The organism is Pseudomonas sp. R5-89-07 (genome assembly GCF_003851685.1).
GTDB lineage: Bacteria > Pseudomonadota > Gammaproteobacteria > Pseudomonadales > Pseudomonadaceae > Aquipseudomonas.
This window is the reverse complement of record NZ_CP027727.1, coordinates 5539634-5651488: the sequence shown is the minus strand read 5'-3', so window position 1 is coordinate 5651488 and position 111855 is coordinate 5539634. Positions and strand designations below refer to the sequence as shown.

At 62.2% G+C, this 111855-nt stretch carries 108 protein-coding genes, 1 pseudogene and 1 riboswitch (2 of these 110 only partly in view); of the genes and pseudogenes, 60 read left to right on the top strand and 49 right to left on the bottom strand.

Annotation, left to right across the window (positions count from 1 at the left end; all coding sequences use genetic code 11):
• On the bottom strand, nucleotides 1–16 hold the 5' portion of the coding sequence (gene serA / locus C4J94_RS25955) for a phosphoglycerate dehydrogenase (protein WP_003176761.1). 1214 nt of this gene lie to the left of the window's left edge; only the first 16 of its 1230 coding nucleotides appear in the window; it begins with the start codon at nucleotides 14–16; its stop codon lies off the left edge, out of view.
• Nucleotides 17–221: 205 nt separating this feature from the next.
• Between serA and C4J94_RS25945 the strand changes: the two genes are divergently transcribed.
• The 4 genes from C4J94_RS25945 to C4J94_RS25930 all read left to right on the top strand — a co-directional run bounded on the left by C4J94_RS25945 (nucleotide 222) and on the right by C4J94_RS25930 (nucleotide 4503).
• Entirely contained in the window at nucleotides 222–1616 is a 1395-nt protein-coding gene (locus C4J94_RS25945) for an FAD-binding oxidoreductase (protein WP_124388649.1), read from the top strand.
• A gap of 24 nt (nucleotides 1617–1640) precedes the next feature.
• A complete protein-coding gene (locus C4J94_RS25940; RefSeq protein WP_124388648.1) occupies nucleotides 1641–2306 on the top strand; it encodes a fumarylacetoacetate hydrolase family protein in 666 nt (221 codons plus the stop codon).
• Between the two features lie 240 nt (nucleotides 2307–2546).
• Nucleotides 2547–3473 (top strand): SdiA-regulated domain-containing protein, encoded by a 927-nt coding sequence (locus tag C4J94_RS25935; protein WP_124388647.1) that lies wholly within the window; start codon nucleotides 2547–2549, stop codon nucleotides 3471–3473.
• A 121-nt stretch (nucleotides 3474–3594) separates the two neighbouring features.
• Nucleotides 3595–4503, top strand: coding sequence for an SdiA-regulated domain-containing protein (locus tag C4J94_RS25930; RefSeq protein WP_124388646.1), 909 nt, complete (start codon nucleotides 3595–3597; stop codon nucleotides 4501–4503).
• Here the strand turns inward: C4J94_RS25930 and C4J94_RS25925 are convergent, their stop codons facing one another.
• Nucleotides 4504–6450, bottom strand: coding sequence for an autotransporter domain-containing protein (locus C4J94_RS25925; protein WP_124388645.1), 1947 nt, complete (start codon nucleotides 6448–6450; stop codon nucleotides 4504–4506).
• A 251-nt stretch (nucleotides 6451–6701) separates the two neighbouring features.
• Complete coding sequence (gene rpiA, locus C4J94_RS25920) at nucleotides 6702–7373, bottom strand: ribose-5-phosphate isomerase RpiA (RefSeq protein ID WP_124388644.1); 672 nt, start codon at nucleotides 7371–7373, stop codon at nucleotides 6702–6704.
• A 137-nt stretch (nucleotides 7374–7510) separates the two neighbouring features.
• Here rpiA and ilvA point away from each other — a divergent pair, with 137 nt between their 5' ends.
• Together ilvA and C4J94_RS25910 are read left to right on the top strand one after the other, a co-directional pair.
• Nucleotides 7511–9025, top strand: coding sequence for a threonine ammonia-lyase, biosynthetic (ilvA, locus tag C4J94_RS25915; RefSeq protein ID WP_124388643.1), 1515 nt, complete (start codon nucleotides 7511–7513; stop codon nucleotides 9023–9025).
• Between the two features lie 40 nt (nucleotides 9026–9065).
• Nucleotides 9066–9479, top strand: a complete 414-nt coding sequence (locus tag C4J94_RS25910) for a DUF2269 family protein (protein WP_124388642.1) — start codon at nucleotides 9066–9068, stop codon at nucleotides 9477–9479.
• A gap of 95 nt (nucleotides 9480–9574) precedes the next feature.
• Here the strand turns inward: C4J94_RS25910 and C4J94_RS25905 are convergent, their stop codons facing one another.
• Nucleotides 9575–10231: an HAD family phosphatase gene (locus C4J94_RS25905; protein WP_124388641.1), complete on the bottom strand. Its 657-nt coding sequence runs from the start codon at nucleotides 10229–10231 to the stop codon at nucleotides 9575–9577.
• A gap of 143 nt (nucleotides 10232–10374) precedes the next feature.
• Here C4J94_RS25905 and C4J94_RS25900 point away from each other — a divergent pair, with 143 nt between their 5' ends.
• Together C4J94_RS25900 and ptsP are read left to right on the top strand one after the other, a co-directional pair.
• Nucleotides 10375–10854 carry an RNA pyrophosphohydrolase gene (locus tag C4J94_RS25900; protein WP_003176750.1) on the top strand — a complete coding sequence of 160 codons (480 nt, stop codon included), beginning with the start codon at nucleotides 10375–10377 and terminating at the stop codon, nucleotides 10852–10854.
• Nucleotides 10855–10876: 22 nt separating this feature from the next.
• Nucleotides 10877–13156 carry a phosphoenolpyruvate--protein phosphotransferase gene (gene ptsP / locus C4J94_RS25895; RefSeq protein ID WP_124388640.1) on the top strand — a complete coding sequence of 760 codons (2280 nt, stop codon included), beginning with the start codon at nucleotides 10877–10879 and terminating at the stop codon, nucleotides 13154–13156.
• A gap of 127 nt (nucleotides 13157–13283) precedes the next feature.
• On the opposite strand, the gene C4J94_RS25890 is transcribed toward ptsP, so the two are convergent.
• On the bottom strand, nucleotides 13284–14030 hold the full coding sequence (locus tag C4J94_RS25890; RefSeq protein ID WP_124388639.1) for an NRDE family protein: 747 nt from the start codon (nucleotides 14028–14030) through the stop codon (nucleotides 13284–13286).
• A 217-nt stretch (nucleotides 14031–14247) separates the two neighbouring features.
• Between C4J94_RS25890 and lgt the strand changes: the two genes are divergently transcribed.
• Entirely contained in the window at nucleotides 14248–15060 is an 813-nt protein-coding gene (gene lgt, locus C4J94_RS25885; RefSeq protein WP_124388638.1) for a prolipoprotein diacylglyceryl transferase, read from the top strand.
• 51 nt (nucleotides 15061–15111) lie between these two features.
• Nucleotides 15112–15945: a thymidylate synthase gene (locus C4J94_RS25880; protein ID WP_124364845.1), complete on the top strand. Its 834-nt coding sequence runs from the start codon at nucleotides 15112–15114 to the stop codon at nucleotides 15943–15945.
• A 108-nt stretch (nucleotides 15946–16053) separates the two neighbouring features.
• Here C4J94_RS25880 and cadR read toward each other — a convergent pair whose 3' ends face one another.
• The gene (gene cadR, locus C4J94_RS25875) at nucleotides 16054–16494 is read right to left on the bottom strand and encodes a Cd(II)/Pb(II)-responsive transcriptional regulator (RefSeq protein ID WP_124388637.1); all 441 of its coding nucleotides are present in this window, start codon (nucleotides 16492–16494) and stop codon (nucleotides 16054–16056) included.
• 85 nt (nucleotides 16495–16579) lie between these two features.
• Here cadR and C4J94_RS25870 point away from each other — a divergent pair, with 85 nt between their 5' ends.
• The 7 genes from C4J94_RS25870 (at nucleotide 16580) to C4J94_RS25840 (ending at nucleotide 25588) form a co-directional block, all read left to right on the top strand.
• Nucleotides 16580–18820: a heavy metal translocating P-type ATPase gene (locus tag C4J94_RS25870; RefSeq protein WP_124388636.1), complete on the top strand. Its 2241-nt coding sequence runs from the start codon at nucleotides 16580–16582 to the stop codon at nucleotides 18818–18820.
• 16 nt (nucleotides 18821–18836) lie between these two features.
• Nucleotides 18837–19700, top strand: a complete 864-nt coding sequence (locus C4J94_RS25865) for a LysR family transcriptional regulator (protein WP_124388635.1) — start codon at nucleotides 18837–18839, stop codon at nucleotides 19698–19700.
• Between the two features lie 236 nt (nucleotides 19701–19936).
• A complete protein-coding gene (locus C4J94_RS25860; protein WP_124388634.1) occupies nucleotides 19937–21001 on the top strand; it encodes a putative 2-aminoethylphosphonate ABC transporter ATP-binding protein in 1065 nt (354 codons plus the stop codon).
• Between the two features lies 1 nt (nucleotide 21002).
• Nucleotides 21003–22715 carry a putative 2-aminoethylphosphonate ABC transporter permease subunit gene (locus C4J94_RS25855; RefSeq protein WP_124388633.1) on the top strand — a complete coding sequence of 571 codons (1713 nt, stop codon included), beginning with the start codon at nucleotides 21003–21005 and terminating at the stop codon, nucleotides 22713–22715.
• Between the two features lie 20 nt (nucleotides 22716–22735).
• Nucleotides 22736–23758: a putative 2-aminoethylphosphonate ABC transporter substrate-binding protein gene (locus C4J94_RS25850; protein WP_124388632.1), complete on the top strand. Its 1023-nt coding sequence runs from the start codon at nucleotides 22736–22738 to the stop codon at nucleotides 23756–23758.
• A 124-nt stretch (nucleotides 23759–23882) separates the two neighbouring features.
• Nucleotides 23883–25019 carry a TIGR03364 family FAD-dependent oxidoreductase gene (locus C4J94_RS25845; RefSeq protein ID WP_124388631.1) on the top strand — a complete coding sequence of 379 codons (1137 nt, stop codon included), beginning with the start codon at nucleotides 23883–23885 and terminating at the stop codon, nucleotides 25017–25019.
• Nucleotides 25016–25588 (top strand): phosphonate degradation HD-domain oxygenase, encoded by a 573-nt coding sequence (locus tag C4J94_RS25840; RefSeq protein WP_124388630.1) that lies wholly within the window; start codon nucleotides 25016–25018, stop codon nucleotides 25586–25588. Before C4J94_RS25845 ends, C4J94_RS25840 begins: the two co-directional genes overlap by 4 nt.
• Here C4J94_RS25840 and C4J94_RS25835 read toward each other — a convergent pair.
• Nucleotides 25567–26934: a DUF3482 domain-containing protein gene (locus C4J94_RS25835; RefSeq protein ID WP_124388629.1), complete on the bottom strand. Its 1368-nt coding sequence runs from the start codon at nucleotides 26932–26934 to the stop codon at nucleotides 25567–25569. The two genes, C4J94_RS25840 and C4J94_RS25835, sit on opposite strands and share 22 nt — an antisense overlap.
• The gene (locus tag C4J94_RS25830) at nucleotides 26927–28306 is read right to left on the bottom strand and encodes a DUF2868 domain-containing protein (protein WP_124388628.1); all 1380 of its coding nucleotides are present in this window, start codon (nucleotides 28304–28306) and stop codon (nucleotides 26927–26929) included. Before C4J94_RS25830 ends, C4J94_RS25835 begins: the two co-directional genes overlap by 8 nt.
• A gap of 69 nt (nucleotides 28307–28375) precedes the next feature.
• On the opposite strand from C4J94_RS25830, the gene C4J94_RS25825 reads away from it, so the two are divergent.
• Complete coding sequence (locus tag C4J94_RS25825) at nucleotides 28376–28888, top strand: dihydrofolate reductase (RefSeq protein WP_124388627.1); 513 nt, start codon at nucleotides 28376–28378, stop codon at nucleotides 28886–28888.
• 100 nt (nucleotides 28889–28988) lie between these two features.
• On the opposite strand, the gene C4J94_RS25820 is transcribed toward C4J94_RS25825, so the two are convergent.
• A complete protein-coding gene (locus C4J94_RS25820; protein WP_124388626.1) occupies nucleotides 28989–30380 on the bottom strand; it encodes an L-cystine transporter in 1392 nt (463 codons plus the stop codon).
• A 242-nt stretch (nucleotides 30381–30622) separates the two neighbouring features.
• On the opposite strand from C4J94_RS25820, the gene C4J94_RS25815 reads away from it, so the two are divergent.
• Nucleotides 30623–31681, top strand: coding sequence for a haloacid dehalogenase-like hydrolase (locus C4J94_RS25815; RefSeq protein WP_124388625.1), 1059 nt, complete (start codon nucleotides 30623–30625; stop codon nucleotides 31679–31681).
• A gap of 189 nt (nucleotides 31682–31870) precedes the next feature.
• Here C4J94_RS25815 and ilvD read toward each other — a convergent pair whose 3' ends face one another.
• The gene (ilvD, locus tag C4J94_RS25810) at nucleotides 31871–33712 is read right to left on the bottom strand and encodes a dihydroxy-acid dehydratase (protein ID WP_124388624.1); all 1842 of its coding nucleotides are present in this window, start codon (nucleotides 33710–33712) and stop codon (nucleotides 31871–31873) included.
• 383 nt (nucleotides 33713–34095) lie between these two features.
• Here ilvD and C4J94_RS25805 point away from each other — a divergent pair, with 383 nt between their 5' ends.
• On the top strand, nucleotides 34096–34554 hold the full coding sequence (locus C4J94_RS25805; RefSeq protein ID WP_124388623.1) for a transposase: 459 nt from the start codon (nucleotides 34096–34098) through the stop codon (nucleotides 34552–34554).
• A gap of 127 nt (nucleotides 34555–34681) precedes the next feature.
• On the opposite strand, the gene C4J94_RS25800 is transcribed toward C4J94_RS25805, so the two are convergent.
• A complete protein-coding gene (locus tag C4J94_RS25800; protein ID WP_003213799.1) occupies nucleotides 34682–35878 on the bottom strand; it encodes a class I SAM-dependent rRNA methyltransferase in 1197 nt (398 codons plus the stop codon).
• Nucleotides 35879–36157: 279 nt separating this feature from the next.
• Between C4J94_RS25800 and C4J94_RS25795 the strand changes: the two genes are divergently transcribed.
• Together C4J94_RS25795 and mutM are read left to right on the top strand one after the other, a co-directional pair.
• The gene (locus tag C4J94_RS25795; RefSeq protein WP_177413486.1) at nucleotides 36158–36970 is read left to right on the top strand and encodes an HDOD domain-containing protein; all 813 of its coding nucleotides are present in this window, start codon (nucleotides 36158–36160) and stop codon (nucleotides 36968–36970) included.
• 21 nt (nucleotides 36971–36991) lie between these two features.
• Entirely contained in the window at nucleotides 36992–37804 is an 813-nt protein-coding gene (mutM, locus tag C4J94_RS25790; RefSeq protein ID WP_124388621.1) for a bifunctional DNA-formamidopyrimidine glycosylase/DNA-(apurinic or apyrimidinic site) lyase, read from the top strand.
• Nucleotides 37805–37875: 71 nt separating this feature from the next.
• On the opposite strand, the gene C4J94_RS25785 is transcribed toward mutM, so the two are convergent.
• The 5 genes and pseudogenes from C4J94_RS25785 to C4J94_RS25765 form a co-directional block, all read right to left on the bottom strand.
• Nucleotides 37876–38127 carry a YfhL family 4Fe-4S dicluster ferredoxin gene (locus C4J94_RS25785; RefSeq protein WP_124388620.1) on the bottom strand — a complete coding sequence of 84 codons (252 nt, stop codon included), beginning with the start codon at nucleotides 38125–38127 and terminating at the stop codon, nucleotides 37876–37878.
• A 102-nt stretch (nucleotides 38128–38229) separates the two neighbouring features.
• Entirely contained in the window at nucleotides 38230–38709 is a 480-nt protein-coding gene (gene coaD, locus C4J94_RS25780) for a pantetheine-phosphate adenylyltransferase (protein ID WP_003176711.1), read from the bottom strand.
• 103 nt (nucleotides 38710–38812) lie between these two features.
• Entirely contained in the window at nucleotides 38813–40408 is a 1596-nt protein-coding gene (locus C4J94_RS25775; protein WP_124388619.1) for a GMC family oxidoreductase, read from the bottom strand.
• Between the two features lie 36 nt (nucleotides 40409–40444).
• Nucleotides 40445–40990: a twin-arginine translocation pathway signal protein gene (locus C4J94_RS25770; RefSeq protein WP_124388618.1), complete on the bottom strand. Its 546-nt coding sequence runs from the start codon at nucleotides 40988–40990 to the stop codon at nucleotides 40445–40447.
• Nucleotides 40991–41018: 28 nt separating this feature from the next.
• A pseudogene (locus C4J94_RS25765) lies at nucleotides 41019–42458 on the bottom strand (coniferyl aldehyde dehydrogenase); the annotation flags it as partial.
• A gap of 132 nt (nucleotides 42459–42590) precedes the next feature.
• On the opposite strand from C4J94_RS25765, the gene C4J94_RS25760 reads away from it, so the two are divergent.
• On the top strand, nucleotides 42591–43262 hold the full coding sequence (locus tag C4J94_RS25760; RefSeq protein ID WP_124388616.1) for a TetR/AcrR family transcriptional regulator: 672 nt from the start codon (nucleotides 42591–42593) through the stop codon (nucleotides 43260–43262).
• A 33-nt stretch (nucleotides 43263–43295) separates the two neighbouring features.
• A complete protein-coding gene (locus C4J94_RS25755; protein WP_124388615.1) occupies nucleotides 43296–44150 on the top strand; it encodes a sulfurtransferase in 855 nt (284 codons plus the stop codon).
• A gap of 123 nt (nucleotides 44151–44273) precedes the next feature.
• On the opposite strand, the gene C4J94_RS25750 is transcribed toward C4J94_RS25755, so the two are convergent.
• From C4J94_RS25750 to C4J94_RS25735, 4 genes are all read right to left on the bottom strand, one after another.
• Nucleotides 44274–45269, bottom strand: coding sequence for a hydrolase (locus C4J94_RS25750; RefSeq protein ID WP_124388614.1), 996 nt, complete (start codon nucleotides 45267–45269; stop codon nucleotides 44274–44276).
• Nucleotides 45270–45401: 132 nt separating this feature from the next.
• On the bottom strand, nucleotides 45402–46007 hold the full coding sequence (gene rsmD, locus C4J94_RS25745; RefSeq protein ID WP_124388613.1) for a 16S rRNA (guanine(966)-N(2))-methyltransferase RsmD: 606 nt from the start codon (nucleotides 46005–46007) through the stop codon (nucleotides 45402–45404).
• Nucleotides 46007–47497 carry a pitrilysin family protein gene (locus tag C4J94_RS25740; RefSeq protein ID WP_124388612.1) on the bottom strand — a complete coding sequence of 497 codons (1491 nt, stop codon included), beginning with the start codon at nucleotides 47495–47497 and terminating at the stop codon, nucleotides 46007–46009. The genes rsmD and C4J94_RS25740 overlap by 1 nt, the downstream gene beginning before the upstream one ends.
• The gene (locus C4J94_RS25735) at nucleotides 47490–48845 is read right to left on the bottom strand and encodes a pitrilysin family protein (RefSeq protein WP_124388611.1); all 1356 of its coding nucleotides are present in this window, start codon (nucleotides 48843–48845) and stop codon (nucleotides 47490–47492) included. The genes C4J94_RS25740 and C4J94_RS25735 overlap by 8 nt, the downstream gene beginning before the upstream one ends.
• 232 nt (nucleotides 48846–49077) lie before the next feature.
• On the opposite strand from C4J94_RS25735, the gene ftsY reads away from it, so the two are divergent.
• The 4 genes from ftsY to rpoH all read left to right on the top strand — a co-directional run bounded on the left by ftsY (nucleotide 49078) and on the right by rpoH (nucleotide 53134).
• Nucleotides 49078–50463, top strand: a complete 1386-nt coding sequence (gene ftsY, locus C4J94_RS25730) for a signal recognition particle-docking protein FtsY (RefSeq protein WP_124388610.1) — start codon at nucleotides 49078–49080, stop codon at nucleotides 50461–50463.
• Complete coding sequence (ftsE, locus tag C4J94_RS25725) at nucleotides 50460–51131, top strand: cell division ATP-binding protein FtsE (protein WP_003176700.1); 672 nt, start codon at nucleotides 50460–50462, stop codon at nucleotides 51129–51131. Before ftsY ends, ftsE begins: the two co-directional genes overlap by 4 nt.
• The gene (gene ftsX, locus C4J94_RS25720) at nucleotides 51128–52150 is read left to right on the top strand and encodes a permease-like cell division protein FtsX (RefSeq protein WP_124388609.1); all 1023 of its coding nucleotides are present in this window, start codon (nucleotides 51128–51130) and stop codon (nucleotides 52148–52150) included. The genes ftsE and ftsX overlap by 4 nt, the downstream gene beginning before the upstream one ends.
• A gap of 129 nt (nucleotides 52151–52279) precedes the next feature.
• The gene (gene rpoH, locus C4J94_RS25715; protein WP_003176698.1) at nucleotides 52280–53134 is read left to right on the top strand and encodes an RNA polymerase sigma factor RpoH; all 855 of its coding nucleotides are present in this window, start codon (nucleotides 52280–52282) and stop codon (nucleotides 53132–53134) included.
• 107 nt (nucleotides 53135–53241) lie between these two features.
• Here rpoH and mtgA read toward each other — a convergent pair whose 3' ends face one another.
• Nucleotides 53242–53964 (bottom strand): monofunctional biosynthetic peptidoglycan transglycosylase, encoded by a 723-nt coding sequence (mtgA, locus tag C4J94_RS25710; protein WP_124388608.1) that lies wholly within the window; start codon nucleotides 53962–53964, stop codon nucleotides 53242–53244.
• Nucleotides 53965–54038: 74 nt separating this feature from the next.
• Between mtgA and C4J94_RS25705 the strand changes: the two genes are divergently transcribed.
• From C4J94_RS25705 to trmB, 4 genes are all read left to right on the top strand, one after another.
• Nucleotides 54039–54419, top strand: coding sequence for a DUF423 domain-containing protein (locus C4J94_RS25705; protein ID WP_124388607.1), 381 nt, complete (start codon nucleotides 54039–54041; stop codon nucleotides 54417–54419).
• Nucleotides 54420–54490: 71 nt separating this feature from the next.
• A complete protein-coding gene (thiS, locus tag C4J94_RS25700) occupies nucleotides 54491–54691 on the top strand; it encodes a sulfur carrier protein ThiS (RefSeq protein ID WP_124388606.1) in 201 nt (66 codons plus the stop codon).
• A 51-nt stretch (nucleotides 54692–54742) separates the two neighbouring features.
• Entirely contained in the window at nucleotides 54743–55537 is a 795-nt protein-coding gene (locus tag C4J94_RS25695) for a thiazole synthase (RefSeq protein ID WP_124388605.1), read from the top strand.
• Between the two features lie 9 nt (nucleotides 55538–55546).
• Nucleotides 55547–56272: a tRNA (guanosine(46)-N7)-methyltransferase TrmB gene (gene trmB / locus C4J94_RS25690; protein WP_124388604.1), complete on the top strand. Its 726-nt coding sequence runs from the start codon at nucleotides 55547–55549 to the stop codon at nucleotides 56270–56272.
• A gap of 142 nt (nucleotides 56273–56414) precedes the next feature.
• Here trmB and C4J94_RS25685 read toward each other — a convergent pair whose 3' ends face one another.
• The 9 genes from C4J94_RS25685 to C4J94_RS25645 form a co-directional block, all read right to left on the bottom strand.
• A complete protein-coding gene (locus C4J94_RS25685) occupies nucleotides 56415–56738 on the bottom strand; it encodes a DUF3392 domain-containing protein (protein WP_016972961.1) in 324 nt (107 codons plus the stop codon).
• A gap of 19 nt (nucleotides 56739–56757) precedes the next feature.
• Entirely contained in the window at nucleotides 56758–57960 is a 1203-nt protein-coding gene (gene hemW, locus C4J94_RS25680; protein ID WP_124388603.1) for a radical SAM family heme chaperone HemW, read from the bottom strand.
• The gene (rdgB, locus tag C4J94_RS25675) at nucleotides 57957–58553 is read right to left on the bottom strand and encodes an RdgB/HAM1 family non-canonical purine NTP pyrophosphatase (protein ID WP_124388602.1); all 597 of its coding nucleotides are present in this window, start codon (nucleotides 58551–58553) and stop codon (nucleotides 57957–57959) included. The genes hemW and rdgB overlap by 4 nt, the downstream gene beginning before the upstream one ends.
• Entirely contained in the window at nucleotides 58550–58984 is a 435-nt protein-coding gene (locus tag C4J94_RS25670) for a DUF4426 domain-containing protein (protein ID WP_124388601.1), read from the bottom strand. The genes rdgB and C4J94_RS25670 overlap by 4 nt, the downstream gene beginning before the upstream one ends.
• Nucleotides 58985–59005: 21 nt before the next feature.
• On the bottom strand, nucleotides 59006–59626 hold the full coding sequence (gene metW / locus C4J94_RS25665) for a methionine biosynthesis protein MetW (protein WP_016972957.1): 621 nt from the start codon (nucleotides 59624–59626) through the stop codon (nucleotides 59006–59008).
• Nucleotides 59627–59633: 7 nt separating this feature from the next.
• Nucleotides 59634–60773, bottom strand: a complete 1140-nt coding sequence (locus C4J94_RS25660; RefSeq protein WP_124388600.1) for a homoserine O-acetyltransferase — start codon at nucleotides 60771–60773, stop codon at nucleotides 59634–59636.
• 204 nt (nucleotides 60774–60977) lie between these two features.
• Complete coding sequence (locus tag C4J94_RS25655) at nucleotides 60978–61565, bottom strand: YggT family protein (protein WP_124388599.1); 588 nt, start codon at nucleotides 61563–61565, stop codon at nucleotides 60978–60980.
• A gap of 25 nt (nucleotides 61566–61590) precedes the next feature.
• Entirely contained in the window at nucleotides 61591–62409 is an 819-nt protein-coding gene (gene proC / locus C4J94_RS25650) for a pyrroline-5-carboxylate reductase (RefSeq protein WP_124388598.1), read from the bottom strand.
• A gap of 33 nt (nucleotides 62410–62442) precedes the next feature.
• Nucleotides 62443–63129, bottom strand: a complete 687-nt coding sequence (locus C4J94_RS25645) for a YggS family pyridoxal phosphate-dependent enzyme (protein ID WP_124388597.1) — start codon at nucleotides 63127–63129, stop codon at nucleotides 62443–62445.
• A 57-nt stretch (nucleotides 63130–63186) separates the two neighbouring features.
• Between C4J94_RS25645 and C4J94_RS25640 the strand changes: the two genes are divergently transcribed.
• Nucleotides 63187–64221, top strand: coding sequence for a type IV pilus twitching motility protein PilT (locus C4J94_RS25640; RefSeq protein ID WP_124388596.1), 1035 nt, complete (start codon nucleotides 63187–63189; stop codon nucleotides 64219–64221).
• Between the two features lie 138 nt (nucleotides 64222–64359).
• Here C4J94_RS25640 and C4J94_RS25635 read toward each other — a convergent pair whose 3' ends face one another.
• Nucleotides 64360–64998, bottom strand: coding sequence for a C40 family peptidase (locus C4J94_RS25635; RefSeq protein ID WP_124388595.1), 639 nt, complete (start codon nucleotides 64996–64998; stop codon nucleotides 64360–64362).
• Between the two features lie 249 nt (nucleotides 64999–65247).
• Between C4J94_RS25635 and C4J94_RS25630 the strand changes: the two genes are divergently transcribed.
• Nucleotides 65248–65676, top strand: a complete 429-nt coding sequence (locus tag C4J94_RS25630; protein ID WP_124388594.1) for a TM2 domain-containing protein — start codon at nucleotides 65248–65250, stop codon at nucleotides 65674–65676.
• Nucleotides 65677–65755: 79 nt separating this feature from the next.
• Here C4J94_RS25630 and C4J94_RS25625 read toward each other — a convergent pair whose 3' ends face one another.
• The 7 genes from C4J94_RS25625 to gshB all read right to left on the bottom strand — a co-directional run bounded on the left by C4J94_RS25625 (nucleotide 65756) and on the right by gshB (nucleotide 71786).
• Complete coding sequence (locus tag C4J94_RS25625; RefSeq protein ID WP_124388593.1) at nucleotides 65756–67027, bottom strand: dihydroorotase; 1272 nt, start codon at nucleotides 67025–67027, stop codon at nucleotides 65756–65758.
• Complete coding sequence (locus C4J94_RS25620) at nucleotides 67024–68028, bottom strand: aspartate carbamoyltransferase catalytic subunit (protein WP_124388592.1); 1005 nt, start codon at nucleotides 68026–68028, stop codon at nucleotides 67024–67026. The genes C4J94_RS25625 and C4J94_RS25620 overlap by 4 nt, the downstream gene beginning before the upstream one ends.
• 24 nt (nucleotides 68029–68052) lie before the next feature.
• Nucleotides 68053–68559, bottom strand: coding sequence for a bifunctional pyr operon transcriptional regulator/uracil phosphoribosyltransferase PyrR (gene pyrR, locus C4J94_RS25615; protein WP_124388591.1), 507 nt, complete (start codon nucleotides 68557–68559; stop codon nucleotides 68053–68055).
• A gap of 132 nt (nucleotides 68560–68691) precedes the next feature.
• Nucleotides 68692–69129 (bottom strand): Holliday junction resolvase RuvX, encoded by a 438-nt coding sequence (ruvX, locus tag C4J94_RS25610; RefSeq protein WP_003195067.1) that lies wholly within the window; start codon nucleotides 69127–69129, stop codon nucleotides 68692–68694.
• Nucleotides 69129–69698, bottom strand: a complete 570-nt coding sequence (locus C4J94_RS25605) for a YqgE/AlgH family protein (RefSeq protein ID WP_124388590.1) — start codon at nucleotides 69696–69698, stop codon at nucleotides 69129–69131. Before C4J94_RS25605 ends, ruvX begins: the two co-directional genes overlap by 1 nt.
• Before the next feature lie 151 nt (nucleotides 69699–69849).
• Nucleotides 69850–70755 (bottom strand): energy transducer TonB, encoded by a 906-nt coding sequence (locus tag C4J94_RS25600; protein WP_124388589.1) that lies wholly within the window; start codon nucleotides 70753–70755, stop codon nucleotides 69850–69852.
• Nucleotides 70756–70832: 77 nt separating this feature from the next.
• Nucleotides 70833–71786: a glutathione synthase gene (gene gshB / locus C4J94_RS25595; RefSeq protein WP_028618297.1), complete on the bottom strand. Its 954-nt coding sequence runs from the start codon at nucleotides 71784–71786 to the stop codon at nucleotides 70833–70835.
• A gap of 239 nt (nucleotides 71787–72025) precedes the next feature.
• Between gshB and pilG the strand changes: the two genes are divergently transcribed.
• From pilG to madM, 16 genes are all read left to right on the top strand, one after another.
• Nucleotides 72026–72433, top strand: a complete 408-nt coding sequence (gene pilG, locus C4J94_RS25590; protein ID WP_124388588.1) for a twitching motility response regulator PilG — start codon at nucleotides 72026–72028, stop codon at nucleotides 72431–72433.
• A 46-nt stretch (nucleotides 72434–72479) separates the two neighbouring features.
• The gene (gene pilH / locus C4J94_RS25585) at nucleotides 72480–72845 is read left to right on the top strand and encodes a twitching motility response regulator PilH (RefSeq protein WP_014720320.1); all 366 of its coding nucleotides are present in this window, start codon (nucleotides 72480–72482) and stop codon (nucleotides 72843–72845) included.
• Nucleotides 72846–72857: 12 nt separating this feature from the next.
• Complete coding sequence (locus C4J94_RS25580; RefSeq protein WP_124388587.1) at nucleotides 72858–73382, top strand: chemotaxis protein CheW; 525 nt, start codon at nucleotides 72858–72860, stop codon at nucleotides 73380–73382.
• Entirely contained in the window at nucleotides 73379–75430 is a 2052-nt protein-coding gene (locus tag C4J94_RS25575) for a methyl-accepting chemotaxis protein (protein WP_124388586.1), read from the top strand. Before C4J94_RS25580 ends, C4J94_RS25575 begins: the two co-directional genes overlap by 4 nt.
• Before the next feature lie 159 nt (nucleotides 75431–75589).
• The gene (locus C4J94_RS25570; protein WP_124388585.1) at nucleotides 75590–81409 is read left to right on the top strand and encodes an Hpt domain-containing protein; all 5820 of its coding nucleotides are present in this window, start codon (nucleotides 75590–75592) and stop codon (nucleotides 81407–81409) included.
• Nucleotides 81402–81857 (top strand): chemotaxis protein CheW, encoded by a 456-nt coding sequence (locus C4J94_RS25565; protein ID WP_124388584.1) that lies wholly within the window; start codon nucleotides 81402–81404, stop codon nucleotides 81855–81857. The genes C4J94_RS25570 and C4J94_RS25565 overlap by 8 nt, the downstream gene beginning before the upstream one ends.
• A 468-nt stretch (nucleotides 81858–82325) precedes the next feature.
• The gene (locus tag C4J94_RS25560; RefSeq protein ID WP_124388583.1) at nucleotides 82326–82565 is read left to right on the top strand and encodes a DUF6124 family protein; all 240 of its coding nucleotides are present in this window, start codon (nucleotides 82326–82328) and stop codon (nucleotides 82563–82565) included.
• Between the two features lie 266 nt (nucleotides 82566–82831).
• Nucleotides 82832–84502 carry a malonate decarboxylase subunit alpha gene (gene mdcA / locus C4J94_RS25555; RefSeq protein ID WP_124388582.1) on the top strand — a complete coding sequence of 557 codons (1671 nt, stop codon included), beginning with the start codon at nucleotides 82832–82834 and terminating at the stop codon, nucleotides 84500–84502.
• Complete coding sequence (locus C4J94_RS25550; RefSeq protein WP_124388581.1) at nucleotides 84503–85336, top strand: triphosphoribosyl-dephospho-CoA synthase; 834 nt, start codon at nucleotides 84503–84505, stop codon at nucleotides 85334–85336. It begins immediately after the preceding gene.
• Entirely contained in the window at nucleotides 85336–85635 is a 300-nt protein-coding gene (locus C4J94_RS25545; RefSeq protein ID WP_124388580.1) for a malonate decarboxylase subunit delta, read from the top strand. The genes C4J94_RS25550 and C4J94_RS25545 overlap by 1 nt, the downstream gene beginning before the upstream one ends.
• Nucleotides 85628–86470 carry a biotin-independent malonate decarboxylase subunit beta gene (locus tag C4J94_RS25540; RefSeq protein ID WP_124388579.1) on the top strand — a complete coding sequence of 281 codons (843 nt, stop codon included), beginning with the start codon at nucleotides 85628–85630 and terminating at the stop codon, nucleotides 86468–86470. The genes C4J94_RS25545 and C4J94_RS25540 overlap by 8 nt, the downstream gene beginning before the upstream one ends.
• On the top strand, nucleotides 86467–87237 hold the full coding sequence (gene mdcE / locus C4J94_RS25535; protein ID WP_124388578.1) for a biotin-independent malonate decarboxylase subunit gamma: 771 nt from the start codon (nucleotides 86467–86469) through the stop codon (nucleotides 87235–87237). The genes C4J94_RS25540 and mdcE overlap by 4 nt, the downstream gene beginning before the upstream one ends.
• Nucleotides 87231–87827, top strand: coding sequence for a malonate decarboxylase holo-ACP synthase (locus C4J94_RS25530; RefSeq protein ID WP_124388577.1), 597 nt, complete (start codon nucleotides 87231–87233; stop codon nucleotides 87825–87827). Before mdcE ends, C4J94_RS25530 begins: the two co-directional genes overlap by 7 nt.
• Complete coding sequence (gene mdcH, locus C4J94_RS25525) at nucleotides 87824–88723, top strand: malonate decarboxylase subunit epsilon (RefSeq protein WP_124388576.1); 900 nt, start codon at nucleotides 87824–87826, stop codon at nucleotides 88721–88723. The genes C4J94_RS25530 and mdcH overlap by 4 nt, the downstream gene beginning before the upstream one ends.
• Nucleotides 88724–88791: 68 nt before the next feature.
• Nucleotides 88792–89196 carry a malonate transporter subunit MadL gene (gene madL, locus C4J94_RS25520; RefSeq protein WP_003234565.1) on the top strand — a complete coding sequence of 135 codons (405 nt, stop codon included), beginning with the start codon at nucleotides 88792–88794 and terminating at the stop codon, nucleotides 89194–89196.
• 1 nt (nucleotide 89197) lies between these two features.
• Nucleotides 89198–89962 (top strand): malonate transporter subunit MadM, encoded by a 765-nt coding sequence (gene madM, locus C4J94_RS25515; protein WP_124388575.1) that lies wholly within the window; start codon nucleotides 89198–89200, stop codon nucleotides 89960–89962.
• 104 nt (nucleotides 89963–90066) lie between these two features.
• Here madM and C4J94_RS25510 read toward each other — a convergent pair whose 3' ends face one another.
• Nucleotides 90067–90981, bottom strand: coding sequence for a LysR substrate-binding domain-containing protein (locus C4J94_RS25510; protein ID WP_124388574.1), 915 nt, complete (start codon nucleotides 90979–90981; stop codon nucleotides 90067–90069).
• A 143-nt stretch (nucleotides 90982–91124) separates the two neighbouring features.
• On the opposite strand from C4J94_RS25510, the gene C4J94_RS25505 reads away from it, so the two are divergent.
• Nucleotides 91125–91742 (top strand): hemolysin III family protein, encoded by a 618-nt coding sequence (locus tag C4J94_RS25505; RefSeq protein WP_124388573.1) that lies wholly within the window; start codon nucleotides 91125–91127, stop codon nucleotides 91740–91742.
• A gap of 46 nt (nucleotides 91743–91788) precedes the next feature.
• Here the strand turns inward: C4J94_RS25505 and C4J94_RS25500 are convergent, their stop codons facing one another.
• Complete coding sequence (locus tag C4J94_RS25500; protein ID WP_124388572.1) at nucleotides 91789–92691, bottom strand: LysR family transcriptional regulator; 903 nt, start codon at nucleotides 92689–92691, stop codon at nucleotides 91789–91791.
• 74 nt (nucleotides 92692–92765) lie between these two features.
• Here C4J94_RS25500 and C4J94_RS25495 point away from each other — a divergent pair, with 74 nt between their 5' ends.
• The gene (locus C4J94_RS25495; RefSeq protein ID WP_256657737.1) at nucleotides 92766–94040 is read left to right on the top strand and encodes a D-amino acid dehydrogenase; all 1275 of its coding nucleotides are present in this window, start codon (nucleotides 92766–92768) and stop codon (nucleotides 94038–94040) included.
• Nucleotides 94041–94073: 33 nt separating this feature from the next.
• A complete protein-coding gene (locus tag C4J94_RS25490) occupies nucleotides 94074–94976 on the top strand; it encodes a transporter substrate-binding domain-containing protein (protein ID WP_124388570.1) in 903 nt (300 codons plus the stop codon).
• A 131-nt stretch (nucleotides 94977–95107) separates the two neighbouring features.
• On the opposite strand, the gene C4J94_RS25485 is transcribed toward C4J94_RS25490, so the two are convergent.
• Both C4J94_RS25485 and C4J94_RS25480 read right to left on the bottom strand, forming a co-directional pair.
• On the bottom strand, nucleotides 95108–95827 hold the full coding sequence (locus C4J94_RS25485) for a 16S rRNA (uracil(1498)-N(3))-methyltransferase (RefSeq protein ID WP_124388569.1): 720 nt from the start codon (nucleotides 95825–95827) through the stop codon (nucleotides 95108–95110).
• A 141-nt stretch (nucleotides 95828–95968) separates the two neighbouring features.
• Nucleotides 95969–97375: an adenosylmethionine--8-amino-7-oxononanoate transaminase gene (locus C4J94_RS25480; RefSeq protein ID WP_124388568.1), complete on the bottom strand. Its 1407-nt coding sequence runs from the start codon at nucleotides 97373–97375 to the stop codon at nucleotides 95969–95971.
• A 272-nt stretch (nucleotides 97376–97647) separates the two neighbouring features.
• On the opposite strand from C4J94_RS25480, the gene C4J94_RS25475 reads away from it, so the two are divergent.
• Both C4J94_RS25475 and C4J94_RS25470 read left to right on the top strand, forming a co-directional pair.
• Nucleotides 97648–98199 (top strand): cytochrome b, encoded by a 552-nt coding sequence (locus tag C4J94_RS25475; protein ID WP_124388567.1) that lies wholly within the window; start codon nucleotides 97648–97650, stop codon nucleotides 98197–98199.
• A gap of 32 nt (nucleotides 98200–98231) precedes the next feature.
• Nucleotides 98232–98831, top strand: coding sequence for a YceI family protein (locus tag C4J94_RS25470; RefSeq protein WP_124388566.1), 600 nt, complete (start codon nucleotides 98232–98234; stop codon nucleotides 98829–98831).
• A gap of 80 nt (nucleotides 98832–98911) precedes the next feature.
• Here the strand turns inward: C4J94_RS25470 and C4J94_RS25465 are convergent, their stop codons facing one another.
• The 5 genes from C4J94_RS25465 to ahcY all read right to left on the bottom strand — a co-directional run bounded on the left by C4J94_RS25465 (nucleotide 98912) and on the right by ahcY (nucleotide 105525).
• On the bottom strand, nucleotides 98912–100801 hold the full coding sequence (locus tag C4J94_RS25465) for a DEAD/DEAH box helicase (protein ID WP_124388565.1): 1890 nt from the start codon (nucleotides 100799–100801) through the stop codon (nucleotides 98912–98914).
• 222 nt (nucleotides 100802–101023) lie between these two features.
• Nucleotides 101024–101827: an ABC transporter substrate-binding protein gene (locus tag C4J94_RS25460; RefSeq protein WP_124388564.1), complete on the bottom strand. Its 804-nt coding sequence runs from the start codon at nucleotides 101825–101827 to the stop codon at nucleotides 101024–101026.
• 63 nt (nucleotides 101828–101890) lie between these two features.
• Nucleotides 101891–102973 carry a hypothetical protein gene (locus tag C4J94_RS25455; protein ID WP_124388563.1) on the bottom strand — a complete coding sequence of 361 codons (1083 nt, stop codon included), beginning with the start codon at nucleotides 102971–102973 and terminating at the stop codon, nucleotides 101891–101893.
• Between the two features lie 105 nt (nucleotides 102974–103078).
• Entirely contained in the window at nucleotides 103079–103924 is an 846-nt protein-coding gene (metF, locus tag C4J94_RS25450) for a methylenetetrahydrofolate reductase [NAD(P)H] (RefSeq protein WP_124388562.1), read from the bottom strand.
• Between the two features lie 191 nt (nucleotides 103925–104115).
• Nucleotides 104116–105525 carry an adenosylhomocysteinase gene (gene ahcY / locus C4J94_RS25445; protein WP_124388561.1) on the bottom strand — a complete coding sequence of 470 codons (1410 nt, stop codon included), beginning with the start codon at nucleotides 105523–105525 and terminating at the stop codon, nucleotides 104116–104118.
• A gap of 21 nt (nucleotides 105526–105546) precedes the next feature.
• Nucleotides 105547–105652: riboswitch (S-adenosyl-L-homocysteine riboswitch) on the bottom strand.
• Nucleotides 105653–105850: 198 nt separating this feature from the next.
• Here ahcY and C4J94_RS25440 point away from each other — a divergent pair.
• The 4 genes from C4J94_RS25440 to C4J94_RS25425 all read left to right on the top strand — a co-directional run bounded on the left by C4J94_RS25440 (nucleotide 105851) and on the right by C4J94_RS25425 (nucleotide 109812).
• Entirely contained in the window at nucleotides 105851–106255 is a 405-nt protein-coding gene (locus C4J94_RS25440) for an acyl-CoA thioesterase (RefSeq protein WP_057702153.1), read from the top strand.
• A 97-nt stretch (nucleotides 106256–106352) separates the two neighbouring features.
• A complete protein-coding gene (locus C4J94_RS25435; RefSeq protein WP_124388560.1) occupies nucleotides 106353–108287 on the top strand; it encodes a patatin-like phospholipase family protein in 1935 nt (644 codons plus the stop codon).
• A 71-nt stretch (nucleotides 108288–108358) separates the two neighbouring features.
• Entirely contained in the window at nucleotides 108359–109246 is an 888-nt protein-coding gene (locus tag C4J94_RS25430) for a formate/nitrite transporter family protein (RefSeq protein WP_124388559.1), read from the top strand.
• A 179-nt stretch (nucleotides 109247–109425) separates the two neighbouring features.
• The gene (locus tag C4J94_RS25425; RefSeq protein WP_124388558.1) at nucleotides 109426–109812 is read left to right on the top strand and encodes an MAPEG family protein; all 387 of its coding nucleotides are present in this window, start codon (nucleotides 109426–109428) and stop codon (nucleotides 109810–109812) included.
• Between the two features lie 64 nt (nucleotides 109813–109876).
• On the opposite strand, the gene C4J94_RS25420 is transcribed toward C4J94_RS25425, so the two are convergent.
• Nucleotides 109877–111070 (bottom strand): murein transglycosylase A, encoded by a 1194-nt coding sequence (locus tag C4J94_RS25420; protein WP_124388557.1) that lies wholly within the window; start codon nucleotides 111068–111070, stop codon nucleotides 109877–109879.
• A 128-nt stretch (nucleotides 111071–111198) separates the two neighbouring features.
• Here C4J94_RS25420 and C4J94_RS25415 point away from each other — a divergent pair, with 128 nt between their 5' ends.
• Nucleotides 111199–111648, top strand: a complete 450-nt coding sequence (locus C4J94_RS25415; protein WP_124388556.1) for a cytochrome c — start codon at nucleotides 111199–111201, stop codon at nucleotides 111646–111648.
• Nucleotides 111649–111654: 6 nt separating this feature from the next.
• Here C4J94_RS25415 and C4J94_RS25410 read toward each other — a convergent pair whose 3' ends face one another.
• A protein-coding gene (locus C4J94_RS25410) for a DUF1090 domain-containing protein (RefSeq protein ID WP_124388555.1) crosses the window boundary here: on the bottom strand, nucleotides 111655–111855 show its 3' portion. Its footprint extends 195 nt past the window's final position; only the last 201 of its 396 coding nucleotides appear in the window; the start codon falls outside the window, past its right edge — the gene reads right to left on this strand; it ends in the stop codon at nucleotides 111655–111657.

Below are 111855 nucleotides of genomic sequence, written 5' to 3'. Positions count from 1 at the left end.
GAGAAGTCTTGCTCATCTGCGTAAACCTGTATCCCGGAGAAAATTGGCAGGGAGTCGAGCAGCGCAAGCTGACCCGGACGGCAGGAAAGCCGTCACCGCAGAAACGCCCTTGGGCTCTGTCCTGCGGGGGCGGTATGCTAGCATACGCGCCCCGCTAAACACCTATTCCTGCGACGTGAAGCGTTCTCAGGATGACCATGAATTGTTCGAGAGTTCTGTCGATGACCCATCCTGCCCTGATTGATGAGCTGAAGACCCTGGTTGAGCCCGGCAAAGTGCTGACCGACGCCGACTCCCTGGAGACTTACGGCAAGGATTGGACCAAGCACTTCGCTCCAGCACCCACCGCCATCGTCTTCCCCAAGACCACCGAGCAGGTGCAGGCCATCGTCCGTTGGGCCAATACACACAAGGTGGCGCTGGTGCCATCCGGTGGTCGCACGGGCCTGTCGGCGGCGGCGGTTGCGGCCAATGGCGAAGTGGTGGTGTCGTTCGACTATATGAACCAGATTCTCGATGTGAACCTCACCGACCGCACCGCGGTGTGCCAGCCGGGCGTGGTCACCAAGCAATTGCAGAACGTCGCTGAAGAAAACGGGTTGTACTACCCGGTGGACTTTGCCTCGTCCGGTTCCAGCCAGATTGGCGGCAATATCGGCACCAATGCCGGCGGGATCAAGGTCATTCGCTACGGCATGACCCGTAACTGGGTGGCCGGGATGAAGGTCGTCACCGGCAAGGGTGATGTGCTGGAACTGAACCGCGACCTGATCAAGAACGCCACCGGTTACGACATGCGCCAGCTGTTCATCGGCGCCGAAGGCACCCTGGGCTTCGTGGTGGAAGCCACCATGCGCCTGGACCGCGCGCCGAAAAACCTGACCGCCATGGTGCTCGGCACCACCGACTTCGACTCGATCATGCCGGTGCTGCACGCCTTCCAGAGCAAGCTGGACCTGACCGCTTTCGAATTCTTTTCCGACAAGGCCCTGGCCAAAGTCCTCGGCCGCGGCGATGTGCCGGCGCCGTTCGAAACGGAGTGCCCGTTCTATGCGCTGCTGGAATTCGAAGCCACCACCGAGGAAGTCGCCAATCACGCCCTGGAAACCTTTGAACACTGCGTCGAGCAAGGCTGGGTGCTGGATGGCGTGATGAGCCAGAGCGAGACCCAGCTGCATAACCTGTGGAAGCTGCGCGAGTACATCTCCGAGACGATTTCCCACTGGACGCCGTACAAGAACGATATCTCGGTAACAGTTTCCAAAGTGCCGGCATTCCTGAGTGAAATTGACGCGATCGTCGGCGAGCACTACCCGGATTTCGAAATCGTCTGGTTTGGCCACATTGGCGACGGTAACCTGCACCTGAACATCCTCAAGCCGGAAAACCTGAGCAAGGACGAGTTCTTCGCCAAGTGCGCTACCGTGAACAAATGGGTGTTCGAGACCGTGGCCAAATACAACGGCTCGATCTCCGCCGAACACGGCGTGGGCATGACCAAGCGCGATTACCTGACCTACAGCCGCTCACCGGTTGAAATCGAATACATGAAGGCCGTGAAAGCGGTGTTCGACCCGAACGGGATCATGAACCCAGGCAAGATCTTCGCTGTTTAAGGACGCTTTTTAAGGAGTCGTTCCATGAGCTACCAGCACAAGTATGTCGACGGCACCAACATCCACTTTCCAGTGGGTAAAGTGGTGTGTATCGGGCGTAACTACGCCGAACACGCCAAGGAACTGGACAACCCGGTGCCGACCGAGCCGTTGCTGTTCATCAAGCCGGGCAGTTGCGTGGTGCCGCTGGAAGGCGGATTCACCATTCCTACCGAGCGCGGTTCGGTGCATTACGAAGCGGAAATCGCCGTGTTGATCGGCAAGCCGCTGTCGAACAAGCCAAGCCGTGAAGAAGTGCTGGACGCCATCTCCGGCTTCGCCCCGGCCCTGGACCTGACCCTGCGCGACAAGCAGGCCGAGTTGAAAGCCAAGGGTCTGCCGTGGGAGATCGCCAAGTCGTTCGACGGCGCGGCGGTGATCGCGCCCTTCGTGGTCGGCAGCACCTTTGCGGACGTGACCGATATCGGCATTCGCCTGACCATCAACGGCGAAGTCCGCCAGGACGGCAACAGCGCGCAGATGCTCAACCCGATCGTGCCGATGATCCAGCACATGGCCGGCTGCTTCTCGCTGCAGGCGGGTGATGTGATCCTGACCGGCACGCCGGCTGGCGTAGGGCCGTTGAATGTCGGTGATGAGCTGGTGCTGGAATTGTCGGGCGTGAATCGCTTCGAAAGCGTGGTGCGCTGACTGTCTGCATACATGCTGTAAAAAATGTGGGAGGGGGCTTGCCCCCGATAGCGGTGAGTCAGCTAAACATACACTGGCTGACACACTGCAATCGGGGGCAAGCCCCCTCCCACATGAGTTCTGTGTACATTTTTGGTTTTGCATTTTTTTCACACGCCATCCGCATAATTCGAGCTTCTTGCACGCAGGCCTTTGGGTCCTGTGCTATTCCCTACAGCTGACTTCCGGAAAAAGCCCTCAATGGCCGTGCCTCTGCCCACCTCCAAACCTACGCTTCGCTCTCGCTTGACCATGCGCTGGTATTCCTGGGTGTTTCTGGCCGGCGCCATCCTGTATGGCATCGCCTGGGCCATGCACTGGGATGATCGCGGTGTGTTGTGGGTGCTGGAGCGTTTCGAAAGCCCGGCCGAACGCCGGGACAGCGTGTGGTTGCCGGATTATCACGCGGTCATCGATGCCAAGCTGCTGCCCGGTATGGAAAAGGACGAGGCCTCGGACCTCTCCTACAACCCCAGCACCAAAACCCTGTTTTCCGTGATGGGCAAGAACCCGTTTCTGGTGGAGTTGAGCCTGCAAGGCGACGTGCTGCGCAAGATGCCGCTCAATGGCTGGAACAATCCGGAAGGCGTGACGGTGATGGAAAATGGCCTGTTGGCCGTGGTCGATGAGCGCGAACACAGCCTGACCATCGTCAAGGTCGACGCCGGCACCACAGCCTTGAACAAGGCTGATTTCCCCAGCTATGACCTGGGCCCGTCCAAGGACCAGAACAAGGCCTTTGAAGCGATCACCTGGGACAAGCGCAACCAGCAACTGGTGCTGGGCGAAGAGCGCCCGCCGGCCCTGTTTACCTGGAAGAGCGACGGTAGCCAGACGCTGACCGGCGACAAGCAGAAACGGGCCAGCACCGAGCTGGACGTGCGCAACCTGTCCGCCCTGGCCATCGACCCGCGTACCGGGCATATGCTGGTGCTGTCGGCGGACTCCCACCTGTTACTGGAACTGAATGAGACGGGTGAGCAAGTCAGCTTCATGACCCTGCTGGGCGGTTTCAACGGCCTCAAGGACACCATTCCCCGCGCCGAAGGCGTGACCATGGACGAGAGCGGTACGCTGTATATCGTCAGTGAACCCAACCTGTTCTATCGGTTTGAAAAGCAGAAATAACGCAGGTATTACGTCAGACTTTTCTCAAAAAAACGGTATCCACCAGACAGCCCGGTGCGTTTAAGCTTAAATTCAGGCGACCTTGATATCTATTCGCCAGTTTTTCTCTGAGCCCGCCACGATGCGCCGACTTGCCCGCCCCAAACCCGCTTTTTTTATCCTGCTTTGCATGGCGCTGGTTGCTGCCGTGATCGTTGCGCAGCAGTTCCGTCTGTTCGAACGCGCCTGGTTCAACTGGCAGGTGTGGCACCAGCCAGCGGCTGAACGTGGCATAGGCCTGGCCGATTACCGCGTCGTCCTGGAAGGCCAGGTGATCGAAGGGCTCGACGACGATGTGTCGGCGCTGACTTTCGATCCGGTGCGCAAAAGCCTGTTTACGGTCACCAACAAAAATGCCGAGCTGGTCGAGCTGTCCCTGCAGGGCAAGATCCTGCGGCGCATTCCGCTGGTGGGTTTTGGCGATGCCGAGGCGGTTGAGTTCATCAGCGATAACATTTACGTCATCAGCGACGAGCGCCAACAGCGGCTGATCAAAGTACACGTGGACGACGACACGCAGTTTCTCGACGCCGCCGATGCGGAGCAGATGACCCTGGGCGTGCACATCGGCAGCAACAAGGGCTTCGAGGGCCTGGCCTATGACTCGGTGGGCAAGCGCCTGTTTGTCGCCAAGGAACGCGACCCGATGGTGATTTATGAGGTCCACGGCTTCCCCCATTTCAAAGCGGAAAAAACCTACTCGGTGCACGTGATCAACAACCCCAAGCGCGATGCCGGGTTGTTCGTGCGCGACCTGTCGAGCCTGCAGTACGACGAGCGCAGCGGCCATTTGCTGGCACTGTCGGATGAGTCGTTTCTGGTGCTGGAACTGGATATCGACGGTCGCCCGTTGAGCAGTCTGTCGCTGCTCAACGGGCGCCATGGCCTGAAAAAACGTGTGCCCCAGGCCGAAGGGATCGCCATGGATGACGAGGGCACTTTGTACCTCGTCAGTGAGCCAAACCTGTTCTACGTGTTCAAGAAGCCCTGATCAGAACATCCACTGCACGCCCAGCGAGTAGCCGGTCTGGCTGCCCTCGGCATGGCCGAGCCGACCATTGACCTCGGCGTACACCCCCAGTTGCGGAGTAATCGCCAATTGGCTGCCGAGCTGCGCGCGACCAAAACTTTTGTCGACTGAGCCCAGTTTGGCGGTGCGGGCCTGGCCGTCGGCGCGGGCGGTCAGTTGCAGGTCGTCCAGACGCCCATTGGCCAGTTCCCTGACCCACGCGATAGTGCCGTAAGGCATCAGGCTCAGGCCGTAAGGCAGGGCGAGCGCACCGCGCACGCGCCAGCCCAGGCTGGCTTCCAGGGAATCGAACGACTGTTCTTCGTAGTCCAGCGCGGTGCGCAGGTTTTGCTTTTCGTGGAACTGATCGATGCGGTAGTGGCTGTAATCCAGCCCGGCAAAGGGGCCGCTCTGGAGGGCGCCGAAATCGAAGTCATAGCCGCCCAGCACCCGTGCGCCCAAGGACAAGGCGTCCGTCTTGCCGGTCAGTTGCTGGTCGAGCAGCACCGGCCCGCCGTTGGCCTGGATCAGCAGGTCGCGTTTGGAATCAAAACGCGTATGGCCGACGCTCAGGTCGCCGGCCAGCCAGCTCGGGCCACCGTCATTGAGCAGGGCGTAGGCGGCGGCCTGCCAGGTGTCGCTGTCGAGTTTGCCGCGGTGCTCCAACGCGTCGCGGCCGTTGCGGTAGCTCAGGCTGGCGCCGATGTTCAGGGCTGAACTGAGCTGGTAGTCGCCCAGCGCATGCAGGCCCAGCTGCCGAGCCTCTGGGTTGGGTGCACGGTCGAAGCCGCTGTCCGGGTTGTATTCGCCATCCACGCCGACCTCGCCATCGAAGCTGCCCACGTCGCGGCTGGCCGACTGCAAGGTCAGCCAACGGCGGTCATGCAGGCGCACATTGGCCTGGTGCTGGCGCTGCAGGTTGTCCTGCATGTTGCGCGCGACGGCGCCGCCCGAGGCGGTCGAGGCCATCAAGTCGGCGTTGGTCAGCTCCAGCACCAGGCGGCTGAGCAGGCGCGAGTAGTCGCGCAGGCGCTGGTCGATGCGCGCCTGGCCGAACGCATCGGTGAGCACGGCCTTGTTGTCTTCGTTCGGGTCGTGCCAGGTCGAGCCGCCGGGGATTTTCGGGTTGTCGGTCTGGGTGTAGCCATCCAGGTCGCCCAGCTCCCAATTGGTGGCCTCGATGTACAGGATCGGGATGTTCAGCGGTTCGAACGGTTCGCCATCGCTGCAGCAACCGGTGCCCTTGGGGTATTGCGGGTCCAGGCCGGGGTTGGTGAACAGCGGGATATTCAGTTCCCGGGCAATCTGGAAGGTATGCTCGCGCAACGCCGCCAGGCTGGGGTTGGTCGCGCTGTTCTGCCCGGCGTGGGCATACATCATGTCGCCGGTGATCAGGCTGTCGAGGTTGATCATCGCAAGCATATTGGCGCGCTGGCTCGCGCTCAGGGAGTCGACGAAGGCCTTGGAGCCGCGCAAGCCTTCTTCCTCCGCACCGAAGCCGACCACCTGCAGGCCGTTTTCCAGCTGCAGCCCGCCCAGGTTCTTCGCCACCTCGGTGAGCACGCTGGCGCCGGAACCGTTGTCGTCCAGGCCTTGCAGGGCAGGGCGGCCGAAGTAGGTGTCAAAATGCGCGCCGATCACCACATATTGCGGTTTAGTCCCGGCGGCGTAGGCCACTACGTTCTGCGAGGCGCGACTGCCGTTGTTCCAGGTGAAGTTCTGGCGGCTGAGGGTGTAGGCCGTGCCCATCTGGCTCTGCATCCAGTCGGCTGCCCCGGCGAAATTGGCGGTGCCGCGATAACGACCGGGGTAATCGTTGATCAGTTTTTCCAGGGTGGTGTTGGCGTGCTGGCCGTAATCGTAGGCCTGAAGGTGCGTGGACAGCAGCGTGCCGGCGACGCTGATCGCGAAGGCTAGGGGCTTTATCACAGGGTCTTCCTTGAGGTGATGGTCGGTTCAAGCCCATACGCTTTGCACAATGCGCGCCTCATTCCGTGGGCGGCTGCGAATTGGCGCATTGTTAAACGCGTGGGTCGCCTGGTTGTAATTTGTAACGGATTGGATACCAGGCGGGCCGTGACAGAGCGCACGGTTTTAGCGAGGAGTGCTGCGAAAAGTAGCGCTTTGCTTTTTGAATGTGGGAGGGGGCTTGCCCCCTCCACATTTGAATTGCGGTGTTATTAAGCTTTGAGGGTTTTCACGCCTTCCGGGGTACCCAGCAGCAGTACATCCGCCGGGCGCGCGGCGAACAGCCCGTTGGTGACCACGCCGACGATGGCGTTGATCCGGGTTTCCAGTTCCACCGGGTTGGTGATCTGCATGTTGAACACATCGAGGATGATATTGCCGTTATCGGTCAACACGCCTTCGCGGTACACCGGGTCGCCGCCCAGTTTCACCAGCTCGCGGGCCACGTGGCTGCGGGCCATCGGGATCACTTCCACCGGCAGCGGAAACGCACCGAGTACGGGCACCAGTTTGCTGGCGTCGGCAATGCAGATGAAGGTCTTGGCCACGGCCGCGACGATCTTCTCGCGAGTCAGGGCTGCGCCGCCGCCCTTGATCAGGTTCAGGTGCTCGTCGCTTTCGTCCGCGCCGTCGATGTAGAACTCCAGGTCGCTCACGGTGTTGAGCTCGTACACCGGAATGCCATGGCCTTTAAGGCGTGCGGCGGTCGCTTCGGAGCTGGCCACCGCGCCATCGAACGCGCCTTTATGCAGGGCCAGCGCATCGATGAAGCAGTTGGCGGTGGAGCCGGTGCCGACGCCGACGATGCTCTTGTCGTCGAGTTTGGGAAGGATTAAATCGACAGCGGCCTGGGCCACTGCCTGTTTGAGTTGATCCTGGGTCATGCGGGCTCCGGAACGGGCGGGGAGTTATCGAGGGCGGCGAGTATACCCCAACAAACCTTGGGATTCGTGTGGTCTCCCGGCCAAAAGCCGGGTTAGACTCCCTGGTCCTGCCCAACCCCTGAAGTAGATGCCTGCCGATGCTTGAACACTACGTCAAAAAGATCCTCACCTCGCGCGTTTACGACGTTGCCGTAGAAACACCCCTGCAGACTGCCCGCCAGCTTTCCGAACGGCTGGGCAACCAGATTTGGCTCAAGCGCGAAGACTTGCAGCCGGTGTTTTCGTTCAAGATTCGCGGCGCCTACAACAAACTGTGCCAGCTCAGCGCTGAGGAGCGCGCGTGCGGCGTGGTCACTGCCTCGGCGGGCAACCATGCCCAGGGCCTGGCCCTGGCGGCCAAGGTGCTGGGGGTCAAGGCAACGATCGTGATGCCCAAGACCACCCCGGAGATCAAGGTCGAAGGCGTGCGCTCGCGTGGCGGCAAAGTGGTGCTGCACGGTGATTCTTTCCCGGAAGCCCTGGCCTACTCGCTGAAGCTGGTCGATGAAAAAGGCTACGTCTACATTCACCCCTACGATGATCCGCACACCATTGCCGGGCAGGGTACCGTGGCGATGGAGATTCTGCGCCAGCATCCTGGGCCCCTGGACGCGATCTTCGTACCGGTGGGCGGCGGCGGGCTGATCGCCGGTATTGCGGCATACGTGAAATACCTGCGTCCGGAGACCAAGATCATCGGCGTCGAGCCGGACGACTCCAACTGCCTGCAGGCTGCGATGGCGGCGGGTGAGCGCGTGGTGCTGCCGACCGTTGGCATCTTCGCCGACGGCGTGGCGGTGGCGCAGATCGGCCATTACACCTTCGAGATCTGCAAGGACTACGTGGACGAAGTGATCACCGTCAGCACCGATGAAATCTGTGCGGCGATCAAGGATATCTACGACGACACGCGCTCGATCACCGAGCCGGCGGGCGCGTTGGGCGTGGCCGGGATCAAGAAGTACGTCGAGACCCGTGGCGTGAGCGGCCAGACCTTCGTCGCCATCGACTCTGGCGCCAACGTCAACTTCGACCGCCTGCGCCACGTGGCCGAACGTGCCGAGCTGGGCGAGGGCCGCGAAGCCATCATCGCCGTGACCATTCCCGAGAAGCCGGGCAGCTTCAAGGCATTCTGCGAGGCGGTGGGCAAGCGCCAGATCACCGAATTCAACTACCGCTATCACACCGGCAGCGAAGCGCACATCTTCGTCGGTGTGCAGACCCACCCGGAAAGCGACCCGCGCAGTGCGTTGATCGCCAGCCTCACCGAGCAGGGTTTCCCGGTGCTGGACCTGACCGAAAACGAATTGGCCAAGTTGCACATCCGCCATATGGTGGGCGGGCATGCGGCCAAGGTCAGCGACGAGCTGGTATTTCGATTTGAATTCCCGGAACGGCCGGGGGCACTGTTCAACTTCCTCAACAAGCTGGGCGGGCGCTGGAATATCTCGATGTTCCACTACCGCAACCACGGTGCAGCCGACGGCCGCGTGGTCGCTGGCCTGCAAGTGCCTGCCGACGAGCGCCACCTGGTCCCGGCTGCGCTGGCCGAGATCGGCTACCCGTATTGGGATGAAAGCGAAAACCCGGCCTACCAGTTGTTCCTCGGTTGAGCGACTACGCTGACTGAGCGGCCTTCAAGGAATCGAAATCATGGAAACGCTGACCACCCTCAAAGTCATCCACGTCATCGCCACGGTGTTGCTGCTGCTCAGCGGCCTCGGCCTGGCGATATTGGCCTGGCGCAAGCGCAGCACCGGGCCTGCGGTAACCGTGCAACGCCCGTGGGCATTCGTTTGGCTGCTGATGGGGGTTTGCCTGGTGAGCATGCCGTTTACCGGCTGGTGGATGGTGCACCTGGTGGGCTGGCCGCTGGGGCAGACCTGGATTCTGGGCTCCAGCATTCTCTACACCGTCGCGGCGTTGGCCTGGTTCTGGCTGGTGGCGCGGCTCAATCGGCTGCGCAAGGGCGAGGGCGGTAGCGTGAATTTTACCCTGGTGCTGGCGGTGGTCAGCCTGGTGGGGTTTGTCGCGATTGCTGGGTTGATGGGGGCTAAACCGGTTTAGGGCTTTAAACCGAGTTGACTTCATCGGGGGGCAAGCCCCCTCCTACACTTGGAATGCATTCAAATGTGGGAGGGGGCTTGCCCCCGATAGCTATATCAGCCGCGCAGCGTAATCACCGGCCAGCCACGCTTCTCGGCTTCAGCCCGCAGATTCGTGTCCGGATCCACCGCCACCGGATGAGTCACCTGCTCCAGCAGCGGCAAGTCATTCATCGAGTCGCTATAAAAGTAACTGTCTTCCAGGCTATGCCCAGTCTCTTCCAGCCAACGGTTCAAACGCGTCACCTTGCCTTCACGAAAGCACGGCACATCGGTGCTGCGCCCGGTGTAGCGGCCATTTTCCATCTCGCATTCGGTGGCGATCAGGGTTTCCACGCCCAGGCGTGCGGCAATCGGCGCGGTGACGAAACGGTTGGTGGCGGTGATGATCACCAGCTTGTCGCCGGCAGCGCGGTGCTTGGCCAGCAGTTCCACGGCCTTGGGCAGCATGATCGGCTCGATGCAGTCGCGCATATAGTCGCTGTGCCATTCATCCAATTGAGCCATCTCGGTGCGGCCGAGGATTTCCAGGCAGAAGTTCAGGTAGGCGGCGTTGTCCAGCTTGCCGGCCAGGTAGTCCTGATAGAACTCGTCGTTGCGCGCCTTGTAGGCGACCGGGTCGAGAATCTTGCGTTCACACAGGTAATCGCCCCAGGCGTGATCGCTGTCACCGCCCAGGAGGGTATTGTCCAAGTCGAATAAAGCCAGGCGCATTGCAGTTACTCGCTGAAAAGTCTGTAAAAAGGCGTCCAGAATACGGTCTTTTCACAAGAGTGCACATAAGGTAAGAAGCCTCGTTGCCGCTGGATGAAGCTTTGTGGAACAATGCGGTGACATGCGTTTGCGAGGTTGTTGCCGTGATCGACCCCGATGGTTTCCGTCCTAATGTCGGGATTATTCTTACGAATGATGCCGGACAGGTGCTATGGGCTCGCCGAATCAACCAAGATGCCTGGCAGTTTCCTCAAGGTGGGATCAACCCCGACGAAACCCCTGAAGACGCCTTGTACCGTGAGTTGAACGAAGAAGTCGGCCTTGAGCGCGAAGATGTGCAAATTCTGGCCTGCACCCGTGGCTGGTTGCGCTATCGTTTGCCGCAACGCCTGGTGCGTACCCACAGCCAACCGCTGTGTATCGGCCAGAAGCAGAAATGGTTTCTCCTGCGCCTGATCTCCAATGAGCAGCGGGTGCGGATGGATTTGACCGGTAAACCGGAGTTCGATGGCTGGCGCTGGGTCAGTTATTGGTATCCGTTGGGCCAGGTGGTGACATTCAAGCGCGAGGTTTATCGTCGCGCTCTCAAAGAGCTTGCCCCGCGCCTTTTAGCGCGCGACTGACGACGGAGTTCGACCCCGAGCCATGCTCAATACGCTGCGCAAGATCGTCCAGGAAGTTAACTCCGCCAAGGATCTCAAGGCGGCGTTGGGGATTATTGTGTTGCGCGTCAAGGAAGCCATGGGCAGCCAGGTCTGCTCGGTTTACCTGCTGGACCCCGAGACCAACCGTTTTGTGCTGATGGCCACCGAGGGCTTGAACAAGCGCTCCATCGGCAAGGTCAGCATGGCGCCCAATGAAGGTCTGGTGGGCCTGGTGGGGACGCGTGAAGAACCCCTGAACCTTGAAAACGCGGCCGATCACCCGCGTTATCGCTACTTTGCCGAAACCGGCGAAGAGCGTTACGCCTCGTTTCTCGGCGCACCGATCATTCACCACCGCCGCGTCGTCGGCGTACTGGTCATCCAGCAGAAAGAGCGCCGCCAGTTCGACGAAGGCGAAGAAGCCTTCCTGGTGACCATGAGCGCGCAGCTCGCCGGGGTTATCGCCCACGCCGAAGCCACGGGCTCGATTCGCGGCCTGGGTCGCCAGGGCAAGGGCATCCAGGAAGCCAAGTTCGTCGGCGTGCCGGGTTCGCCGGGTGCCGCCGTCGGTACTGCCGTGGTCATGCTGCCACCGGCCGACCTCGATGTGGTGCCCGACAAGAGCGTCGATGACATCGACGCTGAAATCAAACTGTTCAAGACCGCCCTCGAAGGCGTGCGCGCCGACATGCGCAACCTGTCGACCAAGCTTGCCACCCAGTTGCGCCCCGAAGAGCGTGCGCTGTTCGACGTGTACCAGATGATGCTGGATGACGCGTCCCTCGGTAACGAAGTCAAAACCGTGATCAAGACCGGCCAGTGGGCCCAGGGCGCGCTGCGCCAGGTGGTCACCGATCACGTCAACCGTTTCGAGATGATGGACGACGCCTATCTGCGCGAGCGTGCCTCGGATGTGCGTGACCTCGGTCGCCGCCTGCTGGCCTATCTGCAGGAAGACCGCAGCACCAACCTGGTCTACCCCGACAATACCATCCTGATCAGCGAAGAACTGACCGCCACCATGCTCGGCGAAGTGCCTGAGGGCAAGCTGGTGGGCCTGGTCTCGGTATTGGGCTCGGGTAACTCCCACGTGGCGATCCTGGCGCGGGCCATGGGCATTCCGACGGTGATGGGCCTGGTGGACCTGCCGTACTCCAAGGTGGACGGCATCGACATGATCGTCGATGGCCATCGCGGCGAAGTCTTCACTAACCCCAGCGAATTACTGCGCAAGCAGTACGCTGAAGTGGTTGAGGAAGAGAAACAGCTGGCGCTGGGCCTCGACTCGTTGCGCGAACTGCCATGCGTAACCCTCGATGGTCACCGCGTGCCGTTGCTGGTGAACACCGGCCTGCTGGCCGATGTGGCCCGTGCGCAACAGCGCGGCGCCGAAGGGGTAGGGCTGTACCGCACCGAAGTGCCGTTCATGATCAACCAGCGTTTCCCGAGCGAGAAGGAGCAGCTGGCGATTTATCGCGAGCAACTGCAGGCCTTCCACCCGTTGCCGGTGACCATGCGCAGCCTGGATATCGGCGGCGACAAGTCACTGTCGTATTTCCCGATCAAGGAAGACAACCCCTTCCTCGGCTGGCGCGGCATTCGCGTCACCCTCGACCATCCTGAAATTTTCCTGGTACAGACCCGTGCCATGCTCAAGGCCAGCGAAGGCTTGAACAACCTGCGCATCCTGCTGCCGATGATCTCCGGCACCCATGAGCTGGAAGAAGCCTTGCACCTGATCCACCGTGCCTGGGGTGAAGTGCGCGACGAAGGCGCCGACGTGCCGATGCCGCCGATTGGCGTGATGATCGAAATCCCGGCGGCGGTGTACCAGGCCAAGGAACTGGCGCGCCAGGTGGACTTCCTGTCGGTAGGTTCCAACGACCTGACCCAGTACCTGCTGGCCGTGGACCGCAACAACCCACGGGTAGCCGACCTTTACGACTACCTGCACCCGGCGGTGCTGCAAGCGCTGCAGCACGTGGTGCGCGACGCCCATGCCGAAGGCAAGCCGGTGAGTATCTGCGGTGAAATGGCCGGCGACCCGGCGGCGGCGGTGCTGTTGATGGCGATGGGCTTTGACAGCCTGTCGATGAACGCCACCAACCTGCCTAAAGTGAAGTGGATGCTGCGCCAGGTTGAATTGAGCATGGCCAAGGATCTGCTGGCCGAGCTGATGACCATCGACAACCCGCAAGTTATCCACAGCTCGCTGCAATTGGCGCTGAAGAACCTGGGGCTGACGCGGATGATCAACCCGGCTTCCGCCAAAACCCTTTAGACCTGCCAATGAACATCCAACTGTGGGAGGGGGCTTGCTCCCGATAGCGGTGTATCAGTACCCGATATTCTGACTGACATACCGTAATCGGGGGCAAGCCCCCTCCCACATTTGATTTTTGGTGGGGTTAGAGATTGAGTTCGACCTCGCCCAGCCTGCCACCCTGCGGGCCGAAACTGCGCTCCACCATCCGCCGCGTGCCGTCGGCATTGACGATTAACGCCGTGCTCGCCCGCGTTCCGTAACTGGGGCTGGCGATAAACACACTCGACAGCAAACTCTCGGTCGCCAGGCCGACGCCGGTGTCCGGCAGTTCAGCGAACGGTGCGGTCTGCGGGTCATTCAACATCCCCAGCAACGCTTGCGGCTGCGGATCGTCGAGGATTTCAGCCAGTGCCGCTTTGGCCTTGAGCAACTTCGGCCACGGCGTATCCAGCCCGGCATTGGACAAGCCATAGACACCCGGCTTCAACCGCGTCGGCGCGGTCTCGTTGGCGTTGTAATGCCAAAGCTCGTCCGGCGTGCCCACTAACAGGTTAAACCCGGCATATTCAATCGAACGTCCGTTAACGTCCGCCAGATATTCGTCAATCGGCAGCGAACCACTGAGAAAGCGCGCCACCAGCTCGCCACGGGACTTGCGTGACGGTGGCTGGTGCGGGTCGCGGATGTTGGTCAGCGCGGCAAAACGTCCATCGGCGTTAACCCCAAGCCAGGTGCCGCCCGCTTCCTGATCGCGGCCCGCGTAGACCTGCGGCGCATCCGGCCACTGAGCCAGCGGCAGGCTGGGCCGGGCGTAGAACTCATCGCGGTTGGCCGCGACGATCAGCGGTTGGGCATGGCCCGGCCGCCAGGCAAAGACAATCAGGCACATCGGGCGATCCCTTGTGTGTTTTTCCTCACTCTACCCACACAAACGCAGGCGTTCCATCGTAACGAAGTTGGGCCGCGCACCTTCCATCCGTTAACATGCCGGGCTGTTTGGTGTGTATGTGAACTTCTTAATTTGATCTCGCAGCTGTAACGCAGGCTTAATCGCGCATCGGCATGGTCCGGTGCGTCATGACTAAATGTTTTAACGAGGAGTCGCAATGCTGCCTTACCCGCAGATCGACCCGGTGGCCCTGGCCGTCGGTCCGCTGAAAATCCATTGGTACGGGTTGATGTACCTGATCGGCATCGGCGGTGCCTGGCTGCTGGCTTCCCGGCGCCTGAATCGTTTCGACCCGACTTGGACCAAGGAGAAGCTCTCCGACATGGTGTTCTGGATGTCGATGGGGGTGATCGTCGGTGGACGCCTGGGGTATGTGCTGTTTTACGATCTGCCGGCGTATATCGCCAACCCGACGCTGATCTTCGAGGTGTGGAAGGGCGGCATGGCGTTCCACGGCGGCTTTGTCGGCGTGATGATTGCCGCCTGGTGGTTCGGCCGGCGCAACGGCAAGTCGTTCTTCCAGTTGATGGACTTCGTCGCCCCGTTCGTGCCCATCGGCCTGGGCGCCGGGCGCATCGGTAACTTCATCAACGCTGAATTGTGGGGCAAGCCCACTGACGTGCCGTGGGCCATGGTGTTCCCGCCGTTCAGCGACCCGGCGCAGCTGCCGCGCCATCCGTCGCAGCTGTACCAGTTCGCCCTGGAAGGTGTGGCATTGTTCCTCATCCTTTATCTGTTCTCGCGCAAACCACGGCCGACCATGGCGGTGTCCGGGATGTTCGCGCTGTTCTACGGCATCTTCCGCTTCATCGTCGAGTTCGTGCGGGTGCCGGATGCGCAGCTGGGCTACCTGGCGTGGGGCTGGCTGACCATGGGGCAGGTCCTCAGCATCCCGATGATCCTGGCGGGCCTGGGCCTGTTGTGGTGGGCATACAACCGTCCGCAACCGCTGAAGAACGCCACGCTTTAAATTCGAATGCCAAGACCAGGAGGTCTTGGCTTCAACGATACGGGTAATCACATGAAGCAATACCTCGAACTCCTGCACGACGTCGTGACCAATGGCCTGACCAAGGGCGATCGTACCGGCACCGGCACCAAGGCCGTGTTCGCCCGCCAGTATCGGCACAACCTGGCCGACGGCTTCCCGCTGCTGACCACCAAGAAGCTGCATTTCAAAAGCATCGCCAATGAGCTGATCTGGATGTTGAGCGGCAACACCAACATCAAGTGGCTCAACGAAAACGGCGTGCGCATCTGGGATGAATGGGCCACCGAAGACGGCGACCTGGGCCCGGTGTACGGCGAACAGTGGACCGCCTGGCCGACCAAGGACGGCGGCAAGATCAACCAGATCGACTACATGGTCGAGACGTTGAAGACCAACCCCAACAGCCGCCGCATCCTGTTCCACGGCTGGAACGTCGAATACCTGCCGGACGAAACCAAGAGCCCCCAGGAAAACGCGCGCAACGGCAAGCAGGCCTTGCCACCGTGCCACCTGTTGTACCAGGCCTTCGTGCACGATGGTCACCTGTCGATGCAGTTATACATCCGCAGCTCCGATGTGTTCCTCGGCCTGCCCTACAACACCGCCGCCCTGGCGTTGCTCACCCATATGCTGGCGCAGCAATGCGACCTGATCCCTCACGAGATCATCGTCACCACCGGTGACACTCACGCCTACAGCAACCACATGGAACAGATCCAGACCCAGCTGGCGCGCACGCCGAAGAAGCTGCCGGAGCTGGTGATCAAGCGCAAGCCGGCGTCGATCTACGACTATAAGTTCGAAGACTTCGAAATCGTGGGCTACGACGCAGACCCAAGCATCAAGGCCGACGTCGCGATCTGACAGACTGCCCTGAGCCAAATGTGGGAGGGGGCTTGCCCCCGATAGCGGTGTGTCAGCCAGCATTTCCATGACTGACACACCGTAATCGGGGGCAAGCCCCCTCCCACATTAATGCCCGTGGCTTCTGCCTACGTGTGAGGGCTGCGCCTCGCTGGCCTGCACACTCCCGCTGACTTCCAGCCGCTGCAAGATCCCGCACTGCTCCCCACCGCCACAGCGCTGTCGCAAGTCCAGCAATTGCGCCTGCAACCCCAGCAGCCCATCGATGCGCGCTTTCACGTGGTGGATATGCTCGTCGATCAACGCATTCACGCTTTCGCATTGGTCCTGGGGGCTGTCACGCAGGCTGAGCAGGCTGCGGATTTCTTCCAGGGTCATGTCCAGGCTGCGGCAGTTGCGGATAAAGATCAGCCGCTCGGTGTGCACCTGGGTGTACACCCGATAGTTGCCATCGGTGCGCGCCGGGGGTGGCAGCAGGCCTTCCTTCTCGTAATAGCGGATGGTTTCCACGGGGCAGTCGGTCAGTTTGGCCAGTTCGCCGATCTTCATCGCAGCAATCTCCAAATGGGTGCTTGACCCTATAGTGGCTACAGGGTCTTTACTTGGCAACAGGCACTTCTTCGGACGCGACACCATGAGCGATTCCCTCCACACCCCGCACAAGCACGACCACGATCACGGCGAGCACAAGCTCAAACCGGTGCATGACCATGGCGGCGCCTGCTGCTCCGGCACCCCGGCGCCGGCAACGGTAAAGCTGAGCGAGGCCCCCACCGCCGGTTCGCGCCTGAGCACCTTTCGCATCGAAGCGATGGATTGCCCCACCGAACAGACGCTGATCCAGAACAAGCTGGGCAAGCTCGCCGGGGTGCAGCAGCTGGAATTCAACCTGATCAACCGCATCCTCGGCGTCACCCATGACTTGCCGAGCACGGCGCCGATCATCGAGGCGATCAAATCCATCGGCATGCAGGCCGACCCCATCGAAGAAGGCGCCCCCGCCGCCGCGCCGCCCGCCAAGAAGCATTGGTGGCCGCTGGCCGTGTCGGGCGTGGGTGCGTTGGGCGCCGAAGTCCTGCATTTCAGCGGCGTGGCACCGACCTGGGTGATCGCCCTGGTGGCGCTGGTGTCGATCCTCAGCGGCGGCCTCACCACCTACAAAAAGGGCTGGATTGCCCTGAAAAACCTGAACCTGAACATCAACGCGCTGATGAGCATCGCGGTGACCGGCGCCGTGCTGATTGGCCAATGGCCGGAAGCGGCGATGGTGATGTTTCTGTTTACTGTGGCCGAGCTGATCGAAGCCAAGTCCCTGGACCGGGCGCGCAATGCCATCAGCGGCCTGATGCAAATGACCCCGGAGCAGGCCACGGTGCGGCAGGCCGATGGTTCCTGGTCGGAACAGGAAGTTAAAAGTATCGATCTGGGCGCCATCGTGCGGGTAAAACCCGGCGAGCGCATCGGCCTGGACGGCGAAGTCACAGCTGGGCAATCCACCATCGACCAGGCGCCGATCACCGGTGAAAGCCTGCCGATCGAAAAGACCGTGGGCGATAAAGTCTTCGCCGGTACGATCAATCAGGCCGGTTCCCTGGAATACAAGGTGACGGCTGCGGCCAACAATTCCACCCTGGCACGGATCATCCATGCGGTGGAGCAGGCCCAGGGCGCCCGGGCACCGACCCAGCGTTTTGTCGACAGCTTCTCCAAGGTCTATACGCCCGCTGTGTTTGTGTTTGCCCTGGGCGTGGCGCTCATACCGCCGTTGTTCATGGCAGGGGTCTGGTTCGACTGGATCTACCGCGCCCTGGTGTTGCTGGTGGTGGCCTGCCCGTGCGCCCTGGTGATTTCCACCCCGGTGACCATTGTCAGCGGCCTCGCGGCGGCGGCGCGCAAGGGCATTTTGATCAAGGGCGGCGTGTACTTGGAGGGCGGTTACAAGCTGGACTACCTCGCCCTGGACAAGACCGGCACCATCACCCACGGCAAGCCGGTGCAAACCGACTACTTGCCGCTGTTCGCCACCGTGCAGGACAGCGCGCCGGCCCTGGCGGCGAGCTTGGCGGGCCGCTCCGACCACCCGGTGTCCCTGGCAATCGCCAACGCGGCGGCGGATAAAAACCTGCCGTCCCACGTTGTGGATAACTTCGCGGCGTTGGCCGGTCGTGGTGTGCGCGGTGACATAAACGGCGAAACCTACCACCTGGGCAACCACCGTCTGGTGGAAGACCTGGGGCTGTGCTCGCCTGCGCTGGAAGAAAAACTCTTCGCCCTGGAAAAGCAGGGCAAGTCCGTGGTGTTGCTGCTGGACAAGTCGGGCCCGCTGGCACTGTTCGCGGTGGCTGACACCGTCAAGGACAGCAGCCGCGAAGCCATCCAGCAACTGCATGACCTGGGCGTCAAGACCCTGATGCTTACCGGCGACAACACCCACACCGCCCAGGCGATTGCCGCTCAGGTCGGTATCGACCAGGCCCAGGGTGACTTGCTGCCCACCGATAAACTGCAAGCGATCGAAACGCTCTACGGCCAAGGCCGCCGCGTCGGCATGGTCGGCGACGGCATCAACGACGCCCCGGCCCTGGCTCGCGCCGAAATCGGCTTTGCCATGGCCGCGGCAGGCACCGACACCGCCATCGAAACCGCCGACGTGGCGCTGATGGACGATGACCTGCGCAAGATTCCGGCATTCATTCGGCTCTCCAGGCAAACGTCGAGTATCCTCAAGCAGAACATCGCCCTGGCGCTGGTGATCAAGGCCATCTTCCTGGCTGTCACCTTCCTGGGCATGGCGACCATGTGGATGGCGGTGTTCGCTGACATGGGCGTCAGCCTGCTGGTGGTGTTCAATGGCCTGCGCCTGTTGCGCAAATAGACGATGAGAGGGTGGTGTGCTGAGTGCTGAGCTGAAGGCGTTTTTCATGGTTGCCCGCCTGGGCAGCATTACCCAGGCGGCGAAGAAACTCGGCCTGAGCCAGCCTACGGTCACCACCCAGATCCGCAACCTGGAAAGCCAATACGGCGTTGAACTGTTCTACCGTGGCGGCCGCCGCCTCACCGTCAGCGATGAAGGCGCGCGGCTGTTGCCGATGGTCAAGACGCTGCTGCAGCAGGAAGCGGATATCGAGTTTTTCCTGCGCAACAACGGGCAGGTCCAAGGCGCCTTGCGGATTGCCGCCACCGCGCCGTATTACATCCTGGATCTGGTCAAAGCCTTTCGCGAACGCCTGCCGCAGGTGGAGGTGTCGGTGGAAATCGGCAATTCCCAGCAGGTGCTCGAAGCGCTGGACGACTACCGCGTCGACGTCGCCGCCTCGTCGCAATTGCTGGAAGACACCCGTCTGGTCCGCCGCGTGCTGGGCACTGATCCTCTGGTGCTGGCGGTGCATCGCAACCATCCACTGGCCAAGCTCGACCATGTGCCGTTGACGGCGCTGGCCGGGCACACGCTGTTGATGCGTGAAGCGGGCTCCACCACCCGCCGGCTGACGGAAGAGATGCTGCAGGGCGCGGGCGTCAGTTATGGGCCGCTGCTGGAGATTGGCAGTCGTGAGTCGATCCGCGAGGCGGTGCTGCGTAATATCGGCATCAGCATCATTGCGCGCCAGGAGGTGCCCCATGATCCGCAGTTGCGGGTGCTGACCCTCGAGAACGCGCCGCAGATTCCGGAGTACCTGTACTGCCTCAAAGAGCGAAAAGCCGCACGCCTGCCGGCGGCGTTTCTGGGGCTGGCGCAGGAAATGTCGCCCATCTAGAGGCTTGTGGCTGACTTGAAGGCCAATCGGGGGCAAGCCCCCTCCCACACTCGACTGCATTCACAAATCGAAATGTGGGAGAGGGCTTGCCCCCGATAGCAGTAGGCCAGGCACCTCAGTCTGTGAGCCCTACCCAAATCCACCAATACCCCTATCACTCCCTTTTGCCTTCCTGCCACATCCGCGACGCATTCCCTCCCTAGCATGGCCTTCATCCGTTCGATGAGGTGCCTAGCATGAACACAGCCCTGACCCAGCCCGGCGCGCCGATGAAGGTGCGCGGTATCCAGAAACGCTTCGGCGCCTTTACCGCCTTGGACAATGTGTCCCTGGACGTTTCCGCTGGCGAACTGGTGTGCCTGCTGGGCCCGTCCGGCTGCGGCAAGACCACCTTGCTGCGTTGCATCGCCGGCCTTGAGCGCCAGGATAGCGGCGAGCTTTACCTGGGCGAGCGCGATGTTTCCGCGCTGCCACCCCAGGCGCGGGACTACGGCATTTTGTTTCAGTCCTACGCGCTGTTTCCCAACCTGACCGTTGAAGCGAACATCGGCTACGGCCTCACCGGCTGTGGTCGTGATGAAGTGCGCACGCGCGTCGGGCAAATGCTCGAACTGGTGGGCCTGCTCGGCAGCGAAAAGAAATACCCCGGCCAACTCTCCGGTGGCCAGCAACAACGTGTCGCCCTGGCGCGGGCCCTGGCGCCTGCGCCGTCGTTATTGCTGCTCGATGAACCCATGTCGGCCCTCGACGCGCGGGTTCGCGAGCACCTGTGTACCGAGCTGCGCCAACTCCAACGCCGCCTGGGCATCACCACGCTGATGGTCACCCACAATCAGGACGAGGCCATGTTGATGGCCGACCGCATCGCGGTAATGAACAACGGCAAGGTCGAGCAGTACGCCACACCGCAGGAAATTTACGACCGCCCGGCCACGCCGTTCGTGGCCGAGTTCGTCGGCCAGGGCAACTGGCTGCCGTTCAGTCGCAACAGCGCCAGCCATGCCCAGGTCGGCGGCATGAATATGCGCCTGGCCGACGACGCCGGCCAGGCCGCCTCCGGTCGCCTGTTCTGCCGCCCGGAAGCGATCAGCGTGAACCCGCCGGTGCATGAAGAAAATCTGTTCCCGGCCAAAGTCCGCGAGATTACCTTTCTGGGCAACCGCTGCCGCATGAGTTTCGAGCTGGAGCAGTTGCCGGGCCACCCGCTGCTGGCCGAGCTGGCACCGGAAGCCATGCCGCGTCTGGGCGCCCAGAACATTCTGGTGGCCTTGCCGCCGCGCAGCTTGCAGGTGTTTGCCTGAGATGGCCGTGGACAGCGCATTGACGCTACCGCGCACGGTCTCCCGCGCTGAAATGGGCGACCGCCTGTTCGTGGTCGGCGGCAAAGTACTCTGGCTGGGCCTGTTGGTCGTGGCGGTGCTGCTGCCGCTGCTGGCGATCTTCTGGCGCGGCTTCAGCAGCGAAGCCGGGCAGGGCGGCGGCCTGGTGGCCGCACGGGAACTGCTGAGCAGTGCCAACTTCCACTGGTTACTGGGCAACAGCCTGAAAGTCTCCCTGAGCGTCGCGGCCTTCGTCGTACCGCTGGCCTATCTGTTTGCCTACGCGCTGCAGCGCACGTTGATTCCGGGCAAGGTGATCTGGCGCGGCGTGTCGCTGCTGCCGTTGATGGCGCCTTCGATGTTGCCGGGCATCGCGCTGGTGTATCTGTTCGGCAACCAGGGGCTGTTGCGCGGTCTGCTCTCGGACAATATCTACGGCTTCTGGGGCATTGTGCTGGGCGAAGTGATTTACACCTTCCCACATGCCCTGATGATTCTGCTGTCTGCCTTGTCGCTGGCGGATGCGCGCTTGTTCGACGCCGCCTCCAGCATGGGCGCCAGCCCCGCCCGGGCGTTTCGCAGCATCACCTGGCCGGCCACGCGCCAGGCGGTGTTCGCGGCGTTCTGCCTGGTGTTCACCCTGACCATCACCGACTTCGGCGTGCCCGTGGTGGTAGGCGGGGACTATCAGGTGCTGGCGCTGGAGGCCTACAAAGCGGTGGTCGGCCAGCAACAGTTCGGTCGTGGCGCCTTGATCGGCATGGTGCTGCTATTGCCGGCGCTGTTCAGCTTTGGCGTGGATGCGTGGTTGCGGCGCCGTCAGGGTGATGCCATGAGCGGCCGCGCGCAGGTGTTCCAACCGCTGCCGTCGCGTTCAAGGGACGGCTGCTACCTGGCGGTCGTGCTGCTGATCTGCGCGGCACTGCTGTTGGTGTTCGGCATGGCCGTGTACTCCTCGCTGGTCAAATTCTGGCCCTACAACCTGTCGCTGTCGTTGAACCACTACCAGTTCGAAGACACCGCCGGCGGCGGCTGGCTGGCCTACCGCAACAGCCTGACCCTGGCGCTGTGCACGGCGCTGATTGGCAGTGTGCTGATTTTCACCGGCGCCTACCTGATGGAAAAAACCAGGGGCCAACAGGGCCTGAACCTGGCCCTGCGCCTGCTCAGCTTTGTGCCGATGGCTGTGCCTGGCCTGGTGTTGGGCCTGGGCTACGTGTTCTTTTTCAACCTCGGCGGCAACCCGCTGCACGTGTTCTACGGCAGCATGGCGCTGCTGGTGGTGTGCACCATTGCGCATTATTTGACCACTGCGCAGATGACCGCCACCACCGCGCTGCGCCAGCTGGACGTCGAGTTCGAAGCCGCCGCACTGTCCCTCAAGGCGCCGCTCTACCGCCATTACCTGAAAGTGACGGTGCCGATCTGCCTGCCCGCGCTGCTGGACATCCTGCGGTACCTGTTCGTGTCGGCTATGACCACCGTCTCTGCCGCGATCTTCCTCTACAGCCCCGACACCATCCTCGCCGCCGTCGCCGTGTTGAACATGGATGACGCCGGCAATGTGGGCGGCGCGGCGGCCATGTCGACTCTGATTCTGTTCACCTCAGGCAGCGTCTCGCTGTTGCTGGCGTGGGCCTCACGTGGCGCCTTGCGCCGCTCCCAAGCCTGGCGCCAAACCGCGCCCGGGCAATGACTCTTCAAAGGAGGTATTCGATGTTCAAGCCACTGGCGCTGGTCGCTGCCGTACTCACTGCATTCAGCCTGAATGCGTTCGCCAAAACCGAACTGACTGTGTACACGGCCCTTGAAGCCGAGCAATTGAAAACCTACAAAAAGGCCTTCGAGCAGGCCAACCCGGACGTCGAGATCAAGTGGGTGCGCGATTCCACCGGCATCATCACCGCCAAGCTGCTGGCCGAAAAAGACCGCCCGCAGGCCGATGTGGTGTGGGGCCTGGCCGCCTCCAGCTTGGCGATTCTCGATCAACAAGGCATGCTCGACAGCTATGCCCCGAAAGACCTGGACAAGATCGGCAAGAACTACCGCGACGCCGCCAACCCACCGGCCTGGGTCGGCATGGACGTGTGGGCCGCGACCATTTGCTTCAACACCGTCGAAGCCGAGAAACAGGGCCTGAGCAAGCCGGTGAGTTGGCAGGACCTGACCAAGCCTGAATACAAAGGCAAGATCGTCATGCCCAACCCGGCGTCCTCGGGCACCGGCTTTCTGGACGTGAGCGCCTGGTTGCAAACCTTCGGCGAGAAACAAGGCTGGCGGTACATGGACGACCTGCACCAGAACATCGGGCAGTACGTTCACTCCGGCTCCAAGCCGTGCAAGCTGGCGGCGTCCGGGGAGTTTCCGATTGGTATTTCGTTTGAATACCCAGCCGTGCAGTTGAAGCGTCAGGGGGCTCCGCTGGACATCATCTTGCCGAAGGAAGGCCTGGGCTGGGACATCGAAGCCACGGCGGTGATCAAGGGCACAAGCCACGCCGATGCCGCCAGAAAACTCGCAGACTTTTCCGCCAGCCCGGCGGCGATGGAACTGTACAAGGACAACTTCGCGGTGCTGGCCCAGCCAGGGATTGCCAAGCCGCAGACCGAGTTACCCGCCGATTATGAGCAGCGGCTGATCAAGAATGACTTTGCCTGGGCGTCGAAGAACCGCGACAGCATCCTGACTGAATGGCGCAAGCGCTATGACGGCAAGTCGGAGAAGGTGGCGGGTCAGTAGGCTTTTCCGTTAGGGCTGATGGCCTTATCGGGGGCAAGCCCCTCCCACAATTTGATAGCGAACACAGTCAAATGTGGGAGGAGGCTTGCCCCCGATAGCGGTCTCGAAAACAGGACATCACCAAATGACACACCACACCGATCTGCTGATCATCGGCGCGGGCATCCTCGGCCTCTCCCACGCCTACGCCGCCGCCAGGCGCGGACTGAAGGTCAAGGTCTTCGAGCGCAGCGCCACCCCGCTGGGCGCCTCGGTGCGCAACTTCGGCCAGGCGCTGGTCACCGGTCAGCCGCCGGGGCCGATGCTCGACCTGGCACGGCAAAGCCGCGATATCTGGGCGCACTGGGCGCAGGTCGCCGGCCTTGAGCTCAAGCGCAATGGCTCCTACCTGTTCGCGCGCACCGAAGCCGAAGAGCACCTGCTCGAAGCCTTCTGCGCCGGGCGTGCCCGTGAGCACGGCTACAACGTCGAGCTGCTGCAAGGCGCGGCGTTGAACGACCTGTACGGCGGCCAGTTCCGCCATCACCGTGCCGCGCTGCATGGCAAGGACGACCAGCAACTGTATTCGCGAGAAGCGATCCCGGCGCTGATCAACTACCTGGCCCAGGAACTGGGCGTGGAGTTTCATTTTTCCACCCTGGTGCGCGACGTCGAACCAGGCCGCTTGCACAGCACGGCGGGCAGCTTTCGCGCTGAGCAGATCCTCGTCTGCTCCGGGCACGACTACCAAACCCTGCTGGCCGAATCCATCGCCCCGCTCAACCCGCAGATCTGCCGCCTGCAAATGCTGCGTGCGCGGCCCGCGCGGGCGCTGAACCTGCAGCACGCCTTGCTGACGGGCCTGAGTTGCGTGCATTACGGCGCGTTTGCCGACCTGCCGCAAGCCGCACCGGTACAGGCGCAGATCCTGCGCGAAGCACCACACCTGCATGCCCACGGTATTCACCTGCTGATCAGCCCCACGCCCCACGGCGACTTGATCATCGGCGACTCCCACGACTACGGCAGCGATGCTTCGCCATTCAATGCCGAGCAGGTCGACGACTGGCTGATACACCTGGCCGAGCAGACCCTGGGCTGCCCGATCCAGGTGGTGGAGCGTTGGCAGGGCGTGTATGGCTCGCGTGGGCCCGGGCCGTTTTCGTTTGTGCAGGTGGCTGCGGGGATGAGCATTGCGCTGATGCACACTGGTGTAGGCATGAGCGTGGGGCCGGCGATGGCCGAGCGAAACATCACGGCATTGTGGGGGCCGGCGTCATGAGTCGCGAGCGCGTGATTGCCGAAGTGTTCGGCCTGTACGAGCGGCATGGCACGGCAGATTACATCGGCGAGCCGGTGTCGCAGGTCGAGCACATGTCCCAGGCCGCACAGCAGGCGATGGCCGAAGGCTTTGACGATGAAGTGGTGCTGGCGGCGTTTTTCCACGATATCGGCCACCTGTGTGGCCAGGGCGAAGCGAACATGGGCGGTTATGGCGTGGTCAGTCACGAGCGGCTGGGCGCCGATTACCTGCGTCGTGCGGGCTTTGGCGAACGCATGGCGACGTTGGTGGAGTACCACGTGCAGGCCAAGCGTTACCTCACCTTCGCCCAGCCGGACTATTTCGCCCGGTTGAGCGAGGCCAGCCGGCGTACGTTGGAGTACCAGGGGGGCGTGATGAGCGCGCAGGAAGCGCAGGCCTTCGAGCAGCATCCGCTTTGTGACATCAGCCTGCGCCTGCGTCACTGGGATGAGCAAGCCAAAGACCTGCACGTCTCGTTGCTCGACCTTGAAATACTCAAGGCCAAGGCCCTGCAGCTACTGGCCGATCAGGCGTCGTCCAGCCGTTGAGCCAGCGCCTCGACTTGCTCCTGGCGCTCGGCCTGGCTCAACTTGGGGTGCGGGTTGAGGGACGACCATTGCGGGTAGGCGCGGGCCTTGTTCAGCGCGTCTGGCAGCTTGCCTTCGCGCCAGGTTTTATCCTGGGGCGTGTCGACCTTGATGCTGTGCATCGCCGCGTGCCCGCGCAGGTTCAAGGCTTTGAGCAACTGACGTTGGCGCAGGGCGAGCAGGCGCAGCACGCTGTCGTCCACGGTCAGTTCGCGCTGGCCCTTGATCTTGCCCATCAGGCGGCTGCCATAGCTGCGCGCGGTTTGCAGGGCGCCGCCGGCAATCGCGCCGGCCAGCGCGGCAGCGCCCAGGGTTAAACCGCCCACCAGCAGGTCGACACCGGCCCCGGCCGCCGCGCCCGCGGCAATCCCGCCACCCACGCGCACGCCAAGTTGCTTGAGGGTTTCAGGATTGAACAGGTCGTCACCCCAGCGCCCGTCCAGCAGCGGCAAGTCGCTGGCGGCGGCGTCCTGGGGTCGGAAGCCGAACAGCTTGAGCAGGGCTTCCACGCACTTTTGTTCGCGCTGGCGCACGGCCTTGCGCAAGTCGCTGACGGCCTGTGGCTCATCCTCGGTCACCACGCTGCGTCGGCACGCGGCACAGTCGATCAACAATTCGGCGATCAAACGCGCAGCGCTCTGCTGGCGGGCCTGGCGTTGGGCTTGCTGATCGAGGATCAGCCGCTCCAGCTGCGGCCGCGCGTTTTCCAGCAACAGGGCCAGGCTTTCATACAGCCGACGCTCGCCATCTTCCGGCGGCGCCACGCTGTCAAAACGCACCAGCGCATGCAGGCCAAGGCGAGCCAGGGCCTCGCGCCAGTCGGGTTCGCGGTGGTCGTTGCTGCTGACGAAATTGAGCACCGGCAGCAAGGGCTTGCCGCAGCTGGCCAGCACTTGCAGCTCGTCGCGGTACTTGGCCAGCACCGGCTCGCGGGCATCGATCACGTACAGGCCGGCATCCGAGGCCAGCAGTTGGCGCAGCACCTTGGCTTCCTGTTCGAAGCGTTGACGCGCCTCGCTGCCTTCCAGAAAGCGCGTCAGGCGTGCCGGGCCATCCAGGCGTTCGCCGGGGCGGTCCAGGCGTTCCAGGTAATCGAGCAGGGCGATGGCATCTTCCAGGCCGGGGGTGTCGTACAGCTCCAGCAAGGCTTCGCCGTCCACCGATAGGCGCGCCCCTTCCACATGCCGCGTGGTGCTGGGGCGATGGGACACTTCGCCAAAACCGACATCGCGGGTCAGGGTGCGCAGCAATGAGGTCTTGCCCACATTGGTATGGCCGACCACGGCGAGCTTGAGGGGTTTAGTCATGACCGCTCTCCAGCCAGTTCAACGGCGCACAGTCGGCGAAGGGCAGCTCAAGCTGCTGCAGCGCGCTGTGCCAGTCGCCCAGGCGTTCGGCGTCCAGCGCCTGGCCGGGCGGCGCTTGCAGCAGCCATACCCGCGTCGCCGCCGCACTGCGCGCCAGCTCGGCGATCAGCGCCAGGCTGCCACGGTCGGGCGAGCGACGCGGGTCGCAGGCAATGGCCAGGCGTGCAGGCGGGAAGCGTGTGAGCTGCTCCAGCAGTTTGTGGCGCGACTCCCGGCTGTCGAGGATGCCGGCATCCTTGACCGTGCCGGGCAGTTTGGGCGGCCAGGGGCGTTGGTCGTCCAGTTCGATGGCCACCAGCAGTGCGCCGTCGCTTTGCAGTTCACTGACGCCGCCCGCCACCTGGTGCAATTGTTCCGGCGCCGCATCGTTGACCCCCAGCCGTTCGCTGCTCGGCATCAGGCGCTCGCGCAACTGGGCGTAGCCGGGCAGGTTGAGGTCCAGGCGCAAGGCCGCGCGCCCGCGTTTCCAGCGCCACAGGCACAGCAGCGCGAATATCAGCCGCGGCAGCAGGCCGTACACCAGCAACACCCCCATCAGCCACGCGGCCCAGGCCTGGCGGGCGCTTTCGATATTCAGCGCGGAATCGCCACTGGCGCGGATCATCTCCACCGTCGGTACACTGAAGCCGAGCAGGGCGGGCAGGGTGCCGAGGGCCTGGGTGACGGCGATGAAGGTGTCCGCACCGAGGATGGTGGTTTCCCACACAAAGCCGTAACGCCGGGTGGCGAGCAGCATCAGCAGAACCAGCAGGGCGCTGAACAACGCCAGCAACCACAGGCTGTTTACCAGCACACCGACGGCCCAGCGGTTGAGTTTCTGGCGCTGCAGCAACAGCAGCAGGGCCGGTGCCAGCTGCGCGGCCTTGGCATCGCGCGCGAGTTTTTCGCTGAGCCACAGCCACAGGCGACCGAGGCTGGCACTGTGTTCGCCGGCAAACAGCAGGCCCAGGGCCCAACTGAGCAGCAGGATCAGGTTCAGGCCGAGCAAACTGCCCAGGGCCCAGAACACATTCACCGGCGTCAGGCCATTGCCCAGCGCGGCAAACGCCAGGCCGGCGCCGCTGACCACCGCGACGATCGCCAGCAGCACCACAGCCAGGCGCGCGCCTTGCAGCCAGCGACTGAGGGCGCCGGTCAGGCCATCGCGTTCGGCCAGGTGCAGGGCACGCTGTGCGATGCGCGTTGGCAGGTCGCCACCGGCCGCACGGGCCAGGCGGTTGGCTTCGAGGTCTTCCAGGGGGCCGGCGTGTTCTTCGCGCAGGCGCACGGTTTCGGTCAGCCAAAGTGTGTGCAGCGGGTTCAGTGCAGTCACGCGCCATCCTGTTGTGTTCGTGAGGTTGGAGCATAACCGCTGACTCGCAGCTCTGGTATTCTCGTCGCCATGAAAAAGACTCTCCCTTTAAGCCTGATCGCAGCCCTCGGTGAAAACCGTGTGATCGGCGTCGACAACAGCATGCCCTGGCACTTGCCGGGGGATTTCAAATATTTCAAGGCCACCACCCTTGGCAAGCCGATCATCATGGGGCGCAAGACCTGGGATTCCCTGGGCCGACCGTTGCCGGGGCGCCTGAACATCGTGGTCAGCCGTCAGGCCGACTTGGTGCTTGAAGGTGCGCAAGTGTTTGCGTCATTGGAGGCTGCGGTCGAACGCGCCGAGGCGTGGGCGCTGGAGCAGGGCGTCGACGAGCTGATGCTGATCGGCGGCGCGCAGTTGTATGCGCAGGGGCTGGAGCATGCGGATCGTCTGTATCTGACGCGGGTGGCGTTGAGCCCGGAAGGGGATGCGTGGTTTCCGCAGTTCGATGCGAGCCAGTGGAAGCTGGTGTCGAATGTGGAGAACCCGGCCGAAGGCGATAAACCCGCTTACAACTTCGAAGTCTGGGAGAAAGCTTAAAAGCATCGGGGGCAAGCCCCCTCCCACACTTGAATGTATTCACACATCAAAATGTGGGAGGGGCGGTTCGACGATTCGACTTGCCCCCGATAGCGGTCTATCAGACCTGAGCTAACTCAGCATGCTCATCGGCATCGAGCAGCGCCTTGTCCGTCTGCCCCATGATCTGGCTGGTAATTGCCCCCGCCGTCATCGAACCATTCACGTTCAACGCCGTGCGGCCCATATCAATCAGCGGCTCCACGGAAATCAGCAGCGCCACCAGCGACACCGGCAGCCCCATGGCCGGGAGCACGATCAATGCGGCGAACGTCGCCCCACCGCCCACGCCCGCCACACCGGCCGAACTCAGGGTCACAATCGCCACCAGCGTCGCGATCCACAGCGGGTCCAGTGGATTGATGCCGACGGTCGGCGCAACCATCACTGCCAACATCGCAGGATAGAGCCCGGCACAGCCGTTCTGGCCGATGGTCGCACCAAACGAAGCGGCAAAACCGGCAATGGACTGCGGGATGCCCAGGCGGCGGGTCTGCGCTTCGATGCTCAAGGGGATCGAGGCGGCGCTGGAGCGGCTGGTGAAGGCAAACGTCAGCACCGGCCACACCTTGCGGAAGAAGCGCAGCGGGTTGACCCCGGCCAGCGACAGCAACAGGCCGTGCACCACGAACATCAGGCCCAGGGCCAGGTACGACACCACCACGAAACTGCCGAGCTTGATGATGTCCTGCAGGTTGGAGCTGGCGACCACCTTGGTCATCAGCGCCAGTACGCCGTACGGGGTCAGCTTCATGACCAGGCGCACCAGGCGCATCACCCAGGCTTGCAGGGTGTCGATGGCGTTGAGCACTTTCTGGCCTTTTTCCACGTCATCCTTGAGCAGTTGCAAGGCGGCAACCCCCAGGAACGCAGCAAAAATCACCACGCTGATGATCGACGTCGGTTTGGCCCGGGCCAGGTCGGCGAACGGGTTGGCCGGCACGAACGACAGCAGCAACTGCGGGATATTCAGGTCGGCGACCTTGCCTGCGTAGTCGTTCTGGATGACTTGCAGGCGCGCCATTTCCTGAGTGCCGGCGACCAGGCCTTCGGCGGTGAGGCCGAACAGGTTGGTCAGGCCGATACCGATCAGCGCGGCAATCGCGGTGGTGAACAGCAGGGTGCCGATGGTCAGGAAGCTGATCTTGCCCAGGGACGAGGCGTTGTGCAGGCGCGCCACGGCACTGAGGATCGAGGCGAACACCAGCGGGATCACGATCATTTGCAGCAACTGCACATAACCGTTGCCGACCAGGTCGAACCAGCCGATGGAGGCCTTGAGCACCGGGTGGCCGGCGCCATAGATAGCGTGCAGCACCACACCGAACACCACGCCCAGCACCAGGGCGAACAGCACCTTCTTGGCGAGGCTCCAGTGGGTACGGCCTGTTTGTGCCAGGCCCAGCAACAGGGCCACGAACACCAGTAAGTTGAGAATCAGTGGAAGATTCATTGAAGCTCCGTTGAGAAGGCAGCCAATCGCGTGAGCCTGCGATTGCGAACCGGGAAGCCTAACAGCTTGAAATATAATGATTTAATACCGATATGGAATGTCGACTGTCGTTTTTGGAATAAGGGTTTGACGCTCTGGCGTATGGTCGTGGCGGAATCAGGATGCAGGCGGTCGCGCTCAACGCGGGGACTGTCACACAGATTTGTTAGCGTCGGTGTCTTTCACTCAGGAAGTAAACGCTTATGAAGCTCGCGCCGAAATTGCTTGCCGCCGCTCTGTGCCTGGGACTTGCCAGCCAGGCGTTTGCCGCCACCGAGTTGAAACACTGGCCGGCGCCGGCCGCCAAACAACTGAACGAAATGATCGCCGCCAACGCCAACAAGGGCAATTTCGCGGTGTTCGACATGGACAACACCAGCTACCGCTACGACCTTGAAGAGTCCTTGCTGCCCTACATGGAAAACAAGGGCCTGATCACCCGCGACAGCCTCGACCCTTCGCTCAAGCTGATGCCGTTCAAAGACACCGCCGAGCACAAGGAAAGCCTGTTCAGCTACTACTATCGCCTCTGCGAAGTGGACGACATGGTGTGTTACCCGTGGGTGGCCCAGGTTTTTTCCGGTTTCACCCTCAAGGAGCTCAAGGTCCAGGTCGACGAGTTGATGGCTTCGGGCAAACCCGTTCCGGTCAGCTATTTTGAAGGCGACACGGTGAAACAGTCCGAAGTGCAGCCACCAAAAGTCTTCACCGGCCAAGCCGAGTTGTACAACAAGTTGATGGAAAACGGCATCGAGGTGTATGTGATGACGGCCGCCTCGGAAGAACTGGTGCGCATGGTCGCCGCCGATCCGAAGTACGGCTACAACGTCAAACCCGAGAACGTCATCGGCGTGAGTACGTTGCTCAAGGACCGCAAAACCGGCGAGCTGACCACCGCGCGCAAACAGATCGCCGCCGGCAAATATGACGAGAAGGCCAACCTCGGCCTGGAACTCACCCCCTACCTGTGGACCCCAGCCACCTGGATGGCCGGCAAGCACGCGGCGATCCTCACCTACATCGACGAATGGAAAAAACCGGTGATCGTCGGCGGCGACACCCCGACCAGCGATGGCTACATGCTGTTTCATGACGTGGACGTGGCCAAGGGCGGCATCCACCTGTGGATCAACCGCAAGGACAAATACATGACCCAGCTCAACGGCATGATGGCCAAGCATGCGGCGGCGCAGGCCAAGGAAGGCTTGCCGGTAACGGCGGACAAGAACTGGGTGATCGTCAAGCCGGATGAAATCCAGTAACAGGCTGAACGCGGTTAAAAATGTGGGAGGGGGCTTGCCCCCGATAGCGGTCGTTCAGTCAGCTCATCTTTAGCTGACACACCGATATCGGGGGCAAGCCCCCTCCCACATTGGATCTTCATTGTCTTGGGGTTATCGCGAGGCAAAAAAATGCCCCCGCCAAGTGCGGGGGCATTTTCATGGGCGGGCTTACAGGCCGTCGAGCATGGCCTTGTTGCGAACGGCGCCCTTGTCGGCGCTGGTGGCCAGCAAGGCGTAGGCTTTCAGCGCGGTGGTCACTTTACGTGGACGCTTCTCTACCGGCTTCCAGCCTTTCTTGTCCTGCTCGACCCGGCGCGCGGCCAGTTCTTCATCGCTGATCAACAGGTTGATCGAGCGGTTCGGGATGTCGATCAGCACCTTGTCGCCATCCTGCACCAGACCAATCGCGCCACCGGCAGCGGCTTCCGGCGAAGCGTGGCCGATGGACAGGCCCGAGGTGCCGCCGGAGAAGCGACCATCGGTAAGCAAGGCGCAGGCTTTGCCCAGGCCCTTGGATTTGAGGTACGACGTCGGGTAGAGCATCTCTTGCATACCCGGGCCGCCCTTGGGGCCTTCGTAGCGAATGATCACGATGTCGCCTTCCTTGACTTCGTCAGCCAGGATGCCGCGCACCGAGCTGTCCTGGCTCTCGTAGATCTTGGCGCGGCCTTCGAAGACGTGGATGGACTCGTCCACGCCGGCAGTCTTCACCACGCAACCGTCGAGGGCGATGTTGCCGTACAGCACGGCCAGGCCGCCTTCTTGCGAATAGGCGTGCTCGACACTGCGGATGCAGCCGTTTTCACGGTCGTCGTCCAGGGTGTCCCAACGGGTCGACTGGCTGAACGCGGTTTGCGTCGGGATGCCGGCCGGGCCTGCCTTGAAGAAGGTGTGCACGGCTTCGTCGTCAGTCTGGGTAATGTCCCACTTGGCGATGCCTTCGGCGATGGACGTGCTGTGCACGGTCGGCAGGTCGGTGTGCAGCAGGCCGCCACGGGCCAGGGAACCGAGGATCGAGAAGATCCCGCCGGCGCGGTGCACATCTTCCATGTGGTACTTCTGGATGTTTGGCGCGACCTTGCACAGTTGCGGCACGTGACGGGACAGGCGGTCGATGTCGCGCAGGTCGAAATCGATCTCGGCTTCCTGGGCGGCAGCCAGCAAGTGCAGGATGGTGTTGGTGGAACCGCCCATGGCGATGTCCAGGGTCATGGCGTTCTCGAACGCCTTGAAGTTGGCGATGTTGCGCGGCAACACCGACTCATCGTTCTCGCCGTAGTAACGCTTGCACAGCTCGACGATGGTGCGGCCGGCCTGCAGGAACAGCTGCTCGCGGTCGCTGTGGGTGGCGAGCGTCGAGCCATTGCCCGGCAAGGCCAGGCCCAGGGCTTCGACCAGGCAGTTCATCGAGTTGGCGGTGAACATGCCGGAGCACGAACCGCAGGTCGGGCAGGCGCTGCGCTCGTATTCCGCGACCTTCTCGTCAGAAGCGCTGGAATCGGCGGCGATGACCATGGCGTCGACCAGGTCGAGGCCGTGGGAGGCCAGCTTGGTCTTGCCGGCTTCCATCGGGCCGCCAGAGACGAAGATCACCGGGATATTCAGGCGCAGGGCGGCCATCAGCATGCCGGGGGTGATCTTGTCGCAGTTGGAAATGCACACGATAGCGTCGGCGCAGTGGGCGTTGACCATGTATTCCACGGAGTCGGCGATGATCTCGCGGCTCGGCAGGGAATACAGCATGCCGTCATGGCCCATGGCGATGCCGTCGTCGACGGCGATGGTGTTGAATTCTTTTGCCACGCCGCCAGCGCGTTCGATCTCGCGGGCGACCAGTTGGCCCAGGTCCTTGAGGTGGACGTGGCCGGGAACGAACTGAGTGAACGAGTTGGCAATCGCGATGATCGGCTTCTTGAAGTCGTCATCTTTCATCCCCGTGGCACGCCACAATGCGCGCGCGCCGGCCATGTTGCGGCCGTGGGTGGATGTTTTCGAGCGGTAATCAGGCATTGGAGCACTCCGGGCGGCTAATCAGGTACTAAGGGAAGTGAGCTTCTATTAACGTCTGGAACACTCAGAAAATGGCCGTGTGTCCGGAAGTTGCCACTCGCGTCGCGGGATCGCCGCTTGCTTGGGCCTCGAGCTCATAAACCCGCCGGGGATGACTGGCGATGAATAGGGCCGATTCTACACCGTCTTCCTGTAGGAGCGAGCTTGCTCGCGAAAAACGTCAACGATAACGCAGCGCTATCAGGCAGCGCGCATCGCCTGTTGGTTTTTCGCGAGCAAGCTCGCTCCTACAGGGGCAAGACATATTCAGAACCATTGTTTACAGGCTAGTCGACGCTTCGGCTCCTACCGTTTCTCTTCCAATCACACAAGAGGACGAAGGAATGTCCACCCAGCAAAATGCTCATCGGCTGCGCACTGGGCGCTATTCAGAATCGGGTCGTATTTACCTGATTACCGCGGTTACCCACCAACGGCAGTCAATTTTTCAGGACTGGCGCATAGGACGTCTGCTCGTCAGCGAATTCAGGAAAGCTCAGGAAGAGGGTGAGGCGACTTCGCTGGCTTGGGTGGTCATGCCTGACCACTTCCACTGGCTGGTGGAGTTGCACAATGGCGACTTGCCCAGACTGATGCGAATCACCAAGTCGCGAAGTGCCCGCGCGATCAACAGTGCAAGATGCTCTTACGGGACGCTTTGGCAGAAAGGCTATTTCGACCGGGCACTACGTCGGGAAGAGGACTTGAAGGCAATGGCCCGCTATATCGTGGCCAACCCCTTGCGTGCAGGTTTGGTCGAACATATCGGCCAGTACCCGCTATGGGACGCCATTTGGTTGTGATCGTCGTCCCTGTAGGAGCGAGCTTGCTCGCGAAAAACGTCAACGATAACGCAGTGCTATCAGGCAGCCCGTGTCGCCTGCTGGTTTTTCGCGAGCAAGCTCGCTCCTACATGGGGAGGTTCCAGTCTTAGCTGTTCGGCAACAACCGGCACGTAATGCTCTTGATATACCGCGTCTCGGCAATCGCCGGGTGCACCGGGTGGTCCGGGCCCTGGCCGCCGCGTTCGAGCATCTGGATATTGCGGTCCAGGTGGCGGGCGCTGGTCAGGAGGATGTTTTGCAGGTCGTCTTCCGGCAGGTGCATGGAGCACGAGGCGCTGACCAGGATGCCGTCCTTGCTGAGCAGGCGCATGGCTTGCTCGTTCAGGCGGCGGTAGGCGCCTTCGCCGTTCTTCATGTCTTTCTTGCGTTTGATGAAGGCCGGTGGGTCGGCGACGATCACGTCGAAGCGTTCTTCGCTGGCTTTGAGTTCCTTGAGCGCTTCGAACACGTCGCCTTCGATGCAGGTCATTTTCTCGGCGACGCCGTTCAGCGCGGCGTTGCGCTCGACGCCATCGAGGGCGAAGGCGGAGGCGTCGACGCAGAACACTTCACTGGCGCCGAATGCGGCGGCTTGCACGCCCCAGCCGCCGATGTAGCTGTACAGGTCGAGGACGCGCTTGCCCTTGGCATACGGCGCCAGGCGGGCGCGGTTCATGCGGTGGTCGTAGAACCAGCCGGTTTTCTGGCCCTGGATCACCGGGGCTTCGAATTTCACGCCGTTTTCTTCCAGCGCTACCCACTCCGGCACCAGGCCGAACACGGTTTCGACGTAGCGGTTGAGGCCTTCGGCGTCGCGCGCGGCGGAGTCGTTCTTGAACAGGATGCCGCTCGGCTTGAGCACTTGGGTCAGCGCGGCGATCACGTCTTCCTTATGGGCTTCCATGGTGGCCGAGGCGATCTGCACGACGAGGATGTCGCCGAAACGGTCGACCACCAGGCCCGGCAGCAGGTCGGAATCGCCGTAGACCAGGCGGTAGAACGGCTTGTCGAACAGGCGATCACGCAGGGACAGGGCCACGTTGATGCGGTGCACCAGCAGCGACTTGTCCAGCGGCAACTTGATGTCGCGCGACAGCAGGCGGGCGCAGATCAGGTTGTTCGGGCTCATGGCCACGATGCCCAGGGTCTTGCCGCCGGCCGCTTCCAGGATAGCCTGGTCACCTGCCTGGAAGCCGTGGAGTGGGGTGGCGGCCACGTCGATTTCGTTGCTGTAGACCCACAGGTGGCCGTTGCGCAAACGACGATCGGCGTTGGCTTTGAGACGCAGGCTTGGCAGGGACATGACGTCGCTCCGGAAAAAAGAGCGGGAGTATACCCTTTGCGCCCTCGTTCATGTGGGAGCTGGCTTGCCTGCGATGCAGACGGCGCGGTGTATCTGACGTACGGCGGTGATGCTATCGCAGGCAAGCCAGCTCCCACCTTTGATCGCGTTTCAATTCGGGCTTTTGAGGTGTCAGTCAACTTGGCTTAGGGGGTAGAATTCCCGCCTAGCCCAGAGTGTGTACTTATGTCCCAAGAGCTTTCCGCCGAGCAGATTCAGCAGGTCCTGCAAGGCATCAGCGTGCCGCCCCAGCCGCAAATCATGGTGGATTTGCAGATGGAGCAGTACATGCCCGACCCGGACCTGGAAGTGATCGCCCGGCTGATCGCCCAGGACCCGGGCCTGTCCGGTGCGTTGCTGAAAATCGTCAACTCGCCGTATTACGGCCTGAGCAACAAGGTCGCCTCGATCCAGCGCGCGGTGAACCTGCTGGGCAGCCGCTCGGTGATCAACCTGATCAATGCCTTGTCGATCAAGGGCGAGATGAGCGACGACACCATCGTTACGCTCAACCGCTTCTGGGATACCGCCCAGGATGTGGCCATGACCTGCCTGACCCTGGCCAAGCGCACCGGCTCCCAGGCGGTTGACGAAGCCTATGCCTTGGGCCTGTTCCACGATTGTGGCGTGCCGCTGATGCTCAAGCGGTTCCCGAACTACATGACGGTCCTGGAGCAGGCCTACGCCAATGCCGGCGCGGATTGCCGGGTGGTCGACACCGAGAACAACGCGTTCAACACCAACCATGCGGTGGTGGGCTACTACACCGCCAAGTCCTGGCGCCTGCCGGAGCATGTGACCGACGCCATAGCCAACCACCACAATGCCCTGGCGATTTTCAGCGATGAGACGTCGCGTAACCCGGTGCTTAAAAACCTGCTGGCGATCCTGAAAATGGCCGAGCACATCTGTTCGTCCTATCGGGTGCTGGGCAACCAGAGCGTCGACCGTGAATGGGATGCGATCGGCCACCTGGTGCTGGATTACGTGGGCCTGTCGGACTACGACTTCGAAAGCATGAAGTTGTCGATCCGTGAACTGGGCGCGCACTGAGCCTTTCTCCCCGAGGTATACATGCCTGAGTTACCAGAAGTCGAAACCACCCGGCGCGGGATTGCCCCGCACCTGGAGGGCCAGCGCGTCAGCCGTGTGGTGGTGCGTGAGCGCCGCCTGCGCTGGCCGATCCCGGAAGACCTCGATGTGCGCCTGTCCGGGCAGCGCATCGTGCTGGTGGAGCGGCGCGCCAAGTACCTGCTGATCAACGCCGAAGTGGGCACCTTGATCAGCCACCTGGGCATGTCGGGCAACCTGCGCCTGGTGGAAGTCGGCATGCCCGCGGCCAAGCATGAGCATGTGGATATCGAGCTCGAGTCCGGCCTTGCCCTGCGCTACACCGACCCTCGGCGTTTTGGTGCGATGCTCTGGAGCCAGGACCCGCACAACCACGAGCTGCTGATTCGCCTGGGGCCGGAGCCGTTGACCGAGCTGTTCGATGGCGAGCGGCTGTTTCAGCTGTCGCGGGGCCGGTCGATGGCGGTCAAGCCGTTCATCATGGACAACGCGGTGGTGGTGGGCGTGGGCAATATCTATGCGACGGAAGCGCTGTTTGCGGCGGGGATCGATCCGCGTCGTGCGGCGGGCGGCATTTCCCGTGCGCGCTATTTGAAGCTTTCGGTCGAGATCAAGCGCGTGCTGGCGGCTGCCATCGAGCGCGGCGGTACTACGTTGCGCGACTTTATTGGTGGCGATGGGCAGCCAGGGTATTTCCAGCAGGAACTGTTCGTCTACGGCCGCGGGGGCCAGGCGTGCAAGGTGTGCGGGACCGAGTTGCGCAATGTGGTGCTGGGGCAGCGGGCGAGTGTGTTTTGCCCCAGGTGCCAGAGCTGATTGCTATGTGATGGCTGATAGCGCCATCGGGGGTAAGCCCCCGATGAGGCCCTTACAGGCACTAAAGAAGCTCAAGCCTTCCCGGTAATCTTCCGGTACTTCTCCATCAACTGCGCTTGCGTCTCAGGATGGGCTTCATCCAGCGGAATGCAATCCACCGGGCACACCTGCTGGCACTGGGGTTCGTCATAGTGGCCGACACACTGGGTGCACAGGTTGGGGTCGATCACGTAGATCTCTTCACCCTGGGAAATCGCAGCGTTCGGGCACTCGGGTTCGCAGACGTCGCAATTGATGCAATCGTCGGTGATGATCAGGGACATGAAAACTCCTGCCAGGGCTGTCAGCCAAGGCATCTGAAAACTAATGCGCGCAATTGTGCCGCATTGGCGCCCGCAGTGCGAGCGGGCGCCGATCGAGCGGTCTTACTTCTTGAAGCGCAGCGTCAGCGCGTCGGCAACGGCCGGATGCACGAACTTGGTGATATCTCCGCCTAAAGCCGCGATTTCACGGACCAACGTCGAAGAAATGAACGAATAACGTTCCGACGGCGTGAGGAACAGGCTTTCCACGTCCGGCGCCAGTTGGCGGTTCATGTTGGCCAGCTGGAATTCGTATTCGAAATCCGACACCGCGCGCAGGCCGCGCAGGAACACATTGGCGTTCTGCTCCTTGGCAAAATGCGCCAGCAGTGTTGAAAAGCCCACCACTTCCACGTTAGGCAGGTGCTTGGTGACCTCACGCGCCAGCTCCACGCGTTGTTCCAGCGGGAACAGCGGGTTTTTCTTGGGGCTGGCGGCAACCGCGATGATCACGTGGTCGAACAGGCGAGAGGCGCGTTCGACCAGATCGCCATGGCCTTTGGTAATCGGGTCGAAGGTACCTGGGTACAACACTCGGTTCATCGCGTCGTCCTGGCGGAGTCCGTTGGGGAACCGGATGGTATCGCAGCCATCCCGGTCGGCCAAGTCGACTTATGTAGATAGATGCCGTGAATCGAACGCTTTTTCACGCTGTTTTCAGACGTTCGGACAAAGCTGACGCCAGTTGCGCGGTCAATCCATACACCGACAACTGGGGGTTTGCCCCAATGCTGGTGGGAAACAAAGAGCCATCGTGTATCGACAGATTGTGCAGTTGGTGGTGGCGGCCGAGGCTATCGGTCACGGCGTTTTTCGGGTCTTCACCCATGGCGCAACCGCCCATCACGTGGGCGCTGCCCAGGGTGGTTCGATGCAATTCGAGGTTCAAACCGTCAATCACACTGCGTGCCTCCGCCAGGCTAGTCACGTACCGAGCGTCGTGATGCAGCGGCTTGACCGATTTGGCGCCCGCCGCGAACTGGATCTCGGCCATGCTGTGAAAGGCCCGGCGCAGGCCGTCCCAGGCGTAGGGCGAAACCTGGTAGTCGAGCACTGGCGTACCGTCACCGCGCAATTCCACGGCGCCACCAGGGCTGTCGGGGTGAAAGCCGTCGCGCAACAGCGCGAGCATGGCGTGGGTATGAGGCAATCGGCTCATGTCCAGCGCGTTCTGCGCGCCGTAGCCGCCAAACAGGGTGCTTGCCAGCCCAGGATGCAAGGGCGGCGCTTCGAGCTTATAGGACATTTTGCCGGTGGTGCCGTCCTGCCACTGGAAATGGTCGGAATAGATCGACTGCGGCGCCCCGTAGAACGGGTTGATGACCTCGTCGAACAACCCCGCGGAGAAATTCACCAGGTGCAGGAAGGTGCGCTTGCCCAGGCGTGAGTGCGGGTCGGGCGCGTCCGAGCGCATCAGCAGTGCCGGGCTGTTGATGCCGCCGCCCGCGAGTACGTAATGCCTGGCCTTCACGGTGATCTTGCGCCCGGTAGGCGCCACGCAGCGCTCGTCCATGGCCACGCATTCCAGGCTGCTGATCGTATCGCCACTGTAGTTGAGGCGCTCGGCACGGGCCAGGTAGAGCAACTCGCCGCCTTTCTCCAGGGTGGAGGGGATGGTGGTTACCAGCATCGATTGCTTGGCGTTGACCGGGCAGCCCATGCCGCAATAGCCCAGGTTGAAGCAACCGCGCACATTGCGCGGGATCACGTGCCAGCTGTAGCCGAGCTTTTCGCAGCCTTTGCGGATCACGTCGTTATTGGCATTCGGTGGCAGGGCCCATGGTGCGATGCCCAGGCGTTGTTCCATGCTCTCGAACCACGGCGCCATCTCGGCGCTGCTATGGCCCTTCACCGCGTATTCACTGGCCCAGTGGGCGAGGGTGGCGTCCGGCGTGCGGAAGCTGGAGGTCCAGTTGATCAGCGTGGTGCCGCCCACCGCACGGCCCTGCAGGATAGTAATCGCACCGTCCTTGCTCATGCGCCCGATCCCTTCCTGGTACAGGCTGGCATAGGCTTCGTCTTCCAGCAGCTTGAAGTCGCTGCTGGTCTTGAGTGGGCCCTCTTCGATCAGCAGCACCTTGTAGCCCGCGGCGCTGAGGATTTCTGCCGTGGTGCCGCCACCGGCGCCGCTGCCGATGATGGCCACGTCGGCTTCCAGGGTCAGGTCGTTGTCGAGGGCGGCACCGTTGTGGGTTTTCCAGCCACGGGCCAGGCCATCGCGGAACAGATCGGGTACGGGCATCAGGTTCGTCTCTTGTTTTTATTGTCGGGGATGCAATCAGATGTTCGGCGGGCCGGGGTAACCGCAATGGGCCCAGGACTCGGGCCGGAAGTACCAGGCCATGATCACCAGCTTGAGCAGCGAGCCCTGGCCCATGCGCAGCAGGTTCAGGTAGCTGTTCTCCCAGCGGTGCAGGAAGTTGCGGACCTGCTCCGCGCTGGCGTTTTCCCAACTGCCCCAGATACCGGTCAATGGGCCTCGGGTAATACCCATGCCGAGCACATCGAACAATTGCTGGGTGAGCTTGAACATCTCCGGCGACAGGTGCTGCAGGCTGTAGTCGAGCTTTTTCAGGGTGTCTTCAATCCCGGCGCTCACGGCCTGGGCGCTGGCCGCGCCTTCCAGCAGTACGGGGATAACTGCGCGCAGGAATGGCAAGTCACTGCTTCGCAACAGCGCAAAGCCGCTGGCCGGCGTGCTGCTTGAGCAACCGCTGAGGCTGGCGCCGAGCCCGGCGGTCGCCAGGAAGGCGCTGGCGCACAGGCCGATTTTCAAGACGCCGCGCCGCGACAGCGCAGGTGTTTCAGTCAGGCTGGGGTTCATTGTTTTTATGGTCCCATAGGTGGCGTTATCAGCGGATAAACAGCTTCTGGATCAACGTCTGGATGGTTTTTCCGTAGGGCGGGTAGATCAGCTTCGCCGCGTTCAGGCGCTGTTTGACCAGCACCCCCTTGGCCTTGCTGAAGGTCAGAAAGCCTTCGTGAGCGTGGTAGTGGCCCATGCCGGAGGGGCCGATGCCGCCAAACGGCATGTCGTCCTGGGCCACATGCAGCAGGGTGTCGTTCAGGCACACGCCGCCGGAGTGGGTCTCGTGCAGCACACGGTTCTGTTCACGCTTGTTGTAGCCGAAGTAATACAGCGCCAGTGGGCGAGGGCGCTGATTGATGTAGGCAAACGCCTGGTCGATGCCGCGATAGGGCACGATGGGTAACAGCGGGCCAAAGATCTCATCCTGCATCACCGTCATGTCGTCGTTCACATTCAGCAGCAGGCTGTGGGCCATGCGCCGTGCCTGGCCTTGGTCGTACAACGGAATCAGGGTGGCGCCCTTGTCGGTGGCGTCCTTGGCGTAAGCATTGAGCCTGGCCAGTTGGCGCTCGTTGATGATGGCGGTGTAGTCCGGGTTGTCGGCCAGGGTCGGATAAAACCCGCGAATGGCGTTGGAGTACGCCTCGACAAACCCGTCCACACGGTCTTCCGGCACCAGCACATAGTCGGGTGCCACGCAGGTCTGCCCGGCGTTCAAGGACTTGCCGAAGGCGATGCGTTCGGCGGCGTCCTTGAGCGGCACGTCGGCGGAGACAATGGCCGGCGATTTACCGCCCAGCTCCAGGGTGACCGGCGTGAGATGTTCAGCGGCCGCCCGCATCACATGCTTGCCGATGCTGGTGGCCCCGGTGAACAGCAGATGATCGAAACGCAACTTGGAAAACGCCATGCCGACGTCGGCTTCACCGAGTACCACACATACCAGATCCTCGGGAAAGATCTTCGCCAGCAATGCCTTGAGCAACTCGCCGGTGGCCGGTGTGGATTCACTGAGCTTGAGCATCACTCGGTTGCCGGCGGCCAGGGCCCCGACCAGCGGGCCGATGGCCAGGTACAGTGGGTAATTCCACGGCACGATCACGCCGACGACACCCAGCGGTTGATAAATGACTTTGGCCGACGCGGGCTGAAAGGCAATGCCTACAGCGCGTCGGGAAGGTTTCATCCAGCCTTTGAGGTGTTTGCTGGCGTAGTGAATGCCATGCAGGCTGGGCATCAGTTCGGCGAACAGGGTTTCGTCCGCGCTGCGATGGCTGAAGTCCTGGCTGATCGCGTTGATCAGCGCCTGGCGTTCAGCGCTGAGCAGGTCGCCCAGGGCCTTGAGCCATTGCAGGCGTTGCGCGGCCGGCGGCATCGGGTTGGCGGCATAGGCGCGACGTTGGGCTTCGAACAGGTCCTGGAGTTGATCCAGTGCCTGGGATTCTTGCAGGTAGGCAACGTTGGCAGACATGGCGCGGTCCCGGTTGTTATAGGTCTGCCTGGATTTTTAGAGTCATTACTCTAAATTGTCAAATAACATCGCAGTCATATGCAGATTTATCCGGGCCCGGATAGGCCGTAAGATGCCCCATCCCGTGTTTGGAAGCTGATCCCTATGGCACCACGAGTAAAGACCAGCGAGCGCATTGTGCAAACCAGCCTGGAGCTTTTTAACCAGCAGGGCGAGCGCAGTGTGAGCACCAACCATATCGCCGCCCACATGGAAATTTCCCCAGGTAACCTCTACTACCACTTCCCCAACAAGCAGGCGATTATCGCCGTGCTGTTCCGCGAATACGAAGCGCTGGTGGACAGTTTCCTGCGCCCGCCCCAAGGGCGAGCGATGAAGGTCGAAGACAAGCGCTTTTACCTGCAGGCCGTATTGGCCGGCATGTGGCGCTACCGCTTCCTGCACCGCGACCTCGAACATTTATTGGAAAGCGACCCGGAACTGGCCACGGGCTACCGACGCTTCTCCCAGCGCTGCCTGACCCAGGGCGGGGCGATCTACCAGGGTTTTGTCGATGCTGGCATTCTGACCATGGACCCGGTGCAGACCGAGGCCCTGACCCTCAATGCCTGGATCATCCTCACCTCCTGGGTGCGTTTCCTGTGTACCACCAACGAAAATTCCACCCATTTGAGTGCCGAAGCCATAAAGCGTGGGGTGTATCAGGTGCTGGTACTGGAGGCGGGGTTTGTCACGCCTCAGGCAAAAGTGGCGGTGGATGCGTTGTTCAAAGAATTTTACGTGCCGTTGAATCAGGCATTGGAAGAAGTGAAGTAGGACCTTTCCCCTTTGTATTTGCAGGAGTCAGTCATGCCGCTTGCCCAACTGATCACCCCCCAGTCATTAGCCGAGCGTCAGAAAGCGGCCGGGCTGGTGATACTCGATTGCCGCTTTGCCCTGGAAGACCCGGATTACGGGCTGTGCAGCTATGCCGAAGGGCATATCGAAGGGGCGCAATATGCCGACCTGGAACGCCATCTGAGCGGCCCGGTGATCAAGGGCACGACGGGCCGTCACCCGCTGCCGGCAGCGAATGCACTGATTGAGCAATTGCAGGCGTGGGGCATCAGCGCGGACACCGACGTGGTGCTGTATGACGATGGGCCAGGGGCTTTTGCGGCTCGGGCATGGTGGCTGCTGGCCTGGCTCGGCAAGCGCGACGGCGTGTTCATCCTGGACGGCGGTCTCAAGGCCTGGCATGCGGCGGGCTTCCCGTTGAGCCTGGATGCGCCGTTGGTCGAGCCCGGCACGTTTGCTGGTACACCGGATGATTGTTTGGTACTGGATGCCGAGCAGTTGCACAAGCGCCTGGGCGAACCGGGCATGACCTTGATCGACGCGCGTGCCCAGGCGCGTTTTCGCGGCGATGTGGAGCCAATCGATCCAGTTGCCGGGCATATCCCCGGTGCGCAGTGCGCGGCGTTCAATGAAAACCTGGGCAGCGATGGCCGCTTTTTACCGGCTGAGCAGCTCAAGCAGCGGTTTGCCGCGCAGTTGCAAGGGCGGTCGCCGGATGAGTTGGTGGCGTATTGCGGTTCGGGTGTGACGGCGTGCCACAACTTGTTCGCCCTGAGTCTGGCGGGGTACCCGTTGGGTAAGTTGTATGCGGGGTCGTGGAGTGAGTGGATTACCGATCCTGCGAGGGAAATTGCAACTGGCGGCTAAATGATTTGGTATGTAAACCCAATCCAAATGTGGGAGGGGGCTTGCCCCCGATAGCGGTCGATCAGTCGGCTTATCTTTAGCTGACCCACTGCAATCGGGGGGCAAGCCCCCTCCCACATTTTTTTAGCTGTGTTGTGTCAGTAGCCATTGGGGGATGCGCCGCTCCAGGTAATAGCTTGGGCGCTTCAGTGAACCATCGACAAACCCGACATGCCCGCCCTTGGCCGTCAGCTCGAACTCGGTACAGTCTGATAACTCACTGGCTTCGGGCAGGCTATGGGCGAACACGAACGGGTCGTCCGCCGCCTGGATAATCAGGCTTGGCGTACGAATAGCGCCCAGGTAATAGCGACTTGAAGCACGGCGGTAGTAATCCTCGGCATTGAGGAAGCCGTGCAGCGGCGCAGTCACACGCCCATCGAAATCCCAGAACGTGCGCATTTTCTCCAGCGAACCCAACGCCTCCAAGGCGTTGAGCCCGTCTTGCCGGCCGTCCTGCAAAAACTGGCGCTGCTTGATGCGGATATAGGCCAGCATCTCGCGCATGAAGTGCTTCTGATAGATCCGCGAAAAGCCCAGACCGATACGGTCTGCACATTGATCCAGGCGAAACGGTACCGACACCGCCGCCGCGCCATGCAGGCCGGAGGCTTCGCCGGTTTCCCCCAGGTGCTTGAGCAGCACGTTGCCGCCCAGGGAATAACCCACCGCATACAGCGGCGCCAACGGCCGCTTGGCACGCAGATGGGCTATCGTTTCGGCCAGATCTTCGCTGGCCCCTGAGTGATAGCTGCGGGCCAATAAATTTGGCTCGCCCGAACAGCCGCGCCAGTTCAACGCCACGCTGGCCCAGCCCTGTTCGCCGAGGACTTTTTGCAGGCCGGCGACGTAGGGCGAATTGGGTGAGCCGGTCAGCCCGTGCAGCACCAGCACCAGGGGCGCTTGCACGTCATGGGGGCCATGCCAGTCGAGGTCCAGAAAGTCGCCGTCTTCCAGCCACAGGCGTTCGCGCTGGCGCTCGATATGAGTGGTGGGGCGCCATAGCGGCCCCCACAGCGTTTGCAGATGGGGGTTGCCCAGGCCGAAAGCGGGTTTGAAGCGGTCCACAGGTGCAGTCATGAAATACTCGCTGCCGGACGAGCCTGCCCTGGCTCCAGTAGGAGCGAGCTTGCTCGCGAAAAACGTTAACGATAACGCAGCGCTATCAGGCCGCCCGTGCCGCCTGTTCGACCTTCGCGAGCAAGCTCGCTCCTACAGGGTGCGGTGCCACAACGCGTAATAGACCCGCCCGGACTTCTGCTCACGGTGCAAGCGCCAGCTCCCCGGCAGGCCAAGCGTCGAAGGCGCCGTCTCGCTTTCAGTGTAGACCCACGCATCCGGCGCCAGCCATTGGCGTTCTTCCAGCAACGCGCACACGGTCGGCAGCAGGTTCTGGTTGAACGGCGGGTCGAGGAACACCACGTCGTATTCGCTGGCCGTCTGGGTTTCCAGGTAGCGCAACGCGTCGGCGGTTTGCACCTGGCCGTTGGTGCAGCGCAACGTGCCCAGGTGTTCCTTGAGGCTGGACACCGCCACATTGCTCGCGTCCAGCGCCTGTGCCTGGGACGCGCCACGGGACAGCGCCTCCAGGAACAACGCGCCACTGCCCGCAAACGGGTCGAGCACCTTGGCGCCGCCGATGTACGGCGCAAGCCAGTTGAACAAGGTTTCGCGCACGCGATCCGGCGTCGGGCGCAGGCCCACGACATCGGGGAAGCTCAGCTTGCGGCTGCCCCATTCACCGCCAATGATGCGCAGTTGGCCCACACCGTTATGCACGTTGTGGACGGGTTTTTTCGGGCGAGATGAACTGGCCATTAATGCTCCGGAACCCCGAGCGGCTGCTCGGCGGGTTTATCAGTGGGGGGCGGTAGTGGCTTCTGCGCAATCGTCGGGCCGGCGGTCACGATGACCATCTTGTCGGCGCTCAAATGTTTGTTCATGGCCGCCTTGACCTGCTCTACGGTCAGGGCCTGGGATTGTTTCATGAAATCTTCCAGATAGCTCAGCGGCAGGTTATAGAAACCCATGGCGCCCAGTTGCCCGACGATATCGGCGTTGCTGGCGGTGGACAGCGGGAAGCTGCCGGCCAGTTCGCGCTTGGCGTCATCCAGCTCTTTCTGGGTGGGGCCGGTCTTGAGGTAGTCTGCCACGACGTCTTCGACCAGGCGCAGCGTACCGCCGCTCATTTCGGCGCGGGTCTGCAGGTTGATCATGAACGGACCACGTACCTGCATCGGCGAGAAACCGGAGTACACGCCGTAGGTGAGGCCGCGTTTTTCGCGCACTTCGCTCATCAGCCGCGTACCGAAGCCGCCACCGCCCAGAATCTGGTTGCCCAGAGACAGTGCCGCGTAGTCCGGGTCGGCGCGATCGATGCCCAACTGGGCGAACAGCAGGTGCGTCTGCTTGGAGGGAAACTCGATGCGGCTCAGGCCGGCCTTTGGCTCGGTTGGCTGGGCAATCTTCGCCAGGGCCGGCCCCTTGGGCAGCGCGGCGGAGACCTTGGCGGTCATGGCTTCGGCTTCGGCGCGGGTCAGGTCGCCCACCACCGCGATCACGGCATTGCCGGCTGCGTAAGCCTTGGCGTGGAACGCCTGCAGCTGTTGCACGGTAATGGCCGGAACGCTTTCAGGCGTGCCTTCGCTTGGGTGGGCATAGGGGTGGTCGCCATACAGGCGCTTGAACAACTCGATGCTCGCCAGCTTGGCGGGGTTCTGCTTCTGGTATTCGAAGCCGGCCAGGATCTGGTTCTTGATGCGTGCCAGTGAGTCGGCCGGGAACGTCGGCTTGCCGATCACGTCATCGAACAGCGCGAGTGCCGCATCGCGCTTGTCGCTGTCGCTCAGGCTGCGCAGGGACACCAGCGCCATATCGCGGTAGGCGCCATTACCAAAGTCGGCACCCAGGCCTTCGAAGCCGCTGGCGATCTGGCTGACGTCCTTGCCCGGCACACCTTCGTTGAGCATGGCGTTGGTCATCAAGGCCAGGCCCGGTACGTTGCCGTCCTGGCTGCTGCCGGCGGCGAACAGGATGCGCACGTCGAACATCGGCAGCTCGTGTGCTTCGACAAACAGCACCTTGGCGCCTTCAGCGGTGGTCCAGGTTTGCACATCGAGCTTGCGGTTGGTGGGGGCCTTGCCGTCCAGCTCCGCCAGCGATTGCAGCTTGCTGGTCGATTGGGCCTTGTCCAGGGCCTGGCTGGCGACCGACTCGCTGGGGCGCAACAGGTATACGGCGCTGGCCGCGACCAGGGTCACGGCGATCAGGCCGGGCAGAATCAGGCGATTGCTTTTGCGGTCACTCATGAGCGGTCTCCTCAGGCAAAACATGGGCGACGCTCAGACGTTCGCGGGTGAAATAGGTGCGCGCAGCCTTTTGGATGTCTTCCGGGGTCACGCTTTGCAGGTCGGCAAGCTCGGTGTCCATCAGCTTCCAGGACAGGCCGACGGTCTCCAGCGAGCCGATGGACGTGGCCTGGCTGGTGATGGAGTCACGCTGGTAGACCACGCCGGCAATCACCTGGGCTCGGATGCGCTCCAGCTCTTCGGCGGTTGGCGGCTTGGCTTTGAGTTCTTCCAGCAAGCGCCACAGGCCGGCTTCGGCTTGGGCGACGGTCTTTTTCTTCTGCTGGTTGGGCGTGGCGGTCAGCATGAACAGGGTGTCGCCACGGGTATAGGCGTCGTAATCGGTGGAAGCGGCCGAGACCAGTTCTTCACCACGCTCCAACTGCTCGGAGATGCGCGCGCTGTAACCGCCGTCGAGCAGGGCCGAGATCAGGCGCAGGGCCTGTACCGAGCGCTTGTCTTCGGCCGTGGCCAGGCCGGGCACGTTGAAACCCAGGAACACGCTGGGCAGCTGGGTTTGCACGTGCAGGGTCAGCAGGCGCTCGCCGGGCTCGGCCAGCTCCATCGGGACCTTGGCGGGCGGTACGTCGCGCTTGGGGATCGGGCCGAAGTAGCGCTGGGCGAGGGTCTTCACCTCGTCTGGGGTGACGTCGCCGACCACCACCAGGGTTGCGTTGTTCGGCACGTACCAGGCCTGGTACCAGTGGCGCAGTTCCTCGACCTTCATGCGTTCCAGGTCGGCCATCCAGCCGATGGTGGGCGTGTGATAGCCGCTGGCCGGGAAGGCCATGGCCTTGAAGCGCTCGTAGGCCTTGGACATCGGGTTGTCGTCGGTGCGCAGGCGGCGCTCTTCCTTGATTACCTCGATTTCGCGGCTGAACTCATCGGCCGGCAGGCGCAGGCTGGCCATGCGGTCGGCTTCCAGTTCAAAGGCCACGCCCAGGCGGTCGCGGGCCAGCACCTGGTAGTACGCGGTGTAGTCGTCACTGGTGAAGGCATTTTCTTCGGCGCCCAGGTCGCGCAGGATCAGCGAGGCTTCGCCGGGGCCGACCTTGGCGCTGCCCTTGAACATCATGTGTTCCAGGGCATGGGACAAGCCGGTCTGGCCCGGGGTTTCGTAGCTCGAACCCACCTTGTACCAGACCTGGGAAACCACCACGGGCGCGCGATGATCTTCACGCACGACAACTTTGAGGCCGTTGTCCAGCGTGAACTCATGGGTGGGTTGTGGATCGGCAGCCAGGGCTGAAAGAGGCAGACAAACTGTACCGAACAGCAGGCCTGCGGCGCGGCGGGCTAGAGCATTCATTCGTTTTTAAACCTGTTGGACTGCCCGCTTGGTCTTAGCGTCGGCGGGCGAGGAGGTGCTAGGATACTGATCCGACCTAGGGACGGCCACTGTGGCTGTCTTGTTAAGGCTCTATTTTGGCCTTACAAAATGTTGCGCATGAACGAGCTGGCTAAAAAACAGTCTGTTACGCATCGAATTTTATTTACCGAAGCGCCTGCTGGCGCGTCGCTACCTTGAGATAGCCGTCTCCATGTTTGGTTCCAACGACGACAAGAAGACCCCAGCTGCGGCTGGCGAGAAAAAAGGCCTGTTCGGATGGCTGCGCAAAAAGCCGCAGGAAACCGTCGTCGAACAGCCGCAGGTCCAGCCTGAATCCATCCCCGCGCCTATAGTAGAAGCCGAACCGGTTGCCGAAACACCGGCGCCGACGGTGTTGCCGATGGCCGAGCCGGTGCTGCAGCCTGCCGTGGAGCCAGAGCCAGAGCCAGAGCCAGAGCCAGAGCACAAGCCGTGGCCGGAACTGCCGGTGGCTGAAGAACCGGTGGCGCTGGTTGAGGATGTGCAGGTCGAACACGTAACGTCGCCGATTCCCGCCGTGGTCGAGCCTGTACAGGCAGTCGCCCCGGCGTCACCTGCCGTCCAAGCCCCTGTGCCGGCAGTGGTTGCGGCGCCTGTCGTCGTCGAAGAACCGGCCGCTGAAACCAGCAAGACCGGCTTTTTCGCTCGCCTCAAGCAAGGCCTGAGCAAAACCAGCGCCAGTATCGGCGAAGGCATGGCCAGCCTGTTCCTCGGCAAGAAAACCATCGATGACGAGCTTCTTGAGGACATCGAAACCCGCCTGCTCACCGCAGACGTGGGCGTCGAAGCCACCGCCGTGATCATCCAGAGCCTGACCCAGAAGGTCGCACGCAAGCAACTGACCGACGCCGACGCGCTGTACAAATCCTTGCAGGCCGAGCTGGCCGCCATGCTCAAGCCCGTTGAAGCGCCGCTGGTGATCACCCCGAAGAAACCGTTCGTGATCTTGGTCGTCGGCGTCAACGGCGCCGGCAAAACCACTACCATCGGCAAACTGGCGAAAAAGCTGCAGTCCGAAGGCAAGAAAGTCATGCTGGCCGCCGGCGACACCTTCCGTGCGGCTGCCGTCGAGCAACTGCAAGTGTGGGGCGAGCGCAACAAGATCCCGGTGATCGCCCAGCACACCGGTGCCGACTCTGCTTCGGTGATCTTCGACGCCGTGCAGGCCGCCAAGGCCCGTAACATCGATGTGCTGATCGCCGATACCGCCGGTCGCCTGCACACCAAAGACAATTTGATGGAAGAGCTGAAAAAAGTCCGCCGCGTGATCGGCAAGCTCGACGCCGACGCCCCCCATGAAGTGCTGCTGGTGCTGGACGCCGGCACCGGGCAGAACGCCATCAGCCAGGCCAAGCAATTCAACCAGACGGTACAACTGACCGGCCTGGCATTGACTAAGCTCGACGGCACGGCCAAGGGCGGTGTGATTTTCGCCCTGGCCAAACAGTTCGGGTTGCCGATTCGTTATATCGGCGTCGGTGAAGGCATCGACGACCTGCGCACCTTTGAAGCCGAACCCTTTGTACAGGCACTGTTTGCCGAGCGGGAGCGTTCATGATTCGATTCGAACAGGTCGGTAAACGCTACGCCAACGGGCATGTGGGCTTGCATGAGCTGAGCTTTCGAGTACGGCGCGGCGAGTTCTTGTTCGTCACCGGCCACTCCGGCGCCGGTAAAAGCACCTTGTTGCGCCTGTTGCTGGCCATGGAGCGCCCGACCACCGGCAAGCTGCTGCTGGCGGGGCAGGACCTGGCCACCATCAGCAACGCGCAGATCCCGTTCCTGCGCCGACAGATCGGCGTGGTGTTCCAGAACCACCAGTTGCTGTTCGATCGCACGGTGTTCAACAACGTTGCCTTGCCCCTGCAGATTCTCGGGCTGTCCAAGGCCGAGATCATCAAGCGAGTGGATTCGGCCCTGGAGCGCGTGGCGCTGTCGGACAAGACCGACCTGTACCCCGGCGACCTGTCTACCGGCCAGCAACAGCGCGTCGGTATTGCTCGCGCCATTGTCCACCGCCCGGCCTTGCTGCTGGCGGATGAGCCCACCGGTAACCTCGACCCGCGCCTGGCGGCCGAGATCATGGGGGTGTTCGAAGACATCAACCGGCTGGGCACCAGCGTGTTGATCGCCAGCCATGACCTGGCGCTGATTGCCCGCATGCGCCATCGCATGCTGACCCTGCAACGCGGTCGTCTGATTGGTGACGGGGAGGCTGGCGTATGAGTGCGACACGCAGTCCTAAAGTATCCGAACGCGTAGCGCCGAAACCGGCCGATCCGCAACCGAAAAAGAAAAAACACGACGAAGACGACGGCCCGGACTTCGGCACGTTGTTGCGTGCCTGGATCGAAAGCCATCGCGCCAGCCTGCTCGACAGCCTGCGCCGCCTGGGCAAGCAGCCGATCGGCAGCTTTTTCACCTGCCTGGTGATGGCCGTGGCCCTGAGCCTGCCGATGGGTTTGTCGTTGCTGCTCAATAATGTGGAGCGCCTGGGCGGTTCCTGGCAGCGCGCGGCGCAGATTTCGCTGTACCTCAACCTCGACGCCAGCACCAAGGAAGGCGAGGGGCTGCGCGACGACATCAAGAATCTGCCCGGCGTAGCGGATGCCGAGTACATCAGCCGCGATCAGGCGCTTGAGGAGTTCCAGCAGCAATCCGGCCTGGGTGAGGCGCTCAAGGAGCTGCCGCAGAACCCGCTACCGGGCGTGGTGCTGGTAACGCCAAATGAAGTGGACAAGCCGGCCCTGGGTGCCCTGCGACAAAAACTCGCAGAGATGCCCAAGGTGCAACAGGCTCAACTTGATCTAGTCTGGGTAGAGCGCCTGGCCGCGATCCTCAAGCTGGGTGACCGCTTTGTGTTCGGGTTGACCGTGTTGTTGGTGTCTGCATTACTTTTGGTGATAGGTAATACCATTCGTCTTCATATTGAAAACCGTCGCACCGAGATAGAAGTGATTAAACTGGTCGGCGGCACGGACAGCTATGTGCGTCGTCCTTTTCTGTACATGGGCGCGCTTTATGGCTTTGGTGCCGGGATTTTATCCTGGGGCGTGCTGGCCTTTGGCCTCGACTGGCTGAACGACGCGGTTATCGGGCTTGCCGGTTTGTACGGCAGCGATTTCGCCCTGGCCGGCGTGCCGGTAGCCGATGGTCTGAGCCTCTTGCTCGGCGCGGTCTTGTTGGGGTATATCGGTGCGTGGATTGCGGTCGCACGGCATTTACGTGAGCTGGCACCGAAGTAGTTAATGTCAGGGTAATGTGGTTTCGTTTGTATTGACCGTATCAGTGGTTTAGGGAACTTGTCCTACGGTTCCCGGTCAATTTTCGCAGTGCTGAACTGCACGAGTTATGTGAGTCGGAGGTTTTTTCGTATGACCACTTCTTTGCAACCTGCTTATGCCTTGGTCCCGGGTGCGAACCTGGAAGCCTATGTGCACACGGTCAACAGCATTCCATTGCTGACGCCCGAGCAGGAGCGTGAACTGGCCGAGAGTCTCTACTATGAGCAGGATTTGGGGGCGGCTCGGCAGATGGTGCTCGCCCACCTGCGTTTTGTCGTACATATCGCCCGTAGCTATAGCGGCTACGGCCTGGCCCAGGCTGACCTGATTCAGGAAGGCAACGTCGGCCTGATGAAGGCGGTGAAGCGCTTCAACCCGGAAATGGGTGTGCGCCTGGTGTCTTTTGCTGTGCACTGGATCAAGGCGGAAATTCACGAGTTCATCCTGCGCAACTGGCGCATCGTGAAGGTCGCGACCACCAAGGCCCAGCGCAAGCTGTTCTTCAACCTGCGCAGCCAGAAGAAACGCTTGGCGTGGCTGAACAACGAGGAAGTCCACCGTGTGGCCGAAAGCCTCGGTGTGGAGCCCCGTGAAGTGCGCGAGATGGAAAGCCGCCTGACCGGCCATGACATGGCCTTCGACCCGGCTGCCGAAGCAGACGACGACAGCGCTTTCCAATCGCCGGCCAACTACCTGGAAGACCACCGGTACGACCCGGCGCGTCAGCTGGAAGACGCCGACTGGAGCGACAACTCCAATCACAACCTGCACGAAGCGCTGGAAGTGCTGGACGACCGCAGCCGTGACATTCTCTACCAGCGTTGGCTGGCAGAAGAAAAAGCCACGCTGCACGACCTGGCGCAGAAGTACAACGTGTCGGCCGAGCGGATTCGTCAGCTTGAGAAAAGCGCGATGAACAAGCTGAAGCTGTCGATCGCCGCTTAACATTGTGGGAGGGGGCTTGCCCCCGATGGCAGAGTGTCAGTCAACACCAATGTGACTGATCCACCGCTATCGGGGGCAAGCCCCCTCCCACATTTTTTTGTGTTGCGTCAGTCGGACCAGGGAGCCTTGCGGGAGTTGTTGAGCTCCGCCAGGTAGCCATCCCCGCCGAGCTGACTCATCTGCTGGCGAATCCACGCCGCGCGCCGCGCTACGTATGCGGTCGGATGACTGGCGCTCCACACTCGCGGATTCGGCAACACGGCCGCCAGGTAGCTGGCCTGCTGTCGCGAAAGCCCCTTGGCGCTCACTCCGAAATGATGCCGCGCCGCTGCCTCTGCCCCGAATACGCCCTCATCCCATTCCACGCTGTTGAGGTACACCTCAAGAATGCGCTGCTTGGGCCACAGTACTTCGATCAACCCGGTAAACCAGGCCTCCAGGCCCTTGCGCAGGTAACTGCGGCCGGCCCACAGGAACAGGTTCTTCGACACCTGCTGGCTCAACGTACTGGCGCCCCGGATCGAACCGCCGCGCTCGTTATGCACGATTGCTGCCTGGATCGCGCCAAAGTCAAAACCCCAGTGCTGCGGGAAGCGCTGGTCTTCACCGGCCATCACCGCCACCTTGAGGTCACCGGAAATCTCGTCCCACGACACCCAGCTGCGCTGCAGGTCGATAGGCTCGCCGTCGATCCAGGATTCGACCTTGCGCTCCACCATCAGCGCGGTGAACGGCGGCGGTACGACGCGAAACAGCAGCACCAGCAGCACACTGCCGATGGCGAACCATTTGACGACGTTGAGAAAGCGTTTGAAGAGGATACGCAGCATAGAGATGGCTTGGCCGAACCCGTTGAGCGGGCCATTATACAGACCCTGCCCGATGAGTCTGACTGGAGTTCCTGATGCTGCGTAGCTTTCTGATGCTGGCTGCTTTTTTCGGTTTCACCGGCGTTGCCCTGGGCGCCTTCGCCGCCCACGGCCTGAAGAACCGCCTGAGCGCCGAATACCTGGCGATCTTTCACACTGGTGTGACTTATCAACTGGTGCACACCCTGGCTTTGTTTGGCGTGGCGCTGCTGGCCGCGCACATTCCCGGCCGACTGGTCACCTGGGCGGGTATCTCATTTGTGGTCGGGATCCTGTTGTTCTCCGGCAGCCTGTATGTGTTGACGATGACCGGGATCAGCAAGCTCGGCATCATCACGCCGTTTGGCGGCCTGGCGTTCCTGCTCGGCTGGTTCTTCCTCGGCTTGCTCGCCTGGCGCCTGCAACTGACCGCTTGACGCTTGGAGCTGACCTACAGGTTCCAATCGCGTTAGAATGCCGGCCCCTAAAAACGATGGCGGCCTGCGGCATGCGCATTCAGTTGAACGGCGACCCCTTTGAATTGCCCGACGGTGAAACCGTTGCGGCCCTGCTGACCCGCCTGGACCTCACCGGGCGTCGTGTCGCAGTGGAACTCAACCTGGATATCGTCCCGCGCAGCCAGCATGCCAGTACCGCGCTCAAAGAAGGTGACCAAGTCGAAGTGGTCCACGCCATCGGCGGTGGCTAGTCGCCCAGCCCTTACGCATTCTGCGAAACCTCACCCATTGCGAGAATTCCCATGAGCATTGTTCGTAGCGACAAGCCCTTCGTCCTGGCTGGTCATACCTACCAGTCCCGTTTGCTGGTCGGCACTGGCAAATACCGCGACATGGAAGAAACCCGTCTGGCCATCGAAGCCTCGGGCGCCGAAATCGTGACCTTCGCCGTACGTCGTACCAACCTCGGTCAGATCGAGGGCGAGCCGAACCTGCTCGAAGTGCTGTCGCCGGACCGCTACACCTTCCTGCCGAACACCGCCGGCTGCTATGACGCCATCGAGGCTGTGCGCACCTGCCGCCTGGCCCGTGAGCTGCTCGACGGCCACAACCTGGTGAAGCTGGAAGTGCTGGCCGACCAGAAAACTCTGTTCCCCAACGTGATCGAAACCCTCAAGGCCGCCGAGACCCTGGTCAAGGAAGGCTTTGACGTGATGGTCTACACCAGCGATGACCCGATCATCGCTCGCCAGCTGGCGGAAATCGGCTGCATCGCGGTGATGCCGCTGGCGGGTCTGATCGGCTCCGGCCTGGGTATCTGCAACCCCTACAACCTGCAGATCATCCTTGAAGAAGCCAAGATCCCGGTGCTGGTGGATGCGGGCGTGGGCACGGCCTCCGACGCAACCATCGCCATGGAGCTGGGCTGCGACGCGGTGCTGATGAATTCGGCCATCGCCCATGCCCAGCAACCGATCATGATGGCCCAAGCCATGCAACACGCGATCGTCGCGGGCCGCCTGGCCTACCTTGCCGGGCGCATGCCGAAAAAACTCTATGCCAGCGCCTCTTCGCCGCTGGATGGCCTGATCAAGTAAGAGCTATTGATGACTGAATCAAACGAAACGCCGAACACCCTGGAAGCGGGCGACGAGTCCAAGCACCGCCGCATCAAGAGCTTCGTGATGCGCGCCGGTCGCATGACCGAAGGCCAGCAAAAGGGCCTGGAGCAGGGCACGCCACTGTTCGTATTGCCCCTGGCCGACGCCCCGGTGGACTACGACCAGGTGTTCGGTCGTTCGGCCCCGCGTTCCCTGGAAATCGGCTTCGGCATGGGGCATTCCCTGCTGGAAATGGCGGCAGCCGCGCCGGACCAGGACTTCATCGGTGTGGAAGTGCACCGCCCAGGCGTCGGTGCGCTGCTTAACGGCGTGCTGACCCAGGGCCTGACCAACCTGCGGGTGTACGACTGCGACGCGATTGAAGTGCTCAACCGCTGCATCGCCGACAACAGCCTCGACCGCCTGATGCTGTTCTTCCCCGACCCATGGCACAAGGCTCGTCACCACAAGCGCCGCATCGTCCAGGCCTCCTTCGCGGAACTGGTGCGCAGCAAGCTCAAGGTGGGCGGCATCCTGCACATGGCCACCGACTGGGAACCGTATGCCGAATACATGCTGGAAGTGATGAATGTCGCGCCGGGCTACCGCAACATCGCTGAAGACGGCAAATGCGTGCCGCGTCCTCCAGAGCGTCCGATCACCAAGTTCGAACGCCGTGGCGAGCGGTTGGGGCATGGGGTCTGGGATTTGAAGTTCGAAAAGCTGGCGTAACCCGCCTGCACCGTTGAAATGCAGTAAAAATGTGGGAGGGGGCTTGCCCCCGATAGCGGTGTATCAGCCTGGTAATTCTTGGCTGGCCCACCGTCATCGGGGGCAAGCCCCCTCCCACATTGGTTTTGTGTTGGGTTTGAGGTCAGCGGCGGTCGGCGACGACGCCAATCAACACCAGTACCACCACCAGCACCGGCGCCAGGCTGTAGTTATTGAACTGGCTCAACCCGCGCACAATCCACGGCGTGGCGTAGATCAACGCGGCACCACTGCCGATCATGCACACCAACGCCATCAGCGGTACGCGCAGGGCGCCAGCGATGCTGCCCAGGCGCGCTTCGACCCAGCCTTTGATGTCGGCGCCGAACAGCACCAGCAAGCAACCGACCAGGGCCAGGGAGATTTCCGACAGGTTGCTGCGGCTCCAGCGGGACACGGTGGCGAGCAGGTCGAGTACCAAATCCATTCGATTTCCTTAAGAGCGATCAGCTCAAAAACTTTTGCAGCAGGTCATTGAGAAAGAGTTGCCCGCGGTCGGTCGCCGCCAGGCGTGACGGTTCGACCTGCATTAAGCCACTTTGTTCTGCTTCGCGGCGGCCTTCGTCGAGGCTCGCCAGCTCAAGGCCGGTGCGCTCGGCGTACAGCTTGGCGTCAACGCCTTCGGTGAGGCGCAGGGCGTTCATCAGGAACTCGAACGGCAGCTCTTCATTGGTCAGCTCTTTCGCTCCGGCCTGGAAGCTTTTGGCCGGGTTGAGGTAGTCCTTCGGGGCACGGGTTTTCCAGGTGCGAACGATGCGCCCGTCCGGATGGCTGAGCTTGCCGTGGGCACCCGCGCCGATACCGATGAAGTCGCCAAAGCTCCAGTAATTGAGGTTATGCCGCGCCGGGCGACCCGGTTGGGCGTAGGCCGACACTTCATATTGCGCGTAACCGTGCTCGGCGAGCAGCGCCTGGCCGGCTTCCTGGATGTCCCACAGGGTGTCGTCTTCCGGCAGCGCAGGTGGCTGGTTCCAGAACACGGTGTTGGGTTCCAGGGTCAGTTGGTACCAGGACAAGTGCGTCGGCTTGAGTGCAATGGCTTGGCGCAGGTCGGCCAGGGCATCGTCCAGGGACTGATCGGGCAAGCCGTGCATCAGGTCCAGGTTGAAGTTGTCGAACCCGGCCTGGCGTGCCATATCTGCGGCGCGTATGGCTTCATCGCCGTTGTGGATGCGGCCCAGGGCTTCGAGCTTTTGCTGCTGGAAACTCTGGATGCCGATGGACAGGCGGTTGATTCCCAGCGCGCGATACGCCACGAACTTCTCTTGTTCAAAGGTGCCGGGATTGGCTTCCAGGGTAATTTCGATATCGTCGGCAAACGGGATGCGCGCTTGCACGCCTTTGAGCAGCCGCCCCAATGCCGCAGCACTGAACAGGCTCGGGGTGCCGCCGCCAAAGAAGATCGAACTCAGCGCCCGGCCATAGACGGCGTGCAGGTCCCGGTCCAGGTCCGCCAGCAATGCGTCCACATACTCTTCTTCCGGCAACACCTTGCTGGCGGTGTGGGAGTTGAAGTCGCAGTAGGGGCACTTGCGCACGCACCATGGGATATGGATGTACAGCGCCAGGGGCGGCAGCACAGGCAGCGCCGCCCGAGGGGTTTGCGCGCCACCGTGGATCAGTGGCAGCGCCTGGGTGTCGTGGGTCATTTCAGGCTCAGGCGTTGGCGCAGCAAATCCATTGCGCGGGCGCGGTGGCTGATCTGGTTCTTGTCGGCCGGGCTCAGTTCGGCGCTGGAGACGTTGCGCTCCGGCACCCAGAACAGTGGATCGTAGCCAAAGCCATGCTCACCACTGGCAGCATGCAGGATGCGCCCGTGCCACAAGCCTTCGCAGAGGATCGGCAGCGGGTCGTCCGCATGACGCACCAGTGCCAGCACGCAGACGAACTGCGCACTGCGCATCGCGTCCGGTACATCCTTGAGTGCGTCGAGCAGCTTGGCGTTGTTCGCCGCGTCGCCCTTGCCGTCGGCGTAGCGTGCCGAATAGATGCCCGGTGCGCCACCGAGGTAGTCCACCGCCAGGCCCGAGTCGTCCGCCAGGGCCGGCAGGCCGGAGAGGCGTGCGGCGTTGCGTGCCTTGAGGATGGCGTTCTCGACGAATGACAGGCCGGTTTCTTCCGGTTCGACCTGGCTGAACTCACCGATCGAGCGCAGTTGCACGGCGTCACCGAGCATGGCCTGCAGTTCTTTGAGTTTGCCGGCGTTATGGCTGGCCAGTACGAGTTGAGTCAGGTTCATCATTCGGCCGGAAACAGTTCTTGGTTGAATTGGAAACCATGGGCCTTGCCGCCGGTTTCAACGTTGATGGTAAACGTCTTGTATTCGCGCTGGGTCACGGAGTAGGGCGCGAGGTAGCTGACCCCGCCTTTCTCTTCGATTTGCTTGAACGTCAGGATCTCGCTCTTGCCGCCCAAGTCCTTGATGGTGCCGGTTACTTGGGCCGTGACAGGGGTTACGCCCTTGATCACGGTCACATTGATCAAGCCCTTTTCCTTGCTGCGCACCACGCCGACGTTCTGGGCGGTTTCCGGAGACAGGAAGCTTGAGGTGAAGGTGTTGTAGTGAACGGTGATATCGCCGAAGTCTTTCTTGCGGTTCGCGTCGATAGCGTCCGCGGCCATGGCGCTGGCGCCCAGGCAGGCGGTCAATAGGAAAATAGCCAAACGACTCATGAGCGTCCCTCTTGAAGATAATTAGACGGCAATCTTGTGGTCGGTCAGGCCAGGGCTGCTGACCCGGTAGATACCGATTTCGCCCAACAGGTTGGGCCATAGCTTACTCGCCCAGCCGTGGCGGTGCTGTTGATCGACGGCAAGGCGGTTGATCACCTTGGCCTCACGCTCGCCACACAGGGCTTCGAAGTCTTCGAAGGTGCAGAAGTGGATGTTCGGCGTGTTGTACCAGGTGTACGGCAGGAAGTCCGACACCGGCATGCGGCCCTTGGTGGCCAGGTACCAGCGGCAGCGCCAGTGCCCGAAGTTGGGAAAGGTGATGATGCACTGGCGACCGACGCGCAGCATTTCGTCGAGGATCCGGTCCGGGTAGTGCACCGCTTGCAGGGCCTGGGTCATCACCACGATGTCGAAGCTGTTGCTGGCAAAGTTGCCCAGGCCCTTGTCCAGGTCCTGCTCGATCACGTTGATGCCCTTGGCCACGCACTGGGCGATGTTGTCCGGGTCGTTTTCCAGGCCATAGCCGGTGACTTGCTTGTTGTCGCGCAGCCAGCTCAGCAGCTCGCCATCGCCGCAGCCCAGGTCGAGCACGCGGCTGCCGGCGGGGATCCAGTCTTGGATGATTTCCAGGTCGGCTCTCATGGCGTTCTCACAGTGCTATACGGTTCATGTAGTTACTGAACGCCTGCAGATAACGGGGAATCGGAATCAGGAAGGCGTCGTGGCCTTGCGGTGCATCGATCTCCAGGTAGCAGACGTCTTTACGCGCAGCCATCAGTGCGTCCACCAGCTCGCGCGAGCGGGCCGGCGAGAAGCGCCAGTCGGTGGTGAACGACATCACGCAGAACTTGGCCGTGGCGTGCTCGAAGGTTTTCGCCAGGTCGTCGTCGTGGTTCGCCGCCGGGTCGAAGTAGTCCAGCGCCTTGGTCATCAGCAGGTAGGTGTTGGCGTCGAAACGCCCGGAGAATTCCTCGCCCTGATACCGCAGGTAGCTTTCGACCTGGAACTCGACGCTGTGGAAGTCGTAGTTGAGCTTCTCGCTCTTGAGGCCACGGCCGAATTTTTCGCCCATGGAATCATCGGACAGGTAGGTGATGTGCCCGACCATCCGCGCCAGCATCAGGCCACGCTTGGGGATCACGCCGGCTTCCTGGAACGAACCGCCGTGGAACTCGGGGTCGGTGAGGATGGCTTGGCGCGCCACTTCGTTGAAGGCAATGTTTTGCGCAGACAACTTGGGTGCCGAGGCGATGGCCAGGCAGTGGCGCACGCGGTCCGGGTAGGTGATGGTCCATTGCAGGGCCTGCATGCCGCCCAGGCTGCCACCGATCACGGCCGCCCATTGGTCGACGCCCAGGCGGTCGGCGAGGCGTGCCTGGCTGTGCACCCAGTCTTCCACGGTCAACACCGGGAAGTCCGCGCCGAACGGCTTGCCGGTTTCCGGGTTGAGGCTGCTGGGGCCGGTGGAACCGTTGCAGCCGCCGAGGTTGTTCAGGCTGACCACAAAGAACTTGTTGGTGTCGATGGGCTTGCCTGGGCCGATGCAGCTGTCCCACCAGCCGGGCTTGCGCTCGTCAACGCTGTGGAACCCTGCCGCGTGATGGTGGCCGGACAAGGCGTGGCAAATCAGCACGGCGTTGCTCGCGGTGGCGTTCAGTTGGCCGTAGGTTTCGTAGATCAGGTCGTAGGCAGGCAGCGAACGGCCGCAGGCCAGGGCCAGCGGTTCGCCGAAGTGCGCCACTTGGGGCACGACCAGTCCAACGGAATCGGGGGGGAAGGCAGTTGGCATCGACCCTGCTCTCGTTTAAATGAGGCGTAAGTCTAAAGAGCGGGGGACCGAGCGGCAAGCAATGGTCTGCGCACATTCAATTCAATACACAGATGTAAAATGTGGGAGGGGGCTTGCCCCCGATTGCGGTGGGTCAGTTATAAATAAGCTGACTGATCCACTGCTATCGGGAGCAAGCCCCCTCCCACATTTTCCAGCGTATTGTCAGATCAGGCCGAACAGCTCTTTAGGCATGAATGCATAGAACGCCAGGCGCGGGATCACCCAGCTCTGGAGCAACTGGATCGCGATAAACGCGAAGATCGGCGAAATATCCAGGCCGCCCAGGTTGGGGATCAGGCGACGGAACGGCGCCAGCACCGGTTCAGTGATCTGGTAGACCAGTTCGGCGCCGGGGCTACGGCTACCCGGTGCGACCCACGACAGGATCACGCTGATGATCATCGACCAGAAGATGATCTTCAAGAACAGCGAGAAAATGCCGATCAGCGCCCACGGCAACAACAGCACCGTGAAGGCCTGGTAGCCGTTGAGCATCAGGATCACCACAAACAGCAGGATCTGCAGCAGCAGCGCCAGTACCAGCGACGACATGTCCAGCCCGAACAGGCTCGGGATCACCCGACGCAGCGGCTTGAGCAGCGGTTGGGTGGCCTTGACCACGAACTGGCACAGCGGGTTGTAGAAGTTCGCCCGCACCAGTTGCAGGATAAAGCGCATCAGCACGATCAGCAGGTACAGGCTGCCCAGGGTCTGGATGATGAAGACGGCAGCGTCATTGATTCCGAGCATGTTTGATTACCTTGGTAAGGGACGACTATTTACCCAGCTGTTCGGCCATCTCGGCCGAACGATGTGCCGCGGCACCCAGTGCTTTTTCCACCAGGGCTTCGAAGCCGCCGGCCTGGAACGATTCGATGGCCGCTTGCGTGGTACCGCCCGGAGAAGTCACGCGACGGCGCAGCTCGGCCGCATCCACATCGCTGGACACCGCCATCTTCGCGGCGCCCAGGGCGGTTTGCTCGGCCAACTGCTCGGCAACGTCGGCAGGCAGGCCCAGTTTCACGCCGGCGGCGGTCATGGCTTCGATCAACAGGAAGAAGTACGCCGGGCCACTGCCGGACACGGCGGTGACCGCGTCCAGTTGCGACTCCTGCTCCAGCCACAGGGCGATGCCCACGGCGGATAACAATTGCTGAGCCTGCGCACGCTGTGCGCTGCTGACTTCGGCGGTGGCGTACAAACCGCTCACGCCCTGGCGCAGCAAGGACGGGGTATTGGGCATGCAGCGCACGATTGGCTGGGCGCCGAGCCAGTTGTTCATGCTGGCGCAGGTGATGCCGGCGGCGATGGACACCACTAGTTGATGGGCCTGCAGGCTCGGGCGCAGGCTCTCGCACACCGCCTTCATCGCCTGAGGCTTGACCGCGAGTACGATCACATCGACGCCCTGGATGGCCTCGGCGTTGTCGGCAAAGGTCTCGATGCCGTGTTCGGCGCTGACGCGGGCGCGGGTTTCGGCGCCCGGATCGCTGGCGCGGATCTGCGTGGCTTCCAGGCCCTTGGCCCGCAGGCCTCCGATCAGGCTGGCCGCCATGTTACCGGCGCCGATAAAGGCAATACGCGTGTCTTTCATGACAGGTCCTTAGCTAAATGAACGTCAGCCATTTCACGGCTGGCTGTAGTCGCGGGCGCCAAACAGCGCGGTACCGATCCGCACCCAGGTGGCACCCTGAGCGATGGCCGACTCGAGGTCGTGGCTCATGCCCATGGAAAGTGTGTCCAGTGGCAGGTTCAGGCTGGCTTGCAGCTCGCGCACCGTGGCGAACGCCGCATCCTGCGCCGCGCGGTCTTCAGTGGGCTCGGGGATCGCCATCAAACCGCGCAGCTTCAGGCGCGGCAGGGCGCTGATGGCGTTGGCCAGGGCCGGCAGGTCGGCGGGCGTACAGCCGGACTTGCTGGCTTCGCCACTGACGTTGACCTGGATGCAGATATTCAGCGCAGGCAGGTCGGCAGGGCGTTGTTCGGACAGGCGTTGTGCGATTTTCAAGCGGTCCACGGAATGCACCCAAGCGAAATTCTCGGCGATGGCGCGAGTCTTGTTCGATTGAATGGGGCCGATGAAGTGCCAACTCAAGGGCAGGTCGGTTAATTCGGCCTGTTTGCCCAGGGCTTCCTGCAGGTAGTTTTCGCCAAAGTCATGCAAGCCGGCGGCAAACGCTTCGCGCACGGCTTGCGCCGGTTTGGTCTTGCTCACGGCCAGCAGGTGGATGCCGCTTGCGTCACGCTGCACGGCGTCGGCGGCGGCGCGGATGCGCTGGCTAACCAGGCCGATGTTGTCTGCTATCGTCGACATTCAAGTTGCGCCCGTGGATATGGAGTCCGCGGCATTCTACTGGAAATGGAAAGCCCTATGGATATCACTGAATTACTGACCGCCAGCGTGCGCCGCGGCGCCTCCGACCTGCATCTGTCGGCCGGCCTGGCACCGATGCTGCGCATTGACGGCGAGGTCTGGCCGCTGGAAAGCCCGGTACTGGCCGGGTCCCAGGTAGCGGATTTATTGAGCCCTTTGCTCAATAAATACCAACAAAAGGATTTCGAAACGTCTCTTGAAACGGATTTTTCATTCGAGCTGCCCGGCCTGGCTCGCTTTCGCGCCAATGTGTTCCAGCAGGAGCGTGGCGTAGGGGCGGTATTTCGCACCATCCCCAACGAAATCCAAAGCCTGGAAAGCCTTGGCCTGGGCGAGGTGTTCCAGCGTATCGCGCAGCTGCCGCGTGGTCTGGTGCTGGTGACAGGGCCCACCGGCTCCGGCAAGTCCACCACGTTGGCGGCGATGATCGATTACCTGAATCAGCATCGACGCCAACACATCCTCACGCTGGAAGACCCCATCGAATTTATCCACCGGCCGAAACTGGCCTTGATCAACCAGCGCCAAGTGCATCGCGATACCCACAGCTTCTCGGCTGCCCTGCGCTCGGCGTTACGCGAAGACCCGGATGTGATCCTGGTGGGTGAACTGCGTGACCTGGAAACCATCCGCTTAGCGCTGACGGCCGCTGAGACCGGGCATCTGGTATTTGGCACCTTGCACACCACCTCGGCGGCAAAGACGGTAGACAGGCTGGTGGACGTGTTCCCTGCCATGGAAAAGGCCATGGTGCGGTCGATGCTGGCGGAATCCCTGCAGGCGGTGGTTTCCCAGGTGTTGGTGAAGAAGGTCGGCGGCGGCCGTATAGCGGCCCACGAAATCATGCTGGGCACGCCGGCCATTCGCAACCTGATCCGCGAAGACAAGGTGGCGCAGATGGTCTCGGCTATCCAGACCGGCGGGGCGTTGGGCATGAAGACGCTGGATATGAGCTTGAAGGCGCTGGTGAGCGAGGGGTTGATCAGCGCAGAGGAGGCGCGGGGGAAGGCGAGGGTGCCGGCAGACATATGAGATTCAGCAAACAATGAAACCAAATGTGGGAGGGGGCTTGCCCCCGATAGCGGTAGATCAGCCAACAAATCTGTTGACTGACACTCTGCCATCGGGGGCAAGCCCCCTCCCACATTATTTACCGTATTGAGCTTGGAATCAGCGCTGCACGATCCGCAGGTTGTTGTTCTGCTCTTTTGGCAGCACCCGCTTGGCGATCACGTAGTTCTTGTCCCAGAACGGCTTTTTCAGCGTGTCGATGCTCACCGACTTGCCGCGACGCGGTGCGTGGATAAAGCGGTCATTGCCCAGGTAAATGGCAACGTGGTTGACCTGGCGGCTCTTGAGCTTGAAGAACAGCAAGTCGCCTGGCTTGAGGTCTTTGCGATCAACTTTCAAGCCGTGGCCGGCCGCCATGGCATTGGACGTGCGTGGCAGATCCACTGCCTTGACGTCGTTGAAGGCATATTTCACCAAACCGCTGCAGTCGAACCCTTTACTTGGGCTGCTGCCGCCCCAACGATAAGGAGTACCGAGTACATTCACGGCACGGCTTAAAACGTTGCTGCTTTGCTTGGTATTGACGGCCAGCTGGGTGGAAGGCGTTTTACCGTGGGCCTTGCTCAGTTGAGTCGGGCGGCTGACGGTCGGCTTTACCGATTTTGCGGTGCTGGGCGTGCTATGAACTTTAGGGGTGAAACCGTTAACGTTTGGAAGACGTTGCTCACGATTGGTGGCGTGGGCGGCCAGTGGCATTAATAGGCAAATGGTTAGCCATGTCTTGAAAAATGGTCGCATTAGGCGTGGCTCTTATGGGTTTGCGCGCAACTTTATAACAGGTTTTTGTGACGTTCCCAGGCCGTTTGTCGACTGAACCTGGGGGTCAAATTCAGGAAAAACGCGACGATTCGTCGCAATTGTCCTACACAAGCCAGGCGGTATAAGGCTTTGAGGCGAGGAAGATAGCATTTACCGTGCGTCGGGCGCCCGTAAAAAAGTCACAAAAAAAATGAACAAATTTATCTATCGAGTGAAAAGAGGTATTCCATGAACACCTATCAACAGGTTGGTTCGCAGCAAGACACCCACAGCAAGGTGATCGGTTACCTGCTGTGGATTTTTGGTTTTACCGGAGCCCATCGCTTCTATTACGGCAAGCCGGTCACCGGAACGATCTGGTTTTTCACCTTTGGCCTGCTGGGTATTGGCTGGCTGATCGACCTGTTCCTGATCCCGGCCATGGACCGCGAAGCCGACCTGCGTTTTACCGCCGGGCCCATCGAATACAACGTGGCCTGGATCCTGTTGGCGTTTTTGGGTGTGTTCGGTGTGCACCGGATGTACCAGGGCAAATGGATCAGCGGCCTGATCTACCTGCTGACCGGTGGTTTGTTCCTGATTGGGGTGCTGTATGACTTCTGGACGTTGAACAGCCAGATTTCGATCCGCAATGCCGAGCGCAATAACGGGCGTTGATCGCTTAGGCCTAATAAAGAACCAATGTGGGAGGGGGCTTGCCCCCTCCCACATTTTTTGTATTCGCTTCAGATCGGCTTCAAGCCTGGTAGCTGATCCGCCCATCCATCAGCGTGTACCGCACCGTGGCCGGCAGGCTGTGGCCGATGAACGGGCAGTTCTCGCCCTTGGACAGCCAGTGTTCCCCGGCCACCGTTGAACTGGCCGGATCAAACAGCACCAGATCCGCCGCCGAACCCACCGCCAGCTTACCCGCCGGCAGGCGCAGGGCCTCGGCCGGGCCGGTGCTCAGGCGTGCCAACAGGGTCGGCAGGTCCAGCAAGCCATCTTCCACCAATGTCATTGCCAGCGGCAGCAGCAGTTCGACGCTGCTGATGCCTGGTTCGGTGGCACCAAACGGCGCCAGCTTGGCATCGCGCTCGTGGGGCTGGTGGTGGCTGGAAATCGCCGAGACCACGCCCGATTTCACTGCCGCGCGTAAACCCTCGCGATCGGCCAGGGTGCGCAGCGGCGGCTGCACGTGATACAGGCTGGAGAAGTCGATCAGCGCCTCATCGGTCAGGATCAACTGATACAGCGCCACGTCCGCCGTCACCGGCAAGCCGCGGGCCTGGGCCTGGGCGATCAGGGCGACGCCACGGGCACTGGTCAGCTGGCTGAAATGCGCGCGTACGCCGCTTTGCTCCGCCAGCAACAGGTCACGGGCCAGGGCCACGGTTTCGGCGGTTTCCGGGATGCCCGGCAAGCCGAGGAAGCTAGCCACCGCGCCTTCATGCGCCAGGCCACCTTCAGCCAGGTCACGGTCCTGGGAGTGAAAGATCACCGTCAGGTCGAAGGTGGCCGCGTATTCCAGGGCGCGGCACAAGGTGCGGGTGCTGCGAAAGCTTTCCAGGCCGTTGCTGAACGCTACGCAACCGGCATCGCGCAAGGCGATCAGTTCGGCCAGTTGCTCGCCCTCCAGGCCTTTGCTCAGCGCGCCGACAGGGAACACTTTGCAATTGCCCGCTTCACGGGCGCGGTCGAGGATCAGCTCGGTGACCGCCGAGGTGTCCAGGATCGGCTTGGTGTTCGGCGGGCAGCACAGGCTGGTCACACCGCCGGCGGCGGCGGCGCGGGTTTCGCTGGTGATGTTGCCCTTGCGGCTGTAGCCCGGCTCGCGCAGGGCGACGTTGAGGTCCACCAGCCCAGGCGCGGCGATCAGGCCTTTGGCGTCGATACTCTCCACGGCGCTGAAGCCTGCGGGCGCGGCGCCAATGGCGATGATCTTGCCGGCGTCCAGGTGAAGGTCGGTAACGTGATCCAGGCCGCTGGCCGGATCGATGACTCGGGCGCCGAGAATGCTGAGCTTCACTGGGCGTTCTCCTGCTCGAATTGACGTTGCGCGGTTTGCCCGCTCATGGCCATGGACAGCACGGCCATGCGGATGGCGATGCCGTAGGTCACCTGGTTGAGAATCACCGACTGCGCGCCGTCGGCCACCGCCGACTCGATTTCCACCCCGCGGTTGATCGGGCCGGGATGCATCACGATGGCATCCGGCTTGGCACCGGCCAGGCGTGCGGTGGTCAGGCCGAACAGGCGGTAGAACTCGCCCTCGCTCGGCAGCAGGCCACCGGCCATGCGTTCGCGTTGCAGGCGCAGCATGATCACCACGTCGACACCCTTGAGGCCTTCGGCCATGTCGGTGTAGACCTTCACGCCGTACTGCTCGATACCGATGGGCAGCAGGGTTTTCGGTGCGATCACGCGAATGTCCGGGCAGCCGAGGGTCTTCAGGGCCAGCATGTTCGAGCGTGCAACCCGCGAGTGCAGGATGTCGCCGACGATGGCCACCGAGAGGTTTTCAAAGCTGCCCTTGTGCCGACGGATGGTGAGCATGTCGAGCATGCCTTGGGTCGGGTGGGCGTGGCGGCCATCGCCGCCGTTGATGATCGCCACGTTCGGGCAGACATGTTCGGCGATGAAATGCGCCGCGCCGGAGTCGCCGTGGCGTACCACGAACATGTCGGCGGCCATGGCTTCCAGGTTGCGCAGGGTGTCGAGCAGGGTCTCGCCTTTGCTGGCCGACGAGGTGGACACGTTCAGCGTGATCACGTCGGCTGACAGCCGCTGGGCCGCCAGTTCAAAGGTGGTGCGGGTGCGCGTGGAGTTCTCGAAGAACACATTGCAGATGGTCTTGCCGCGCAGCAGCGGGACTTTCTTCACCGCCCGGCCGCCGACTTCGAGGAACGAGTCGGCGGTGTCGAGGATTTCGGTGAGCAGTTCGCGGGGCAAACCATCGAGGGACAGAAAGTGTTGCAACTGGCCCTGAGCATTGAGCTGCAGCGGGCGCTTGGCATCTAAAGGCGTCATCGCGGGGACTCTTTACAAGGCGGTTTAAAGGGCAAGGTCTTGCAGTTCGAGTTCGAGCGGCGTGGGACCGGACAATTTTACCCGCTGGTGGGCCTCCAAAGACAGTGTCGCACCGACAACATCCGGGCTGATCGGCAATTCGCCAGCATCCAGGTCGAGCAGGCACACCAGGGAGATACTGGCCGGGCGGCCGTAGTCGAACAGCTCATTCATGGCCGCGCGGATGGTGCGCCCGCTCATCAGCACGTCGTCGATCAGCACCAGGTGCTGGCCCTCGATCTCGAACGGCAGCTCTGAAGGGCGCACTTGCGGATGCAAGCCGTTCTGGCTGAAATCGTCACGGTAGAAGGACACATCCAGCGTGCCCAGGGGCGCATCGCTGTCCAGCTCTTGCAGCAGTGCCTGGGCCACCCACACACCGCCGGTGCGGATGCCGATAAAGCGCGGTTCGCTGATGCCACGGTGTTCCAGGTGCGCCTTGAGGCGTATCGCCATCTGGCTGATCAGTTCGGCGGGATTGGGCAAGCTCATGGTGGCTCCTTATTAAGTGTGTAGGAGCGAGCTTGCTCGCGAAAAACTCATGGGCACCGCGTTCATCCAGCCTTCACGCGGTATCGTTAACGTTCTTCGCGGGCAAGCCCGCTCCCACAGGATCGCGGCGGGTCAGGATTCAAATAAAGCGGTGTTTTCATCCAGCCAGCCCTGCAACAACAGGGCGGCGGCGATGGCGTCCACCGGGTTGTCGCGGTAGCTGCCTTTCTGGCCGCCACGGTCACGGCGCTCACCCTTGGCTTCAAAGGTGGTCAGGCGTTCGTCGTGGGTATAGAAGGGCAGGTTGTAGCGGCCATTGAGGCGACGCGCGAACTTTTCCGCGCGCAGGCACATATCGCTGGGCGTGCCATCCATGTTCAGGGGCAGGCCGACCACGACCGCATCGGGCTTCCACTCCTTGATCAGTGCTTCGACCTGGTTCCAGTCCGGCACGCCGTTCTGGGCCTTCAATGTGCACAGCTCGCGGGCCTGGCCGGTAATCACCTGGCCCACCGCCACGCCGATCTGCTTGGTGCCGTAGTCAAACCCCAGGATCAGACGCAAGGCCATCAGGCGTGCCCCGCCTGGCTGGTCAACAGATTGAGGTTGACCCGCAGCTTGGCGGCGGCGGCTTCCAGGCGCAATTCGCTGGCGGTGTTGAACAGAATGTCGGCGTCGAAAGGGCACGTCAGCCAGGCGTTGCTGGCCAGTTCAGCCTCCAGTTGCCCGGCTTCCCAACCGGCATAGCCCAGGGTAATCACGCTTTGCTCGGGGCCGACGCCGTCGGCAATCGCGAACAACACGTCCTGGGATGTGGACAGTGAGACACCTTCAAGGTCGACCGTGGCCTGGAACTTCGGCCCGGTGGGGTGCAACACGAAACCGCGATCGGTCTGCACCGGCCCGCCGATGTAGATCGGCACGCCCTCGCAGCTGGCGGGAGGGTCGATTTCCGGGCGCAGTTGCTCAAGGATATCGGCCAGGCTCAGCTCCTGCGGGCGGTTCACCACCAACCCCATGGCACCATTGGCGGTGTGCTCGACGATGTAGGTCAAGGTCTGCGCAAAGTTCGGGTCGGCCATATGGGGCATGGCGATCAGGAAGTGGTGCTTGAGGTAGGTCGGGCTGACATTTTTCATGCCCACTAGTGTGGCGTTGGAGGGGCGAACTGACAAGTGTAGGAGCGAGCTTGCTCGCGAAGATCGTCAACGATTATGCGCTCGTTCTGAATGGACGCGTCGGCCTTGCGTTTTTCGCGAGCAAGCTCGCTCCTACAGGAGACGAGGCAATTTAATTGCTGGAAAGCCGATCACCCCTGGCAAATTTCCAGGTGCGGATGATCTCCAGGCGGTCCACGTCGTTCAAGTCGCCGGTAAACGGCGCAAAGGGCGCGGCCAGGCGCACGATGCGCTGGGCGGCCTGGTCCAGCAACGGCTGGCCGGACGATTCCAGTACCTGCACTTCATAGAGTGAACCGTCGCGGTTGATCGACACCAGCAAGCGCAAATTGCCATAGATCTGCTGGCGGCGTGCCTCTTCCGGATAGTTGAGGTTGCCGATGCGTTCGACTTTCTTGCGCCATTCGTCCTTATACCAGGCGCCTTTGTCGCGCATGGTCGAGGCGGCGTTCAAGCGGTAGATGCGCGGGCGCTTCGCGTAGAGCTGTTGTTCGTGGGCCAGTTCGGCTTCCAGGCTGGAAATTTCGTCGGACAGCGTCGAGCTGTCGAACGTTGGCGCCGGCTTGACGGGCTCGGGTGTGGGTTCGGTCTTGGTCTTTTCGCGCTGGGTCGGGGCTTTTTGCGGTTTGGGCGCAACCGTGGTCACGGCAGCCTTGGGCGTGGCCTGTTTGACTTGCGGCTTGGGTGCCGGCGGCGGGGTGACTTTGTTGACCTTGTTGTCCTGGAACGGCGCCACTTCGGTGGTCTTGGGCACGGCCTTCTTGTCGAGGGTGCCGCTGCCTTGCTGGTTTTCCTGGGCGAGAAAGTCGGCCTTCTCGGGCTTTTTATCGCTCTTGAAGGTGGCCAGCGTGATTTCCAGGGTTTTGGTGATCTGCTTGGGTTCGACCAGGGTGAAGCCCAGGCCGAGGATCAGTGCCAGGTGAATCAGCGCCGCCAGAAACAGAGTAAATCCGAGCCGATCAGCCGGGCGCACGCCGCTGTGGGAGAGTTCGGGGGGCAGTTCGGACGGGAGCGTCATGACAAGAAAACCAACATCGCGCGTTTCACAGGTGGCGCATGATAACGCAATGTTGGTTTGTGTCCGGCTGTTCTATGTCACTTGGCTTGTAGCTTGCGCTCAATGGCCGCCATCAGCATTTCGCCGATGTTCGTGCCAAATGCATTATCAATCTCGCGAATACAGGTTGGGCTGGTGACGTTGATTTCGGTGAGGTTCTCGCCAATTACGTCAAGTCCTACGAACAGCAGGCCTTTTTCGCGAAGGGTCGGGCCGACTTGAGCGGCGATCCAACGGTCCTTATCCGACAGCGGCCGCGCCTCACCACGACCACCGGCCGCCAGGTTGCCACGGGTCTCGCCGGCCGCCGGAATACGCGCCAGGCAATAATCCACCGGCTCGCCGTCGATCATCAGGATGCGTTTGTCGCCGTCCTTGATCGCCGGCAGGTAGGCCTGGCCCATGATCTGCTGGGTGCCCAGGGCGGTCAGGGTTTCCAGGATCACCGACAGGTTGGGGTCGCCGGCGCGGTGACGGAAGATCGAGGTGCCGCCCATGCCGTCCAGCGGCTTGAGGATCACATCACCGTGTTTGGCGGCGAATTCACGCAAAACGTCGGCGCGGCGGCTGACCACAGTCGGCGGCGTGCACTGCGGGAATAGCGTAGCGAACAGTTTTTCGTTGCAGTCGCGCAGGCTCTGCGGCTTGTTGACGATCAACACGCCAGCGCGTTCGGCCTGCTCCAGCAGGTAGGTGGAATACACGAATTCCATGTCGAACGGCGGGTCCTTGCGCATCAGGATCACGTCCAGATCGCTCAGGGGGCTGTCGATTTCATCCTGCAGTTCGAACCACTTCTCAGGGTTGGCGAATACCTGCAGCGGGCGCATCCGCGCACGGGCCTCGCCATCGCCCTGGTAAAGGTCGCGCTGCTCCATGTAGAACAGGGTCCAACCGCGGGCCTGGGCGGCCAGGAGCATGGCCAGCGAGCTGTCCTTTTTATAGGAAATGCTGGCGATAGGGTCCATGACAATGCCGACGCGAACGCTCATGGGGGATTTCCTCTAGCAAATTAGGGCGCATAAAAGTGGCGTCAGAGTGGCGCTGCGGCTGTTGTGGGTCAAGGAAAAACCACCAGGCGGGCGCCTCGATAGATTGCGCCCGGAGACTGTGCTAAAAAGACTGCCACGGCGCAGCAGCCCTTGAATTCCAAGGCTTGCAGCGCTCATCCTGTGAGACATCAGGCAGTACACACCGAAAACCGATTCGCTGTGGCGATGGTAGAGCAACTATGGAACAGCATTCCAACGCCTTGAGAGTGATGGTGATCGACGATTCGAAAACGATCCGCCGCACCGCCGAGACGCTGTTGAAGAACATGGGGTGCGAGGTCATCACGGCCATCGACGGTTTCGATGCCCTGGCCCGAATCGTGGACCATCACCCGCACATTATCTTTGTCGACATCATGATGCCGCGCCTGGATGGCTACCAGACCTGCGCCCTGGTGAAGAACAACCCGGCGTTCAAGTCGATCCCGGTGATCATGCTGTCCTCCAAGGACGGCCTGTTCGACAAGGCCAAGGGGCGTATCGTGGGTGTCGATCAGTTTTTGACCAAGCCTTTCAGCAAGGAAGAACTGCTGAGCGCGATCAAGGCCTATGTGCCTGCCTTCGCCGCAGTAGAACAAGCACACTGACGCCGCCCCACGAGGGCCGGCGCCGACCAATGTAGCGGGGAAAACCATGGCACGTGTTCTGATCGTCGACGATTCGCCGACCGAAATGTACAAACTGACCGGCATGCTGGAAAAGCACGGCCACCAAGTGTTGAAAGCCGAGAATGGCGCGGACGGCGTGGCCCTGGCCCGCCAGGAAAAACCCGACGCCGTGCTGATGGACATCGTGATGCCGGGCCTCAACGGCTTCCAGGCCACGCGCCAGTTGTCCAAGGAGCCGGAAACCAACGGCATCCCGATCATCATCATTACCACCAAGGACCAGGAAACCGACAAGATCTGGGGCGCACGCCAGGGTGCCAAGGACTACCTGACCAAGCCGGTCGATGAAGAAACCCTGATCGCCACGCTGAACAAGGTGCTGGCCGGCTGACGGCACGCCATCATGACCGAGTCGCAAACCGCCTTTGAGTTGCTGCTGGACATCGACCGCCGCTGCCGCCTGCTGGCCGCCGACCTGCCGTCCCAGGAAACCCGCCTGCAACGCTGGAGCGGGATTGGCTTTCGCCTGGGGCAGCACTGGTATGTGGCGCCCATGGGCGAAGTCGCCGAAGTGTTGCATGAGCCGCGCTGCACCCTGATGCCTGGAGTCAAACCCTGGGTCAAAGGCGTTGCCAACCTGCGCGGGCGCTTGCTGCCGGTGTTGGACCTGGGCGGGTTTCTCGGCCAGGAATTGTCCAAGGCGCGCAAACAACGGCGAGTGCTGGTGGTGGAATTCAACGACCTGTTTGTCGGGTTGCTGGTGGACGAGGTGGTGGGTATGCAGCATTTTGCACTGGACGCTTGGGTGGCGAGTACCGCCAGCGGCGCGCCGTTTATCCAGGGTCAGTTCGATGGCGACCCACAGTGGCAGGTCTTCAGTCCCTTCGCCCTGGCCCAGGCCCCAGGCTTCATGGATGTTGCCGCATGACCACCGTGACCACGCCCAAACCCCAGGCTGCCTCGCGCAGCCGTTCGCAGATCATCGTGCTGTTTATTGCACTGATCGTGTTCATCATGCTGCTGTTCGCCAACTTCGCCTACCTCAACACCCAGTCCACCTACGATAAACAGTACATCGGCCACGCCGGCGAGCTGCGGGTGCTGTCCCAGCGCATCGCCAAGAACGCCACCGAAGCCGCCGCCGGCAAAGCCGCCGCGTTCAAACTGTTGGGCGAGGCGCGCAATGACTTTGCCCAGCGTTGGGGCTACCTGAAAAAAGGCGATCCGCAAACCGGCCTGCCGGCTGCGCCCAGTGCCGTGCGCGCTGAAATGCGTGCGGTGCAGACCGACTGGGAAGCCCTGCTGAAAAACACCGACGCCATTCTGGCCAGCGAACAGACCGTGCTGTCGTTGCACCAAGTGGCCGCCACCCTCGCCGAAACCGTGCCGCAGTTGCAGATAGAGTCGGAAAAAGTCGTCGACATCCTGCTCCAGCGCGGCGCTCCGGCGAGCCAGGTGGCACTGGCCCAGCGCCAGTCATTGCTGGCCGAGCGCATCCTGGGCGCAGTGAACACCGTGCTCGCCGGCGACGAAACCGCCGTGCAGGCCGCCGATGCCTTTGGTCGCGACGCCAATCGCTTCGGCGTGGTGCTCAATGGCATGCTCAACGGCAACCCGGGCCTGCGCATCACCCAGGTCGAAGACCCGGACGCCCGTGCGCGGTTGGGGGAAATCGCCGAACTGTTCGAATTCGTCTCGGGCTCGGTGGATGAAATTCTCGAAACCTCGCCGCAGTTGTTCCAGGTACGCGCTTCGGCGAGCCGTATTTTCAACCTGTCGCAAACCCTGCTCGATGAAGCCTCGCACCTGGCCACCGGTTTCGAGAACCTGGCCGGCGGGCGCAGCCTGGATACCCTCGGCGGCTATGTGCTGGGGTTGCTGGCGCTGGCCTCGATCATCCTGATCGGCCTGGTGATGGTGCGTGAGACCAACCGCCAACTGCACGAAACCGCTGAAAAGAATGAGCGCAATCAGAACGCGATCATGCGCCTGCTGGACGAAATCGAAGACCTGGCCGACGGCGATCTCACCGTCACGGCCTCGGTCACCGAAGACTTCACCGGCACCATCGCCGACTCGATCAACTATTCGATAGACCAACTGCGCGACCTGGTGGCCACCATCAACCTCACCGCGGGCCAAGTCGCCGGCGCGGTGCAGGATACCCAGGCCACCGCCATGCACCTGGCCCAGGCCTCGGAACATCAGGCCCAGCAGATCGCCGAAGCCTCCACCGCGATCAACCAGATGGCCCAGTCCATCGACCAGGTCTCGGCCAACGCCGCCGAGTCCTCGGCTGTGGCGGAGCGCTCGGTGGAGATTGCCAACAAGGGCAACGAGGTGGTGCACAACACCATCCACGGCATGGACAACATTCGCGAGCAGATCCAGGACACCGCCAAGCGCATCAAGCGCCTGGGTGAGTCGTCCCAGGAAATTGGCGACATCGTCAGCCTGATCGACGACATCGCCGACCAGACCAACATCCTCGCCTTGAACGCCGCTATCCAGGCGAGCATGGCCGGCGATGCCGGGCGCGGGTTCGCGGTGGTGGCCGATGAAGTGCAACGGCTGGCCGAACGCTCGTCGGCCGCCACGCGGCAGATCGAGACCCTGGTGCGCGCGATCCAGGCCGACACCAACGAAGCCGTGATTTCCATGGAACAGACCACCACCGAAGTGGTGCGCGGCGCGCGACTGGCCCAGGACGCGGGGGTGGCGCTGGAAGAGATCGAAGGCGTATCGAAAACTCTCGCGGCGCTGATCCAGAGCATTTCCAACGCGGCGCAGCAGCAAACCTCGTCGGCGGGGCAGATTTCGCTGACGATGAATGTGATTCAGCAGATCACGACGCAGACCTCGTCCGGTTCCACGGCGACCGCCGAAAGCATTGGTAACCTGGCGAAGATGGCGAGTCAGTTGCGCAGGTCAGTGTCGGGTTTCACTCTTCCGCCCCCCAAGCAGGCAGATGACTGAAATGCGATCCAAATGTGGGAGGGGGCTTGCCCCCGATAGCTGACTGTCAGTTGATATCTATATAGCTGACCCACTGCCATCGGGGGCAAGCCCCCTCCCACACTGGATCTCGATTGGCTTTGAGGCCCAGGCAACCCATGAATTCTAAGCGGAGCAGTTATGGTTGACCGGCACGACTACGTGGCCCTCGAATGGGTCAAGGGCGACATTGCCGAAACCCTGCAACAGGCCCGTTCGGCCCTGGACGCGTACGTCGACACCCATGACGCCGACGCCATCAACGAGTGCCTGGCAGCTATCCACCAAGTGCACGGCGCGCTGCAGATGGTCGAATTCTACGGCGCGGCCCTGCTGGCTGAAGAGATCGAAGCCCTGGCCCTGGCGCTACAAGCCGGCCACGTCAGCCAGCGCGACGAAAGCATCCGCCTGCTGCAACAGGCCCTCGGCCAATTGCCGCTGTACCTGGACCGCGTGCACAGCGCTCGCCGCGACCTGCCGCTGGTAGTGTTGCCGCTGCTCAACGACCTGCGCAGCGCTCGCGGTGAAAGCCTGCTGTCGGAGACCAGCCTGTTCAGCCCGCAACTGTTGACGATCACGCCGCTGCCCGCTGAAGCGCTGGCCCAACGCACACCGCCGCAGCTGCACGAACAACTGCGCCAGTGGCACTCACTGCTGCAACAGGCCCTGGCCGGTTTGCTGCGCGAGGACCACGGCCCGAGCAACCTGGAAGACATGGCGCGGGTCTTCGCACGCCTGGAAGCGCTGTGCCAGGGCGCGCCGCTGCTGCCGTTGTGGCAGGTCACTTCGGCGCTGGTCGAAGGCATGCTCACCGGAGTCATCGCCAACAGCCCGGCCCTGCGCAGCCTGCTCAAGGCCAGCGGCAAGCAGCTCAAGCGTCTGCTGGCCCAGGACATCGACGGAATCAACCAGCCAGCGCCGGATGAGCTGCTCAAGAGCCTGCTGTTCTACGTCGCCAAAGTCACCCGGCCGACGCCGCGCATGCAAAGCCTGAAGGAACGCTACGGCCTGGATGAGGCGCTGCCCGACAGCGCCGTGGTCGATGCCGAACGTGCGCGCCTGGCCGGGCCAGACCGCAACGCCATGGGCTCGGTGCTCGGCGCCTTGTGCGAAGAGTTGGTACGGGTCAAGGAACGCCTCGATCTGTTCGTGCGCAGCGACCGCCAGCACACCCAGGATCTCGACCCACTGCTGGCACCACTGCGCCAGATCGCCGATACCCTGGCGGTGCTCGGTTTCGGCCAGCCGCGCAAAGTGATCATCGACCAGCTCGCGGTGGTGCTGAGCCTGGTCCAGGGGCAGCGCGAACCGAGCGATGCCGTTTTGATGGACGTCGCCGGGGCGCTGCTTTACGTCGAAGCGACGTTGGCCGGCATGGTCGGCACGGTGGAACCTGAGAGCCGCGAAGAAAGCCGGCTGCCGACCACCGACCTGACCCAGATCCACCAACTGGTGATCCGCGAATCCTGCCAGTGCCTGCGCCAGGCCAAGGAGCTGGTGATTGACTGCATCGAGGCCGATTGGGACCGCCAGCGCCTGGAGTCCCTGCCTGAGCTGTTGAGCCAGGTGCGCGGCGCCCTGGCGATGATTCCACTGCCCCGCGCGGCGAGCCTGATGCGCGGCTGCACCGATTACGTCGACGAACAGTTGATGGTCACGGATGCCGCGCCCGACGAGGCGCAGTTGGCGCATTTCGCCGAGGTGATCAGTAGCCTGGAGTACTACCTGGAACGCATGCTCCAGGACCCCGATGCCGCAGGGGAAAAAGTGCTGGAACTGGCCACCCAGGGCCTGAGCGCGCTGGGCTACCTGCCGGTTGAGAAACCCTGGCGCCAGGCATTGGTGGCACCCGACGGTGCGCTGTCCGGCGATGCCGCACCCAGCCAATCCCAATTCGATGCGCTGGCCAGCCCCACCTCGCGCCTCAACCCTCCGGCGCTGCAACGCCCGGGTAGTTTGCTGCCACCCCCAGCCGATGAAGAGCCGGTTGACGATGAGCTGCGCGAAGTTTTCCTCGAGGAAACCGATGAAGTGCTCGAGGTGCTGCACCGTTACCTGCCCGACAGCACGGAAAAAACCGCCCAGAGCGAAATGCGCCGCGCCTTCCACACCTTGAAAGGCAGCGGCCGCATGGTGCGCGCCCTGGTAGTGGCCGAGCTGGCCTGGGCCGTGGAAAATCTGCTGAACCGCGTGCTGGAGCGCAGCGTCGCCATGGGCCCCGACGTGCAGCAGGTGCTGGATGAAGCGGTGGCGGTGTTGCCGGAAGTGATCGCCGACTTTGCCACCAACGACCAGCGCCAGCGCGATGAGGTCGACGCCCTTGCGGCCCGCGCCCACGCGTTGGCCAGCGGCGCCCGGGTTGCGGTTGCCGAACCGCACGATCCGATGCTGCTGGAGATCTTTCGCAACGAAGCCCAGAGCCACCTGGACAGCCTCGACCAGTTCCTGCAACAAGCCGCCGAACATGTGCCGCTGCAGGTCAGCGACGAACTGCAGCGCGCCCTGCACACCCTCAAGGGCAGCGCCTATATGGCTGGCGTGTTGCCGATTGCCGAACTGGCGCGGCCGCTCGACCACCTGACCCGCGAATACAAGGCTCACCGGCTGCCGCTGGACCTGGATGAAGTCGAGCTACTGCTCGAAGCTGAAAGCCTGTTCCAACAGGGGCTGAGTGATCTGGACAGCGATCCCCTCGCGCCGATCCAGGGCGCGGCAGGCTTGATCAAACGCACCCAAAGCCTGTTGGACCAACAGCTCCAAGCCCTGCTCAACGCTCCCGGCACCGGTCTGCGCATCAAGCGCGACCCGCAATTGATCAGCAACTTCCTGGCCCAGGGCATGGACATCCTGCTTGACGCCGAAAGCTTGCTGCGCCGCTGGCAGCAACACCCCGGCGAGCGCCAGGAACTGACCGCGCTGCTGGACGAACTGACCACCCTGGGCGAGGGCGCGCACCTTGCCGACCTGCATTCCATCGATCAATTATGCGAAGCCTTGCTCGACCTCTACGGCGCGGTGGAAGAGAGCAGCCTGGCGGTCAGCGAGCGGTTTTTCCACGAGGCCGAGCAGGCCCATGAAGCGCTGATCAATATGCTCGACCAACTGGCGGCCGGGCAGGAAATCAGCCCTGCACCGACACGGGTACAGGCCCTGCGCGAGTTGCTGGATGACGCCCTTGACCCGTCCGCCACGGGCCTGATCAAAAGTGACGGCAGCCGCGCGCCGAGTATCGCCGAGCTGGGGGCGGCGACCGAGCAACTGAGCCAGCAAACGGAGATCGACGATGAGATCGTCGACATCTTCCTCGAAGAGGCCGTGGATATCCTCGACAGCGCCGGGCAGTCTCTCAAGCGCTGGCTGCTGGAGCCCGATGGCATGGCGCCGTTGTCCTCCTTGCAGCGCGATTTGCACACCCTCAAAGGGGGCGCGCGCATGGCCGAAATCGGCGCGGTGGGCGACCTGGCCCAGGAGCTGGAATGCGTTTACGAGGGGCTGGTAGACCGCCGCTACAGCTACTCCACAGAGCTGGCCCAGGCACTGATGGCCAGCCATGAGCGCCTGGCCTTGCACCTGGACGAACTGCACCAGCATCAGCCCTTGAGCGACAGTAGCGAGCTGATCGCCAAACTGCGCGAACTGCGCCACAGCAGCCCTTCAGCGGCGCCCATCGCGGCGCCGCAAGCCTCGACGGCCGACCCCGAACTGCTGGATATTTTCCTCGAGGAAGCTGCCGATATTCTCGACAGTTCAGGCAGCGCGTTGCTGCGCTGGCAAGCCGAGCCCGGCAACCGCCAGGAAGTGGAAAACCTGCTGCGGGACCTGCACACCCTCAAGGGCGGCGCGCGCATGGTCGAGATCGGCCCGATTGGCGACCTGGCCCACGAACTGGAGTTCCTCTACGAGGGGCTGTCCGCAGGCCTGCTTGCGCCGTCGCCCGAACTGTTCGCGCTGCTGCAAGGCTGCCACGACCGGCTGGCGCAGATGATCGATGCGGTGGCGGACGGCTTGCCGGTGGGCTCGGTGGACAAGCTGATCGAGCGCATCAAAAGCCTGGTACACCCCAGCGACGAGCCGGTAGTGCCGGTGGCGTTGCCGGTGGGCAAGGCCGAAGCGGCGGTCGATCCGGCCGCCGACATGGTGAAGATCTCCGCCGAACTGCTCGATGACCTGGTCAACCTGGCCGGCGAAACCTCGATCTTCCGTGGCCGTATCGAGCAGCAGGTCAACGATGCACGAACGGCGCTCATGGAAGTGGAAACCACCATCGAGCGCATGCGCGACCAACTGCGCCGCCTCGACACGGAAACCCAGAGCCGTCTGTTCAGCCGCCAGCAGGCCGAGGCCGAGCGCTTGGGCTACGAGGAGTTCGACCCGCTGGAAATGGATCGTCATTCGCAGCTGCAGCAATTGTCCCGCGCACTGTCCGAATCGGCCTCCGATCTGCTCGACCTCAAGGAAACCCTCGAGCGCCGCAACCAGGATGCCCATGACCTGTTGCAGCAACAGGCGCGCATCAACACCCAGCTGCAGGAAGGCCTGATGCGCACGCGCATGGTGCCGTTCGAGCGCATGTTGCCGCGCCTCAAGCGCATCGTGCGTCAGGTGGCGGGCGAGCTGGGTAAGGATGTGGAGTTCGTGGTCGGCAATGCCGAGGGCGAGATGGACCGCAACGTGCTGGAGCGTATGGCGGCGCCGCTGGAACACATGCTGCGCAACGCCGTCGACCATGGCCTGGAGTCCCGCGAGGTGCGCCTGCAGGCGGGCAAGCCGGAGAAGGGACGCATCACCCTGGACCTGACCCACGAAGGCGGCGATATCGTCTTCGACATGCGCGACGACGGCGCCGGCGTGCCCCTCGAAGCCGTGCGCCGCAAGGCGATCAAGCGCGGCCTGCTCGCCCCCCATCAAGAGATCAGCGACCGCGACGTGCTGCAGTTCATCCTGCAACCGGGCTTTTCCACCGCAGAAAAAATCACCCAGATTTCCGGTCGCGGCGTGGGCATGGACGTGGTGCACGAAGAAGTGCGCCAGCTCGGCGGTTCGATGGTGATCGACTCCATCCCGGGCGAGGGTGTGCATTTCCGGATTCGCCTGCCGTTTACCGTGTCGGTCAATCGCGCCCTGATGGTGCAGTGTGCGGACGATCAGTATGCGATCCCGCTCAACACCATCGAAGGCTTGGTGCGTGTGCTGCCCCATGAGTTGGCGGGGCACTACCAGCAAGATCCGCCGCGCTACGAATATGCTGGCCAACAGTACGAGCTGTTTTACCTCGGCGACCTGCTGCACACCGTCAGCCGCCCCAAACTGCTCGGGCAATACCAGCCGGTGCCGGTGTTGCTGGTGCAGTGCAACGAGCGTCACGTGGCGGTGCATGTGGATGCCATGGCCGGGACGCGCGAGATTGTGGTCAAGGGCCTGGGGCCGCAGTTTGCCGGTGTGCAAGGCTTGTCCGGCGCAACCATCCTCGGCGATGGCCGCGTGGTGCTGATCATCGACCTGCTGGCGCATATCCGCGCGCGGCAACCAGCGTTGCCGGCGCAGTCGGTGGATGCGCCGCTGATCCTCAACGACCCGTTGAAAAAGCGCCCGTTGCTGGTGCTGGTGGTGGACGACTCAGTCACCGTGCGCAAAGTCACCAGCCGCCTGCTGGAGCGCAACGGCATGAACGTGCTGACGGCCAAGGACGGTGTCGACGCCTTGGCCGTCCTCGAAGAACATACCCCGGACCTGATGCTGCTCGACATTGAAATGCCGCGCATGGACGGCTTCGAAGTGGCGATCCAGGTGCGCAACGACCCGCGCCTGATGCGCCTGCCGATCATCATGATCACCTCGCGCACCGGCCAGAAACACCGCGACCGCGCCATGGCCATCGGCGTCAACGACTACCTCGGCAAGCCGTACCAGGAGTCGGTGCTGCTGGAAAGCATCGCTTATTGGAGCAAGTCCCATGCTTGACCACCGCGCAAGCCAACTCACCGGGCTGCTGCTGCCGTTGGCTGACCGCCACTTGATACTGCCGAATGTCGCGGTGGCCGAGTTGATCGACTTCCAGCGCGGCGAGCCGGCCAGCGATGCGCCGCCGTGGTACCTGCGGCAAGTCACGTGGAGGGATCGGCAGATACCCTTGATCAGCTTCGAAGCCGTGTGCGGCGAAGCCAGCGTAACCGGCGAGCGCTCACGCATCGTGGTGCTCAACGCACTGGGCGGGCGGCCGACGTTGAAGTTCATTGCGCTGGTGATCCAGGGAATTCCGCGCTCGTACAAGCTGGACAGCGAATTGAGCTACGTTGACGTGCCGCTGTGCCCGCTGGAGCTGGCGGCGGTGCAGGTGGGTGAGCATGTGGCGAAGGTGCCGGATTTGATGGGGCTCGAAGCCTTGCTGGCCGAGTCCGGCCTGGCCTGAGCCTGAGCCCTATGAAGATCCACTGTGGGAGGGGGCTTGCTCCCGATTGCTGTGTGTCAGTCAACAATGCAGTGACTGCCGCGCCGCTATCGGGAGCAAGCCCCCTCCCACATTAAAGTATCGGTGTTTGACAGACCGCGGGTGGTCTTAGGATTTTTCCTGCAAGATTTTGGGCCGTGCATGAACTTGTGATGAGAGGCCCGCGCGCCTAGTCTTCGTCTCGTCATCGCAAAAAAACGGTGACACGGACGTGCAAGTCCGGTTACATGTCGGCGCACCAACGCCCATAGCCATTCAACGGGCGTTTTTTATGCCTGCTGTACTCGTTATGGCGGCTGTGCGTGGGAGATTCTTCGGGGTCTGCCGGGGTCCGATATGCCCGGTCTTGCACACCTGCGCACAGCTGCCACCTTCATTCGCGTGCAAGCGGAAGAGGGCAGCTTCCATCACATATCGGAGCTGTCAATCATGATCAAACCTACCCCCAACCCACCCCTCTTCACCGTCAACCCCCACCAAGACACCGAAACCCTGCTGGTCAACGCCAGCGAAACCCTGTCCACCCTCAACGCACTCACCTGCAATCTCGCGTTCGATCTGGACACTTCCCAACGCGCCATTATGCTCGGGATTCAGCAAATGGCAGAGTTTGGGCAGTTGTTGGTCGATAGAGCACTGGAGCAAATCAGTCCTTCGCCGGAATTTTAAAGCGGTCCCAAATAGGGACTGATCGGTCCTTGTTTGGGACCGCTATCTAACAGGCGCTACTGAGCAAGTGTGGGAGGGGGCTTGCCCCCGATAGCGGTGTATCAGCCACATATCTATTAGCTGACCCACCGCAATCTGGGGGCAAGCCCCTCCCACATTTTGGTCTTCGTTACTCCAGGCGTAACGGTTTGCTTCCCAGCTTGATTGATGGCCTCAAGATTCACTCCTAAGGTAAGCCCCACAACAGCGAACCCCGTGGAGCAACCATGACAACAACCATCACCCCCGACTCGCGCTGGACGCGGCGGCGCGACGAGAAGCAGCGGCGGCTCGGGCTGGTCAAAAAGTATGCGGACGGGGCGGTGTTGCCCAGTGACAAGATCGTCGAAGCGCTTGAAGCGCTGATCCTCCCCGGCGACCGCGTGGTGCTGGAGGGCAACAACCAGAAGCAGGCCGATTTCCTCTCGCGCTCCCTGGCCAAGGCCGACCCGGCCAAGCTCCACGATTTGCACATGATCATGCCCAGTGTCGGCCGTTCCGAGCACCTGGACCTGTTTGAAAAGGGCATCGCGCGCAAACTGGATTTCTCTTTCGCCGGCACCCAATCCCTGCGTATCAGCCAGTTGCTGGAAGACGGCCTGCTGGAAATCGGCGCGATCCATACTTACATCGAACTCTACGCACGGCTGGTGGTGGACCTGATCCCCAATGTGGTGCTCTCTGCCGGTTTCATGGCCGACCGCGCCGGCAACATCTACACCGGCGCCAGCACCGAAGACACGCCAGCGCTGATCGAGCCCGCCGCGTTCAGCGATGGCATCGTTATCGTGCAGGTCAACCAGTTGGTGGATGACGTGACGGACTTGCCCCGCGTCGACATCCCCGCCAGTTGGGTCGATTTCGTGGTGGTGGCCGACAAGCCGTTCTACATCGAGCCGCTGTTCACCCGTGACCCGCGCCATATCAAGCCGGTGCATGTGCTGATGGCGATGATGGCGATCCGCGGCATCTACGAAAAACACAATGTGCAGTCCCTCAACCACGGCATTGGCTTCAATACCGCCGCCATCGAATTGATCCTGCCCACCTACGGCGAATCCCTGGGCCTGAAGGGCAAGATCTGCCGCAACTGGACCCTCAACCCGCACCCCACCCTGATCCCGGCGATTGAAAGCGGTTGGGTGCAAAGCGTGCATTGCTTCGGCACCGAGCTGGGCATGGAAAACTACATCGCCGCACGTCCGGATGTGTTCTTCACCGGCCGTGACGGTTCGATGCGCTCCAACCGCATGTTCTGCCAACTCGCTGGCCAATACGCTGTGGACCTGTTTATCGGCGCCACCCTGCAAGTGGACGGCGACGGGCATTCCTCCACCGTGACTCGCGGCCGCCTCGCCGGCTTTGGCGGCGCGCCGAACATGGGCCACGACCCACGCGGTCGCCGCCACGGCACACCCGCCTGGCTGGACATGCGCCACGACGACGCGCCGGAAGCCTTGCTCGAACGCGGCAAAAAACTCGTCGTGCAAATGGTCGAGACCTTCCAGGAAGGCGGCAAGCCCACCTTCGTCGAGACCCTCGACGCGGTGGAAGTGGCGCGCAAAAGCGGCATGCCGCTGGCACCGATCATGATCTACGGTGACGACGTCACCCACCTGCTCACCGAAGAAGGCATCGCCTATTTGTACAAGGCCCGCTCGCTGGAGGAGCGCCAAGCGATGATTGCCGCTGTGGCCGGGGTGACTGCCATTGGCTTGCGCCACAACCCCAAGGACACCGCACGCATGCGCCGCGAAGGCCTGATTGCCTTGCCCGAAGACTTGGGCATCCGCCGCACCGACGCCACCCGCGAGCTGTTGGCCGCCAAGAGCGTGGCCGACCTGGTGGACTGGTCCGGCGGCCTGTACAACCCACCCGCCAAATTCAGGAGCTGGTAAATGCGCGCCCTCAAACTGCATGAACTCAGCCTGGCGGATCGTCTGGCCGATATGGCCGTCGATGCGCTGATCGATGAAGCGGATCTATCGCCCAAACCTGCCCTGGTGGATCGGCGCGGCAACGGCGCGCACAGCGATTTGCACCTGGGCCTGATGCACGCCTCGGCCCTGTCGCTGTGGCCGATGTTCAAGGCAATGGCCGAAGCCGCCCTCGAGATCGGTGAAATCGGTTTGCCCTTGCGCGAAGCCCTTGGGCGAATCGGTCGTGATGGCGAGCAGGCGATGCTCGCCACCACGGGCGGCGTGAATACCCATCGCGGCGCGATCTGGGCGCTTGGTTTGCTCACCGCAGCAGCGGCCCTGGACCCTGTCGCCATCACACTGAACGCAGCCAGATTGGCCTTGCTCAACGACCGCCACGCGCCACAACCCATGAGCCACGGCGCCCAGGTCGCCCAGCGCTACGGCGCACGCGGCGCCCGTGAAGAAGCGCAACTGGGCTTCCCTTCGGTGACGCAACGCGGCCTGCCGCAATTGCATAAAAGCCGGCGGCAAAACGTGGGCGAACAGAACGCACGCCTCGACGCCTTGCTCGCGATCATGACTGACCTGGCCGACACCTGCGTGCTCTATCGCGCAGGCATGGAAGGCCTGCAGGCCATGCAGCGCGGCGCTCAGGCCGTGCTCGACGCCGGCGGCAGCGCAACCCTCGCCGGCCGTCGCCAACTGCACGCACTGGACCAGCATCTGCTGGCCCTGAATGCCTCGCCCGGTGGCGCCGCTGACTTGCTGGCCGCCTGCCTGTTTATCGACCGCCTCGACGGAGCGTTGTGATGGAAACCTTATCCTTTGAATTCCCCGCCGGGCAGCCGCCAACCGGCCGTGCGCTGGTGGGGTGTGTCGGCTCCGGCGACCTTGAAGTGCTGCTGGAACCGGGCATTGCCGGCACGCTGACGATCCAGGTGCAAACCTCGGTCAATGGCGCCGAGCAGCGCTGGCGGCACCTGTTCGAGCGCATCTTCCAGGAGCAGACGCCACCGGCCTTGAACATTGATATTCACGATTTCGGCGCCACCCCCGGCGTGGTGCGTCTGCGCCTGGAGCAAGGCTTCGAGGAGATCGGTCATGACTGACTTGCTCACCAAACACAGCTTTGTCGAACTCGGAGCACGGCAGCGCACCCAGGCGTTGCTGGATGCTGGCACTTACCGTGAACTGATCGACCCGTTCCAACGCGTCATGTCGCCCTGGCTCAGCCGCCAGGGCGTGGTGCCCCAGGCCGATGACGGCGTGGTGATCGCCAAGGGCACCGTCGAAGGCCTGCCGGTGGTGATCGCTGCGATCGAAGGCAACTTCCAGGGCGGCAGCCTCGGTGAAGTCGGCGGCGCCAAGATCGCCGGCGCCCTGGAGCTGGCGGCTGAAGACAACCGCAACGGCATCCCGACCCGCGCCGTGCTGCTGCTGGAAACCGGTGGCGTGCGTCTGCAGGAAGCCAACCTGGGCCTGGCGGCGATTGCCGATATCCATGCGGCGATTGTCGACCTGCGCCAGTACCAGCCGGTGATCGGCGTGGTGGCGGGGAGTGTCGGTTGCTTCGGCGGCATGTCCATCGCGGCCGGGTTATGCAGCTACCTGGTGGTCACGCGCGAAGCACGGCTGGGCCTGAACGGCCCGCAAGTCATCGAGCAGGAAGCCGGGCTGGACGAATACGACTCCCGCGACCGGCCGTTTATCTGGAGCCTCACCGGAGGCGAGCAGCGCTTCAACAGCGGCCTGGCCGACCGTTATGTGGCAGACGACGTGGCGCAGATCCAGCAGACCGTCAGCGCACTGCTGCAACAGGGCGTGCCACACCAACAACGCAGCCGTCGTGCCGAGTTCTACCTGGCGTGCCTGGCCGAACTCGACGCCACGCCGCAGATCGAGCCGGCGACCGTGCGTGCGCTGTATCAGGGAGAACGCTCATGAGAGGTTTGCAGTGGTTTAACGCGTTAAGCGCCGGGGCGACGGCGGTGCAAGGGCTGCCCGACTCGCTCAAGGTTGCCGACGGCCAGTTGAACGGCCAGAGCGCGCGCTTTATCGCCGTGGTCACCGACCCGAACAACCGTTTCCCCCGCGCCCGCAATGGCGAAGTCGGCCTGCTCGAAGGCTGGGGCCTGGCCAAGGCCGTGGATGAGGCCATCGCCCTGGGCGATAAGCGCCCGCTGATCGCCATCGTCGATGTGCCCAGCCAGGCCTACGGCCGCCGCGAGGAAGCCCTCGGTATCCATCAGGCCCTGGCCGCCGCCGCCGACAGCTACGCGCGCGCCCGTTTGGCCGGGCATCCGGTGATTGCGCTGCTGGTCGGCAAGGCCATGTCCGGCGCGTTCCTCGCTCACGGTTACCAAGCCAATCGCCTGATTGCCCTGCGCGATCCTGGCGTGATGGTGCACGCCATGGGCAAGGCTTCGGCGGCGCGGGTCACCCTGCGCAGTGTCGAAGAGCTGGAAGCCCTGGCCGCCAGCGTGCCGCCCATGGCGTATGACATCGACAGTTATGCCAGCCTGGGTTTGCTCTGGGAGACGCTGACCGTCAGCCAGATTGAGCAGCCTACGGCAGACGATGTGGCACGGGTGTGCGATTGCCTGGTGAACGCGATCAAGGACATCCACAGCCCCGATCTGAGCGGGCGCCTGGGCGCGGCCAACCGTGCCGCTTCCAGTCACGTGCGCCAGTTGCTGCGGGAGCAGTGGTGAACGCTCACGATTTGCTCTGGGGCATGACCCCGGCGCACCTGCCCGCCGATGCGCCCGGCTGGGTGGTGGACGCCGTCAGCGCCGGCCACCCGGTGGTGGTGCGCCGTGCCATCGCCGCGCCGGGCCAGGTGGCGGTGGGTGTGCGCGGGCGTTTGCGCGAGCAGCGGTATGCCGCGCTGATGCCGGTTGCGGCGGTGCAACGGCGCGTCACACCGCAGGCGTTGCGCGAGGTGACCTCGCCACGGGATTTACCCGCGCTGCGCGCGCTCGAGCAACTGCGGCCGGTGCTGGCGCAGCAAGACTGGGGCGTCAGCGGCAGTGCCGGGTTTGAATTGGCAAGTGGCGTCGAAGCATTGCATGCCCTGAGTGACCTGGATTTGATTCTGCGGGCGCCCGAGCCGCTGGGTCGCATTGAGGCGCGGACGTTGCTGGCGAAACTGGATGCCGCGCCGTGCGCCGTGGACCTGCAACTGCAAACCCCGTTTGGCGCTGTTGCCTTGCGTGAATGGGCCGGTGCATCGCGCCGCGTGCTGCTCAAAACCGCCCGCGGTGCGCACCTGGTGCTCGACCCCTGGCAGGCCATGGCATGAGCAGCCTTCTGGTATTTCCGGGGCAGGGCGCCCAACGGCCGGGCATGCTCCAGCACCTCGCCGAACCTGTGCTCGAACAAGCCAGTGACACCTTGGGCGAGAACGTTCGCCTGCTCGATTCGGTGCAGGCGCTGGCGAGTACCCGCGCCGTGCAACTGTGCCTGCTGATCGCGGGCGTGGCTCATGCACGAGCGTTGCAGCACACCCCGGATTACGTTGCGGGCTTGTCCATTGGCGCCTATCCCGCCGCCGTCATCGCCGGCGCGCTGGAGTTCGCCGATGCGGTCAAACTGGTCAGCCTGCGCGGTGAGCTGATGCAGCAGGCTTATCCACAGGGCTACGGCATGACCGCGTTGATAGGCCCAGAGTTATCCACCGTCGAAACCTTGCTGGCCGAGATCCACAGCGCGCAAACGCCGGTTTACCTGGCCAATATCAACGCCGATAACCAGACCGTCATCGCCGGCAGCGATGCGGCCATGAAGCTTGTCGCCGAGCGCATCAACGGCAACGGCATCGCCAGGCGCCTGGCCGTCAGCGTGCCGTCCCACTGCGCGCTGCTGGACGAACCCGCCCAGCGCCTCGCCGAGGCTTTCGTCCCACTCAAGACACCGCGCATCACCTACCTGAGCAGCACCCGCGCGCGGCCCATCCATAACCCCGAGCAGCTGCGCGATGACCTGGCCTTCAACCTGTGCCGCGTCGTCGACTGGCGCGGCACCGTGCAAAGCGCTTACGAGCGTGGCGTGCGCCTGCAGATCGAACTGCCCCCGGGCGCGGTGCTCACCGGCCTGTCCCGCCGTGTCTTCGAACAAGGCACGGTGATCGCCTGCGAAGGCGCGCGCCTGGACACCTTGCAGGCCCTGCTGCAAGAGGAGGAACGCCGCCACCGATAAAGCAGCATTCAAGGCTTTCGAAGCACAACAACAACAATTTTCGATCGAGCACTTTGAGGACAACAACAATGATTATCTACGGTGTGGCATTGCTGGCGATCTGCACGCTCGCGGGCGTGATCATGGGCGACATGCTGGGCGTGTTGCTCGGCGTCAAATCCAACGTGGGCGGCGTGGGCATCGCCATGATTCTGCTGATCTGCGCGCGTTTGTGGATGCAAAAGCGCGGTGGCATGACCAAGGACTGCGAGATGGGTGTGGGCTTCTGGGGCGCCCTGTACATTCCGGTGGTGGTGGCGATGGCCGCGCAACAGAACGTGGTCACCGCACTGCACGGCGGCCCCGTCGCGGTGCTGGCGGCCATCGGTTCGGTGGTGGTGTGTGGTTGCACCATCGCCTTGATCAGCCGCACGCACAAGGGCGAGCCGCTGCCCCCCGAAGAGCCGCTGATCCTTGCTGCGGGAGGCCGCTGATATGTGGGACCTCATCGAGAAAGGTTTGGAACACAACGGCCTGATCACCGCGTTTGCCTTTGTGGGCGTGGTGATGTGGATTTCGGTGGTGCTGTCCAAGCGCCTCACCTTCGGGCGCATCCACGGCTCGGCGATTGCCATCGTCATCGGCCTGGTGCTGGCCTGGGTCGGCGGCACGATCACGGGTGGGCAGAAGGGCCTGGCGGACCTGGCATTGTTTTCCGGCATCGGCCTGATGGGCGGGGCGATGCTGCGTGACTTCGCCATCGTTGCCACGGCATTTGAAGTGCAGGCCACCGAGGCGCGCAAAGCCGGAATGATCGGTGTGATTGCCCTCCTGCTGGGCACGGTCCTGCCCTTTATCGTGGGCGCGAGCATGGCCTGGGCCTTTGGTTATCGCGATGCGATCAGCATGACCACCATTGGCGCGGGCGCCGTGACCTATATCGTGGGCCCGGTGACCGGCGCGGCGATTGGCGCGACCTCGGATGTGATGGCGCTGTCGATTGCCACCGGCTTGATCAAGGCGATTCTGGTGATGGTCGGCACGCCGGTGGCGGCGCGCTGGATGGGCCTGGATAACCCGCGCTCGGCGATGGTGTTCGGTGGGCTGGCCGGCACGGTGAGCGGGGTGACGGCGGGGCTGGCGGCAACGGATCGGCGGCTGGTGCCCTATGGCGCGCTGACGGCGACGTTTCATACCGGGCTTGGGTGTTTGCTCGGGCCTTCGCTGCTGTATTTCATTGTGCGTGGGTTGGTGGGCTGACCTCGGGGTTGGCGGTGACTGGCCTGGCGCCATCGGGGGCAAGCCCCCTCCCACACTTGGAATGCGTTCACATGTGGGAGGGGGCTTGCCCCCCGATAGCGATCTCAAGCCTGGCGATTGGCATACATCCGACACTCCGCCAATAACGCCAGCAGGTTCGGGTCGCGCTCCTTGGCCTTCAGGAACACCACGCCGATATGCTGCTGCAGTCGATACCTGGGCTGCAGCGGTATCAGCTTCACACGGTTCTCGTACACCGCTGCAATCCGGCCCGGCAGCAACGCATAACCCACCCCCGAGCTGACCATGCTCAGCAACGTGAAGATGTCGTTGACCTGCATCGCCACCTTCGGCTCGAAACCCGCCTGCTTGAACACTCGATTGCCATCCTGATGGGTAGCAAAACCCTGGGTGAGGGTGATGAAGGTTGCCTCGCGCACGTCGGCCAGGTCGATCTGCTGTTCGCGGTCGAAGGGCGAGTCGGCCGGGGTGGCGAGGAAGATATCGTCGGAAAACAGCGCGATCTGCTCACAGTCCGGGTCGTTGGCGTGGTCGTCTAGGGAGATGAGGATCGCGTCCACTTCCATGTTCTTGAGCTTGTAGAGCAGGTCGAAATTGGAGCCCAGGATCAAGTCGATATTCAGTTCGCTGCGCCGGATTTTCAGGCCCATGATCAATTGCGGCACGGTCTTGACCGTCAGCGAATACAGCGAGCCCAGCTTGAAGCGTTCGGCAGAGAAACCGGCGGCTTCGCGGGTCAGGCGCACGCTGTCGACCACGTCGGCCACCAGTTTCTGTGCGCGCTCTTCGAGTACGTAGGCGCTTTCCAGCGGTGTGAGGTTGCGCCCTTCATGTTTGAACAGCGGGCAGCGCAGGGCATTTTCCAGCGAATGAATGGCGCGGTGCACGCTCACATTGCTGGTTTGCAGCTCGGCGGCGGCGCGGGCGAGGTTGCCGGTGCGCATGAACGCCAGGAAGATTTCCAGTTTTTTGAGGGTGAATTCTTCGTCGATCAACATGGCCGCAGCTCTTGTTCGAATGCCCTCGATTGTGCCCGTAAAACCTTGCGGCGTCGCCGGAACGTCACACGGCGCTTGCACTCTGATGCGCAAGGCTGGAGGCTTGCCGCCAGCCGTCAAGGGTGATGGGAGGTCTACGACAGATGTATCACGGGGAACGTTTCAACGCATGGAGCCACTTGCTCGGTGCTGTCGCAGCGAGCATTGGCGCGGTGTGGATGCTGGTGGTCGCGGCCATGGATGGCAGCCCCTGGAAGATCGTCAGCGTGGCGATTTACGGCTTTACGCTGATCGTGCTGTACAGCGCTTCGACCGTGTATCACAGCGTGCGGGGGCGGCGAAAAGAGATCATGCAAAAGGTCGATCACTTTTCGATTTACCTGCTGATCGCCGGCAGCTACACACCGTTTTGCCTGGTGACGCTGCGCGGGCCGTGGGGCTGGACGCTGTTCGGAATTGTGTGGGGGCTGGCGGTGATCGGCATTTTGCAAGAGATCAAGCCACGCTCGGAGGCGCGCATCCTGTCCATCGTGATCTATGCGGTGATGGGCTGGATCGTGCTGGTGGCGGTCAAGCCGCTGCTCGCGGCGTTGGGCACGGCCGGGTTTGTGTGGCTGGCGTCGGGCGGGGTGCTGTACACCGTGGGCATTATCTTTTTTGCCCTGGAGGATCGCCTGCGCCATTCCCATGGGATCTGGCATTTGTTCGTGATCGGCGGCAGCCTGCTGCATTTTGTGGCGATCATGCATTACGTGCTCTGAATGTGGGAGGGGGCAAGCCCCCTCCCACATTGGGGCTTCGGTGTGCTTAGAGACGTTCCAGCAGCTCACAGGCGCGGCTGCCGACAATCTCCAGCAGCCGGGCCAGCATGTGTGGCGGCGGCTCGTTGGCGCGGGTCAGCGCGTAGAGGGTGATCGGCAGCGGCGGGGTGAGCGTGCGGATGTCGGTTTTGGCCGCTGAAGCCCCCAGCGCGGTGAACGGATCGATCACGGTCAGGCCCGCGCCGGATTCGACCATCGCACGGGCCAGTGAATAGGTTTGCACCGAGATTGTCACCCGTGGCGCGGGCTCGACATTTTCCAGATAGCTGCCCAGCTTCGCCGCGAGCGGGTCGGCGCTGGACAGGCCGATCAGCGGCGCGCCGGCCAGTTCGGCCAACGGCAAGGGTTTGTGCCGCTCGGCGTCCGGCCAATAGCCTTTTGACGCCAGCGCCACCAGCACACCGTTGGCCAACACCTGAGTGGTGAGCCCGGGATGCCCGGAGAAACTGAGGGTCAGCGCCAGGTCGATTTCGCGCATCAGCAGTTTCTGCACCAGTTCGCGGCTATGGTCGCTGGACAGCTCGCAGGCCATCTCCGGGTAATCGTGTTTCCATTGAAGGATCGACGGCGGCAGCAGCGACAGCGCCAACGCGGGGATCGCGCCGATGCGGATGCTTTGCCCAGGTTCGCGGCGCAAGCTTTCGGCCAGGCGCCGCACGCCTTGCAGGCTTGCGCTGACTTTCTCGACTTCGCTTTCCAGCGCCAGGGCCTCCGGCGTGGGCTGCAGTTTGCCGCGTACCCGCAGAAACAACGCAAAGCCCAGCTGCAATTCGGCGTGCTGCAGCACTTTGGTCACGGCCGGTTGCGAGACGTGCAACAACTGCGCGGCGGCGCTGATCGAGCCGGTCTGGCGGATGGCCTGGAAGATTTCGATATGACGCAAGCGCATGGCGAGTCCCATAACCTTTGTTTATAGGTGAGCCATCTTTATTCATTGTCGGTGGCCTGTCACCTGGCTCTACGCTGAGCGCTCTTAATCGAAGGCGGGAGGCTGGGATGGCCAGGCAGGTTTGTATCATCGGCGGTGGGGTCATCGGTTTGGCGAGCGCTTATGCCTTGGTGCGTGCCGGCCATGAAGTGACGCTGATCGACGCCCGCGACAGCCTGGCCAGCGAAACCAGCTTCGCCAATGGCGGGCAGTTGTCCTATCGCTATGTGGCGCCGTTGGCGGATGCCGGCGTGCCGCTGCAGGCGCTTGGCTGGTTGCTGCGCGGTGACTCGCCGTTGAAGCTGCGCCCACGGCTGGACCCTCAACAATGGCGCTGGATGGCCGCCTTCATGGCCGCCTGCCGGAGTTCGGTGAACACGCGCAATGCCGCCCACTTGCTGCGCCTCGCGTCATTGAGCCAGGCCACGTTGCAGCAATGGCGCGAGGATGACCGCCTGGAGGGGTTCGATTGGCGCCGAAATGGCAAGCTGGTGACCTTTCGTCATGCCGACACCTTCGAGCATGCGCGCAGCAAGGTCACCGATGTGTTGCAGCAGCAGGTGTTGTCGACGCGCGATTGCGCGCGGCTGGAGCCGACATTGGCGGCGGCGGATTTTGTCGGCGGTATCTACACGCCGAACGAGGAAGTCGCCGATTGTCATGCCTTCTGCCAACGGCTGGCGGCCCGGCTTGAGGCGTCGGGGCGCTGTACGTTTATGCTCGGGCGCAAGGTCACCGGGCTGCGCCATGCCGACGGTGTCGTACAGGCCGTCGAGCTGGGGCATGAGGTGATGCCGGTGACAAACGTGGTGCTGGCGGCCGGGCACCGCAGCGCCGAGTTGGGCTTGCCAGGGCTGTCGCTGCCGCTGTATCCACTCAAGGGCTACAGCCTGAGCGTGCCGATTGGCGCCGAGCACCGGGCGCCGAACTTGAGCATTACCGACTATGACCGCAAGATTGTCTACGCACGTATCGGCGAGCAACTGCGCGTTGCGGCGATGGTGGATATCGTCGGCTTCGACGCGGGCCTTGAGCCCAAGCGCCTGGCCTTGATCAAGCGCCAGGCCCTGGAGACATTTCCCCTGGCTGGCGATTACGCCCACGCGCTCGAATGGGCCGGCATGCGCCCGGCCACGCCGACCGGGGTGCCGCTGATTGGCGCCACTCGCTACCGCAACCTGTGGCTGAACCTCGGCCACGGCGCCCTGGGCTTTACGCTGGCGTGCGGTAGCGGTCAACTGCTGGCCGAACTGATCGACCAGCGCACGCCCTCCATCGACATGCAGGGCCTGACGCCCCGCGCCGCTTGAATCTCTACCACCCGAAACCAACGGAGAATAACAATGAAAAGAATCCTGTTGACCGGCTGCACCCTGGGCCTTCTGTTCGGCGCACAGGCGCAGGCAACGCAAGCGCCGCAGGACGGCACCCTGGGCAAGATCGCCAGCACCAGGTCCATCACCCTGGGCTATCGCGATGCGTCGGTGCCGTTTTCCTATGTGGCCGACAGCAGTGGCAAGCCCATGGGCTATTCGGTGGACCTGGCGAACAGGATCGTGGCGCGTATCCAGGAGAAAACCGGGGTGGCGGACCTCAAGGTGAACTACAACCTGGTTACCTCTCAAACCCGAATCCCCCTGGTGCAGAACGGCACGGTGGATCTGGAGTGCGGCTCCACCGGCGTGACGGCTGAGCGGCAACAGCAGGTAGCGTTCTCCTACGGGTTTATCTACGTGAAGGGCCAATTGCTGACTGCCAGGGACAGCGGGATCAAAGGGTTTGACGACCTCAAGGGCAAGAACGTGGTGACCACCGCCGGCACCACCAACGAGCGCTTCCTCAAGCGCTACAACGCCGAGCACAAGGCCGATATGTTCGTGATCAGCGCCAAGGACCACGGCGAAGCCTTCAAGATGCTCGAAACTGGCCGCGCGGCGGCTTTCTACATGGATGATGCACTGCTCTACGGTGAGCGGGCCAAGGCCAGGGATCCCCACAACTGGGTAGTGGTGGGGCAAGAGCAATCGCGGGAAATCTACAGCTGCATGGTACGCAAGGACGACCCGCAGTTTCTGGCAGTGGTCAACGAGACACTCGGGGAGCTCTACCGCAGTGGAGAGATCAATGGGATTTACCAGCGCTGGTTTGAACAGCCGATTCCGCCCAAGGGGTTGAACCTGGAGTTTCCGATGACCACTGAGCTGAAGCAGATTATCGCCAAGCCGATCAGCGACCCGGTGGAGTGATCGCCACACACCAAATGTGGGAGGGGGCTTGCCCCCGATGCCTTTGGGTCAGCTTGTACATCCGGTGACTGACACACCGCTATCGCGGGCAAGCCCCCTCCCACAGTTTAGATTGGGGTTTGAACGGGGGGTTAGAAGTCACCCCAGAGTTGCTGGGCGACGGCCAGCGCCACGACCGGTGCAGTCTCGGTGCGCAACACCCGCGGGCCGAGGCGGGCGGCATGGAAGCCGGCGGCTTGGGCGGTTGCGACTTCGCCGTCGGTCAGCCCACCCTCAGGCCCGATCAGGAACGCCAGGCTGGCAGGTTTGGCATGGCTGACCATCGGCTCGGCCACCGGGTGCAACACCAGCTTCAGGTCTGCTTCGGTTTGCTTGAGCCAGTCGGCCAGCAACAGCGGCGGGTGAATCACCGGTACCGTCGACCGCCCGCATTGCTCGCACGCGCTGATTGCCACCTGGCGCCAGTGCAGCAGGCGTTTGTCGGCGCGTTCGTCTTTGAGGCGCACCTCGCAGCGGTCGCTGAAGATTGGCGTGATGGCGTTGACGCCCAGTTCGGTGGCCTTCTGGATCGCCCAGTCCATACGCTCGCCCCGTGACAGGCCCTGGCCGAGGTGAATATGCAGCGGCGATTCAGCCTGGCCATTGAAGCTTTCCGTCAGTTGCACGGTGACGCGTTTTTTGCCGACTTCCAGCAATTGCCCAAGGAACTCCTGGCCGGAGCCGTCGAACAGTTGCACGGCGTCGCCTTCGACCATGCGCAACACACGGCTGATGTAATGCGCCTGGGCTTCAGGCAATTCGTGGTCGCCGAGGCTCAGCGGGGTGTCGGTGAAAAAACGGGACAGTCTCATTGCGGTTCTCTGGAAAAGTTATGCATACACACTTTCTGTCTTCTGTAGGAGCGAGCTTGCTCGCGAAAAACATATAGCCGGCGCCGCGGTGTGCCTGGAATACCTTCGCGAGCACGCTCGCTCCTACAGGGATTTTGGACGCTATCCCGGATCGCGAAAGCCTGGGTGAAAATCCTTAGGCACAGCAACGCTGACCTTGCTGTTGGTGGCGATATCGATGCCTTCACTCGCGACCTCGGCAAGAAAATCGATCTGCTCCGGCGTGATCACGTACGGCGGCAGGAAGTACACCACGCTGCCCAGCGGCCGCAACAGCGCGCCGCGCTCCAGCGCATGCTCGAACACCTTCAGACCACGGCGTTCCTGCCAGGGGTAGGGGGCCTTGGTGGCTTTGTCCTGCACCATTTCGATGGCCAGCACCATGCCGGTCTGGCGCACTTCAGAGACATGCGGGTGGTCCACCAGGTGCGCCGTGGCGCTGGCCATGCGCTGGGCCAGCGCCTTGTTGTTTTCGATGACGTTGTCTTCTTCGAAAATATCCAGGGTGGCCAGGGCCGCCGCGCACGCCAGCGGGTTGCCGGTGTAGCTGTGGGAGTGAAGGAAGGCGCGCAGGGTTGGGTAGTCGTCGTAGAAGGCGCTGTAGACGTCGTCGGTGGTGACCACGGCGGCCAGCGGCAGGTAGCCGCCGGTCAGGGCTTTGGACAGGCACAGGAAGTCCGGTCGGATGCCGGCCTGTTCACAGGCGAACATGCTGCCTGTGCGGCCAAAGCCCACAGCGATTTCGTCGTGGATCAGGTGCACGCCATAGCGGTCGCAGGCTTCGCGCAGCAGCTTGAGGTATACCGGGTGGTACATGCGCATGCCGCCGGCGCCCTGGATCAGCGGCTCGACGATGACGGCGGCGACGCTGTCATGGTGCTCGGCCAGGGTTTGCTCCATGGCCAGAAACATCGTGCGTGAATGTTCTTCCCAGCTCACGCCCTCGGGGCGCAGGTAGCAGTCAGGGCTCGGCACTTTGAGGGTGTCGAGCAGCAACGCCTTGTAGGTCTCGGTAAACAGCGGCACGTCGCCCACCGACATCGCCGCGATGGTTTCGCCGTGGTAGCTGTTGGTCAGGGTGACGAAGCGCTTCTTGTTCGGCTGGCCGCGATTGAGCCAGTAGTGAAAGCTCATCTTCAACGCGACTTCAATGCACGATGAACCGTTATCGGCATAGAAACAGCGAGTCAGGCCTTCGGGAGTCATCGCGACCAGGCGCTCGGACAGCTCGATCACCGGCTGATGGCTGAAACCGGCAAGGATCACGTGCTCCAGTTGGTCGACCTGATCCTTGATGCGCTGGTTGATGCGCGGGTTGGCGTGGCCGAACACGTTGACCCACCAGGAGCTGACAGCATCGAGATAGCGCTTGCCTTCGAAGTCTTCCAGCCATACGCCTTCCCCGCGCTTGATTGGCACAAGGGGCAATTGCTGGTGGTCTTTCATCTGGGTGCAGGGATGCCACAGCACCGCGAGGTCACGCTGCATCCACTGGTTATTCAAGCCCATCGGTGATCTCCTCGAAGCGGTCCCGCAACCTGCGCGGGCGAAACAATCGCGCAAGCCTATGCAATGGTGGCGTGGGTCACAAGCCATTGTGGGGAAATTCGCGGTAAATGCAGGACGGTCTGTCACGTTTCTTGGGAATAGTCTTAATCCCTTGTTAATTTATGATGCATACCTTCTTCATCACATTTCTCGATATTTCAAAGCGAAATTTTCCGCTTTAATTCGATAGGTAAAACGCTAGTCTTGGGCACAGTTCTTACGGGATTAAGTACATGCAGCTACGCAATTCACCGGCCCGCTATGGTTGGGTCAGCATGGTTTTGCACTGGGGCGTGGCCTTGGTGGTATTTGGCTTGTTCGCGCTGGGCCTGTGGATGGTCGGTCTCGACTACTACAGTGCCTGGCGCAAAGACGCGCCGGACCTGCACAAGAGCATTGGTATCACGCTGTTTGCCGTCATGCTGGTGCGTATTGTCTGGCGCCTGGTCAGCCCGCCGCCTGCGCCGCTGGCCAGCTACAGCCGCTTGACCCGCATCGGCGCCGCGTTTGGCCATGCGTTCCTGTATCTCGGGCTGTTTGCCGTGATGATTGCCGGCTACCTGATTTCCACCGCAGACGGTGTCGGTATCCCGGTGTTTGGCCTGTTTGAAATACCTGCCCTGGTTTCCGGTCTACCGGACCAGGCAGACACTGCGGGCTGGATTCATCTGTATCTGGCCTGGGTGTTGGTTGTATTCGCCGGCTTGCACGGCGTGGCGGCACTGAAGCACCACTTTATCGATCGTGATGTGACCCTGACACGCATGCTGGGACGCACCGCCTGACGTTCAACCTCGACTCACAAGGAAAACAAAGTATGTTGAAAAAGACTCTCGCTGCTCTGGCAATCGGTTCGGCCCTGCTGTCCGCAGGTTCGGCGATGGCCGCTGATTATGTGATCGACAAGGAAGGCCAGCACGCCTTCGTTGATTTCAAAATCAGCCACCTGGGCTACAGCTACATCACCGGTACGTTCAAGGACCTGGACGGTAAGTTCAGCTTTGATGCAGCCAAGCCAGAAGACGCCAAGATCGAAGTTAACGTACGTACGGCCAGCGTGTTCTCCAACCACGCCGAACGTGACAAGCACGTCAACACCAAGGACTTCCTGGAGTCGGGCAAATTCCCGGATGCCAAGTTCGTTTCCACCAGCGTCAAGCCAACCGGCAAGAATGCTGACGGCAAGCTGACTGCCGACGTGACCGGCGACCTGACCTTCCACGGTGTGACCAAGCCTATCCTGGTCAAGGCTACGTTCCTCGGCGAAGGCAAGGACCCATGGGGCGGCTACCGTGCCGGCTTTGAAGGCACCACTAACATCAGCCGCAAGGAATTCAACAAGGACGGCATGGACGTAGGTCCACAGTCCGACAACGTTCAGCTGTACATCACGTTTGAAGGTGTGAAAGCGAAGTAATGCTTCGCAGGTAGGAGCGAGGCGTACTCCTCGCTCCTACAGGCAAAAAAAACCCGTATCTTGCGATACGGGTTTTTTTTTTATGCCTCGCGGTTGCGGGTCAGCAGCGCTGGCTTCTCGCCACGAGGACGGCCAGGCAGTTGATCCAACTGCTCGGGTGTCGGGAAGCGATCGGCTTTCGACTCCTTGTGGATGATCTTCGGCGCCGGACCACCGCGCGGGTTTTGCACCGCTGGCTCGGACGAACGTGGTTGCTCGTCACGGGCCGGGCGGCGGTTGTTGCTGCGCGAGTCTTCGCGACGGGCCTGGCCGTCACGCGGTGCACCGCTGCGTGGGCCGTTGCGCTTGGCTGGCGGCGTACCAGTGGTGCCGCCGCTGCTGTTGCGCGGGCCGTTCTGACGTGCGCCCTGTGGCTGACCGCCACGTGGGGCAGCGGCGCCAGCGCCCTGTGCAGGGGCACCCGGACGACGACCACGGCCCTGGGCCGGCTTGGCCTGAGGCACGTAGTCGACGCGGTTACCGAAGTTATCCACATCGTCGTCGAGGAATTCGTCCGGAGCGCGGTCGGCTGTGGCGCGTGGCGGCTGGCTCGGCTGGCGCTGTTCGCGGGCTGGGGTGCCTTCACGGGGCTTCTGCTCACGGGCCGGGCGTTCGCCACGGCTGCTGGTGGCGGATTTTTCCTTGCCCTTGTCCTTGCCCTTGTCGCGACGGCCACCGCCACCACCGCCGCCGTTCGGGCCATCGCCCTTCGGACCGCGTGGGTTGCGTGGGTTACGCACATCCGGGCGCTCGCGCGCTTCAGGCTTTTCGGCCTCCACGGTGCTTGAGTCGAAGCCCATCAGGTCGCCGTCGGCGATTTTCTGCTTGGTCATGCGCTCGATGCTTTTCAGCAGTTTTTCTTCGTCCGGTGCGACCAGGGAAATGGCCTCGCCCGAACGACCGGCACGGCCAGTACGGCCGATACGGTGCACGTAGTCTTCGTCGACGTTCGGCAGCTCGAAGTTGACCACGTGCGGCAATTGATCGATATCCAGACCGCGTGCGGCGATATCGGTGGCGACCAGGATGCGCACAGTGCCGGCCTTGAAGTCGGCCAGGGCTTTGGTGCGCGCGTTCTGGCTCTTGTTACCGTGGATGGCGACGGCGGTGAGGCCGTGCTTGTCCAGGTATTCGGCCAGGCGGTTGGCGCCATGCTTGGTGCGAGTGAACACCAGTACTTGTTCCCAGGCACCGTGGGTGATCAGGTGCGCCAGCAGCGAGCGCTTGTGGCTGGCGGGCAGGCGGAATACGCGTTGCTCGATACGCTCGACCGTGGTGTTGGGCGGCGTGACTTCGATGCGCTCAGGGTTGTGCAGCAGCTTGCCAGCCAGGGCAGTGATGTCCTGGGAGAACGTGGCCGAGAACAGCAGGTTCTGACGTTTGGCCGGCAGGCGGGCGAGGACCTTTTTCACGTCATGGACAAAGCCCATGTCGAGCATGCGGTCGGCTTCGTCCAGCACGAGGATTTCCACGTGGGACAGATCGACGCTGCCCTGGCCGCACAGGTCGAGCAAACGACCCGGGCACGCCACCAGCACGTCGACACCGCGGGACATGGCCTGAACCTGAGGGTTCATGCCGACGCCGCCGAAGATGCAGGCGCTGACGAACTTCAGGTCGCGGGCATACAGCTTGAAGCTGTCGTGCACTTGGGCTGCGAGTTCGCGGGTGGGGGTCAGGACCAGTACGCGCGGTTGGCGCGGGCCGTGACGTTGGGATTTGTCCGGGTGACCGTTGGGGAACAACCGCTCCAGAATCGGGAGGGCGAAACCACCGGTTTTACCGGTACCTGTCTGCGCCGCAACCATCAGGTCGCGGCCTTGCAACACGGCGGGAATGGCCCGCTGTTGCACCGGAGTAGGCTCGGTATAGCCCGCTGCCTCGATGGCGCGGACTAAAGCCTCGGAGAGACCGAGGGAAGCAAAGGACATGAGTAATCCTGTTTTAGTTAGGGCTTGGCCCAAAGGGATAATCTTGCCGGGCGTGAATGGCGCTTAGGGGAGCGTAATCCCGTCCGGTCCTGCTGCGTCTGGCGGGCACTCCACCGGCTCGCGCGGGCTGCAAAGCTGCGCTGTAGCGGGGTTGGGTGCCTTTTTCAAGACCTCAGCGGCCGGGCGTAAGCCTGGCGGAAAGGCCGGAGTATAACAGAGCAATCACTGCGCGCTGCTTTCCTGCTGCTCAACGGTGTATCCGGAGGCGCTGACAGGGCCCGTTTGCGCCTGGATGCCGCCGTATTTGGCGCTCAAGGCGGCATAGGCCGGCTCTTGCTTGAAGCGTTTGAGCTCGGCGGCAAAGCGCTGCACCAGCAGGTCCATGCCCGCGCCACGTCGCACGGCGAGAAACTGCTGCTGATGGCTGACCACCAACGGCGCCTGGCTGACCTTGCCCTCAAGGCCCAATTCCTTGATCACGTGCTGCCCCACCCGACGGTCAGTGACCACCATATCAACGCGCCCGAGCATGAGCTTGCCGAAGTTGGCCTCATGGCTGGGGGCGGGTTCGCGCGCGAAAGCGCTGGATGCGCTGAAAGCTGCGCCATACAGGTAACCGGGTGAAGTGCCCACGGTCAGGCCGCGCAGATCGTCGAGGGTTTCGGCGGGGTGCGGGCGGTCGTTGGCGTAGAACAGCACGAACTCGACCGCCGACAAGGGTTCGCTAGGGTAGAGCAGCAGGGCATCGCGCTCCTGGCTGTGGAAAATGTCCAGGGCGCCGTCGGCGTGACCTTGGTCAAGCATGGCCAGGCAACGCTTCCAGGGCAGGAACTGCCATTGCACCTCCACACCGAGGCGCTGGAATACGGTCACCGTGGTTTCGTAGTCCAGGCCACGCATGCTGCCGTTGTCATCGTAGACATAGGGCGCCCAGGGTTCGGTGACAATGCGCAATTTCTCGCCATAAGCGGCCAGGCTCAGGCAAGTGAAAAGCGTAGCGATCAATAACTTGAAAGTGACAGGCATTCCCTGAGGTTACGACGCTCCCGGGATAAAGAGAAGCTCTGGCGCGCGCTTTGGCGACGGGGGCTATTTTACTGGCGCGTCCATCAGGTGGGCGTGGATCGCGGCTCGCCGCTCGCCGAGAATCAGACGCACCACCGGGTTGGCGAACCAGTGTTCGAGCTGGTGTTCGTCAATCGGGCGTTTCTGGCGTTCCTCCTGGTTTTGTCGGGCCTTGTCCCACCACACCGGGCCACAGGCCTGGTCGAACTCGTTTTCGTGTTCATAGCAGCCGTAGAGGATTTCGCGGATGAACTGCTGCTGATGCTTGGGCAGCAGCAGGGTAATCAGCTTGTACATCATGCGCTGCAAGCGCGGCGGGCGCGGCAGGTGGGCCGAGACCTGGCGCGTGTCGGCCAGGGCCAGCGCACTGGTGGGCGCGGCGGCGTGCTTGGCGATCCAGGCCTTGACCTTGGCCCGGAACAGCTGCTTGCGACTCCAGTAATGGTGGATCAGGTCCGGGCACTCGCGCACGTTGACGGTACGGTAGGCGGCGATGGACAGGCAGAACTCTTCCAGGGTGTAGGCGCCCTGGGCATGGGGAAACAGTTCATCCATCAACTCGATCGAACGGTCGAGGATGTGCGCGTCCTGCTGGGTCAGGCCCATCACGCCGGAGTTGAGGGTCATCATGTCATCGTCGGCCACGCCCATGTCCAGCAGGCGCTGGCGCAGGGCGGTGTAGAGGATGCTTTCGTGGTTGTCGCCATACTTGGTGTAGAAGGCGTTGCACAGCAGGGTGCCTGGCTGCACGCGCTCGAAGAGGGTCATGGGCGAGCGGTGGAAAAACGTGTCGGTGTCGATCAGCAGCGCTACCGGCGACTCTTGCAGCACCTGGCGCAGCACCACGTGCTTGGTGCGAAAGTGGTAACCGTGGGGCTCGCTCCAGCGTTTGCGGGTGGCCTCGTCCAGCGGGCGCACACGTACCGGCAGCAGGCGATAGGGTTCGGGGTTGTCGCTGAATACCTGGATGTCCACGGCCGCATCGGGAGTGTCTTGCAGGAAAGCCAATGCACTGGCGATGCTGAATACCGCTTCCTGATGGTAGGTCTCGGCGCCGAAGACGAGGTAGACCAGCTGCGGACGGGAAGTGGAAGACACTGTATTCATGGACTGCGGGGTTCCCCTCAGGTAGTAAAAATAGGCACGTAAAACGGCAAACGTAAAACGACCAAGGCCCTCGTGAACGAGGGCCTTGGCACAACCGGACAAGCCTTAGCGTGGCAGCTTGAGGTTGTTCCAGATGGCAAGGCTGGGTTCAGCCTGGTTCAGGGTATAGAAGTGCAGCCCTGGTGCACCACCTTGCAACAATTGTTCACACATCTCGGTGATGACCTGCTCGCCGAACGCCTGGATGCTTTTGACGTCATCGCCATAGGCTTCCAGTTGCTTGCGCACCCAGCGTGGGATCTCGGCACCGCAGGCGTCGGAGAAGCGCGCCAGCTTGCTGTAGTTGGTGATCGGCATGATGCCCGGCACGATCGGGATGTTCACACCCATGGCACGTACCCGCTCGACGAAGTAGAAGTAGCTGTCGGCGTTGAAGAAGTACTGGGTGATCGCGCTGTCGGCGCCGGCGTTGGCCTTGCGCACGAAATTCTTGAGATCGTCTTCGAAATTGCGCGCCTGGGGGTGCATCTCCGGGTAAGCGGCCACTTCGATATGGAAGTGATCGCCGCTTTCTTCGCGAATGAAGCTCACCAGGTCGTTGGCATAGCGCAGCTCACCGCTGGCCATGCCCATGCCGGATGGCAGGTCACCACGCAGGGCGACGATGCGTTTGATGCCGGCGGCCTTGTATTGGGTCAGCAGGCCGCGCAGGTCGGCCTTGCTATCGCCCACGCACGACAAGTGCGGAGCGGCGGGAACTTTGACTTCACTTTCGAGCTGCAGCACGGTGTTGATCGTACGGTCACGGGTCGAACCGCCGGCGCCGTAGGTGCAGGAAAAGAAGTCGGGCTGATAGCCGGCCAACTGTTTGGCAGTGGCCATCAGTTTTTCATGCCCAGCATCGGTCTTGGTCGGGAAGAACTCGAAGCTGTAGCGACGGTCTTGGGACATGGTAATACCCTTGGAAACTCGGAATTCCGGAATGTGTACACCGTCAATGTGGGAGGGGCGGTGCGACGATTCGACTTGCCCCCGATGGCGGAGTGTCAGTTAGTAAAATATCGACTGACCCACCGCATCGGGGGCAAGCCCCCTCCCACATTAAAGCCCGCTCCCCGCAGGGGGAGCGGGCAGCAGGCATATCAGTAGCGGTAAGCGTGCGGCTTGAACGGACCTTCAACCGTCACGCCGATGTAGTCGGCCTGGGTCTTGGTCAGTTGGGTTACCACGCCGCCAAAGCCGCGGACCATTTCCAGGGCCACTTCTTCGTCGAGTTTCTTCGGCAGTACTTCCACGGTCAGGCGCTCGGCTTTCTGGGCAGGCGACAGGTCGGCGTACTTCTGTTGGAACAGGAAGATCTGCGCCAGTACCTGGTTGGCGAACGAGCCGTCCATGATGCGGCTTGGGTGGCCGGTCGCGTTACCCAGGTTCACCAGGCGGCCTTCGGCCAGCAGGATCAGGTAATCGTCGTTCTGCGGGTCGAAAGTGCCTGCGCCGGTGCGGTGTACCTTGTGAACCTGTGGCTTCACTTCTTCCCATGCCCAGTTCTTGCGCATGAAAGCCGTGTCGATTTCGTTATCGAAGTGACCGATGTTGCACACCACTGCGCGTTTCTTCAGCGCCTTGAGCATGTTCGCATCGCAGACGTTCACGTTACCGGTGGTGGTGACGATCAGGTCGATCTTGCCCAGCAGGGCCTTGTCGATGCTCGCTTCGGTGCCGTCGTTGATGCCGTCGATGAACGGCGAAACCACTTCGAAACCGTCCATGCAGGCTTGCATGGCGCAGATCGGGTCAACTTCGGAGACCTTGACGATCATGCCTTCCTGACGCAGGGACTGGGACGAGCCCTTGCCCACGTCGCCGTAGCCGATCACCAGGGCTTGCTTGCCCGACAGCAGGTGGTCGGTGCCGCGCTTGATGGCATCGTTCAGGCTGTGACGGCAGCCGTACTTGTTGTCGTTCTTGCTCTTGGTCACCGAGTCATTGACGTTGATGGCCGGGATTTTCAGCTCGCCCTTGGCCAGCATGTCCAACAGACGGTGTACACCCGTGGTGGTTTCTTCGGTCACGCCGTGGACGCGGTCGAGGATCTGCGGGTATTTCTTGTGCAGCAGCTCGGTCAGGTCGCCGCCGTCGTCGAGGATCATGTTGGCGTCCCATGGCGCGCCATCCTTGAGGATGGTTTGCTCCAGGCACCACTCGTACTCTGCTTCGGTTTCGCCTTTCCAGGCGAACACCGGGATACCGGCGGCGGCGATAGCGGCAGCGGCCTGGTCTTGAGTCGAGAAAATGTTGCAGGACGACCAGCGCACTTCGGCACCCAGGGCAACCAGGGTTTCGATCAGCACGGCAGTCTGGATGGTCATGTGAATGCAGCCCAGAATCTTCGCACCCTTGAGCGGCTGCTCAGCGGAGTACTTGCGACGCAGGCCCATCAGGGCTGGCATTTCGGATTCGGCGATAAAGGTTTCGCGACGGCCCCAGGCAGCGAGGGACATGTCGGCGACTTTGTAGTCGTTGAATTCTGCAGGCGTGATTACAGCGCTCATGAAGAGCCTCCATTCGTAGTGTGCGAATGGGCGCCGTTGTGCGTTTAGTATCAGGCCGGTGTTCCGGGCCGGACAACGCCCCATCCGAGCCTGACAGGTTGAACCTGCTGCAGCGCCCCTCGGACAGGTGGCGGGAGAACGGTATCAACTGAAGATGACCGTTTTGAAGCGGAGGCGATTATAGCCGTGTATGCGGCACTTCCCAAGCCTTTCTGTCGGCGGCATGAAGATCGCTCATGGGTGCGATAGTCAATGGCTCATAGAGCTTGGGCCCATGCTCTGCCATGATATTGCCCATCATTGGGCAACATGCTTTGGAGTGATCATGAACTTCCACACCCGCAAATGGGTAAAACCCGAAGACCTCAACCCCAACGGCACCCTGTTCGGTGGCAGCCTGCTGCGCTGGATCGATGAAGAGGCGGCGATCTATGCGATCGTCCAGTTGGGCAACCAGCGCGTGGTGACCAAGTACATCTCCGAAATCAACTTTGTCAGCGCCTCGCGTCAGGGCGACATCATCGAGCTGGGCATCACCGCCACCGAGTTCGGCCGCACCTCCATCACCCTGACCTGCGAAGTGCGCAATAAGATCACCCGCAAAAGCATCCTGACCGTAGAGAAAATGGTCTTCGTCAACCTCGGCGAAGATGGCCTGCCGGCGCCTCATGGTCGTACCGAAATCAAGTACGTGAAGGATCAGTTCCAGGACGACAGTCTTTCCGAGTAACAACGTCGTGGTGTGATTTGGTTTACCAAATCATTCCGCATGGATCGTCGCAAGGCGCTTTCATCACTCAGGCTCACACCCTATGGAGAGCCAGTGTATGAAAGTGTTTAACTCGATCGCCCAGATTCAGCACCCGTTGAAATTTAAAGAAGTTGAGTCTTCGTCCGCGACCAGCGCGAAGACGCCCTTGGTAGAGGGGGTGGGTGAGCGCAATGTGACGCTTTTACGCGATGAGCTGGGGCGGGTGGAGGTGATCCTATCGGCGCCGCCCGCCACGAGCCTGGTGCTCAGCGGCGGAGGGGCCAAAGGCATCGCTTTTGCGGGGGTGGTGCAGGCCCTTGAGGACGCCGGAAAGCTGCAAGACATCCAGTTGGCGTGTGGGTCATCCGCGGGGGCGATTTCGGCGGCATTGATTGCCAGCGGCATGGGGGCCGCAGCGTTCGACAAGTTGTCGGACGGCATCGATCTGCCTAGCCTACTCAATAGCAGGGATGCCTTGACTGCTTGGATGCAAGACGCTAGTACGACCGTTGGCAAGCTCATCGGTCATTTACCCGGCTCCCTCGGCCATGTTTCTCAGCTGTTAATGACCTTGCTGCCGCGCCTGCAAACTGAAGCTTTTCCTCTTGAGGAACTGATCCGCAACGAGTCGCGCCGGTCAATTCTTGCGCATATCGCGCAAAGCCCTCGAGAACCTCGGCCCGCCGAGGTCATGAAGATTGCCGACAAGCTGAATGCCGGCGGTGCCCCGACGTTCGGCGATCTTGAGGTGTTGCACCGGTATATCCCCGCGATCAAGCAACTGAGCATCACCGGAACCGGTATGTTTGCTCACCGCCCGCAGTTGGTGATGTTCAATGCCAGCTTGACCCCGCAAATGGACATTGCGCGGGCGGCGCAAATTTCAGGTTCGTTGCCGGTGGTATTCAAAAGCCCGGTGGAGCAAGGTCATGGCTTTCAAGTGTCGGCTGAAACCACCGCGTTCAAGGATGGTGGCTTGTTGCTCAATACCCCGGCGCCCGGTGTGGTGCAGAGGTCATTTGCTGAGAGCCCCTTGAACAAGCCTGAAGCATTGATCGTCAAGCTTGAGTCCTACACCACGGATACACCGGTGCGAAGTGGCAGCTTTCTCAGCAGCGTGGCTGACCGCATCACCGGCGTTGCACATTCCGCCGCTGAAGCTCTTCAGGATAAAAAGCTCGAAGCCTTTGCCGATCAAATCGTGACACTGCCGCTGAAGACCGAAAAAGGCGATTTTCGTGGGTTGCTCAGCGGGACCGTCAACTTCACGATGCAGGATGATCACAAGCAACACTTGCAGGCCAAGGCGCGTCAAGCAGTGCAAGCGCACTTGGAGCGTCGCTCCACGGCACTTGAGCACCATTCGTTTCAGTCACTGCATGACGCCGTGCTGGCCATGGATGACCAACTGCTCGCCAGCCTGAAGCCGGCGCTGCAAACCGACCCCGCCGCCGCGTATGTGCTGGCGTTCAGAAACAGCGCGCAGCAGGCGTTGCAAGCCTTGGATGAGGCGATCAGCGAGGCGAATCAGGCACAGGACTCGCTGGCGTTCACGCCGAAAATTTCATCCGCGTTGCGCAACCTGGACGCCCTTGCGCAACGCCCTGAGCAAATCGACTGGTTGGGCAGGCGCCTCAATGAAGCAACCCAGCGCAATTTTCAGCAGTTGCTGCAAGTGGCGGCCAGGCAGATCGCGGGCGGTGCATCGCCGATGTCCAGAGTCATCGGCGGCGCTGTCGCCGAAATGAACGTGCGTGATATTGCAGTGAGAGCGGAAAACTTCACACGGGAGGTGATCTACCCCTCGTTGTTTCGGCCTGGCCAGCCCACGTCTAACGTCGAACTGTTACACCGTGCCGCTCAGGATCTGGCCTGGGCGACCACGCCCACCCAGTTCAACCAGGTGCTCGATGCCCTGCGCGACAACTATAAGGCGCGTAACAAACCCTGGGACGAGGCGGCCAGCTCAACCACGGTGGAGATGGCCAAGGCCTGGAAGATGCAGGTTTAGTTGCCTGGCCACTGAACAGCCACTGTGGCGGCGTGTCGTAGCTACACGCCCCCCTTGGACTCCGGATAATCATGGCCACCGACGAAACAGGCAAAACCCCCAACCTGTCGCACGAAGAGCAAAAGGACGTAGACAAGAACCAACCGCCCCGCGCGGCGGTGCTGCATGAAATCATCCGTACCCAGGGCGATCAGGAGCTGGAGCGCAGCGTCGCGGCGCTGTGGTGGTCGGCCCTGGCCGCCGGGTTGACCATGGGCTTGTCTCTGATGGCCATGGGGCTGCTCAACTCGCGCTTGCCGGACGGCGAAGCGTTCAAGGTCATTGCCAGCTTTGGTTATTGCGCGGGTTTCCTGGCGGTGATCCTGGCGCGCCAGCAACTGTTTACTGAAAACACCCTCACCGCCGTGTTGCCGGTGATGAGCAAACCGACCCTGTCCAATGCCGGACGCCTGTTGCGGCTCTGGACGGTGGTGCTCGTGGGCAACCTCTGTGGCACCTTGCTGGTGGCCTACGTGATGCTGCACCTGCCGATCTTCGACACCAAGACCGACATGGCCTTCCTCGACATCGGGCGCAAGATCATGGAAAACGACGCCGGTCAGATGTTCGCCAAAGGCATCGTCTCCGGCTGGATGATCGCCACCATGGTGTGGATGATCCCGTCGATGGAAAGCGCCAAGATGTGGATCATTATCCTGATCACCTACCTCATGGCCCTGGGCGATTTCACTCACATCGTGGTGGGTTCGGCGGAAGTGTCATACCTGGTGTTTGCCGGCGAACTGTCCTGGCATGACTTCTGGCTGGTATTTGCCGGCCCGACCCTGGCCGGCAATATCATCGGTGGCAGTTTCATCTTTGCGTTGATCAGCCATGCGCAGATTCGCAGTGAGGGCAGCTTGCCGGGCAAGAAGGCTGCGGATCCGAGGCATCCGCAGCAGGTGGAAAAGAATCAGTGAGGCTCGGCAACAGGCTGCGTTCCAGGCCCTCGGGCCTGGAAAGTGCGGGTGCACAGCGTGCGTCGAGACGCTGTTTGGTATAAACAGGTGCAATCGCATGAAAGAACCTTTCGGCCGAACACGGCTCATAGGTGATTGCGCTCTGACTGCCTTGATAAAACTAAAAAGGGAAATGACTGATGACCGTAGCTTTCTGGTGTGTGTTGATCGCAATCTTTCTGCCGTACCTGTGTACCGGTGTGGCCAAGTTCAGCGAAGGCAAGTTCGGGCCAAGGCATAACCACGATCCGCGCGCATTCCTGGAAACGGTCGAAGGCGTCTCCAAGCGTGCCCATAATGCGCAACTCAACGGCTTTGAAGTCACCCCGGCCTTCGCGGCGGCGGTAATCATCGCTCACCTCGCCGGTACGGCCGAGCTGGTGACGATCAACGTGCTGGCAGTGCTGTTCATCACCAGCCGCCTGCTCTACATCATTTGCTACCTGGCGGACTGGGCGCTGCTGCGTTCGCTGGTTTGGGCCGTGGGAATGGCGCTGATTGCGAGCTTCTTCTTCGTCTCGATCTGAAGCTTGAAGCAGAACCCTTGTGGGAGGGGGCTTGCCCCCTCCCATATTTGGTCTTCAGTGTCTGTCAGGTTCCGCTGGGTGCATCCGGCACTTGCGGCAACGCCGCACCCTTGGGCCAGAGCATCCAGATCTGCCCCTGTTGCTTCATGTTCCCGGCCAACTCGCCTGCTGCAGTGCCCGTGCCCCAGAACAAGTCTGCCCGCACTTCGCCGGTGATTGCGCCCCCGGTGTCCTGGGCTGCGACGGGTCTGGTAATTGCTGAACCGTCAGGCTTGGTGGTCGACAGCCACAACAAACTCCCCAGCGGAATCACCTTGCGGTCCACGGCCACACTGTAGCCCGCGGTCAATGGCACGTTCAGCGAGCCGCGCGGCCCTTCATTACTGTCGGGGCGAGCGCTGAAGAACACATAGCTGGGGTTGCTCGCCAACAGTTCCGGAATGCGCTGCGGATGGGCCTTGGCCCAGGCGCTGATGGCGCCCATGCTCACCTCTTCTTTTTTCAACTCGCCTTGCTCCACCAGCCAGCGGCCGATAGGGCGGTAGGGATAGCCGTTCTGGTCGCCATAACCCACGCGCAGTTGCCGCCCACCGGCCAGTTGAATGCGCCCGGAGCCCTGGATCTGCAGGAACTGCAGGTCCATCGGGTCGGTCAGCCAGGCGATCGGTTTGGCGGTCGAGCCCTGGCCGTTGATGGTGCTGGCATCGTCATACGGCTTGAGCACACGGCCCTCCAGGCGGCCGCGCAGGCGCTTGCCCTTGAGTTCCGGATAGATGGCTTCCAGGTTGACGATAATCAGATCATCCGGCACGCCGTACACCGGCACATGGGCGGTGGCGGTCTTGGTCAGGCTGCCAGGGTAGACCGGCTCGTAGTAGCCGGTAATCAGGCCATTCGGAGTGTTGTCGGCTGAACGCAGGCCGAACACATCCAGGCGCTCCTTAAGAAACCCGCGCACCGCCACGGCATCGCCCGGTACGCTGGCTGCGGCAGCGCAGGTCGCGCCCCAGATCGGGTCGGCCTTGAGGCGCTGACAGGCACTGCGCCAGGATTCGAAACCCGCCAGCAAGTCGCTGTCGGAAACGGCCGGCAACGCTTCCCATGGAGCGCTCACGTAGGTGGCGACGGCATGGGGTTTGGCGGGTTCTTCTTTGGCAGTCTCTTTGCCAGCGTCTTTGCCCAGGTCGCAACCGGCCAGCAGCGCGATCATCGGCAGAGCCCACGCCAGGCGGCTCCAGGGTTTCCCATTGACATTCATGCACGTAATTCCTGAAGCGATTGCCCGTGCCTAAACGCGCTCGGGCAACCCTTATTATTAATAGGGCTATTGGTCTTTGCGGACGAGGCGGGGATACTGACCACCGTTTTCCGTGACCCTGAGCCACCATGACTTTTAAACATATGACGGTTGTAGCGCTGGCCTGCCTGGCCTTGTCCGCCTGCGGCGGTGTGGACCCCAACTCCCCCCTGGGCCAGCGCAAGGCGATCTTCAAGCAAATGCTCCAGACCAGCGAAGGCCTGGGCGGCATGCTGCGCGGGCGCATCCCTTTCGACGGCGCCCGGTTCGCCGACGGCGCGGTCAAGCTGGACGCGTTGTCCCATCAGCCTTGGCAGCACTTCCCGAGCGTGCGGGAAGACGACCACACCAGTGCCCGGGATGAGGTGTGGCAAAAGCAGGCGCAATTTCTGCAAATGGCCCGCGACCTGGAGGCGGCCACCGGTGAATTGGTGATCGCCAGCCAGGTCCAACCCTATAAGGCCAGCAGCCTTCAACCCGCAGTGCAGAAAGTCGAAGACGCTTGCAGCGCTTGCCATAAGCAGTTTCGGGACCACTGACCGGTTTTACTGGTCGAGTTCTTCCACCGCATCCTGCAGCTCTTTGCGCGATTCGGCGAGCTTGTCCTTGCGCTTGTTGATCTTGTCCGCATCGCCTTTTTTCATGGCCTTGTCGAGGTCGGCCTGGCGGCGGCTGACTTCGTGCTTGGCGTCCAGCACCTTGTTTTCGCGCTCTTTCTTCAGCGATGCCTCAGTGCAGTTGGCAGT

Coding starts and splice junctions, on each gene's coding strand:
- C4J94_RS25945 (WP_124388649.1), top strand. CDS start 222: ATGACCCATCCTGCCCTGATTGATGAGCTGAAGACCCTGGTTGAGCCC.
- C4J94_RS25940 (WP_124388648.1), top strand. CDS start 1,641: ATGAGCTACCAGCACAAGTATGTCGACGGCACCAACATCCACTTTCCA.
- C4J94_RS25935 (WP_124388647.1), top strand. CDS start 2,547: ATGGCCGTGCCTCTGCCCACCTCCAAACCTACGCTTCGCTCTCGCTTG.
- C4J94_RS25930 (WP_124388646.1), top strand. CDS start 3,595: ATGCGCCGACTTGCCCGCCCCAAACCCGCTTTTTTTATCCTGCTTTGC.
- rpiA (WP_124388644.1), bottom strand. CDS start 7,373: ATGACCCAGGATCAACTCAAACAGGCAGTGGCCCAGGCCGCTGTCGAT.
- ilvA (WP_124388643.1), top strand. CDS start 7,511: ATGCTTGAACACTACGTCAAAAAGATCCTCACCTCGCGCGTTTACGAC.
- C4J94_RS25910 (WP_124388642.1), top strand. CDS start 9,066: ATGGAAACGCTGACCACCCTCAAAGTCATCCACGTCATCGCCACGGTG.
- C4J94_RS25905 (WP_124388641.1), bottom strand. CDS start 10,231: ATGCGCCTGGCTTTATTCGACTTGGACAATACCCTCCTGGGCGGTGAC.
- ptsP (WP_124388640.1), top strand. CDS start 10,877: ATGCTCAATACGCTGCGCAAGATCGTCCAGGAAGTTAACTCCGCCAAG.
- C4J94_RS25890 (WP_124388639.1), bottom strand. CDS start 14,030: ATGTGCCTGATTGTCTTTGCCTGGCGGCCGGGCCATGCCCAACCGCTG.
- lgt (WP_124388638.1), top strand. CDS start 14,248: ATGCTGCCTTACCCGCAGATCGACCCGGTGGCCCTGGCCGTCGGTCCG.
- C4J94_RS25880 (WP_124364845.1), top strand. CDS start 15,112: ATGAAGCAATACCTCGAACTCCTGCACGACGTCGTGACCAATGGCCTG.
- cadR (WP_124388637.1), bottom strand. CDS start 16,494: ATGAAGATCGGCGAACTGGCCAAACTGACCGACTGCCCCGTGGAAACC.
- C4J94_RS25870 (WP_124388636.1), top strand. CDS start 16,580: ATGAGCGATTCCCTCCACACCCCGCACAAGCACGACCACGATCACGGC.
- C4J94_RS25860 (WP_124388634.1), top strand. CDS start 19,937: ATGAACACAGCCCTGACCCAGCCCGGCGCGCCGATGAAGGTGCGCGGT.
- C4J94_RS25855 (WP_124388633.1), top strand. CDS start 21,003: ATGGCCGTGGACAGCGCATTGACGCTACCGCGCACGGTCTCCCGCGCT.
- C4J94_RS25850 (WP_124388632.1), top strand. CDS start 22,736: ATGTTCAAGCCACTGGCGCTGGTCGCTGCCGTACTCACTGCATTCAGC.
- C4J94_RS25845 (WP_124388631.1), top strand. CDS start 23,883: ATGACACACCACACCGATCTGCTGATCATCGGCGCGGGCATCCTCGGC.
- C4J94_RS25840 (WP_124388630.1), top strand. CDS start 25,016: ATGAGTCGCGAGCGCGTGATTGCCGAAGTGTTCGGCCTGTACGAGCGG.
- C4J94_RS25835 (WP_124388629.1), bottom strand. CDS start 26,934: ATGACTAAACCCCTCAAGCTCGCCGTGGTCGGCCATACCAATGTGGGC.
- C4J94_RS25825 (WP_124388627.1), top strand. CDS start 28,376: ATGAAAAAGACTCTCCCTTTAAGCCTGATCGCAGCCCTCGGTGAAAAC.
- C4J94_RS25820 (WP_124388626.1), bottom strand. CDS start 30,380: ATGAATCTTCCACTGATTCTCAACTTACTGGTGTTCGTGGCCCTGTTG.
- C4J94_RS25815 (WP_124388625.1), top strand. CDS start 30,623: ATGAAGCTCGCGCCGAAATTGCTTGCCGCCGCTCTGTGCCTGGGACTT.
- ilvD (WP_124388624.1), bottom strand. CDS start 33,712: ATGCCTGATTACCGCTCGAAAACATCCACCCACGGCCGCAACATGGCC.
- C4J94_RS25805 (WP_124388623.1), top strand. CDS start 34,096: ATGTCCACCCAGCAAAATGCTCATCGGCTGCGCACTGGGCGCTATTCA.
- C4J94_RS25800 (WP_003213799.1), bottom strand. CDS start 35,878: ATGTCCCTGCCAAGCCTGCGTCTCAAAGCCAACGCCGATCGTCGTTTG.
- mutM (WP_124388621.1), top strand. CDS start 36,992: ATGCCTGAGTTACCAGAAGTCGAAACCACCCGGCGCGGGATTGCCCCG.
- C4J94_RS25785 (WP_124388620.1), bottom strand. CDS start 38,127: ATGTCCCTGATCATCACCGACGATTGCATCAATTGCGACGTCTGCGAA.
- coaD (WP_003176711.1), bottom strand. CDS start 38,709: ATGAACCGAGTGTTGTACCCAGGTACCTTCGACCCGATTACCAAAGGC.
- C4J94_RS25775 (WP_124388619.1), bottom strand. CDS start 40,408: ATGCCCGTACCCGATCTGTTCCGCGATGGCCTGGCCCGTGGCTGGAAA.
- C4J94_RS25770 (WP_124388618.1), bottom strand. CDS start 40,990: ATGAACCCCAGCCTGACTGAAACACCTGCGCTGTCGCGGCGCGGCGTC.
- C4J94_RS25760 (WP_124388616.1), top strand. CDS start 42,591: ATGGCACCACGAGTAAAGACCAGCGAGCGCATTGTGCAAACCAGCCTG.
- C4J94_RS25755 (WP_124388615.1), top strand. CDS start 43,296: ATGCCGCTTGCCCAACTGATCACCCCCCAGTCATTAGCCGAGCGTCAG.
- C4J94_RS25750 (WP_124388614.1), bottom strand. CDS start 45,269: ATGACTGCACCTGTGGACCGCTTCAAACCCGCTTTCGGCCTGGGCAAC.
- rsmD (WP_124388613.1), bottom strand. CDS start 46,007: ATGGCCAGTTCATCTCGCCCGAAAAAACCCGTCCACAACGTGCATAAC.
- C4J94_RS25740 (WP_124388612.1), bottom strand. CDS start 47,497: ATGAGTGACCGCAAAAGCAATCGCCTGATTCTGCCCGGCCTGATCGCC.
- C4J94_RS25735 (WP_124388611.1), bottom strand. CDS start 48,845: ATGAATGCTCTAGCCCGCCGCGCCGCAGGCCTGCTGTTCGGTACAGTT.
- ftsY (WP_124388610.1), top strand. CDS start 49,078: ATGTTTGGTTCCAACGACGACAAGAAGACCCCAGCTGCGGCTGGCGAG.
- ftsE (WP_003176700.1), top strand. CDS start 50,460: ATGATTCGATTCGAACAGGTCGGTAAACGCTACGCCAACGGGCATGTG.
- ftsX (WP_124388609.1), top strand. CDS start 51,128: ATGAGTGCGACACGCAGTCCTAAAGTATCCGAACGCGTAGCGCCGAAA.
- rpoH (WP_003176698.1), top strand. CDS start 52,280: ATGACCACTTCTTTGCAACCTGCTTATGCCTTGGTCCCGGGTGCGAAC.
- mtgA (WP_124388608.1), bottom strand. CDS start 53,964: ATGCTGCGTATCCTCTTCAAACGCTTTCTCAACGTCGTCAAATGGTTC.
- C4J94_RS25705 (WP_124388607.1), top strand. CDS start 54,039: ATGCTGCGTAGCTTTCTGATGCTGGCTGCTTTTTTCGGTTTCACCGGC.
- thiS (WP_124388606.1), top strand. CDS start 54,491: ATGCGCATTCAGTTGAACGGCGACCCCTTTGAATTGCCCGACGGTGAA.
- C4J94_RS25695 (WP_124388605.1), top strand. CDS start 54,743: ATGAGCATTGTTCGTAGCGACAAGCCCTTCGTCCTGGCTGGTCATACC.
- trmB (WP_124388604.1), top strand. CDS start 55,547: ATGACTGAATCAAACGAAACGCCGAACACCCTGGAAGCGGGCGACGAG.
- C4J94_RS25685 (WP_016972961.1), bottom strand. CDS start 56,738: ATGGATTTGGTACTCGACCTGCTCGCCACCGTGTCCCGCTGGAGCCGC.
- hemW (WP_124388603.1), bottom strand. CDS start 57,960: ATGACCCACGACACCCAGGCGCTGCCACTGATCCACGGTGGCGCGCAA.
- rdgB (WP_124388602.1), bottom strand. CDS start 58,553: ATGATGAACCTGACTCAACTCGTACTGGCCAGCCATAACGCCGGCAAA.
- C4J94_RS25670 (WP_124388601.1), bottom strand. CDS start 58,984: ATGAGTCGTTTGGCTATTTTCCTATTGACCGCCTGCCTGGGCGCCAGC.
- metW (WP_016972957.1), bottom strand. CDS start 59,626: ATGAGAGCCGACCTGGAAATCATCCAAGACTGGATCCCCGCCGGCAGC.
- C4J94_RS25660 (WP_124388600.1), bottom strand. CDS start 60,773: ATGCCAACTGCCTTCCCCCCCGATTCCGTTGGACTGGTCGTGCCCCAA.
- C4J94_RS25655 (WP_124388599.1), bottom strand. CDS start 61,565: ATGCTCGGAATCAATGACGCTGCCGTCTTCATCATCCAGACCCTGGGC.
- proC (WP_124388598.1), bottom strand. CDS start 62,409: ATGAAAGACACGCGTATTGCCTTTATCGGCGCCGGTAACATGGCGGCC.
- C4J94_RS25645 (WP_124388597.1), bottom strand. CDS start 63,129: ATGTCGACGATAGCAGACAACATCGGCCTGGTTAGCCAGCGCATCCGC.
- C4J94_RS25640 (WP_124388596.1), top strand. CDS start 63,187: ATGGATATCACTGAATTACTGACCGCCAGCGTGCGCCGCGGCGCCTCC.
- C4J94_RS25635 (WP_124388595.1), bottom strand. CDS start 64,998: ATGCGACCATTTTTCAAGACATGGCTAACCATTTGCCTATTAATGCCA.
- C4J94_RS25630 (WP_124388594.1), top strand. CDS start 65,248: ATGAACACCTATCAACAGGTTGGTTCGCAGCAAGACACCCACAGCAAG.
- C4J94_RS25620 (WP_124388592.1), bottom strand. CDS start 68,028: ATGACGCCTTTAGATGCCAAGCGCCCGCTGCAGCTCAATGCTCAGGGC.
- pyrR (WP_124388591.1), bottom strand. CDS start 68,559: ATGAGCTTGCCCAATCCCGCCGAACTGATCAGCCAGATGGCGATACGC.
- ruvX (WP_003195067.1), bottom strand. CDS start 69,129: ATGGCCTTGCGTCTGATCCTGGGGTTTGACTACGGCACCAAGCAGATC.
- C4J94_RS25605 (WP_124388590.1), bottom strand. CDS start 69,698: ATGAAAAATGTCAGCCCGACCTACCTCAAGCACCACTTCCTGATCGCC.
- C4J94_RS25600 (WP_124388589.1), bottom strand. CDS start 70,755: ATGACGCTCCCGTCCGAACTGCCCCCCGAACTCTCCCACAGCGGCGTG.
- gshB (WP_028618297.1), bottom strand. CDS start 71,786: ATGAGCGTTCGCGTCGGCATTGTCATGGACCCTATCGCCAGCATTTCC.
- pilG (WP_124388588.1), top strand. CDS start 72,026: ATGGAACAGCATTCCAACGCCTTGAGAGTGATGGTGATCGACGATTCG.
- pilH (WP_014720320.1), top strand. CDS start 72,480: ATGGCACGTGTTCTGATCGTCGACGATTCGCCGACCGAAATGTACAAA.
- C4J94_RS25580 (WP_124388587.1), top strand. CDS start 72,858: ATGACCGAGTCGCAAACCGCCTTTGAGTTGCTGCTGGACATCGACCGC.
- C4J94_RS25575 (WP_124388586.1), top strand. CDS start 73,379: ATGACCACCGTGACCACGCCCAAACCCCAGGCTGCCTCGCGCAGCCGT.
- C4J94_RS25570 (WP_124388585.1), top strand. CDS start 75,590: ATGGTTGACCGGCACGACTACGTGGCCCTCGAATGGGTCAAGGGCGAC.
- C4J94_RS25565 (WP_124388584.1), top strand. CDS start 81,402: ATGCTTGACCACCGCGCAAGCCAACTCACCGGGCTGCTGCTGCCGTTG.
- C4J94_RS25560 (WP_124388583.1), top strand. CDS start 82,326: ATGATCAAACCTACCCCCAACCCACCCCTCTTCACCGTCAACCCCCAC.
- mdcA (WP_124388582.1), top strand. CDS start 82,832: ATGACAACAACCATCACCCCCGACTCGCGCTGGACGCGGCGGCGCGAC.
- C4J94_RS25550 (WP_124388581.1), top strand. CDS start 84,503: ATGCGCGCCCTCAAACTGCATGAACTCAGCCTGGCGGATCGTCTGGCC.
- C4J94_RS25545 (WP_124388580.1), top strand. CDS start 85,336: ATGGAAACCTTATCCTTTGAATTCCCCGCCGGGCAGCCGCCAACCGGC.
- C4J94_RS25540 (WP_124388579.1), top strand. CDS start 85,628: ATGACTGACTTGCTCACCAAACACAGCTTTGTCGAACTCGGAGCACGG.
- mdcE (WP_124388578.1), top strand. CDS start 86,467: ATGAGAGGTTTGCAGTGGTTTAACGCGTTAAGCGCCGGGGCGACGGCG.
- mdcH (WP_124388576.1), top strand. CDS start 87,824: ATGAGCAGCCTTCTGGTATTTCCGGGGCAGGGCGCCCAACGGCCGGGC.
- madL (WP_003234565.1), top strand. CDS start 88,792: ATGATTATCTACGGTGTGGCATTGCTGGCGATCTGCACGCTCGCGGGC.
- madM (WP_124388575.1), top strand. CDS start 89,198: ATGTGGGACCTCATCGAGAAAGGTTTGGAACACAACGGCCTGATCACC.
- C4J94_RS25510 (WP_124388574.1), bottom strand. CDS start 90,981: ATGTTGATCGACGAAGAATTCACCCTCAAAAAACTGGAAATCTTCCTG.
- C4J94_RS25505 (WP_124388573.1), top strand. CDS start 91,125: ATGTATCACGGGGAACGTTTCAACGCATGGAGCCACTTGCTCGGTGCT.
- C4J94_RS25500 (WP_124388572.1), bottom strand. CDS start 92,691: ATGCGCTTGCGTCATATCGAAATCTTCCAGGCCATCCGCCAGACCGGC.
- C4J94_RS25490 (WP_124388570.1), top strand. CDS start 94,074: ATGAAAAGAATCCTGTTGACCGGCTGCACCCTGGGCCTTCTGTTCGGC.
- C4J94_RS25485 (WP_124388569.1), bottom strand. CDS start 95,827: ATGAGACTGTCCCGTTTTTTCACCGACACCCCGCTGAGCCTCGGCGAC.
- C4J94_RS25480 (WP_124388568.1), bottom strand. CDS start 97,375: ATGGGCTTGAATAACCAGTGGATGCAGCGTGACCTCGCGGTGCTGTGG.
- C4J94_RS25475 (WP_124388567.1), top strand. CDS start 97,648: ATGCAGCTACGCAATTCACCGGCCCGCTATGGTTGGGTCAGCATGGTT.
- C4J94_RS25470 (WP_124388566.1), top strand. CDS start 98,232: ATGTTGAAAAAGACTCTCGCTGCTCTGGCAATCGGTTCGGCCCTGCTG.
- C4J94_RS25465 (WP_124388565.1), bottom strand. CDS start 100,801: ATGTCCTTTGCTTCCCTCGGTCTCTCCGAGGCTTTAGTCCGCGCCATC.
- C4J94_RS25460 (WP_124388564.1), bottom strand. CDS start 101,827: ATGCCTGTCACTTTCAAGTTATTGATCGCTACGCTTTTCACTTGCCTG.
- C4J94_RS25455 (WP_124388563.1), bottom strand. CDS start 102,973: ATGAATACAGTGTCTTCCACTTCCCGTCCGCAGCTGGTCTACCTCGTC.
- metF (WP_124388562.1), bottom strand. CDS start 103,924: ATGTCCCAAGACCGTCGCTACAGCTTCGAGTTCTTCCCGACCAAGACC.
- ahcY (WP_124388561.1), bottom strand. CDS start 105,525: ATGAGCGCTGTAATCACGCCTGCAGAATTCAACGACTACAAAGTCGCC.
- C4J94_RS25440 (WP_057702153.1), top strand. CDS start 105,851: ATGAACTTCCACACCCGCAAATGGGTAAAACCCGAAGACCTCAACCCC.
- C4J94_RS25435 (WP_124388560.1), top strand. CDS start 106,353: ATGAAAGTGTTTAACTCGATCGCCCAGATTCAGCACCCGTTGAAATTT.
- C4J94_RS25430 (WP_124388559.1), top strand. CDS start 108,359: ATGGCCACCGACGAAACAGGCAAAACCCCCAACCTGTCGCACGAAGAG.
- C4J94_RS25425 (WP_124388558.1), top strand. CDS start 109,426: ATGACCGTAGCTTTCTGGTGTGTGTTGATCGCAATCTTTCTGCCGTAC.
- C4J94_RS25420 (WP_124388557.1), bottom strand. CDS start 111,070: ATGAATGTCAATGGGAAACCCTGGAGCCGCCTGGCGTGGGCTCTGCCG.
- C4J94_RS25415 (WP_124388556.1), top strand. CDS start 111,199: ATGACTTTTAAACATATGACGGTTGTAGCGCTGGCCTGCCTGGCCTTG.